Genomic DNA, 85,005 nt, shown 5'->3' with positions numbered 1-85,005 from the left:
CCGGGCGCACAGGCTGCGGCGCCCGTCCCGGCCACGGCCCCGGTGCCCGTGTCGGTGCCTGCACCCCTGCCCGTGCCCGCCACGGCGCCGGCCGCAGCCCCCCTGCCCGCACCGGCGGCCTCCCGGGCGGCGGGCGCGGCGCCCACGATGCAGGCGCCTGCACCTGTGGCGGCTCCTGCCGCTGCGACGGCCCGTGTGCCCTTCCCCCTGCCCGCGCCGGTGCGGGCCGCGGCCGCGACCCCGGCTGCGCCCGTGGCCGCCTCGCCGGTACAAGGCCGCCTGGCGTGGGCCAACGGCGACGTCTACGAAGGCTCGCTGCTCGCCGGACGCCCTCAGGGCGAAGGCCGCATGCGCTACGCCTCGGGCGACGTCTACAGCGGCCCCTTCGTCGCCGGGCTGCCCGAAGGCCAGGGCCGCTACGCCTGGAACAACGGCGACGTCTACGTCGGCGCCTTCAAGGCCGGGCGCAAGCACGGCCACGGCACGCTGACCTGGCGCAACGGCGACCGCTGGGAAGGCGAGTTCGACAACGACGAGCAGTACGACGCGGGCGAGTTCACCGCGGCAGGCGCGCCGACGGCCCCCATCGCGCCGGTGGTGGCCGCGCCGCTGCCGGGCGGCCCGGCCGCCGGGGCTGCGGGGGCCGCGGGGCGCAGCGCCGCCACCGCCGCGGCCGAGATTGCCGCGCCCAAGCCCTGAGCAGCGCGGGGGTGGGCCGTGGCTGTCCCTAGAATCGGCGCCATGGCCCATCCCCAGTTCAAGTGCAGCGTCAAGGTGCAGTTCCTGCCCGAGCAGTCACAGTCCGGCCAGCACGCCTGGGCGTACACCGTGACCATCACCAACGCCGGCGACATCACGGCCCAGCTCGTGGCGCGACGCTGGCTCATCACCGATGCCACCGGGCATGAGGAAGAAGTGCGCGGGCTGGCCGTGGTGGGGCACCAGCCGGTGCTCAAGCCCGGCGAGTCCTTCGAGTACACCAGCTGGACCAGCCTGCCCACGCCGCAGGGCACCATGCGCGGCACCTTCTTCTGCATGACCGAGGAGGCGCGGCCCTTCGAGGCCGAGATACCGGAGTTCATGCTGGCCCATCCGGGCGCGCTGCATTGACGGCGCCTTCCGCGGCGCGCTGACAGGCCCATGGCCGGCGCCCGATCCGCCTCGGCGTGGGACCTGACCGCGCTGCTCAACGCCGCCGACCCGCGCGCCCTGCGCGCCGAGCGCCACCTGTGGCTCATCCGCCTGCTGGAGTGGCTGCGCCATGACCCGCCGCAGCGCGCGGCCGAGGGCGCCACGCCCGCGGCGCTGCTGCGGCTGCGCCACCTGCTCAACGTGCTGGAGCAGCACCCGCCGCACCGCGCGGCGGTGCGCGCGCTGCTGCAGCGCTTCTGGCGCGAGGTGGATGCCGCGGCGCTGTTCGCCGACTTCGGCTTCCCGCACCGCGTGGCGCTGACCGGCGAGCTGCTGCGCCGGCTGCGCGAGCGCGTGCTGCCCGGCACGCCCGACACCGCCGACCTCGCCGAGCTGTTCCCGCTGCTGTTCGATGCTGCGGACGCCGAATGGATCGAGGCCATCGACGCCGACACGCTGCAGCGCCTGGCCGCGCTCATGGCGCCGGGCGGCGAGGAAGACGGGGCGCCCGATGCCGCGGCGGACGAGGACCCCACCGCCACGCCGCTGTCCGCGCCGCGCTGGCGCGACACCATGGCCGACGCCGTGACGCTCCTGGTGGGCGCGGTGCACGGCGCCGGGCTGTCGCCGCCGCTGCGCCGGCGCATGAGCCCGGCGCTGCTGGCCGGCGAGCCGTTTCGCCAGCTCACGCGCGCCAGCGAGCGGCTGCGCGACGCCGCGCGCGACGGCGACGCCGCGGCGCTGCTGCAGGAGGCGCATTACCTGCGCGCGCTGCTCGACGCCTGCCGGCGCGCCGCCGACAGCATCGCCGAGCACCTGGAGGAGTTCGGCGTGTCGGTGGACATCGTCTACGACACCGAGCAGCTGCGCCAGCGCGCGCTGCGCATCGAGCGGCTGCTGGACTGCCTGCTCAGCCCCGGGCCCGCGCGCGAGCTGCAGCTGCTGACGCTGCAGCTGGTGCGGGGGCTGCGCGAGCGCGAGGGCGTGCGCACGCTGCTGACGGCGCAGTACGGGCAGCTCGCGCGCAAGATGACCGAGCGCAGCGCCGAGGCCGGCGAGCACTACATCACCCGCGACCGTGCCGAGTACGCGGTCATGTTCCGCCGCGCCGCCGGCGGCGGCGTGGTGATGGCGGGCACCACGTTCCTGAAGTTCGCCATCGCCGCGCTGGGGCTGTCGGCGTTCTGGGGCGGGCTGCTGGCCGGGCTGAACTACGCCGCCAGCTTCGTGCTGATCATGCTGCTGCACTGGACCGTGGCCACCAAGCAGCCGGCGATGACGGCGCCGGCCCTGGCGGCGCGGCTGCGCGGCAGCCAGCACGACGAGGAGGGCTTCGTCGACGAGGTGGTGCACCTCATCCGCTCGCAGTCCGCGGGCATCCTGGGCAACCTGGCGCTGGTGGCGCCGCTGGTGCTGGCGGTGCAGGCGCTGGCCTGGTGGGCGCTGGACGCGCCGCTGGTGGACGCGAAGCAGGCGACCTACGTGCTGCACAGCCTGTCGCTGGCGGGCCCGACGCCGCTGTACGCGGCCTTCACCGGCGTGCTGCTGTTCGCCAGCTCGGTGATCGCGGGCTGGGTGGAGAACTGGTTCGTCTTCAACCGCCTGGATAGCGCCATCGCCTGGAACCCGCGCATCGTGGCGCGGCTGGGCGCGGCGCGCGCGCGGCGCTGGGCGGCGTGGACGCGCGCCAACGTCTCCGGGCTGGCGGCCAACGTCTCGCTGGGGCTGATGCTGGGCCTGACGCCCGCGCTGGCGGGCTTCTTCGCGCTGCCGCTGGACGTGCGCCACGTCACGCTGTCCACGGGACAGCTGGCCGCGGCCGCCGGCGCGCTGGGCTGGGCCGTCGTGGACGAGCCGGCCTTCTGGTGGTGCGTGGCGGGCATCGCGGTCACGGGGCTGCTCAACGTGGGCGTGAGCTTCTACCTGGCGCTGCGCCTGGCGCTGCGCGCGCGCGGGCTGCACCTCAAGGAGCGCGCGCACCTGGCGGCGGCGCTGCGCCGGCGCATCCGGCGCCAACCGTGGAGTTTGTTGGTGCCCGAGCGCTGAAAGCACTCGGACGTCAGTTACGCGTCACCCTTGGCCTTCATCGTCGTCGCGTTCGCCGCCGCGGCGGCCGCTGAACATCGTCCACCAGACGATGAAGACCAGTAGCGCCAGTGCTGCAAGTGATTCGAGAAGTATCAATCCCATTGACGAAGCTCAATTCAGGTTTTGGTGCGGATGCCCGATAACCAATGAGCCGGCACTTTGCATCACGCCGGGAAGGCGCCATGGAAAACATCACACTGATCGAACGCTTCACCCGCTACTTCGAGATCCTGCCGGCCCGCGATGACGCCACGCGGCGCGAGGTCTTGCGGGTGCGGCATGCCGTGTACTGCGAGGAGCTCGGCTACGAGCCGGTCACGGCCGAGGGCCTGGAGCAGGACGAGCACGACGAGTACTCGGAGTTTGCGCTGGTGCGCCACCTGGCCTCCGGGCGGCCCGCGGGCTGCGTGCGGCTGATCAAGCATCCGGGCCAGGCCGACTGGCGCTTTCCCTTCGAGCGCGCCTGCGGCGACACGCTCAAGCCCGACTACATGGACCCGGCGCACCGCGCCAGCGCCACCGAGGTGTCGCGCCTGGCGGTGCACCAGGACTTCCGGCGCCGCCGCGGCGAGTACGACAGCCCCGAGGGCGGCGGCAACGCGGTGGTCGACAGCAGCGACCGGCAGTACCCGCTCATCGCCATGGGGCTGTTCCTGGGCGCCACGGCCATGATCCTCAACCACGGCAGCGAGCAGAGCTTCGTCATGGTCGAGCCGCGGCTGTCGCGGCTGCTGCACAGCTGCGGCCTGAACTACACGCTGGTGGGCCAGATCGTCGAGCACCACGGCAAGCGCGGCCCGTTCCGCACGCAGCGCCCCGAGATCCTGAAGAACCTGCGCGAGGAAGGCCGCGCGCTGCTGGAGCACATGCGCCAGGTGCTGCGCTGACGCGCGGCGGCGCCGTGACCGCGCCCGGCGCGGGGCCACAATTCGCGCCATGTCCGAGCCCCTCGCCCTCCGTATTCCCCGTATCCCGCGCCGCGGCGGCGCGGCCCTGCACGCCCTGGCGCTGGCGGCGCTGCTGGCGGGCTGCGCCGGCGTGCCGCTGAACCCGCCTGCGCCCGTGTCCGCGCCCGCCCCGGCGGTGCGAGCGCCCGAAGCCGGGCCCGGCGCCGCGCCCGGTGCGGCGCTGCTGCGCCCGCGCGCGCGCTGGCAGCCCGTGGACTGGTCCGAGCTGCCGGGCTGGGACGGCGACCGCGTGCTCGAAGCCTGGCAGGCGCTGCATCGCAGTTGCGAACGCCCGGCGCCGGGCTGGGCTGCCACCTGCGCCGACGTGCTGCTCAACGCACCGGCCGACGAGGCCGCCGCGCGCGCCTGGCTGAAGGCCCGGCTGCAGCCGTACCGGGTGGAGAGCCCCGAGGGCGCCGCCGAGGGGCTCATCACCGGCTACTACGAGCCGCTGATCGAAGCCAGCCGCACCCCGCGCGGCGCCTTCGCCGTGCCGCTGCACCGCCCGCCGGCCGACCTGGCCATGCGCCGCCCCTACTGGACGCGCCAGCAGCTCGACACGCTGCCCGCCGCAGGCGCGGCGCTGCGCGGGCGCGAGATCGCCTACGTGGCCGACCCGCTGGACGCGCTGGTGCTGCAGATCCAGGGCTCGGGGCGGCTGCGCGTGACCGAGCCCGACGGGCGCCAGCAGCTGGTGCGGCTGGCCTTTGCCGGGCACAACGACCAGCCCTACAAGTCGGTCGGGCGCTGGCTCATCGAGCAGGGCGAGATCCGGGCCGAGCAGGCGTCCTGGCCCGGCATCAAGGCCTGGGCGCGCGCCAACCCGCGCCGCGTGCAGGAGATGCTGTGGGCCAACCCGCGCGTGGTGTTCTTCCGCGAGGAGGCGCTGCCCGATCCGCAGATGGGCCCACGCGGGGCGCAGGGCGTGGCGCTCACGCCCGGGCGCTCCATCGCGGTCGATCCGCAGAGCATTCCCTACGGCACGCCGGTGTGGCTGGCCAGCACCGAGCCGCTGGGCGCGCAGGCGCTGCAGCGCCTGGTGGTGGCGCAGGACACGGGCAGCGCCATCGTCGGCGCGGTGCGCGCCGACTTCTTCTGGGGCTGGGGCGATCACGCCGAGCAGCAGGCCGGGCGCATGAAGCAGCCGCTGCGGCTGTGGGTGCTGTGGCCGCGCCCGCCGCAGAGCTGAGGCGCGGCCCGATCCGCGCTCCGGGGCGCGGCCGCTGAAACCGCCCGGCGCCGGCCCGGGACACGCCGCGGCGCAACAGCCCGCCGCCGCGGCGCCCGCGCCGCGCCCCGCCCCCCTATGATCCTTCGCACGGCAGGCTGCGCACCTGCTGCCGCGCCGCGGCGCGGTACTCCAGGGCTGTCGGGGGGAAGCACATGGTGGTGAGTCCGGGACTACGCAGGGAAAGCGCGGCCGTGCTGGCGCTGGCCGCGGCGTCGCTGCCCGTGGCCGCAGCCGCCGCCACGGCGCAGCCCGTACCGGCGCCGCGGCTGTCGGAGCTGAGCCTGGAGGAGCTCGGCGACATCGAGGTGACTTCGGTGTCGCGCCGCGCCGAGCGGCTGTCGGAGGCGCCGGCGGCCGTGTTCGTGATCTCGGCCGAGGACATCCGCCGCAGCGGCGCCACCTCGCTGCCCGAGGCGCTGCGGCTGGCGCCCAACCTGCAGGTGGCGCGCATCAGCGCCGCCTTCCATGCCGTGGGCAGCCGCGGCTTCAACAGCAACACCGCCAACAAGCTGCTGGTGCTCATCGACGGGCGCTCGGTGTACACGCCGCTCTTCGGCGGCGTGTTCTGGGACGCGCAGCAGCTGCCGCTGGAGGACATCGAGCGTATCGAGGTCATCAGCGGCCCGGGCGGCACGCTGTGGGGCGTCAATGCGGTCAACGGCGTCATCAACGTCATCACCCGCTCCGCGGCGCAGACGCAGGGTGCCGAGGTCGTGGCCGGCGCGGGCAACCGCGAGCGCGAGGTCTCGGCGCACTACGGGCTGGCGCCGGGCGGCGACGCGGCGCGGGCGCTGCGGCTGTGGGCGCGGCACGTGGCCTTCGAGCGCACGCGCACGCTCGCCGGCGCGTCCGCGGGCGATGCCGGGCACATGGCGCAGGCCGGGCTGCGCGGCGACTGGGAGCTCGCCGGCGGCGCGCGCGCCATGTTCCAGGCCCAGCTCTACGACGGCACGCGCGAGGCGCCCATTCCCGGCGCGGTGGAGATCCCCGGCGCGGCGCTGCAGGTCGGCCGCACCGCGCTGAGCGGCGGCCACGTGCTCGGCCGCTGGGAGCAGCGCCTGGCCAGCGGCGGCACGCTGACGCTGCAGGGCTACTGGGACCGCACCGAGCGCCGCCTGGGCTTCCGGGACACGCTCGACACGCTGGACCTGCAGCTGCAGCACGCGCTGCAGCCCGGCGCGCGCCATGCCGTGGTCTGGGGCGCGCAGCTGCGCCACGACCGCGACGACTTCGAGGGCGCCGACGCCGGCGTGCTGATGCAGCCCGTGCAGCGGCGCCAGTGGAGCTACAGCCTGTTCGGACAGGACGAGATCGCGCTGCGCGAGGGGCTGCGCCTGACGCTGGGCGCGCGCGCCGAGCACAACGCCTACACCGGGCTGGAATTCCTGCCCAGCGCGCGGCTGGCCTGGCAGTGGGCGCCGACGCAGCTGCTGTGGGGTGCGCTGTCGCGCACGGTGCGCGGCCCGACGCGGCTGGACCGCGACCTGCTCAATCCCGGGCGCGACGGCCAGCCCACGGTCAGCGGCAATCCCGCCTTCAAGGCCGAGGTGGCGCGCGTGGCGGAACTGGGCTGGCGCGGCCAGCCCGGCGCGGGCGTGAGCGCCTCGGCCACCGTGTTCCATGCCGCCTACGACCGGCTGCGCTCGCTGCAGCCCGCCTCCGGGGGCACGGTGCTGACCTTCGACAACGGGCTGGAGGGCCACGTCGACGGGCTGGAGCTGTGGGGCAGCTGGCAGCCGCTGCCCGACTGGCGGCTGCACGGCGGCTTCAACCGGCTGTGGCAGGACCTGCGCGCGCGCGCGGGCTACCTGGACGCCGGCAACGTCGCCTTCACCGAGGGCACCAGCGCGGCGCGGCAGTGGATCGTGCGCTCGCAGCTGGACCTGCCGCGGCGCACCGAGCTCGACGTGATGCTGCGCGGCGTCTCGGCGCTGGCGCAGCCGGCGGTGCCGTCCTACGTCGCGCTGGACCTGCGCCTGGGCTGGCGGCCGAGCCCGGGGGTGGAGGTGTCGCTGTCGCTGCAGAACGTGCTCGACGGCGGCCACGGCGAGTTCGGGCCGGTGGCCACGCGCACCGAGATCGGCCGCGCGGCCTTCGTGCGGCTGGTGCTGCGGTCCGCGGGGCCCTGAGGGCGATGACCGGACACGCCGCCGCTCGCCATGCGCCCGCGCAGCCGCGCCGGCGCGCGGTGCTGCGCCGCCTCTGGAGCGGGCTGCCGGCGGCGCTGCTGCTGGGCCTGGCCACCTCGCCGGCGCAGGCCCAGGCGCCGAGCGCCGCGGAGTACCAGGTCAAGGCTGCGTTCCTGGTCAAGTTCGGCAGCTACGTCGAGTGGCCGGCGCCGGTGTTCGAAGGGCGCGACAGCCCTTTCGTCATCGGCGTGCTGGCCGCCGGCGCGGTGGCCGACGAGGTCGAGCGCGCGGCGGCCGGGGCGGTGGTGGACGGGCGCCCGGTGCTGGTGCGGCGCCTGGAGCGGCTGGAGCGCTCGGAGCCCTTCCCCGGAATGCACCTGCTTTTCATCGACCGCTCGCGCAGCGGCCTGCTCGCCGATACCCTGGGGCTGGCGCGCGGACGCCCGCTGCTGACGGTCACGGAGTCGGAGCAGGCGCTCGCGCTGGGTGTGATGGTCAACTTCGTGATCGTGGAGAACAAGGTCCGCTTCGACATCGCCCTGGCGCCGGCCGAGGCCAGCCAGCTCAAGATCAGCGCGCGGCTGCTGGCCGTGGCGCGCCGGGTGCTCAAGGGCTGAGGCACCATGGCCGGGCGTCGTCCCTCGCTGCGGCGCAAGCTGCTGGCCGTGGTGCTGCTGACCACGCTGGCGGCGGTGGTGGTGGCGCTGGGGGCGATGATCGGCTACGACCTGCGCGCCTACCACCGCGGCTGGGTGGACGACGTGACGGCCCAGGCCGAGCTGGTGGGCAGTGCCAGCGCCGCGGCGCTGAGCTTCGACGATGCGCGCGTGGCCCAGGAGAACCTGGCGCTGCTGCGGCTGCAGCCCAAGGTGCGCGCCGCGGCGATCTACACCGCGCAGGGCCGGCTCTTCGCCAGCTACGGCGCCGGTAGCGCCGCGGCGCGCGTGCCCGAAGCGCCGCAGGCCGAGGGCGCGCGCGTCGAGGGCGGCGAGCTGCTGGTGTTCAAGCCCGTGCGCGACGACGGGCAGCTCGTCGGCACGGTGTTCCTGCGCGCGCGCTACGAGCTGCACGACCGGCTGCTCAAGTACGGCGGCATCGCCCTGATCGTGACGCTGGTGGCCATGGCGGTGGCGCTGGCGCTGTCCTCCTGGCTGCAGCACCGGGTGACGGGGCCGGTGCTGGAGATCGCGGCCGTGGCGCAGGACGTGGTGCGCCGGCGCGACTACTCGCGCCGCGCGCGCCGCGTCAGCGACGACGAGACCGGCGCGCTGGCGCAGGCCTTCAACGAGATGCTCGCCGAGATCGAGCAGCGCACCCGCGCGCTGGAGGACTCCAACCGCGACAAGGCGCGCGAGGTCGAGGAGCGGCGCGCGGCGCAGCAGGAAGTCATGCGCCTGAACGAGCAGCTGGAGCAGCGCGTGCAGGAGCGCACCGCGCAGCTGGAGGCCTCCAACCGCGAGCTGGCCGCGGCCAGCGAGGCCGCACAGCAGGCCAACCGCGCCAAGAGCGAGTTCCTCTCCAGCATGAGCCACGAGCTGCGCACGCCGCTCAACGCCATCATCGGCTTCGGCCAGCTGCTGGCCGCCGACAATGGCGCGCAGCCGCAGCGCCTGAAGCTCTTCACCGAGCACATCGTGGGCGCGGGGCGGCACCTGCTCACGCTCATCAACGAGATCCTGAACCTGGCGCAGATCGAGGCCGGGCGGGTGTCGCTGTCGCTGGAGCCGGTGCACGCGGCCGAGGTGCTGGCCGAGTGCCGCACCATGGTCGAGGCGCTGGCGACGCGCCGGGGCATCACGCTGGACTTCCCCACCGACTGCGCCGACGCCGTGATGGCCGACCGCACGCGGCTCAAGCAGGTGCTGCTCAACCTGCTGTCCAACGCCGTCAAGTACAACCGCGACGCCGGCGCCGTGACGGTGGCGTGTTCGCGCCAGGAGGAGGCGCGGCTGCGCATCGCCGTGCGCGACACCGGCGCGGGGCTGCGCCCGGAGCAGCTCTCCGCGCTGTTCCAGCCCTTCAACCGCCTGGGCCAGGAAGGCGGCCCGCAGGAAGGCACCGGCATCGGGCTGGTGGTGACGAAGCGGCTGGTGGAGCTGATGGCCGGCAGCATCGGCGTGGAAAGCACGCCGGGCGTGGGCAGCGAGTTCTGGGTCGAGCTGCCGTTGGCCACGCTGCAGGCCGCGCCCGCGCCGGGCCAGGAGGCGCTGTCCCCCGGACTGGCCCCGGCGCCGGGCGAGCTCGCCACGGTGCTGTGCGTGGAGGACAACCCGACCAACCTGCAGCTGGTCGAGGCCATCCTGCTGGCGCGCCCGGCGCTGCGGCTGCTGACGGCGCGCGACGGCGAGTCCGGCGTGGCGCTGGCGCGCGCGCACCAGCCGCAGGTGATCCTGATGGACAACCACATGCCCGGCATGAGCGGCCACGAGGCGCAGGCGCTGCTGCACCGCGACCCGGCCACGGCGCACATCCCCGTCATCGCGCTGACCGCCGACGCCATGCCCGAGGCGGTGCAGCAGGGGCTGGCGGCGGGCTACTTCCGCTACCTGACCAAGCCGGTCGATCCGGCCGAGCTGCTGGCGGCCATCGACGCGGCGCTGGCGCACGGGCGCGCGCAGCAGCCGGCCTGACGCGGCCGCGGCACCGGCCTCAGGCCAGCGACAGCCGCTCGAACAGCACCACGCGCTCCACGGCCGGGCGAATGCCGATCCACTCGCCGACCTGGTGGTCGTGGTGCGCCGGCACGCGCGCGAGCACCTGCTCGCCGCCGGGCAGGCGCAGCGTGTAGAGGAACTCCGCGCCGCGGAAGGCCTTGCGCTCGATGCGCGCCTTCACGGGGCTGGCGTCGTCGTGGACCACGTCGTCGGCGCGCAGCAGCACGTCGCAGTCGCCCGGCGCCGGCGCGGCCGCCGGCGGCGTGCCCAGCGCGCCCAGCGGCGACTCCACGCGCCGGCCCTGCGCGTCGGCCACCACGCGCGCCGGCGCCAGCACGCCCTGGCCGATGAACTGCGCCACGAAGCGGCTGGCCGGCTCGTGGTAGAGGCTCCAGGCGTCGCCCCACTGCTCCAGCCGGCCCTGGTGCATCACGCCGATGGCGTCGCCCAGCGCGAAGGCTTCGAGCTGGTCGTGCGTGACCACCAGCGCCGTGGTGCCGTGCTGGCGCAGGATCTGGCGCACGTCGTGCGCCAGCCGCTCGCGCAGCTCCACGTCCAGGCTGGAGAAGGGCTCGTCGAGCAGCAGCAGCCGCGGCGCGGGCGCCAGCGCGCGCGCCAGCGCCACGCGCTGCTGCTGCCCGCCGGAGAGCTGGTGCGGCGCGCGCCCGGCGGCATGCGCCAGGCCCACCAGCTCCAGCATCTGCTGCACGCGCTCGCGCCGCTGCCCGCGCGGCAGGCCGTGCAGCCCGTAGGCCACGTTCTGCGCCACGCTCAGGTGCGGAAACAGCGCGAAGTCCTGGAACACCATGCCGATGCGCCGCCGCTCGGCCGGCACAAAGTGCCCGCTGGCGGCGTCCTCGATCACCTCGCCGTCCATGGCGATGCGCCCGGCGGCGAGCCGCTCCAGCCCGGCCACGGCGCGCAGCAGCGAGGTCTTGCCGCAGCCCGAGGGGCCCAGCAGCACGCCGATCTGGCCGGCTTCGAGCGCCAGCGACACGCCGTCCACCGCCGGACGAACGCCGGCAGCGCGTGAATAACGGACGCTCACGTCCCGGGCCTGCAGAAACATCCTCCTATCATATCGAGGAGGGGTTGATTGAAAATGGTTCTCATTATTTCTACAGCGCCGCGCTCGCCTGTAACGCGGGCGCAAGGCTGCGATGCGGGCCGCGCCGGGGTGGCCCGGGCCGGGGGGAAGGCGCGATGCGCACGCTGCTGAGCCTGCTGTGCCTGGCCCTGGCGCTGCCGGTGGCGGCGATCCTGGGCGCGTGGTTCAGCTTCGACGCGCAGGCGCTGGCGGTGCTGCGCCACCAGGCGCAGACGGTGCTGGGCGGCTACGCGCTGGAGTCGCTGTGGCTGGCGCTGGGCGTGGCCGCGGGCGTGACGCTGCTGGGGCTGTCCACCGCGGTGGCGGTGGCGCTGTACCGCTTTCCGGGGCGCGGCGTGTTCGAGTGGGCGCTGCTGCTGCCACTGGCCATGCCGGCCTACGTGCTGGCCTACGCCTACACCGACGCGCTGCAGTTCAGCGGCCCGGTGCAGACGGGGCTGCGCGCGGCCTTCGGCTGGCAGGGCGCGCTGTGGCCCGACGTGCGCAGCCTCTGGGGCGCGGTGGCGCTCTTCGTGCTGAGCCTCTACCCCTACGTGTACCTGCTCACGCGCGCGGCGCTGGGCGAGCGCGCGGAGCACATGATGGACGCGGCGCGGCTGCTGGGCGCGGGCCCGTGGCGGCGGCTGGCCACCGTGGCGCTGCCGCTGGCGCGCCCGGCCGTGATCGCCGGCGCCGCGCTGGCGCTGATGGAGACGCTGGCCGACTACGGCGTCGGCGCGTACTTCGGACTGTCCACCTTCACCACCGGCATCTACCGCGCGTGGCTGTCCATGAACGACGCCACCGCCGCGGCGCAGCTGGCGTCGATGCTGCTGGTGGTGGTGGCGCTGCTGCTGGCGCTGGAGCGGCGCGCGCAGTCGCGGCTGCGCTTCTCGAACGCGCGCGGCGCCGCGCCCCCCTCCGGCGCCGCGCAGCCGCGGCGCCTGCGCGGCGCGGCGGCCGCCGCGGCCGTGGCGGTGTGCGCGCTGCCGGTGCTGCTGGGCTTCGTGCTGCCGGCGGGCTGGCTGGGCGCGATGCTGTGGCGCGAGGCCACCGGCAGCGAGTTCGGGCTGCCGCTGGAGCGCTTCGTGGAATGGGCCTGGGCCAGCTTCCGGCTGGCCGCCATGGCCGCCACTGCGGCCACGGCGCTGGCGCTGGCGCTGGGCTTCGCGCTGCGCCAGCGCCGCGAAGGCGCGGCGCGCACGCCGGACCTGCTGCCCGTGGGCGTGCGCGTGCTGTCGCTGGGCTACGCGGTGCCCGGGGCGGTGGTGGCCATCGGCATCCTGCTGCCGGTGTCCTGGGTGCAGGCGCGCTGGCCGGCGCTGGGCGCGGCGGCGCTGTTCACCGGCACGGCCGCGGGGCTGCTGTTCGCCTACCTGGTGCGCTTCTCGGCCGTGGCGCTGCAGAGCGTGGAGGCCGGCTACACGCGCGTGCCGCTGGCCATCGACGAGACCTCGCGCATGCTCGGCGTCGGGCGGCTGCGGCTGTTCGCGCGCGTGCACCTGCCGCTGCTGTCGCGCTCGGCCTGGGCCGCGGCGCTGCTGGTGTTCGTGGACGCGATGAAGGAGCTGCCCGCCACGCTGGTGCTGCGCCCCTTCGGCAGCGACACGCTGGCGGTGGTGGCCTACAACCTGGCGCGCGACGAGCGGCTGGCCGAGGCCTCGCTGCCGTCGCTGGCGATCGTGGCGGTGGGGCTGCTGCCGGTGATGCTGCTGGCGCGCACCGTGGGGCGCCCGGCGGGCGCCGGCGCCTGATCCGGCAGGCGGCCCGGCCGGCCGCGAGCGCGGCGGCCGGGCGCGGGGCGCTTACTTGTAGCCCACGCGGTCCAGCATCTGCTGGACCTTGGCCTGGTTGGCGCCGATGGCGGCGATGGGCACCGACTCCTGCTTGAAGTCGCCCAGCGCGTCCAGTGCCGGGTTGCCCAGCTTGACGCCACGCGCCACCGGCCACTCGTTGTTGCCGTTGGCGAAGTAGCCCTGCGCCTCGTCGCCGGCCAGGTACTCCAGGAAGCGCACCGCGGCGTCGCGGTTCTTGGCGTGCGCCGCCACGGCGCCGCCGGCCACGTTGACGTGCGTGCCCGCGCCCTGCTGGTCGGGGAAGACCACGGCCACCTTCTCCATCACGGCGCGGTCCTCGGCCTTGTCCGAGCGCATCAGCCGCGCGAGGTAGTAGCTGTTGGTCACCCCCACCTGGCACTCGCCGCTGGCCACGGCCTTGATCTGGTCGGTGTCGCCGCCCTTGGGCGCGCGCGCCATGTTGTCCACCACGCCCTTGAGCCAGGCCTCGGTCTTCTCCGCGCCCATGCGCTCGACCATCGAGCCGAACAGCGACAGGTTGTAGGGATGCGAGCCGGAGCGGGTGCAGACGCGGCCCTTGTTCTTCGGGTCACCCAGCTCGGCGTAGGTGTCCACGTCCTCCTTCTTCACGGTGGCCTTGTTGTAGACCACCACGCGCGCGCGGGTCGAGAAGCCGAACCAGGCCGCGCCCTTGCCGGCGTCGGTGCCGCGCAGCGCGGCCGGGATGCGCGACTCCAGCGTGGCGGACTTCACCGGCTGGAACAGCCCCTCCTGCTCCGCCTTGACCAGCCGCGCCGCGTCCACCAGAAGCACCACGTCGGCCGGGCTGGAGGCGCCCTCGTTCTTCAGCCGCGTGAGCACGCCGGCGTCGTCGCTGTCGATGCGGTTGATGCGGATGCCCGTGGCCTTGGTGAAATTGGCGTACAGCGCCTCGTCGGTCTGGTAGTGGCGCGCGCTGTAGAGATTGAGCACCTTGTCGTCGGACTGGGCCTGGGCGCCGGCAAAGCCCAGCGCCATCGAGATCGCGAGCAGGCCCAGGCGGGCCGTCTTGGGGAGGTTCATCGTGCAGCTCCGGTGGTTGCAGCGTCGGTGTCGGAAGATGAATGATCAAACGAGAACGATTCCCGTTTGCGTGCGCAGTTTAACCACAGGGCTGACCGCTCCATGACGGCGCCGGACGCGCCGCGCGCGGGGCGGCTGCTGCCCGCGGGCGCCGCGCCCTGGGCGCGGGTGCTGCTGCTGGCGCGCGCGCTGCGCGCCCTGGCCGACGGCGCCATGGCGGTGCTGCTGCCGGCGTACCTGCTGGCGCTGGGCCTGGACGCGCTGGCCGTGGGCGTGCTGAGCACGGCCACGCTGCTGGGGTCGGCGCTGGCGACGCTGGCCGTGGGCGCCTGGGGCCACCGCTGGCCGCCGCGGCGGCTGCTGCGCGGCGCGGCGCTGCTGATGGCGGCCACCGGCGCGGGCTTCGCGGCGCTCTCCGGCTTCTGGCCGCTGCTGCTCGTTGCCTTCATCGGCACGCTCAATCCCAGCTCGGGCGACGTCAGCGTGTTCCTGCCGCTGGAGCACGCGCGGCTGGCGCAGGCGGCGCCGGGCGGCGCGCGCACCGCGCTGTTTGCCCGCTACAGCGTGCTGGCCGCGGCCTGCGCCGCCGTGGGCGCTCTGGGCGCGGGCATCCCGCAGGCGCTGGCGCGGCTGGGCGTGGAGCCGCTGGCGGCGCTGCGCGGCATGTTCGCCCTCTACGCCCTGCTCGGCCTGGCGCTGTGGGCGCTGTACGGGCGGCTGCCGCGCGACGGGGCCGCGCCGGCCGGCCATCCGGCAGATGCCCCGGCAAACGGTCCCGCGAACGGCGCGGCCGCCCGGCCTAGCGCGCTCGGCCCTTCGCGCCCGCTGGTGATGCGCCTGGCGCTGCTGTTCAGCGTGGACTCCTTCGCCGGCGGGCTGCTGGTGAACTCGCTGCTGGCGCTGTGGCTGCTGCAGCGCCACGGATTGCAGCCGGCGCAGGCCGGGCTGTTCTTCTTCGCTGCCGGGCTGCTGAGCGCCGCGTCGCAGCTGGCGGCGCCATGGCTGGCCGCGCGCATCGGGCTGCTCAACACCATGGTGTTCACGCACCTGCCGGCCAACGTCTGCCTGGTGGGCGCGGCGCTGATGCCTGACCTGACTTCGGCACTGGTGCTGCTGCTGGTGCGCGCGGCGCTGTCGCAGATGGACGTGCCCGCGCGCGGCGCCTACGTCATGGCCGCGGTCACGCCGGCGGAGCGCACCGCGGCGGCAAGCTTCACGGCGGTGCCGCGCAGCCTGGCTGCGGCGCTGGGCCCGAGCCTGAGCGCGGCGCTGCTGGCCGCGGGCTTCATGGCCGCGCCGCTGCTGCTGTGCGGGCTGCTCAAGATCGGCTACGACTTGGCGCTGTGGCGGGCGTGCCGGGGAGTGAAGCTGGAGGCGTGAGCCCCCCTCAAACCATTTCCTCCCGCACCGCGTACAGCGTGAGCTCCACGTCGTTGCGCACGCCGGTGGCCTCCAGCAACTGGGCCCGGCACTGCGCCACCTCGGCCACGGCCATATGCAGCAGCCCGGCGATCTCGGCCACGGTGCGGCCGCTGGCCAGCAGCCGGAACACCTCGTACTCGCGCGGCGAGACGCGCTCGCGCAGCGGCGCACGGCCACGCCGCGCCAGGGCGCCGTCGAGCTGCGCGCCCACGTCGGGCGGGATGTGCAGCCCGCCGGCCAGCACGGTGCGGATGGCCTGCTGGAACTGCGCCCCGTCCGCGCCCTTGCTCAGGCAGCCGGCGGCGCCGAGCTTCAGGCTGCGCACGGCGTACTGCTTGTCCGGGAAGGCCGAGAGCATCAGCACCGGCAGGCGCGGGCTCTCGCCGCGCAGCCGGCGCAGCAGGTCCAGCCCGGCGCGGTAGGGCATCTCGATGTCCATCAGCACCAGGTCGAAGCGCCGCCCCGACTCGGCCGCCGCGTCCACCAGGCGCAGCACCTCGGCGCCGTCGGCAGCCTCGGCCGCGGTCTCGACCCCGATCTCGTCGAGCACCCGGCGCAGCGCCTGGCGCAGCAGCGGGTGGTCGTCGCACAGCATGACTCGCGTGCTCATGGGCCTTCTCCCGGCGGCAACGGCAGCGGCAACCGCATGCGCACCGTGGTGCCCGAGCCCGGCGCGCTGGCCAGGGTGAGCCGGCCACCCCAGTGCGCCACGCGCTCGCGCAGCGCCAGCAGCCCCCAGCCTTGCGACAGCGCCTCGGGGCCGAAGCCCACGCCGTCGTCACCCACCTCCAGCAGCATCACCCCGGCCGGCGGCGACTCGACGTAGAGCCGCACCCGCAGCTGCTTCGCCCGCGCGTGGCGCGCCACGTTGGCCAGCAGTTCCTCCGCGCTGCGGTACACCGCGTCGGCCCAGTCCTGGGCGGACGGCGGCAGCTCCACGCCGGACTCGACCAGCATGCGCACGTCGGCCTGCAGCCCCTCGCGCTGCGCGAAGTCCTGCGCCAGCCACTCCAGCGCCGACCACAGCCCCGGCCATTCCAGCAGCCGTGGGCGCAGCGCGGTGGCCATGCGGTTGAGGTTGTCCACCGCCGCGTCGAGCAGGCCCCCCAGGCCGGCGCACTTGCCCGCCAGGTCGGGCTGCTCGCCCAGGCGGCGCTCGACCCAGCCCAGCTCCAGCTTCACCGCCACCAGCAGCGCGCCCAGATCACCGTGCAGCTGCTGCGCCAGCCGTGCCTGCATGCGCGCCTGCTGCGCCTCGGTGTGCTGCAGCAGCCCGCGCAGCCGGGCGACGTCGTCGCCCAGGTCGGGATGGACCAGGACGTTCATGCCGCCGCTCCCGCGGTCACCGCCGTCACCGTGGCGTCACGGAGCACCGCCGCGGTGCCGCCGCCCTGCGAGCGTGCGGTGCACCGTTCCAGGGCGGTGCGGCGGACAGGGCGGACGGCAGCGCCGGTGTGCAAGGAAATGGCAGCGGTGGGAAACATGGCGGTCATTTGCGCAAGCCCCGTGCCAGGGGAGTGACCGCGGAGCGCCTCCCTTATCCGGGGCGCTGTCCCGAGGCCCGCGCGCCCAGGTGCGCCAGCGGCAGCGCCGCGCCGGCCTTGACCTCGCCCAGCGAGAAGCTGGTGTGGAGGTCCTTCACGTTGGGCAGGTTCAGCAGGGTGTGGGTGGCGAAGCGGGCGAAGGCGTCCAGGTCGGTGGCGACCACCTGCAGCTCGAAGGTCCCGGCGCCGCTGATGTAGTGGCAGGAGGTGACCTCGGCCAGGGCGCGCAGCGCGTCCTCCAGCTCGCGCGTGGCGCTGCCGGTGTTGCGCTCGGCGTCCACGCGCACGAAGGCCAGCACCCCCAGGCCGATGCGGCGGCGGTCGAGCTCCGCCCGGTAGCCGGTGATCACGCCGCGCTGCTCCAGCGCCTTGACGCGGCGCCAGGTCGGCGCCGCGGACAGCCCGATGCGCTCGGCCAGCTCGGCGTTGGACAGCCGCGCGTCGCGCTGCAGCTCGTGGAGGATCGCCACGTCGTAGCGGTCGAGCAGCGCCGCGCCGGCGCCGCCCGGCACGGCCGATGCCCCCGAAGGAGGGAGCGCAGCGCCTTCCGGCGCCGCGTCCGCGCCGCTAGGGGTTTGCCCTGATTTCTTGGGTTTGAGCGCCATTGTTTCTCCGTGTCTGACACATCGGAAAGATTCTTGCGCAAGGGTGCTTGATTCGAGCAAAGAACGAAAGCCCTTGCCCTGCGTCAAAACCTAGACTGCCGCGATTCGATTCACCCCCGTTGGAAGGATCCGCCGCGATGAATGCCCCGTTGCCCGAAGCCGTACGCCTGGCGCTGGAGAAAGTGACGCTGGAGGACAAGTACGCGCTGGAGCGCGGGCGCGTGTTCATGAGCGGGGTGCAGGCCCTGGTGCGGCTGCCGATGCTGCAGCGCCAGCGCGACGCCGCCGCGGGCCTGAACACCGCGGGCTTCGTCAGCGGCTACCGCGGCAGCCCCCTGGGCGGCGTGGACCAGGCGCTGTGGACCGCGAAGAAGCACCTGGCGGCGCAACAGGTGGTGTTCCAGCCCGGGGTGAACGAGGAGCTGGCGGCCACGGCCGTGTGGGGCACGCAGCAGCTGGACCTCTACCCACAGACGAAGAAATTCGACGGCGTGTTCGGCCTCTGGTACGGCAAGGGCCCGGGCGTGGACCGCAGCGTGGACGTGTTCAAGCACGCCAACCTGGCCGGGACGGCGCGGCATGGCGGCGTGATCGCGGTGGCCGGCGACGACCACGTCTCGAAAAGCTCGACCGCGCCGCACCAGAGCGACCACGTCTTCAAGGCCGCCGGGCTGCCGGTGTTCTTCCCGTCGAGCGTGCAGGACATCCTCGACATGGGCCTGCACGCCTGGGCGATGAGCCGCTTCTCGGGGCTGTGGACGGGCCTGAAGACGATCCAGGAGGTGGTCGAGTCCAGCACCAGCGTGGACGTGGACCCGGAGCGCGTGCGCATCGTGCTGCCTGAGGACTTCGAGATGCCGCCGGGCGGCCTGCACATCCGCTGGCCGGACCCGCCGCTGGTGCAGGAGGCGCGGCTGATGGACCACAAGTGGTATGCCGCGCTGGCCTACGTGCGCGCCAACCGACTCAACCACGACGTCATCAGCGGCCCCGACGACCGCTTCGGGATCATCGCCACCGGCAAGGCCTTCAACGACACGCGCCAGGCGCTGTTTGACCTGGGGCTGGACGAGGCCGCGTGCCGGCGCCTGGGGCTGCGGCTGCACAAGGTCAACGTGGTGTGGCCGCTGGAGGCGAGCATCACGCGCGCCTTCGCGCTGGGGCTGCAGGAGATCCTGGTGGTCGAGGAGAAGCGCCAGGTCATCGAGTACCAGCTCAAGGAAGAGCTCTACAACTGGCGCCCGGACGTGCGGCCCAACGTGCTGGGGAAGTTCGACGAGCCCGAAGGCGACATGAGCGGCGGCGAATGGAGCCATCCGAACCCGAGCGGCCGCTGGCTGCTGCGCGCCAAGGCCGACCTCACGCCCGCGATCATCGCCAAGGCGATCGCCAAACGGCTGAAGAAGCTGGGCGTGGACGCCGACACCGCCGCGCGCATGGACGCGCGGCTGGCCGTGATCGAGGCCAAGGAAAAGGACCTGGCCGCGCTGGAGGCGCCCGGCGCCCCGGCCGCGGCGGAGCGCAAGCCGTGGTTCTGCAGCGGCTGCCCGCACAACACCAGCACGCGCGTGCCCGAAGGCTCTCGCGCGGTAGCGGGCATCGGCTGCCACTACATGGTCACGTGGATGGACCGCTCCACCAGCACCTTCACGCAGATGGGCGGCGAGGGCGTGTCGTGGGTGGGCCAGGCGCCCTTCACCACCGAGCCGCACGTGTTCGCCAACCTGGGCGACGGCACCTACCACCACTCCGGGCTGCTGGCGGTGCGCCAGTCCATCGCCGCGGGCGTGAACATCACTTACAAGATCCTGTTCAACGACGCCGTGGCCATGACCGGCGGCCAGCCGGTGGAAGGCCAGATGCGCGTGCCGGAGATGACGCAGGAGCTGGCCGCGGAAGGCGTGAAGCGCATCGTCATCGTCAGCGACACCGCGGACGCCTACCGCGCCATGCCGGGGCTGGCCGCCGGCGTCACGGTGCGCGACCGCACCGAGCTCGACGCCGTGCAGCGCGAGCTGCGCGAGGTGCCCGGCTGCACGGTGCTGATCTACGCCCAGACCTGCGCCACCGAGAAGCGCCGGCGCCGCAAGCGCGGGAAGATGGAGGAGCCCGCGAAGCGCGTGGTCATCAACGAGGCGGTGTGCGAGGGCTGCGGCGACTGCAGCGACAAGAGCAACTGCCTGTCGGTGGAGCCGGTCGAGACCGAGTTCGGCCGCAAGCGCCGCATCAACCAGAACAGCTGCAACCTCGACTATTCCTGCACCCAGGGCTTCTGCCCGAGCTTCGTCACGGTCGAGGGCGGGCAGCTGAAGAAGCCCAAGACCGACAAGGCACTCGATCCCGAGGCGCTGGCGCCCATCCCCGAGCCCACGCTGCCCGACGCGTCTCAGGCCTGGGGCATCGTGGTCGCGGGCGTGGGCGGCACGGGCGTGATCACCATCGGCCAGCTGCTGGGCATGGCGGCGCACCTGGAGGGGCGTGGCATCGTCACGCAGGACGCGGCCGGCCTGGCGCAGAAGGGGGGCGCCACCTGGAGCCACGTGCAGATCGCCGACACGCCCGCGGCCATCCACACCACCAAGGTGGACCTGGCCAAGGCCGACCTCGTCATCGGCTGCGACGCCATCGTTGCCGCCCTGCCCGTGACGCTGGCCGCGATGCAGCCCGGGCGCACCGGCGTGGCCCTGAACACCCACGGCGCGCCGACAGCCGCCTTCGTGCACCAGCCCGACTGGCAGTTCCCGCTCGGCCCCTGCCAGGACACGATCGCGCAGGCGGTGGGCCAGGAGCGGCTGCTGGCCTTCGACGCTGAAGCAGTGGCGGTGAAGCTGCTGGGCGACTCGATCTACACCAACCCGCTGCTGCTGGGCTGCGCCTGGCAGATGGGGCGCATCCCGCTGCGGCGCGACTCGCTGCGCCGCGCCATCGAGCTCAACGGCGTGCAGGTCGAGAAGAACCTGCGCGCCTTCGAGTGGGGCCGGCGCTGCGCGCACGACCTGGCCGCGGTGCAGGCGCAGTTCCAGGCGGCGCAGGTCATCAGCATCGTGCGCCGGCCGGCGCTCGACGACGTGATCGAGCGCCGGGTGGGCTTCCTGACCGCCTACCAGGACGCGGCCTATGCGCAGCGTTACCGCGACTTCGTCGAGCGCGTGCGCGCGGCCGAGGCGCCGCTGGGCTCGACGAAGCTGGCCGAGGCGGTGGCGCAGGGCCTGTTCAAGCTCATGGCCTACAAGGACGAGTACGAGGTGGCGCGGCTGCATGCCGACCCGGCCTTCGCCCAGCAGCTGGGCGGGATGTTCGAAGGCGACTTCAAGGTGGTGCACCACCTGGCGCCGCCGCTGTTCGCGAAGAAGAACGCGCGCGGCGAGCCGGTGAAGCAGGCCTACGGGCCGTGGATGCACGGCGCGATGCGGCTGCTGGCGCGCCTGAAGGGCCTGCGCGGCACGGCGCTGGACCCGTTCGGCCGCACGGCCGAGCGGCGCGAGGAGCGCGCGCTGATCGAGCAGTACCGCGCCAGCATCGAGGAGATGCTGGGCGGCCTGAGCCTGGAGAAGCTGGGGCTGGCGGTGCAGGTGGCGCGCATCCCGCAGCAGATCCGCGGTTTCGGCCACGTCAAGGCGCGGCACCTGGCGGCGGCGCGGCCGGAGTGGGAGCGGCTGATGGCGCAGTGGCGCGCGGGCGGGGTGAGGAAGGCGGCGTGAGGCGGGCTTGAAAAGGCAACGGCCCGTCGCGAAGGACGGGCCGTTGCACCGCTGACGCGCGTCAGGTCACGACGCCGTCTTCAACTGGTTGTCCACCTTGCTCACGCCCTTGACGCCCTTGACCAGCGTGGTGGCGTGGGTGCGGGCCGCGGCGTCGGGGGCCGAGCCCTTGAGCGTGACGACGCCGTCCTTGGTGTCCACGTCGATGTTGAGGGCGCTGAGCCGGGCGTCGGCGGCCAGCGTGGTCTTGACGCGGGTGGTGACGGCGGCGTCGCCGGCGGCCTCCTTGGCCTCGGCGCCGAGCTCGATGGCCTTTTCCTTGGTGGCGGCCGCGGCGGCGGCGATCTTGTCGCCGGCGGTGTCGGCAGCAGCGGCGATCCTGTCGCCGGCCTTGTCGGCGGCCACCGCCGCCTTGTCGCCCGCGGTGTCGGCCGTGGCCGCCGCCTTGTCCCTGGCCTCGGCCGCCGCGTCCCTGATGTTCTCGCCGGCCTGGCTCAGCGCGGCGGAGGCCGTGGCGGCGGCGTCGGAGGCGGTGGTCACCGGCGCCGGCGCGGTCTGATTCGTCACCACCGCCTCGGCCGGCTGGTTCTCGGAACGGGGGCTGCAGGCGGCCAGCGCGGCGGCCAGGGTGAGCGCGGCCAGGGCGGCGGGACGCAGGGACAGTTCAACCATCGAACACTCCTTGGGAATTGGGTTGTCCGGCCCTTGGCAAATCGCGCGCCCAGGCTGGCGGCTCCCGAGTGGCCCGAACCCCGTCAACCGGCCGCGCGCGGCGCCGGCACGCCCACCCACACCGCCGGGCGCGCGCCGGGCTGCCGGGCGCCGATCTGCAGCGTGGGCATCAGGTGCCGCACCTCGAAGCCGCGCCCGCGCAGGTGCGTCAGCAGCGCGGCCCAGGCCTCGGGCTCGACCTGGCGGTCGCGCGCCAGCACGCGCTGCAGCCGGCCCTGGCGGTCGGCGATCACGGCCACGCGGTAGGCCGGATCGACTTCCACCACCCAGTGGTCCTGGCGCCCGGCGGGCAGCCAGCGCAGCCCCGCCGGCAGCCAACTCACCTCGAAGCGCGCCGGCCCCTGCGGCAGCGCCAGGCCGCGCAGCCGCGTGGCGCTGCCGTCGCCGCGGCGGCATTGCTGCGTCATGGCCAGGCGCTGCCCGGGCTCGGCCCGCACGTCGGTGACGACGTCGGCGACGCAGCCGCGCCGCCCCGGCGTGCCGGCATGCGCCAGCTCGTACCAGGTGCCGCTGTAGCGGCCCAGGTCCAGCACCGGCACGGTGTCGATCGCGGTGCCGGCCGCCGTGGCCGGGTGCAGCCACGTCCCGGCCAGCGCCATCAGCAACGCCGACAGCACCAGCAGCCCCTGCACGCCACGCGGTACGCGCCGCGGCGCGGCACCCATCGAAGGAGAAGGCTGGCGATGCATGTCGGGCTCCTGTGGCCGGGGATGGCGCTGCAGGCACCATGCCCTGCAGCGGTCGATCCACTCTAGGGGCCACCCCCGGCCTGGGCTGTAGTCGCGCCGCGCCCGGTGTTGTCGGACGCTTCCCACACCGGGCCGGCGGCGCCGTCCCACGGGCCGCAGCCGCGCCGGCGCATGCGAAATCATTGCGTACGGTCCCGGACTGGCGTTCGGCTTTTCTGAATCGCCCAGTCAAGCCCCCTGAAGGCGGAGACCCAGGGTGATCCCGGATACTGGCGCCCCACCACGATGCGCAATGGCGTTCCACACATGGCCGAGCCCTCCGTCACCCGCTACAGCCCCGCGGCCGTGGCGCTGCACTGGCTGCTGGCCTTGCTGATCGTCGGCACCTTCGCGCTGGGCCTGTACATGCACGAGCTGCCGCTGTCGCCGCGGCGCCTGCAGCTCTACAGCTGGCACAAGTGGGCCGGCGTCGTGATCCTGGCGCTGTCGGCCCTGCGGCTGCTGGTGCGGCTGCGCGCGCCGCGCCCGCGCGACGTGGCCATGCTCGGCTGGCAGCGCCGTGCCGCGCACGCCACGCACCATGCGCTGTACCTGCTGTTCTTCGCCGTGCCGCTGGCGGGCTGGGCCTACAGCTCGGCCGCGGGCTTCCCGGTGGTGCTGTTCGGCGTGCTGCCGCTGCCGGACTTCGTGCCGGTGAGCAAGGAACTGGCCGCAACGCTCAAGGGTCTGCACAAGCTCCTGGCGCTGTCGCTGGGCGCGCTGGTGCTGCTGCACCTGGCGGCGGTGGCCAAGCACCAGCTCATCGACCGCGACGGCCTGCTCAACCGCATGCGGCTGCACCGCGCCCGAGCCTGACTCCCGGACCAGCAACCCAACCGCTCCCGACATGACCCTGACCGCCTCCCGACTCCTGTCCCCGCTGGCGCTGGCCGCCGCGCTGGCCGCCGCCCCGGCCTGGGCCCAGACGGCGCCAAAGCCGGCCGCCCCGGCCCCCGCGGCCAAGCCCGCGGCCGCGGCGCAGCTGGTGCCGGCGCAAAGCGAGATCACCTTCACCAGCCGCCAGATGGGCGTGCCGATGGAGGGGCGCTTCCGCCGCTTCGACGCGCAGGTGCAGTTCGACCCGAAGAAGCCCGAGGCTGCGCGCATCGCGCTCAAGGTGGACCTGGCCAGCATCGCCATGGGCGCGCCCGAGAGCGAGGCCGAGGTGGTCAAGGCCGAGTGGTTCAACACCGCGAAATTCCCGCAGGCCACCTTCACCGCCACCAGCGTCAAGGCGCTGGGCGGCGGGCGCTACGAGATGACCGGCCCCTTCGCCATGAAGGGCGTGTCGCGCGACATCACCGTGCCGCTGACGCTGGCCGCCGCCGGCCCCCACACGGTGGCCAGCGGCGCCTTCACGCTCAAGCGGCTGGAGTGGCGCATCGGCGAAGGCGAATGGGCCGACACCTCCATGGTCGCCAACGACGTGGCCGTGAAGTTCAAGCTCACCTTCAGCGGCCTGGCCGCGCAGTGACGCCGCCGTTTCCGATTCCCTGCGTCCCGGGCGCGAACCGTCCCGGGACGTCCCTTTCCCGCCAACCGAAGAACGCCACCACCATGAAGCACCTGATCAAGGCCGTCAGCGCCGCCGCCCTCGCCCTTGCCGCCGCCGCGCCGGCGCTGGCCGCGCCCGAGACCTACAACATCGACCCCGGCCACACCTTCGCGCGCTTCTCGTACAACCACCTGGGCTTCTCCACCCAGCTCAGCCGCTTCAACAAGACCAGCGGGAAGATCGTGCTCGACAAGGCTGCCAGGACCGGCTCGGTGGATGTGGTCATCGACACCAAGTCGGTGGACACCGGCTCCACCGTCTTCGACGGCCACATCCAGGGCGCCGACTTCCTCGACACCGCCAACCACCCGACGGCCACCTTCAAGTCCACCAAGGTCGTGTTCCAGGGCGACGCGCCGGTGAGCATCGAGGGCAACCTGACCATCAAGGGCATCACCAAGCCGGTGGTGCTCAAGGTCGCCAGCTTCAAGAACGCGGCGCACCCGATGATGAAGGTGGACGCCATCGGCGCCGACGCCTCGACCGTCATCAAGCGCTCCGAGTTCAACGCCGGCAAGTACGCGCCCAACGTCAGCGACGAGGTGACGATCTCGATCGCGCTCGAGGCCCTCAAGTCGCCGGAATGACGGCCCGGCACGCGCCGCCCGCGCGTGCAGGCGAATGAAAGAATGAATGAAAGGCCCGCCTCGACGGGCCTTGCCGTTTCCGGCCGGCACGTCGCCGCGCCTGCCAGCGCGAAAGTCAAGCCCAGGCACAGGGCAAGCCGCGTTCCGGCTGACCCCCTCGACCACCCACCCCGGGCCCATCGCGCATCAGGGTCTGTCCCTAGCGCATAAGCTTCCTCGCAAATGTTCCTTTTACGGGATGCGGAGCAGGAGCCATGAGCGACCAAGGTTGGGTGCAGTTCGCCGTCATGCTGGCCGCGCTGGGGCTGGTGCTGGTGCAGGCCTTCACGGGCTGAGCACGCCCTCTTTCCGGGCCCGCCTGCGCCTGCCGGGCCTTCCAGGCCTCACGTCCCCGCCTCCTGCCGCGCCGCCGCGGCCTCGGAACGCAGCAGCGCCTCGAAGCGCCGCGGGGGCAGCGGGTGCGCCAGCAGGAAGCCCTGGTACAGGTCGCAGCCCAGCGCCTTGAGCGCTTCCAGGTCCTCGACCCGCTCCACGCCCTCGGCCACCACGCGCATGTCCATGGCGTGGCCCACGCGCACCATCGTCTCCACCAGCAGCGCGGCGTCGGGCCGCCCGGACACGCCGTCCACGAACACGCGGTCCACCTTGAGCTTGGCGCAGCGCAGCCGCAGCAGGTAGGCCAGCGAGCTGTAGCCGGTGCCGAAGTCGTCGATGGCCAGCGCGTAGCCCTGTGACTGCAGCGCGCGCACGATGGAGTTGGGGCTGTCCAGGTCCTCGAACACCGTGGTCTCGGTGAGCTCGAACTCCACCTCGCGCGGCGTCAGCGCCAGCGCCTGCAGCCGCTGCAGGAAGCGCTCGCGCGAGGCCTCGTGGCGGCACTGCTGCGAACTCAGGTTCAGCGCCACCGGCGGGCAGCGCAGGCCCTGCTCGGCCCAGGCGTCGAGGTCCAGGCGCAGCCGCTGCAGCAGCGCCAGGCCCAGCTCGCCCACCAGCCCGGCCTCCTCCAGCACCGGGATGAACTGTCCCGGCGGCACCGTGCCGCGCTGCGCGCTGTGCCAGCGCGCCAGGCCCTCCACGCCCTGCAGCCGGCCGCCCGCGTCGAACACCGGCTGGTAGGCCAGCTCGAACTCCTCGCGCGCCAGCGCCGCGCGCAGCGCCTGCTCCAGCGCGCGGCGCTCGCGCTGCGCCTCGCCCAGCGCGGCGCTGTAGCGGCTCCAGCTGCCCTTGCCGGCGCGCTTGGCCTGGTACATCGCCATGTCGGCGCAGGCCATGGCCTCTTCCGCCGTGCGCGCATCCTCGGGCAGCAGCGCCAGGCCCAGCGACACGCCCACCTGCAGCCCCACGCCCTCGTGCTCGATGCGCCGCGGCAGCTGCTCGACCACACGCTGCGCCACCGCCGCGGCCACGCCGTCGTCCACGGGCATGCGCAGCAGCAGCGCGAACTCGTCGCCGCCCAGGCGCCCGACCACGTCGTGCGCGCGCACCAGCGACTGCAGCCGCTGCGCCACGGCGCGCAGCACCGCGTCGCCGGCGGCATGGCCACGGGTGTCGTTGACGCGCTTGAAGTCGTCGATGTCCAGGCACATCAGCACCGCCGGCGCGCCCGAGGCCGCGGCCTGCGCCAGCGCCGCGGCGAAGCGCTCGCGGTTGGCCAGCCCGGTGAGCACGTCGTGGTGCGCCAGGTAGCGCGTGCGCGCATCCGCCGCGCGCAGCTGCGCGCGCTGCCGGCGCGAGGCCAGCGCCACCACGCCCAGCGCCAGCGCCATGATCGCCACCGCCGCGCCCAGCGCCGAGGCCAGCGCGCTCCATACCGGCGCCCGGTACGCCTGCACCTGCAGCCGCCCCACGGCCGACCCGTCGTTGCCCAGCACCTCGGCCGCGGCCTCGATGCGCCCGCCGTGGCGCTCCAGCCAGCCCGGCACGCCATCGCGCCGGAACTGCGCCAGCACCCGGCCGTCGCGGCGCAGCAGTTGCGCCTCGGCCACCGCCGGCGCGGCTTCGAAAGCGTTCAGCAGCGCGCGCGCCTCGGTGGCGTCCTCGAACAGCAGCGCCGCGGCCGTGGTGCGGCCCACCAGCTCGGCCTGCGTGCGCAGCGCCTCGTGCTGGCGCGCGTTGAGCTGCAAGTACTCGAACAGCCCCAGCAGCAGCGCCACGATCAGCATCGCCACGCAGGCGCGCAGCGTGTCGCTGCCGCGGCGCAACAGCATCGACCCGGTCATCACGAGCCCTCCTGGCGCACGTAGCGCGCCAGCCGCAGCAGCCGGGCGTTGATGTCCAGCCCGGCGCGGCGCGCGGCCTGCAGCTCCACGTCGAAGACGATGCGGCCCTGCTGCGGCTGCAGGTTGAGCATCACGCCGCGCTCGGTCAGGCCGTGGCTGTCGCCCACCCACAGCACGCCACGCGGCGGCGGCGCCGGCAGCACCGCGTCGGCGCCGACGTAGGCGATGTGGCAGCCCGCGGCCAGCGCGCCCGGGGCCGGCGCGGGCGTTCCCGGGGCAACGCCGGCGCCGGCCGCCGTCCCCACGCCGATGCGGCGCAGCTCGATGCGCCGCGAGTTGAGCACGCGCTGGTCCCAGCCGCGCAGCGCCTCGGCCAGCGGCCCCGGCGCCAGCAGGCACAGCTGCAGCGGCGGCGCCGGCGCGGTCTCGGCGGGCCATTCGACGAACTGCAGCGCGCGCCACAGGATCTGCGCCTTGAGCTCCGCTTCGGGCAGGCCCTGCGCCCAGGCCGCGGCCGCCAGCACGGCCAGCAGCGGCAGGGCCAGGCGATGCAGCCGCCGAAAGCGCAACAGGCACGCGGACATGGCGGAGCTCAAAAGGCCTGCTGCCAGTCGATCTCGACGCGGCGGCGCTCGCGCGGGATGCGCGACAGCGCCGTTTCCGGCAGCGCCGGGTTCCACGTCGCGGCATCGAGGAGGTTGAGCGCACGCAGCGCCAGCGTGCTGTCCGGACGCGCCTGCCAGCGCAGCACCGCGTCGAGCGTGGCCCAGGGCGGCACGTTGGACGCGCGCCGGCCCAGCGCCTGCCACTGCAGCGCGGCTGACCAGTCCGGGCGCGGCAGCGGCGCCAGCAGGTGGCCCTTGAAGATCCAGTGCGGCGTGTTGGCGAGATCGCCCTGGTCGGAGTGCGCATGCTGCACCGACGCGCTGGCGCGCCACTGCACGCCGCCGCCGAGCAGGCCCTGCGCCTCCACGTCCAGGCCGTGGCTGCGCACGCTGGACAGGTTGCGGTACTGCGACAGCCCGCCGCCCACGTCGGTGAAGTCGATGAGCCTGGCGAAGCGGTCCTGGTAGAGCTGCAGCGCCACGCGGCTGCGCGCGCCCACGGCGCGCTCCCAGGCCAGCGCCACCGAGCGCACGCGTTCGGGCCGCAGCGCCGGGTTGGCCACCTGCGTGGCGCCGGCGTCGTCGTAGAAGCGCTCGGACAGGTTGGGCACGCGAAAGCCCTGCCCGAACAGCAGCTTCACCGCCTCGTTCTCGGACGGACGCGCCACCAGCGCCAGCCGCGGCGAGAAGGCCGTATCGAAGCCCTGCACGCGGTCGATGCGACCGCCGGTGGTCAGCGTCCAGCGCTCGGCCAGGCGCCACTGGTCCTGCGCGTACAGCGCGCCCTGCGCCTGCGTGTCGCGCCGGTCCAGCCAGGTGGCCGGCGGCGACTCGTCGAAATTGCGCTGCCGGGCATCGAAGACGCGCCGCGCCTTGGCGCCCAGCGTGAGCTCGTGGTTGATCCAGCCGCGCCACTGCACCCGGGCGTCCAGGCCGGCCCAGGTGGCGCCGATGTCGTCCCGGTTGATCAGCGGCGCCGCCGCGTCGCCGTAGGCGTAGCGCCCGGCGAAGTTGCTGCGCGAGACGTTGCCGCGCAGCGCCGTGCGCCAGTCGTCGCGCCAGTCGCCATCCCAGGCTGCCTCGGCGTAGTCGTAGCGGTCGGTGAAGCGGGTGCCCGCCACGCCCGGCAGCGTGCCGTAGGGCGCGGTGGCCATGTCCTTGAGCCGCTCCTGGCTCACCAGCGTCAGGCGCCAGCCCTGCAGCCGTCCCTTCACAAACAGGCTGCGCCAGCGCGTGCCGTCGAGCCCGGCCACGCGGCCGTCGGGCGAGGCGGGGCCGCGCAGCGCCGGGTCCTGCAGCGTCTCGCCGTCGCTGCGGTGCAGCGCCAGCCCGACGAAAAGGTCCGCCCCGCCTTCGTGCCAGCCATGGCTGAGCACCACGTCGCCGCTGTTCCAGCGGCCCAGCGCGGCGCGCAGGTGCAGCCCAGGCGCGTCGCGGCCGTCGAGCGTGACGGCGTTGGCCACGCCCAGCAGCGCGTTGCTGCCGTACACCGAGGAGGCCGGCCCGCTGACCAGCTCCAGCCGCTTGACCCAGTCGGCGGGAATGGGGAACTCCCGGCCCGGCAGCGCCTGGTCGTACACGGCGTCGTTGACGCGGTAGCCGTCGATGGCCATGAGCAGCCGCGCGTTGTAGTCGCCCGGGCGGTTGAAGCCGCGCAGGCCCACGCTGCCGTAGCCGCGCGAGCCGCCCAGGTACACGCCGGGCAGCCGCTCCAGCATGTCGGCCACGGTGCGGTGGCCCAGCGCCTGGGCCTCGGCGCGCGAGAGCGTGCTCACCGCCGCGGGCGCATCCAGCGCCGACTCCAGCTGGCGCGACACCCCTTCCACCTCCGTGCTCAGCAGCGCGTCCAGGTCCTGCAGCGCCTCGGGCACGGGCGCGCCGGCTTGCGCCTGCGCCTGCGCAACGGCGACCAGCAAGCAGCAAAGAACGGCGGCCAGGCCGCGGCGGGAGGGTTTCACGGGGGAACTACGACAGGGACGGCACGCAGGCACGCTGCGGGGCGGAACAGGGGCGGACACGCCCCTTCATCGGCCGCGGCGCAGCGAAGTTGATTTTCCGAAGGCCTCTTCAGTGTCCTGATTGACGAATGTCACGCCCGGCGGCACCAACGCGGGGCATGCCCGCGCACGATGTCACGCCGGCGCCGCGCCGCTGCGCGCGGCCAGCTGCGCGCGCAGCTTCTTCAGCCGCTCGCGCGGGTCCTCCTTCGTCGCCGCCTCGTTGAGCTTCATCTCGGCGATGAAGCGGCTGGGCTGGGCCTGCACGGTGTCGCGTCCGCGCTTGCGCCGGCGCAGCACGCTCACGGCCAGGGTGCGGCGTGCGCGCGTGATGCCCACGTACATCAGGCGCCGCTCCTCCTGCAGCCGCTCGGCCGTCATGTCCTCGTCCTCGCTGCGGAAGGGCAGCAGCCCCTCGTTCACGCCGGCCAGCACCACGTGCGGCCACTCCAGGCCCTTGGAGGCGTGCAGCGTGGACAGCGTCACCACGTCCTGCTCGGTGCCGCGCTCGGCCAGGCTGATGATCACGCTGATGCTCTGCGCCACCTCCAGTACCGTCTTCTTCTCGCTCTCGAAGGTGCCGCCCTCCTGCGTGATCTCGCCGCCGCAGCGCCGCGCCACCCAGTCCACGAAGTCGATGACGTTGTTCCAGCGCGCCGCGGCCAGCTTCTCGCTGTCCTCGCCGTCGTGCAGGTGTTTTTCATAGCCGATGTCCGTGAGCCATTCGAGCAGCAGCTTGCGCGCGTCCTCGTTGCCGCTGGTGTGGCGGGCGCGGTACTCGAACTCGTTCACATAGCGGCCGAACTCGTGCAGGCCGTCGATGGCCTTGCGGTTCAGCGCTGCGGGCAGGCTCTCGGAAAAGAGGGCCTCGAACATCGACAGCTTCCACTTGCCGGCGAACTCGCCCAGCGCGGCCAGCGTCTGGTGGCCGATGCCGCGCTTCGGCGTGGTCACGGCGCGCAGGAAGGCCGGGTCGTCGTCCTGGTTCACCAGCAGCCGCAGCCACGCGCACAGGTCCTTGATCTCGGCACGGTCGAAGAAGCTCTGCCCGCCGGAGACCTTGTAGGGAATCTGCGCCGCGCGCAGCTTCTGCTCGAACACGCGCGCCTGGTGGTTGGCGCGGTAGAGGATGGCGAAGTCGGCGAACTTCAGCTCCGCCCCGCCCTGCGCGCGGATGCCCTGGATGAAGGCCACGGCGCGCTCGGCCTCGTGCTCCTCGCCGTCGCACTCCATCAGCCGCACCGGCTCGCCGTCGCCGAACTCGCTCCACAGCTTCTTCTCGAAGATCTTCGGGTTGGCGGCGATGACGTTGTTGGCCGCGCGCAGGATGGCGCCGGTGGAGCGGTAGTTCTGCTCCAGCGGGATGATCTTGAGCGCCGTGAAGTCCTCGGGCAGCCGGCGCAGGTTCTCGATGGTCGCGCCGCGCCAGCCGTAGATGCTCTGGTCGTCATCGCCCACCGCGGTGAGCTGGCCGCGGCGGCGGTCGTCCGGGTGGTCCACCAGCGCCTTGAGCAGTTCGTACTGGACCGAGTTGGTGTCCTGGTACTCGTCCACCAGCACGTGGCGGAAGGCGTTCTGCCACTTCAGCCGCGCCTCCTCGTCCTTCTGAAGCAGCTTCAAGGGCAGGCCGATCAGGTCGTCGAAATCGACCGCCTGGTAGGCCGACAGGCGCTCCTCGTAGAGCTTCATCACGCGGGCGATCAGCGCCTCGTCGTTGTTCTGCGCGGCGGCCGCGGCCGTGTCGCTGTTGAGCCCCTGGTTCTTCCACAGGCTGATGGCCCACTGCCACTGGCGCGCGGTCTTGTTGTCGGTGCTGCCGCCCACGTCGCGCAGCACGCCCAGCACGTCGTCGGCGTCCAGGATCGAGAACTGCGCCTTCAGCCCCAGGCGCTGCCCGTCCTCGCGCAGCATGCGCACGCCCAGGGAGTGGAAGGTGCTGACCACCAGGTCCTTGGCGGCACGCGGGCCGACCAGGCCCTTGGCGCGCTCGCGCATCTCCTGCGCGGCCTTGTTGGTGAAGGTGATGGCGGCGATCTGCTTCGGCTCCAGCCCGTGCTGCAGCAGCCGCGCGATCTTGTGCGTGATCACCCGCGTCTTGCCCGAGCCCGCCCCGGCCAGCACCAGGCACGGGCCCGAGAGGTGGTGGACGGCTTCGAGCTGGGCGGGATTGAGGGTGTCGGCCATGGAACGGAAAAAGGGAGCACAGGGGGCGCGCGAGGCGCGGGGCCGCGGCGAACGCACGGCCGGCAAGGCGAAAGCGGCGCGCATGATAGCCACGCCGCCTGCCGCCGGCGGCCAAGTCCGACGCGGCCGCCGCGCCGGCCGCGTCGCCCGTCACGCCGCCGGCCGGCATGGTGTAGGCGCGACCCGGCACGGCGACTCCGCCGCGGCTGTGGCTGGCCGGCAACGCGCGCAGCGCCCTGGGGTTTTCACTGAAGCGTGGCGATCCGCCGGCGCCGCGCCCGGCCGCCGCGCGGTCGATGGCGCCCACAGGGCTCGCACCACGCCGATTTCCCGGGCGTGCGCCGCCGCGGGCCTGGGCGCGGCGCCGGCATATTCCGTCGCCGGCCGCGCCACCGGGAATCCGCGGCGCCGGGGCGGCCGCCTCGAATTTCACGGCTTCGCCCCCGGCGCCCCGGGTGCGATATTCCACGGCTGGCCGCCCCGTGCCGATGCGCGCCGCTCCGCCGCCGCTTGCCGGCACGGGCCGGAAACGCCCGGGAAACCCTGCACCAGGCCACGGCCGGTGCGCGACGCGACGTGAGCAACGCGCGCCAAGTGCTTGCGGCGCGCCGCTTTTTCCGGCTGTCCACCGAAGCTGTGGACAACTTTGTGGGCAAGCTGCCGATGACGGCGCCAAGTGCTTGATTCCACAGCGCTCTCCCTCCTCTGCCCGGCCCTTGGGCAGCCGGCACAAACCGTTATGAATCAAGCACTTGGCGCTTTCCGTCTGGAACCTGCGGGAATGCCGTGGAGAGTGCAGAACAAACGCCGGCAGCATGCGTGAGCCGGGCGCCGCTGGGGATAAATGCCGCGTCGATCCGTGCCGCCGCTCCGGCAATTACCAAACTCCGTGCCGGTGAGATTGCCAATATCGCCGCCGGGGGTCCGCTGCTATTTGCCGCGACCGCTGTGGCGAGCCGGAAGGAGTTATCCCGCCTGCCGTGCCTGTGCACCGAATCTGTGGACAAGTCGGTGCGCAAGCTGCCGATGAGTGCTGCAAGTGCTTGATGACGTAAGGCCGCGCCCACACTGCCCATTTATTGAGCAGTGGCCAGGTATTTCATATGAATCAAGCACTTGGCGCATGAGCGGCGGTGGACAAGCCCCAGACTGGCCCCCAACCGGCCGGCGCGCGTCCGGAGCGCCGCGGCACGGGCCGATGACAGGAAAACACGCCCATCTTGTTACAAGCTCGATGAGCCGAGTTCTCCATCTCCCAGCGTGCCTGCTGTGGACAACTTTGTGGTCAAAGCGCAGGACTGTGCTGCAAGTGCTTGTCGCGTCAGGAGGGTGAACGCTCGCATGCGCTCTGTGCACAGGCTGGATAAATGTTGTGGATCAAGGGTTTACAACGTTTCCCACGCACCGGGGCGGTGCGCTTCGCGGCGTCGCCTCGGCGACGGCATGCGCGTTCCGGGGTGGGGACAAGCCGGCTTGTCAAGTCCGGCGATGGCCTGCAGCACGGCGCCGCACTGGTGTCAAGCAGTTGCCGCGTGGGCCGGTTTGTGACATCAGCCTCATGCGCCGCGTGAAGGAAACGGCGCAAGGGGCTAATCCGGGCCGCATTTTGCAATCCGTCCACGAAATCTGTGGACAACTCTGTGGTCAAGCTGCTGGCGGGGAAGCCAAGTGCTTGATGCGCCGGGGCGGCGGGCCACTGCTGCGCAAAGAGGCAACACCGCGCGCCGGGCGGCGGCAACAGGTTGCCGGCGTCCAGTCCGCTACAGCCGGTTGCTCAAATTGCGCCTGCTGGTGAGCGCCTGTCTCACCTCGGCATCGCAGGCGGCGCATAGCTCGCAGGGACATGCCGCCGCTCGCGGGCCCCTCAAATCCCCAGCGGATCCACATCCACCGCCCAGCGGATCAGCCCCTTGTGCGCCGCGCGCAGCACCTGCAGCCGCGGCAGCCACTGCGCCAGCAGCCGCTGCAGCGCCGCGCGCGAGGGTGATTCCAGCAGCATCTGCATGCGCTCCACGTCGGCCACGCGCGCCACCGGCGGCGGCACGGCCGGGTAGATCAGCACTTCCGCCGCTTCCGCGATGTCGCCCGCCTGGGCCGCCGCGTCGTCCAGGAAGGCGGTGGCCGCCTCCACCGTGCGCGCCTCGGCGCGCAGCAGCGCCAGGTGCGAGAACGGCGGCAGCCCGGCGCCCTGGCGCTCGGCCAGCTGCGAGGCGGCGAAGCTGTCGAAGTCGTGCCGGCGCAGCGCGGCGTAGAGCGGGTGCGTGGGGTGCCAGGTCTGCAGCCACATCTCGCTGCGCGAAGCCCGGCGCGCGTCGCGCCCGGCCCGGCCCGCGGCCTGCATCAGCAGCGCGAACAGGCGCTCCGGCGCCCGGAAATCGCTGGCGAACAAGGCGCCGTCGGGGTTGACCGCCGCCACCAGCGTGATGCTTCTGAAATCGTGGCCCTTGGCCACCATCTGCGTGCCCACCAGCACGTCCACCTCGCCGGCGTGCACCGCCGCCAGCCGCTCCTGCAGCGCGCCGGCGGCGCGGGTGCTGTCGGCGTCGATGCGCGCCACGCGCGCGCCGGGCAGCGCCTGCGCGATCTGCTCCTCCAGCCGCTCGGTGCCCCGGCCCAACGGCTGCAGGTCGAGGTTGCCGCACTGCGGGCAGGCGCGCGGCACGCGCTCGGTGAAGCCGCAGTGGTGGCAGCGCAGCGTGCGGTCGCCGCGGTGGAACACGCGCCAGGCGCTGCAGTGCGGGCAGCCGCTCTTCCAGCCGCACTCGGTGCAGTGCAGCACCGGCGCGTAGCCGCGGCGGTTCAGGAACAGCAGGCTCTGCTCGCCCAGCGCCAGCCGCTCGCGCAGCGCGTCCACCAGCTGCGGCGACAGCGCCACCGTCACGCCATGCGCGCGCGGCAGCTGGTTCATGTCCACCAGCTTCACCGCCGGCAGCGCGCCGCCGCCGATGCGCGAGGCCAAGTCGAGGCGCTTGTACTTGCCCTGCTGCGCGTGCTGCCAGCTCTCCAGCGAGGGCGTGGCCGAGCCCAGCAGCACCGGGGTGCCCTCCAGCCGGCCGCGGTAGACGGCCAGGTCGCGCGCCGAGTAGCGCGCGCCTTCCTGCTGCTTGTAGGAGGGGTCGTGCTCCTCGTCCACCACGACCAGGCCCAGCCGCGGCAGCGAGGCGAACACCGCCAGCCGCGTGCCCAGCACCAGGTCGGCCAGCCCCAGGTGTGCCAGCAGCCAGTTTTTCAATCGCTGCGCCGGCGTCAGGCCGCTGTGCAGCGAGACGAGGCGCCGGCCCTTGAAGCGCTCGGCAAAGCGCGCTTCGAGCTGCGGCGTGAGGTTGATCTCCGGCACCAGGACCAGCGCCTGGCGTCCCGCCGCCAGCGCGTGCGCCGCGGCCTGCAGATAAACCTCGGTCTTGCCGCTGCCGGTGACGCCCTGCAGCAGGTAGGTGCCCTGCGCGCCGGCGGCGGTCACGGCCTCGACGGCGGCCTGCTGGTCGGGCGTCAGCGCCGGCGCGGCGCGGCCGCCCTCGCCCGCCATGTCCGCCTTCGCCTGCGGCGCCGGATTTGCAGGCTCTGCCGATTCGGCCTCGTCGTCTTCGGCCGGCGCGTCATCCACAGCGCCCGTTTCTGCCGCCTTGCGCAGCTTGGCGATGCGCCTGGCCAGCTTCGCGTCGTCGAGCTTGCGCAGCTCGGGCGGCAGCACCGACAGCGCCACCTCGCCCAGCCCGCGCTGGTAGTAGGCGGCGGCAAAGCCGACCAGCCGCCGCCACGCGCCCGACAGCGGCGGCAGTGACGCCAGCACCTGCGCCACCGGGCGCAGCGCGTCGTCGGGCAGCGCGCCCTCCTCCTGCGCGGCACCCGCCGGCAGCTCCCAGACCAGCCCCGGCACCTCGCGCCGGCCCAGCGGCACGCGTACCAGGCTGCCGGGCGCGAGCGCATCCGCGTGCACGTAATCCAGCAGCCCGCCCAGGCCGCTGTACTGCGGAGCCTCGACCGCCACTGCCAGCCGCTGTGTCATGGATGCCGGAACGCCTGTGGATAACTTTGTGGGAAAGCTGCGCGCCGGCCGTTCACAGCCTGTGCGCAGCGCGGGACTTCAGCGTGCCAAGGAAGGCAACACGGTGAAATTCATCAATCGCGTCAACGGTTTATCGCGATTCCGCAATTCCGGCGGCGCTGGAAATGATGCTTCCGGCGGCGCCAGATCGCAGAACTGCTTCCGTGGACAAGTGTCAAGCCCCAATGATCAAGGCCGCCTCGCGGCGGCCCTGTCACGGGAGGCAGGCCAGGGATTCAGGTCGGGGCGAAGGCGCCGGCCTCAAGCCGCGGCGGCGGCGCGCAGCCGGCGCGAGTGCGCGTGCACCGTGTCCACCAGCACCTGCACGTGCTCCGGCGGCGTGTACTGGCTGATGCCGTGGCCGAGGTTGAAGACGTGGCCGCCGAAGGTGCCGTCGGCGCGTTGCGGGTGGCCGAAGCTGTCCAGCACGCGCTTGGCCTCGGCCTCGATCGCGGCCGGCGGGGCGAACAGCACGTTGGGGTCGAGGTTGCCCTGCAGCGCGACGCGGTCGCCCACGCGCTTGCGCGCCTGCGCCAGGTTCACCGTCCAGTCCACGCCCAGCACGTCGGGCACCGCCTCGCCTTCGAGCATGTTTTCCAGCCACAGGCCGCCGCCCTTGGTGAAGACGATATGCGGGATGCGCTGGCCATCGTGCTCGCGCTTGAGCTGCCGCAGCACGCGCTGCGTGTAGGCCAGGCTGAACTCCTGGAACGGGCCGTCGGCCAGCACCCCGCCCCAGCTGTCGAACACCATCACGGCCTGCGCGCCGGCGTCGATCTGCGCGTTGAGGTAGGCGGCCACGGTGTCGGCGTTGAGCGAGAGGATGCGGTGCATCAGGTCCGCTCGCGCATACATCATCGACTTGACCAGCCGGTAGTCGTCGCTGCCCGAGCCCTCGACCATGTAGCAGGCCAGCGTCCAGGGGCTGCCGGAGAAGCCGATCAGCGGCACGCGCCCGCCCAGCGCCTTGCGGATGGATCTGACCGCGTCGAAGACGTACTGCAGCTTGGCCATGTCGGGCACTTCGAGCTTCATCACCGCGGCCTCGTCGCGCACCGGCGTGGCGAAGCGCGGGCCCTCGCCGGCGGCGAAGCTCAGGCCCAGGCCCATCGCGTCGGGCACGGTCAGGATGTCGCTGAACAGGATCGCGGCGTCGAGCGCGTAGCGGTCGAGGGGCTGCAGCGTGACCTCGGTGGCGAAGGCCGGGTTGGTCGCCAGGCCCATGAAGCTGCCGGCCCGCGCGCGCGTGGCGCAGTACTCGGGCAGGTAGCGCCCGGCCTGGCGCATCAGCCACACGGGCGTGTAGTCGGTGGGCTGGCGCAGGCAGGCGCGCAGGAAGGTGTCGTTGGCGAGCGGTGCGGTCATCCCGCGATTATCCCGCCGCGCCATCCCCCTCCCGGGCGCACCACGTGCTGGGATAGCATCCCCCGCAAATCCCTTCACGGAGGAATGGACATGTACCTGCGCCGCCTGCTGGCCCTGCTGTTCGCCCTGCTGCTCTCGGGCTGCGGCTACAACGACTTCCAGCGGCTCGACGAGGAGAGCAAGGCGGCCTGGGCCGAGGTGCTCAACCAGTACCAGCGCCGCGCCGACCTGATCCCGAACATCGTCAACACCGTGCGCGGCGAGGCCAACTTCGAGCAGGAAACGCTCACGCGCGTGATCGAGGCGCGCGCCCGCGCGACCAGCGTGCAGGTCACGCCCGAGACGCTCAACGACCCGGCGGCGCTGCAGCGCTTCCAGGCGGCGCAGGGGGAGCTGTCCGGTGCCCTGTCCCGGCTGCTGGCGGTGAGCGAGCGCTACCCGGACCTGAAGGCGAATCGCGGCTTCCAGGATCTGCGCGTGCAGCTCGAGGGCACCGAGAACCGCATCACCGTGGCGCGCAACCGCTACATCAAGACGGTCACCGACTACAACGTGCTGGCGCGCAGCTTCCCGACCAACCTCACGGCCAAGGTCATGGGCTACGAGCCCAAGGCCAGCTTCACCGTGCAGAACGAAGCGGAAATCTCGCGGCCGCCGACCGTCGACTTTGGCGGTGGCGCGGCGCCCACGCCGCCGGCCGCACCGGCCTCGCGCTGACGGGAAGGGAGCCGCCATGCGCCGCCTGCTCCACGCCGCGCCGGCGCTGGCCGTGCTGCTGGCGCTGATCGCCGCGCTGCTGGCGCTGGCGCCCGGCCGCGCCGCCGCGCAGGACGTGCTGCCCGTGCCGCCGCTCACGGCCCGCGTCACCGACCAGACCGGCACGCTCGGCGCGCCGCAGCGCCAGGCGCTGGAGGCGCAGCTTGCCGACTTCGAGCGCGAGGCCGGCACCCAGCTCGTCATCCTGATGGTGCCCACCACGGCGCCGGAGGACATCGCCAGCTACGCCTTCCGCGTGGCCGACACCTGGAAGATCGGCCGCCGCGACGTGGGCGACGGGCTGCTGCTGGTCGTGGCCAAGAACGACCGGCGCGTGCGCATCGAGGTGGCCAAGGCGCTGGAGGGGGCGATTCCGGACCTCGCGGCCAAGCGCGTCATCGACCGCGACATCACCCCGGCCTTCCGCGCCGGCGACTTCGCCGGCGGGCTGCGCGCCGCCGTGGACGAGCTGGCGGCGCTGGTGCGCGCGGAAAAGCTGCCCGCGCCGGCCTCGGCGCCCGGGGGCTGGGCCGGCTCCACCTCCACGCCGCCGCGCGGCGCGGCCGGGCAGGGGCTGCAGCTGCAGGACCTGGGCCTGTTCTTCTTCATCGGCGTGCCCGTGATCGGCGCGGTGCTGACCGCGATGCTGGGGCGCAAGCTGGGCTCGCTGGCCACCGGCGGCGCCGCGGGCGGGCTGGCCTGGCTGTTCGGCGGCAGCCTGCTGCTGGCCGGCGCCGCGGCGCTGCTGGCGCTGGTGCTGGTGGGCGTGCTGGGCATCGGCTCGGCCGGGCGGCGTGTCCATGGCCGCGGCCGGGGCCGGCGCGGCGGGCCGCCATTCATCATCTTCCCCGGCGGCGGCTTCGGCGGCGGGGGCGGCTTCGGTGGAGGCGGCGGCTTCGGGGGTGGCGGCTTCGGCTCCGGCGGGGGCGGCAGTTTCGGCGGCGGCGGCGCCTCGGGGAGCTGGTGATGAACCGCGTGCTGCGACTGCTGAAACACCGGCTCTTCGACGAGGGCGACGCGCAGCGCGCGCTGGGCGACGCGGCGCTGGAGCACATCGGCGAGCGCGTGCGCGCGAGCGAAGCCACGCACAGCGGCGAGATCCGCGTCTGCGTGGAGGCCGGGCTGCCGCTGAGCTACCTCTGGCGCGGCGCCACGGCGCGGGAGCGGGCGGTGGCGATGTTCGGCAAGCTGCGCGTCTGGGACACCGAGGCCAACAACGGCGTGCTGATCTACGTGCTGCTGGCCGAGCACGCGATCGAGATCGTGGCCGACCGCGGCATCGACCGCCGCGTGGGCGCCGACCAGTGGCGGCGCATCCTCGAAGGCATGCGCGCGCAGTTCCGCGCCGGGGAGTTCGAGGCCGGGCTGCTGGCGGCGGTGGAGGCCGTCGATGGGCTGCTGCGCGAGCACTTCCCGTTGCGGCCGGGAGAGGCGAATCCCAACGAGCTGCCGGATGCGCCGTGGCGGGTGTGAGCGGTGCCTGGGCTGAAGCGCTGAAACGGTTCAGCAGGGCACGTCCACGACCCACTCCCGCGCGTCGGCGCCCTCCCCGGCCGGCGGGCTGAACGCCTCGCCGGTATCGAACACCAGCGAGCGCTCCGGCCAGCGCAGCGCCGCCAGCCGCGTGGCCGCGCCGGGGCGGGCACCGGTGTTGCGCTCCAGGAAGCGCGCGCCCACGGAAAAGTCCACGCAGAACACGTTGCGCCGCGGCCCGTGCCAGGCCAGTGCGTCGGGGTCGTCGAAGCAGTCGCTGCTGGGCAGCCCGGCCACCTCCGCGCCCGTGCCCTGGAAGTGCCGCCAGTAGTGGCCGACCACCACCGGCACCGCCTCGGCGTATTCCAGCCACCAGCGCACCCGCTCCGCGAAGCGCCACTTGCCGTTGCTGAAGAAGGGCTGCCCGGCCTCGCGCTCGATGCCGGAGGTCAGCGGCCGCAGCGGGTTGCTCATCTGCCACAGCGCGTCGCTCAGGCCCAGCGCCCACAGCATGGGCATGTCGAAGTCCGGGTTGCGCATGTGGCGCCCCCACTCGGCCAGCTCCTCGCAGACGAGGCGGCGCAGCTCAGGGTCGCTCACCGCCGCGTCGGACACGCCCTCCCAGTGGTCGAACTGCTGTGCCAGCGTGCTGCTTGCCGGCGCGGCGCGCAGCGCCTCGATGCCCGGCGCGTACCACGCGGCATGGACCACGCGCAGGTCGGCGCGCTCCAGCGCCAGCGGCAGCGTGGACAGGAAGTCCGTCACCTCGCGGCGCCGATGCGCCGGCAGCGCGGCGCAGGGGCGGTACTTGTGGTCGTGCCACGCGCCCTCGTTCCAGAACCAGTCGTTGCCCTCGCGCCGCTCGCCGCGCAGCAGGTGGAGCTCGTGGTTGCCGAGCACGGCATGGCCGTGGCCGCCCTCCACGATGCGGCGCACCTGGTCGATCACGGCCGGGCTGTCCGGGCCGCGGTCGCACAGGTCGCCCACGAACACCAGGCGCCGCCCCTGCGGATGGCGGCCGGCGCCGTCGTAGCCCAGCCGCCGCATCAGCGCCAGCAGCGCGGCGTGCTCGCCGTGCACGTCGCCAACGATGTCCAGGGGGGTATCGGGAAGGGTCGAGATCAGCGGCATGCGGCGGGTCCTGACAGCTCAATGCAAGGTGCCAGGACACGATGCCAGCGCCCCGCGGCGCGGCCCAGGGAGCTTTGGACCGCGCCGGGGCGCAGCTTTGTCCGGGGCGCGGCGGGAGGAAGCTCCCCCTTGTCCCTCGTGGCGGGCAGGAGGAAGCGGCCATGGCCGCCTGTCCGGAATCGGGCGCCGCGTGTCCGATTCGATGCTGGGGCGCGGTGCCGCGCGCCCGTAGTCTTGGCAGCCCACGACATCCGGAACCCCACGCCATGCCCGCTCCCCTCCAGATCGGCCTCTACGTCTTCGACCAGGTCGAGGTGCTCGACTTCGCCGGCCCCTACGAGGTGCTGACCACCGCCGCGCGCGTGCACGGCCGCCAGGCGCCGGCCGGCGTGCCGCCGCTGTTCGAGGTCCGCACCCTCGGCCGCACGCGCGCGCCGGTGCGCGCCCGCGCCGGGCTGAAGATCGAGCCGGATGCCAGCCTGTCGGAGCACCCGCCGCTGGACGGCCTGATCGTCCCCGGGGGCGTGGTCACGGCCGAGCTCGACAAGCCCGACGTGATCGCCTGGCTGCAGGCGCAGTGCGCGGCTGTGCCGCTGGTGGCCAGCGTCTGCACCGGCGCCTTCCTGCTGGCGAAGACCGGCTGCCTGGACGGCCTGGAGGCGACGACGCACTGGGAGGACGTCGAGGACCTGCGCCGGACGTTTCCGGCCGTGACGGTGCGCGAGGGCGTGCGCTGGGTGGACCAGGGCCGCTTCGTCACCAGCGCCGGCATCTCCGCCGGCATCGACATGGCGCTGCACCTGGTGGAGCGGCTGCACTCGCGCGAACTGGCCGAGCGCACGGCGCGGCAGATGGAGTTTGACTGGGTGGAGAACGGGTGAGACGGCACGAATTCAAAGGCCTTCCAGGATTTCCTTTTTCTTCTGCTGGTAGGCCTCCCGGTTGATCAGCTTTCGGTCGAAAAGCTGTTTCAGTTTTTCAAGCCTGGCGGTCACGTTGTCGGCATTGGGAGACGGCGCGACGAAACCTGACGACATGGCTGGCGCCACCATGCTGGAGGAAATCGCCGGCGCGACGAATCCGGATGTCAGTCGCGGCGCCGGGGCCGACGCCACGGCCGGCGCCACGGACCCGGGCGCAACAGGTTCATATTTGATTTCCAGCAGCGCCTGCTGCATTTTCCTTAGTGCATCCTCCATGGCCAAGCGCCCGGATTTTCCAAAGTCGAAATCCGTGATGAGAGCACCATTGGTGCGGCCGTTGCCCACGACACGCGGGTTGCCCAGTGACTTGCCGGAAGCGTCCCGCACCTGGCTTGTCAAGTCCACGGTGAAATGGGTGGGCGACCACGTGAGGGTATTCGTCGAGCCGGAATTCGTGACCAGCGTCGGGGTGACGACGACCTTGACGCCCTGCCGGGCCAAGTCCTCGGCACTGCCGACCGCGCTCAGCCTGACCACGTTCTCGAACACGTTGGAAAGCATGTACTGGTAGCCCGACTCCATATCCCGGTACGGAAAATACCGGACACTGTCGCCGCCGCCGCCCGGCGTTGTCACCTCGAGATTCATGAGTTCAAGCGGCAGAAAAAATCCCACGTTGTGCCTGACACGCGGCGGTAGGTCAGGAGAGCGCGTGACCACAGCGGCATTGGGAGAGATATTGACAGGGTGTGCGCAACCGGCGAGAGCCATGACCATGCCCAAGAGAATAATGATCCTCAAGGTTTGCTCGCGTCGCTTCGGAGTCACATCGGAATTGATTTTGCCATATTCAGGCATCAGCGGCTCCTTGAATGAATGGACACTCCGCCGAAGAACAAGCGAATCGATATTCGATCAATCGTCGCGAGTCGGCCCTGAAGTTTCCCCGGACACAGTGCCAGGGAGCAGCCCTGCACCGCACGGGAGCTTTGAACTCCGAAGAACCCCCAGCTTTGTCCCGTGGGCAGCAGGAGGGAACGGCTATTCCGGCCGTCAAGCGTCGCTGCTAGCTTGGCTGCCGACAGTCCCCTGCAGGAGCACGCGCGCCCGATGAGCATCCGACAACAACTTGCGGCGACCACGGCTCGGCTGAGAGTTCTTGCTGATGGGAGCGGTATCCAGGAGTCCGACGCCGCCCAGCCTCGCTGCAGTCACGCATTCCCTGAAGGAGCCGAGCAGAGATGAAACCGGTCACGTCCTACGAGCAGCTCGAAAACCTCGGCCGCGAGCGCCTGTCGCGCCACTTCTTCATGCGCGACTTCCTGCACAGCGAGATCGCTGCCTGGCACCAGCTGCACAACCTGCCCGACGACCCGGACGCCGCCATCGCGGCGGGCCGCGAGCTGTGCGAGCGGCTGCTGGAGCCGCTGCAGGCCACCTTCGGCCGCGTGCACGTCCGCTCGGGCTACCGCTCGCCGGCGGTCAACGACTTCGGCAACCGCAACGGGCTCAACTGCGCCAGCAACGAGGCCAACCGCGCCGGCCACATCTGGGACCTGCCCGACGACCGCGGCCGCGGCGCCACGGCCTGCATCGTGCTGCCCTGGCTGGCGGACCACGTCGAGCGCGGCGGACGCTGGACCGATATGGCTTGGTGGATCCACGACCACCTGCCCTACAGCAGCCTGTACTTCTTCCCGAAGCTGGCGGCCTTCAACATCAGCTGGCACGAGCAGCCGCTGCGGCGCATCGACAGCTACGTGGCGCCCAGGGGCTGTTTGACCAAGCCGGGCATGCCGAATCACGCCGGATCGCACGCAAGCGAGTACGCGGGATTTCCAGCGCCAGCCGGCTTGTCCTGACCAGCAATGCGCCGGGCAACCTGATTAACACCAAACCGCTTTCACTACCAATATCGAATTGACCGAGGGAGAAAACATGGCCGTTCAGCGTTACGCCGTGAATCAGCACATGATCGAAGGCATCCTGTCCAAGGTTCGCGAAGGCGAAATCGCGATTCCTGAAATTCAGCGTCCTTTCGTCTGGGATGCTACGCAGGTGCGTGATTTGCTCGATTCGCTCTACAAAGGCTTTCCGGTCGGCTACCTGATTGCATGGCGAAATCCGGATGTCAAGCTCAAGAATGGCCAGACGGCGCAGGGCAAGATGATCCTGATTGACGGCCAGCAGCGCGTGACGGCGCTCACCGCGGCGGTGCTGGGCCAGCAAGTGATCAACAAGGAATACTGCAAGGTCACCATAAGAATAGCCTTCAACCCGCTGACTCAGGAATTTGAAGTCACCAACCCCGCCATCGAAAAGAACCCCACCTGGATACCTGATGTAGCGCCCATTCTCAGCGGCAAGGTCAACCTGTTCAAGGCATTCAATCAATACACATCCACAAACCCGAATGTCGACACGGAGCAGGTTCAGCAGTCACTTCAAACGCTAAGCGATATCGCAACCAAGCAGATCGGACTCATTGAACTGAATCACGACCTCGACATCGAGACGGTCACCGAGATATTCATACGAATCAACTCCAAGGGCACGATCCTGTCCCAAGCCGACTTCGCCATGTCCAAGATCGCGGCTGATGCCAAGTATGGCGGCCCGACATTGCGCAAGGCCATCGACTATTTTTGCCATCTGGCCAAGGAACCGGGATTCCATGAGCAACTCAAGGAGCGTGACAAGGAATTCGCAACCACCGACTATTTCCAGCAAATGGGCTGGCTGCGCCACGACAACGACAATCTCTACGACCCCAGCTACACCGACGTGCTGAGGGTGACGTTTGGCACCGAGTTCGGGCGTGGCAAGCTGTCCGACCTGGTGAGCCTGCTATCAGGGCGCAACTTCGCCACCAAGCAGTTCGAGGAAGACATTGCCGAGGCCTCGTTCGGCAAGCTGGCGGAAGGTGTCCGACGCTTCATCAACGAAACGCACTTTCAGCGGTTCGTCATCATCATCAAGTCGGCCGGCTTTATTTCCAGCGCCATGGTGCGCTCGCAGAACGCCCTGAATTTCGCCTATGCCCTTTATCTGAGCTTGCGCCGCCGCGGTGTGGACGAGGGAAAAATCGAGCGCCTGGTGCAACGCTGGTTCGTGCTGTCCATCCTGACCAGCCGCTTCTCCGGCGCGGCTGAGACACAATTCGAGCGCGACCTGAGGCTGATTGAAGAGAATGATTTTTCCGCCGTCCTGGAGCGTACCGAGCAGGCGGAACTGTCAGATGCATTCTGGAATATTGGCCTGATTCAGGAATTGAATGTTGCCTCCACCAACCACCCTTTGTTCTGGGTTTTCGTTGCAGCCCAGGTCAAGGCCAACGACCGGGGCATGCTGTCGCGCGATGTCACGGTGCGCGACTTGGTGACCAATCTCGGCGACGTTCATCACATTTTCCCGCGGAAACTGCTGAAAGACGCGGGAAAGACCCGCACCGAGTACAACCAGATCGCCAATTACGCCTTCATGCAGGATTCGATCAACATCAAGATCGGCAGCAAGTCTCCGGACGTTTACTTTGCCGGCGTGATGGCGCAATGCGAGGGTCAGCCCCTGAAACTCGGCAGCATCGACCACATTGAGAATCTTCATGCCAACCTGAACGCCAATTGCCTGCCTCACGATGTCGTGAAGATGACCGTGGCGGACTATCCCGAGTTTCTTTCCATGCGGCGTGCATTGATGGCGAGAAAGATTCGTACCTACTACGAAAGCCTTTAGAACGTCGCCGACGGCGCAGGTTGCAGCCTGCGCCGGCCCCTACCCGCGCTGCTCCAGCGCCCTTTGAATAAACCCCTTCGGCACCGTCGGCCGCGGCACCCGCACGTCGAACCAGCTGCGCACGTCGGCCTCCAGCAGGTTGCCGTGCATGAAGTTGTAGATCGCCTTCTTCAGAGCGCGGCCCAGCGCGTTGTGGTCGGTGCCCGTGGGGTCGATGAAGCCCACGTCGTTGCGCGCGAAGCCGCCTTCGGGCAGCGGCTTCAACCGGATGCCGAAGGCCGCCGGGTCCAGCCCCACCGGCGAGTGCACCGTGCAGGCGAAGCGGTGGAAGAAGCCGGAGTGGATGCAGCCGGCCTCGAACAGCTGGCGCACGTACTCCAGCGCGTCCACCGTGTCCTGCACCGTCTGCGTCGGGAAGCCGTACATCAGGTAGGCGTGCACCATCACGCCCGACTCGGCAAAGGCCCGCGTCACGCGCGCCACCTGCGCCACCGACACGCCCTTGTTCATCAGCTTCAGCAGCCGGTCCGACGCCACTTCCAGCCCGCCCGAGATCGCGATGCAGCCGCTCTCGGCCAGCAGCTCGCAGAGATCCGGCGTGAAGGTCTTCTCGAAGCGCACGTTGCCCCACCACGAGATGCGCAGGTCGCGCCGCAGCAGCTCGGTGGCCAGCGCCTTGAGCGCCTTGGGCGGCGCCGCCTCGTCCACGAAGTGAAAGCCGGTCTGCCCGGTCTCGGCCACGATGGCCTCGATGCGGTCGGCCAGCACGCTGGCCTCCGCGCCCTCGTAGCGCGCGATGTAGTCCAGGCTCACGTCGCAGAAGCTGCACTTCTTCCAGTAGCAGCCCTGCGCCACGGTGAGCTTGTTCCAGCGCCCGTCGCTCCAGAGCCGGTGCATGGGGTTGAGCATGTCCAGCAGCGACAGGTAGTCCCCCAGCGGCAGCCCGTCCCAGGTCGGCGTGCCCACGTCCGCGAACGGCACGTCGGGCTCGGGGAAGTTCACGTAGCGCACCAGCCCTTCGGCGTCGCGCACGTAGGTGCGCACCAGGCGCTGGCGCGAGCGCTTGCCTTGCAGATGTTCCAGCAGCGCCAGGAGCGGGCGCTCGCCGGCGTCCAGCGTCACGAAATCCACGTGGTCGAAGACGCGCGGTTCCTTCAGCTCGCGCAGCTCGGTGTTGACGAAGCCGCCGCCCAGCACCACCGCCACGTCCGGCCGCGCCGCCTTCACCGCCTGCGCGATGCGCAGCGCGCCATAGACCGAGCCGGGAAAGGGCACCGACAGCAGCACCACGTCGGGCCGGTGCGCCTCCAGCGCCTCCAGTGCCAGCGCCTGCAGCGTCTGGTCGATGAGATTGGGCGGTGCCGCCAGCGCGTCGGCCAGCGGGTCGAAGCTGGCCTGCGCCGCGGCCAGCGACTCGGCGTAGCGCACGAACTCGAAGCGGCCGTCCACCGCCTCGCGCAGCACGTCGGCCAGGTCGTCGAGGTAGAGCGTGGCCAGGTGCTTGGCGCGGTCGTTCAGGCCCAGGGCGCCGAAGGCCCAGGCCAGCGGGTCGTCGCCCTCGGCGTCGCCGTACACCTCCAGCGCCTGGAACCGCGGCCCTTCGGGCAGGAAGCCGCGCGCGGCGATGCGGTGCGCCAGCGTCGCGTCGCGCCCCTGCAGGAAGCGGATGGCGCGCTCGACCGTGCCGGCGTAGTCGTCGAAGCGCTCCAGGAAGGCCGCCACGCGCTGCGTGCGCTTCTTCGCCGGCAGGGCCTCCGCCGCCTCGCGCAGCCGCTGCAGCCCCGGGCGCGACAACAGCCGCAGCACGAGCTTCAGCGCCAGGTCGTCCTGCGCCGCGCTGACGCCGCGCGCGCGCAGGAAGCCGGTGAGGTAGGCGGTGGAGGGGTACGGCGTGTTGAGCTGCGTCATCGGCGGGATGAGCGACAGCACGCGCGGGCCGGCGGCAGCGGCGGCGGTATCGGAAACGGCGGACATGGGGACTTCGGGCGGCGCCGCGAGCGGAAAACGGCCGCCAGTAAACACGAAGCCCGCCGGGCTTGCGCCGGGCGGGCTTTTCGGATGGGGAGCTGCGGGCGCGGCCGGGACGGCCGGGCCGGTGGGCTTCAGCGCTTGCCGCGGAACTTGCGCAGCGCCGCGAGCTGCGCGGCCATGGCGGCAAACTCGCTCTGCGCGGTGGCGAAGTCGATGTCGCTCTTGGCGTTCTTCATCGCTTCCTCGGCCAGGCGCTTGGCCTCGTTGGCCTTGGCCTCGTCGAGGTCATGGCCGCGGATGGCGGTGTCGGCGAGCACCGTGACCGTGCCCGGCTGCACCTCCAGGATGCCGCCGGCGACGAACACGAACTCCTCCTCGCCGGTGTCGGCGCGCTCGATGCGCACCGCGCCGGGCTTGATGCGGGTGATCAGCGGCGTGTGGCGGGGCAGGATGCCCAGCTCGCCGTTCTCGCCCGGCAGCGCGACGAACTTCGCCTCGCCGCTGAAGATCAGCTCTTCGGCGGAGACGACGTCGACGTGAATGGTGGCCATGTGCGGGTCCTTGATGCGAAAAGGAAGAAGCTGCGTGCGAAAGGAGCAGCGGCCGCCGCGCCACCCGGCTCAGTCAAGCGCCGGACGGTTGCGGCCGCGACTGGCCTCAGGCCGCCAGCTTCTTGGCCTTCTCGAAGGCCTCGTCGATGGTGCCGACCATGTAGAACGCCTGCTCGGGCAGGTGGTCGCACTCGCCGGCCACGATCATCTTGAAGCCGCGGATGGTTTCCTTCAGCGGCACGTACTTGCCCGGCGAGCCGGTGAAGATCTCGGCCACGTGGAACGGCTGCGACAGGAAGCGCTGGATCTTGCGCGCGCGGGCCACGGTGAGCTTGTCCTCGGGGGCCAGCTCGTCCATGCCCAGGATGGCGATGATGTCGCGCAGTTCCTTGTAGCGCTGCAGGATGCCCTGCACCGAACGCGTCGTCGTGTAGTGCTCTTCGCCGATGACGTTCGGGTCGATCTGGCGCGAGGTCGAGTCCAGCGGGTCCACGGCCGGGTAGATGCCCAGCGAGGCGATGTCACGCGACAGCACCACGGTGGCGTCCAGGTGCGCGAAGGTCGTGGCAGGCGACGGGTCGGTCAGGTCGTCCGCGGGCACGTACACGGCCTGGATCGAGGTGATCGAGCCCACCTTCGTCGAGGTGATGCGCTCCTGCAGGCGGCCCATTTCCTCGGCCAGCGTCGGCTGGTAGCCCACGGCGGAGGGCATGCGGCCCAGCAGCGCGGACACTTCGGTGCCGGCCAGGGTGTAGCGGTAGATGTTGTCCACGAAGAACAGCACGTCGCGGCCCTCGTCGCGGAACGACTCGGCGATGGTCAGGCCGGTCAGGGCCACGCGCAGGCGGTTGCCCGGCGGCTCGTTCATCTGGCCGTAGACCATGGCGACCTTGGACTTGGACAGGTCCTCGTCCACCACCACGCCTGACTCCATCATCTCGTGATAGAAGTCGTTGCCCTCGCGGGTACGCTCACCCACGCCGGCGAACACGGACAGACCCGAGTGCGCCTTGGCGATGTTGTTGATGAGCTCCATCATGTTCACGGTCTTGCCCACGCCGGCGCCACCGAACAGGCCCACCTTGCCGCCCTTGGCGAACGGGCAGATCAGGTCGATCACCTTGATGCCGGTTTCGAGCAGCTCCTGCGACGGCGACAGCTCGTCGTAGGCCGGGGCCTTGCGGTGGATGGAGGCGGTCTGGTCGTGGCTGACCGGGCCGCGCTCGTCGATGGGCGTGCCCAGCACGTCCATGATGCGGCCCAGGGTGGCCTGGCCCACCGGCACCATGATCGGGTTGGCGGTGTTGGTCACCACCATGCCGCGGCGCAGGCCGTCGGAGGAACCCAGCGCAATGGTGCGCACCACGCCGTCGCCGAGCTGCTGCTGCACTTCCAGCGTCAGGGCCGAGCCATCCATCTTGAGGGCGTCGTACACCTTGGGCATCTGGTCGCGCGGGAACTCCACGTCCACCACGGCGCCGATGCACTGAACGATCTTGCCTTGTGCCATTTGTATTTCCTTCAATTCAACGAATCGGTCAAACCGCGGCGGCGCCGCTGACGATCTCGCTCAGCTCCTTGGTGATCGCGGCCTGGCGGGTCTTGTTGTAGACCAGCTTGAGCTCACCGATCAGGTTGCCGGCGTTGTCGGTGGCGGACTTCATGGCCACCATGCGTGCGGACTGCTCCGAGGCCATGTTCTCGGCCACGGCCTGGTACACCAGTGCCTCGATGTAGCGCGTGAGCAGCTCATCAATGACGGAAGCCGCATCGGGCTCGTAGATGTAGTCCCAGCCGCCGGCCTGGCGCTCGGCGGGGGTCTGCTCCAGGCGCGCGGCCGTCAGCGGCAGCAGCTGCTCGACCACCGGCTCCTGCTTCATCGTGTTGATGAACTTGGTGTAGCAGAGGTACACCGAGTCCACCTTGCCTTCGACGAAGGCATCGAGCATCACCTTCACCGGGCCGATGAGCTTCTCCAGCTGCGGCGTGTCGCCGAGCTGGGTGGCGTGCGACAGCACCGGCACGCCGATGCGGTTCAAGAAGCCGAAGCCCTTGTTGCCGATCGCCACCGCATTCACCTTCACCGACTCGTTCTGCAGCTCGCGCATCTTGTTGGTGATGGCGCGCAGCACGTTGGTGTTGAGGCCGCCGCACAAGCCCTTGTCGGTGGTCACGACCACGAAGCCGGCCGCCTTGGCGTTGCCGTCGGCACGCATGTAGGCAGAGCGGTACTCCGGATTGGCCTGCGACAGGTTGGCCGTGATGTTGCGGATCTTGTCGGCGTACGGACGCGCCGAACGCATCCGCTCCTGCGCCTTGCGCATCTTGGAGGCGGCGACCATTTCCATGGCCTTGGTGATCTTCTTGGTGTTCTCCACCGATTTGATCTTGCCGCGTATTTCCTTGCCTACCGCCATGGACTGACTCCTTCTCGGACTTGTGCTCTAGGCCGGTGACTCAGGCGAAGGACTTCTTGAACGCGGTGACGGCAGCGTTGAGCTGGCCCTCGGCGTCCTTGTCCATGGCCTTGTCGGCCTCGAGCTTGGCCAGCAGCGGGGCATGGCTCGTCTTGAGGAACTGGTGCAGGCCACTTTCGAACGCCAGGACCTTCTTGACGTCGATGTCGTCCATGAAGCCCTTGTTCACCGCGAACAGCGTGGCGGCCATCAGGCTGATGGGCAGCGGCTGGTACTGCGGCTGCTTGAGCAGCTCGGTCACGCGGGCGCCGCGGTCCAGCTGCTTGCGGGTCGCTTCGTCCAGGTCCGAGGCGAACTGCGCGAACGCGGCCAGCTCACGGTACTGCGCCAGGTCGGTACGGATGCCGCCGGACAGGCCCTTGATCAGCTTGGTCTGGGCGGCACCACCGACGCGCGACACCGAGATACCGGCGTTGATGGCGGGGCGGATGCCGGCGTTGAACAGGCTCGTTTCCAGGAAGATCTGGCCGTCGGTGATCGAGATCACGTTGGTCGGCACGAACGCGGACACGTCGCCGGCCTGCGTTTCGATCACGGGCAGCGCGGTCAGCGAGCCGGTCTTGCCCTTGACGGCGCCGTTGGTGAACTTCTCGACGTAGTCGGCGTTCACGCGGGCGGCGCGCTCGAGCAGGCGGCTGTGGAGATAGAACACGTCGCCGGGGAAGGCTTCGCGGCCCGGCGGGCGGCGCAGCAGCAGCGAGACCTGGCGGTAGGCGACGGCCTGCTTGGACAGGTCGTCATAGACGATCAGCGCGTCTTCGCCGCGGTCGCGGAAGTACTCGCCCATCGTGCAGCCGGAGTAGGCCGACACGTACTGCATGGCGGCGGACTCGGAAGCGGAAGCCGCGACGACGATGGTGTACTCCATCGCGCCGTGCTGCTCCAGGGCGCGCACCACGTTCTTGATCGACGACGCCTTCTGGCCGATGGCGACGTACACGCAGACCATGTTCTGGCCCTTCTGCGCGATGATCGCGTCCAGCGCCACGGCGGTCTTGCCGGTCTGGCGGTCGCCGATGATCAGCTCGCGCTGGCCGCGGCCGACCGGCACCATCGAGTCGATCGACTTGATGCCCGTCTGCACCGGCTGGCTCACCGACTGGCGCGCGATCACGCCCGGGGCCACCTTCTCGATGACGTCGGTCATCTTGGCGTTGATCGGGCCCTTGCCGTCGATGGGCTGGCCCAGCGCGTTGACCACGCGGCCGATGAGCTCGGGGCCCACGGGCACTTCCAGGATGCGGCCCGTGCACTTGACGGTGTCGCCCTCGGAGATGTGCTCGTACTCGCCCAGGATCACCGCGCCGACCGAGTCACGCTCGAGGTTCAGCGCCAGACCGAAGGTCTGCGCGCCCGAGGGGCTCACGGGGAATTCGAGCATTTCGCCCTGCATCACGTCCGACAGGCCGTGCACGCGCACGATGCCGTCCGTCACCGAGACCACGGTGCCCTGGTTGCGGATGTCCGTCGAGGCTTGCAGGCCCTGGATACGGCTCTTGATCAGTTCGGAAATTTCTGCGGGATTGAGTTGCATCGTGTTCTCCCAGGCTGCTTGCCTCGTTGGGCGGCAGCGGTGGCGGGGGTGGCTGGCTGTTGGCTCGGGTGCGGGATGCGCAGCAGGGGGCGCGCCGGTGCTTGTTGCGGCGCGGCGCCCTGCCGCTTCCTTTCCACATCAGGCCGTGAGCGCCACCTTCATCTGTTCCAGGCGGGCCTTGACGGAGCTGTCATAGACCTCGTCGCCGACCACCACGCGGATGCCGCCGATGAGCGAGGGATCGATCTGCACCGTGGCGTTGAGCTTGCGACCGAAGCGCTTTTCGAGCGCGGCCAGCACCTCGGCGCCCTGCGCCTCGTCGATCGGGAAGGCGCTGTAGACCAGCGCGTCGGAGACGCCGCTGCCGGCGTTGACCAGCGCGCGGTACTGCGACGCCACCTCGGGCAGCGCCACCAGGCGACCGTTTTCGAGCATGGTGCGCAGCAGGTTCTGCAGCGCGGGCCACAGCGGCGCGGGCAGCGCGCCGGTGACCACGCTCATCACCTGCTCGGTGCTGGTGCGCGGGTCGGCGGCGAACTGGCGCACCTCGGGGTCGGCGGTCAGCGCCGCGAGCAGGTCGAGCTGCTCGAGGGCACCGGCGCGTTCCTGGACCATGATGGTCTTGAACAGCGCCTCCGCGTAGGGGCGGGCGATGGTTGCAAGCTCAGCCATAGTGTCAGAGCTCGCTCTTCAGGCGCGACAGCAGCTCGCCGTGCACCGCGGGGTTGACTTCACGGCGCAGGATCGCCTCGGCACCCTTGACGGCCAGCGCGGCGACCTCGTCGCGCAGCGCCTCGCGGGCACGCACGCTGGCCTGCTCGGCCTCGGCCCGGGCCGCGGCGACGATCTTGGCGCCCTCTTCGCTGGCGCGACCCTTGGCCTCTTCGATCATCGACTGCGCCAGGCGCTCGGCATCGGCCAGGCGGCGGGCGGCGTCGTCACGCGCTTCGGCCAGCTGGGCCTCCACGCGCTTGTTGGCCGTGGCCAGCTCGGCCTTGGCCTTGTCGGCCGCGGCCAGGCCTTCGGTGACCTTCCGGGCGCGCTCGTCGAGCGCCTTGGTGATCGGCGGCCACACGAACTTCATCGTGAACCACCACAAGATCACGAAGACGACGATCTGCGCCAACAACGTTGCGTTCAGATTCACGGCTCGGACCTCTCTCGTTGAAAACTAGCGTTCGGGAACGACGAGAAAAGCCGGATCAGCGCAGCACGAACGGGTTGGCGAACGCGAACAGCATCGCGATACCGACGCCGATCAGGAACGCGGCGTCGATCAGGCCGGCCAGCAGGAACATCTTGGTTTGCAGCTCGTTCATCAGCTCCGGCTGGCGGGCCGAGGCTTCGAGGTACTTGCCGCCCATCAGGCCGATGCCGATACAGGCACCGATGGCGCCCAGACCGATGATGACGCCGCAAGCCAGAGCGACCAGACCGAGGATGTTTTCCATGACTACTCCTAGAGAGTTGGTTGAGTTGGGAAAGGAACGGGAGGGAAAGCCGCCGGTCAGTGCGCGTCGTGCGCCTGGCCCACGTACACCAGCGTCAGCATCATGAAAATGAAGGCCTGCAGCGTGATGATCAGGATGTGGAAGATGGCCCACACGGAGCCGGCCACGATGTGGCCGATCCACAGGAACACACCTCCCAGGGAGCCGAAGCCCACCGCGCCCATCAGCGCGATCAGCATGAACACCAGTTCGCCGGCAAACATGTTGCCGAACAGCCGCATGCCGTGAGAGACCGTCTTGGCGACGAACTCGATCATCTGCATGAGGAAGTTGATCGGGGCCAGCACGATGGCCATGACGCCATGGCCGTGGAACGGGGCGGAGAACAGCTCCTTCACCCAGCCGCCCAGGCCCTTGATCTTGATGTTGTAGTACAGGCACGACAGCAGCACCGTCACCGACAGCGCCAGCGTGGTCGAGAGGTCGGCCGTGGCCACCACGCGCATGTAGGCATGGTGCGGGTCACCGCCGGCAGCGCCGTAGATGGCTTCCCAGATGCGCGGGATCAGGTCCACGGGGATCAGGTCCATCGCGTTCATCAGGAAGATCCAGACGAAGGCGGTCAGCGCCAGCGGGGCCACGGCCTTGCGCGAGGTCTCGTTGGGGATGATGCCGCGCGCCTGCGTGTCCACCATCTCGACCAGCAGCTCCACCGCGGCCTGCATGCGGCCCGGCGCGCCCGAGGTCGCGCGCTTGGCCACGCGCCACAGCAAGAAGCAGCCGATCACGCCCAGCACGATCGACCAGAACAGCGAATCCAGCTTGAGCACCGGATTCGACAGCGAGAAGTCGGCAATGCCGGTCTGGGTGCGAGTCGTGAAATGCTCCAGGTGGTGCTGGATGTATTCGCTCGCGGTAGGTCCGTGTCCTTCGGCAGCCATGTCAGCTTCTCTTTTTCCTTGCTCGCGCCCGGCCCTGCCACAGCAGCGCCAGCCAGTTGACTTTCATGCACAGCACCATCGCCACCAGCAACGCCGGCCAGCTCAGGTCAGGCACGACCACCGCCGCGGCCACCAGCATGGCGGCAGCGACACCGATCTTGATGAACTCCCAGAACATGAAGCCGAACACCATGGTGCCGGGATGCATGTCCTTGGTCCTGGCGAGACCGCGGACCATCAGGGCCCCCGGCACCACCACGGCCGCCGCGCCATACAGCGCCGACCAGCCGACCGCCCACCGGCCCGTGATCACCGTCGCCAGGACGGCCACCACCAGACCCACCGCGGCTTGAACCGCGACCACCCGCCACGGCGACAGCAGCGGGTATTGCTCGCGCAAGGCCAGGACTTGCTCGCGCGTCAGCGGCGCGCGCTCGTCCAGTTCCTTGTCGTGTTCGTCCTCCGCCCAGCTGTCGCGGAACTCGGGACGCCGGGACCGCTCTTGCATATGGGCTTCAGACTGTCTCTATGCGCAAAACCACCGGATTATAGGTGGAAAACCCTTAGCCTCCACTTACAACTCATGCCCCGCCGTCACGCTCCGGCATGGCTTGCAAAGGCTCGCCAATTGAGCCAGCGCAAACTTGCGCGGCTCTTGCACGGCCGTTGCACCACTCCTGCACGACTTTTGCCCGCTGCCGCACCAAGGCAGCGACCCCGCCGCCCCGCAGCCCTCACGCCGCCCTTCACAATCACGCCCACACCCGCTCACCACCTGCCCGTGCCTGCCAAGAACCTGCGCCGCATCGCGGCTTTTTCACTGCTGCTGGCGCCGCTGCTGAACGCGACCGCGCAGACCGAGGTGCGCACCGAACAGTTGCGCGCGGAACTGTTGGCGCATGCGCCCGAAGGCGTGGCCGCGGGCAAGCCGCTGTGGCTGGGCCTGCTGCTGGAGCACGCGCCGCACTGGCACACCTACTGGAAGAATCCCGGCGACTCCGGGCTGGCGACGCGGCTGCAGTGGAGCTTGCCCGCGGGCGTGGACGCCGGCGAGATCGAGTGGCCCGTGCCGCAGCGCCTGCCGGTGGGCCCGCTCGTGAACTACGGCTACGAGGGCCGCGTGCTGCTGCCGGTCAGGGTGCAGGTGCCCGCCGGCTTCGACTCGACCTCGTTGAGCGTGCAACTGCAGGCCGACTGGCTCGCGTGCAAGGAGGTCTGCCTGCCGCAGACCGGCCGCTTCACCTTGCAGCTGCCCACGCGGGCCGCCACCGCCGCGCATGGCGCGCTGTTCGAGGAGGCGCAGCGGCGGCTGCCGCAGGCGCTGCCCGGCGTGGCGGCCTCGGCGCGCATCGACGGCTTCGACCTGGTGCTCGACGTGCAGGGCCTGCCCGCGCCGCTGCAGGGCCAACGCCTGACCTTCTTCCCGGAGCAGAACGGCATCCTCGACAACGCCGCGCCCGTGCAGGCGCGCTGGGAAGGCGCCGCGTGGCGCGTGTCGGCGCCGCTGTCGCCGGAGCGCGAGGCAACGCCGGCGCGGCTCGACGCGGTGCTGGCCGATGCGCAGGGCGGCGGCGTGCAGATCGGCTTCGACGTCACCGGCCCCTGGCCGGCACCCGGCGCCACGCCGCGGCGCGTGCCGCTGGAGTCCGAGGCGCCGGCCGCGGCCGCCCCCTCCAGCGGCACGGGCTCGCCCGCCTTCGGCCTGGCGCTGCTGCTGGCCCTGGGCGGCGGGATGCTGCTCAACCTCATGCCCTGCGTGTTCCCGGTGCTCTCGCTCAAGCTGCTGGGCTTCGTGGCGCACCACCACCGGCGCGAGCGCGTGGCCGCGGCGCTGGCCTACACCGCGGGCGTGCTGCTGTCCTTCGTCGCCCTGGCGGCGCTGATGCTGGCGCTGCGCGCCGGCGGCCAGCAGCTGGGCTGGGGCTTCCAGTTGCAGTCGCCGGCCTTCGTGGCGGCGCTGGCGCTGCTGTTCACGGTGATCGGGCTCAACCTGGCCGGCCAGTTCGAGCTGCGCGGCGTGCTGCCTTCCAGCCTGGCCGGGCTGCAGCTGCGCCACCCGCTGCTCGACCACGGCCTCACCGGCGTGCTGGCCGTGGTGGTGGCCTCGCCCTGCACCGCGCCGTTCATGGGCGCGTCGCTGGGCGCGGCGGCCACGCTGCCCGCGGCGCAGGCCCTGGCCGTGTTCGCGGCGCTGGGCCTGGGCATGGCCCTGCCCTACCTGGGCGTGGCCGCCTGGCCGGGCCTGGCGCGCGCGCTGCCGCGCCCGGGACCCTGGATGGCGCAGCTGCGCACGCTGCTGGCCTTCCCGATCTTCGCCACCGTGGTGTGGCTGCTGTGGGTGCTGGGCCAGCAGACCGGCCTGGACGGCGCCGTGGCGCTGCTGGGCCTGCTCGTGGCCCTGGCCTTCGCGCTCTGGGCGCTGGCCAGCCCGGCTTTCGCGCGTGCGCGGCGCGGCGCGCGCCTGGGCATCTCGGCGCTGGCCGTGGCGGTGCTGGCGCTGACGCTGCGCTGGGCCCTGCCCGCCTGGCAGGAGGCGCCGGCGACCGCGGCCGGCCCGGTGGCGGCGGCCACGGGCGACTGGGAGGCGTGGAGTTCCGAGCGGGTGAGCGCACTGCAGGCGCAGGGCCGGCCGGTGTTCGTGGACTTCACCGCCGCGTGGTGCGTGACCTGCCAGATCAACAAGCGCGGCACGCTCGCCGACGCGACGCTGCGCGCCGACTTCGAGCTGCGCGGCGTGGCGCTGCTGCGCGCGGACTGGACGCGGCGCGACGCCGCCATCGGCGCCGAGCTGGCGCGCCTGGGCCGCTCCGGCGTGCCGGTGTACGCGCTGTATCCGCCCGGCGGCGGCGCGCCGCGGCTGCTGACCGAGCTGCTGTCGGTGTCGGAGGTGCGCGCGGCGCTGGCCGCGCTGCCACCCAAGCCCGACAGCGCCACCCCGGGCCCGGCGGCGGCGCCGGCGCCTACAGCCGCGCGAAGTTGACCGGCAGCCCCGGCACGGCCACGCGCATCTGCAGCACGCAGCCAGCCCAGGGCTCGCGCGCGAGCTCGTCGGCGGGGCGGCCGTCGCGCGCGGTGGTCACGAACAGCGTGCGCAGGTCCGGCCCGCCGAAGCAGGGCATGGTCGGGCAGTGCACCGGCAGCGCCACCTCCTGCAGCAGCTCGCCCGACGGCGACAGGCGCAGCAGCCGGCAGCCCTCGTACATCGCCACCCAGTAGGCGCCCTCGGTGTCCACGGCCGCGCCGTCGGGCCGGCCGCCGTAGGGCCGCCCGTCCTCGCGCGGCGCGAAGCGCGCGAACACGCGCTGGCGCGACAGCGTGCCCTGGTCGGGGTCGAAGTCGAGGGCGCGGACCTCGTGCGCGCGCGTGTCGCTCCAATACAGCGTGCGCGAGTCCGGGCTCCAGGCCAGGCCGTTGCCGGTGGTGATGCCGCCGGCCATGCGCTGGATCTCGTCGCCGTCCCAGCGCCAGAGCGCCGCGCGCGGCTGGCGCTGGTCGTCGAGCGTGCTCACCCACAGCCGGCCCTGCGGGTCGGCCTTGCCGTCGTTGAAGCGCTGCTGCGCCGGGTCGTAGGGCGGCCGGCACAGGCGCTGGCGCTGCCGGCTGTGCGGGTCGAAGCACCACAGGCCGTCGCGCATGGCCAGCAGCACGCGGCCGCCCTGCATGGGCGCGGCGCAGCCGGGCTCGGCGTCGAAGCCCCAGTGGTCGTGGCGGCCCTGGCGCGGCTCCCAGCGGTTCAGGCGCCGGCCCGGGATGTCCACCCACCACAGCGCGCCCTCGGCCGGATGCCAGAACGGCGACTCGCCCAGCAGCGAAGGCGCCACGGGCAGCGGGCTGATCTCGAACAGGCGCTCAGCGGTCATGGCAACAGCTCCGGGTCGGTTTCGGAATCATGCGTCCCCTGGGGGCGCCGTGATCTCCAGCGTCATGACGCCCTCGATGGCCTGCCCCGGCTCCACGGCGCGCAGCCCGTGCGCCAGCGGGTCGTCCTGCTGGATGGCGTTGTTGAGGTGGCTCACCGGCTCGACGCAGAAATGGTCGCGCACGGCCTTGGCGAAGACGACGAGGTAGGGCTGGTCGGAAGTGAGGCGCACGCCGAAGCCGTTGGCGGTGCGGACGTGGGCCACGCCGTCCCAGCCTTCGAAGACGTTGTCCAGGTCCATTTGCAGCACGTCGCCTTCGAGCGGCGCGTGCGCCACGCGCCGCACCGGCAGCAGCGTCTCGTCGGGCTCCCAGCGTTCGGACACCCTGGCCTGCAGCGTGCAGCCGGCCTGCTTGGTGAAGTACGGGTGCCAGCCAAAGCCCAGCGGCTGCTCGCGCGCATCGGTGTTGCGCACCGACAGGCGCATGCGCAGCGACTGCGCGTCGAGCTCGACGAGCTGGCGCGCCTCGAAGTCGAAGGGCCAGAAGGCGTCGGCCCGGTGCGCCAGGCGCAGCTCGGCGCGCGTGGCGTCGGCGGCGGCCACCTCCCACGGCCGCTGCCAGCCCAGGCCGTGCAGCGAGTTCGGTTCGTCCACGTTGGCGGCGAGCTCGAAGTCCCGGCCCTGCCAGCGGAAGCGGCGCCGGCCGATGCGGTTGGAGTACGGCACCAGCGGGAAGCAGGCGGAAGGGCGCGAGCCGGTGAGCGCATCCGGCTCGAAGCTGTGCAGCACCGGCCGGCCCGCGTGCCACAGGCCGGCCACGCAGCCGCCCAGGTCCGGGCGCAGGGCCAGGCGCAGCGCGCCGGCCTGAAGTTCGATCGCGGAGTTCATCGGGCGTACGGCAAAAGAAGTCGTTCCTGAAGCAAAAAAGGCGGCGCCGCGGCGCCGCCCGGGAGATCGCCGAGCCGGCCCTCAGGCCGCGGCCGGCTCGGTGCGGGTGCCCGAACTCAGCGAGTGCACGTGCAGCTCGCCGTCGGGGGTACGCAGCGATTGCACCACCGCCTGCGCGCCGCGCATGAGCAGGCCCAGGTCGGAGGCCACGGCGATGAAGCTGAAGCCCATGGCGCGGAACTGCGTCACCACGTCCGGCGTGGCACCCGCCGTGCCCACCGGCTTGCCCAGGCGGCGGCAGCGCTGGGCCGCGTCGCCCATGAGCCGCATGACTTCCGGGTGCATCGGCTGGCCGGCATGGCCCATCTGCGCGGAGAGGTCGGCCGGGCCGATGAAGATGGCGTCCACGCCCTCGACCTGCGCCACCAGCTCCAGCTGCGCCAGCGCCTGCGGCGTTTCCAGCTCCACGATCACGCCCGGCACCGGCGGCACGCCGCCGGCCGCGCCGTAGCGCGTGGCGCGGCTGATGGAGGCCATGCTGCGCACGCCGTGCGGCGCGTGGCGCGTGGCGGCCACGGCGCGCTTCGCGTCCTCGACCGAGCCCACCAGCGGGAACATCAGCGTGGAGGCGCCGGCGTCCAGCACGCGCGCCACCGCCACGGGCTCGTTGGCCGGCACGCGCACCACCGGCGTCATCTTGGTGTTGCCGATGGCCTGCAGCAGGTGCACCAGGTCCATGTGGTCCAGCGGCGCGTGCTCCATGTCCACCAGCCCCCAGTCGAAGCCGGCGTGGCCCACCGCCTCGGCCACGATCGGGCTGGCGGAGGTGATCCAGGTGCCGATCGGCGGATGGCTGCCGGCGGCCTTGAGCAGGTGGCGGAACGTGTTCATCGACGACTCCTTGTGGCCCGCGTGGCGGGCGGCTTGGGTGAACGAGGCCGGTCCAGTGTGGGGCAGCTTGGGCGCCGGGTGATCGGGGGGCGCCCGCATGCGGCGGCGGTTTGCGTCGGGGTTTCAGTCCAGCGCGGCGCACAGGTAGTGCGCGCCGGGAACGGGGTTGTAGTAGTAGGGCGGCACGTCCTGGAAGCCCAGGCTGGCGTAGAGGCCGCGCGCGGCCTCCATCTCGTCGAGCGTGTCGAGCAGGATGCTGGAGTAGCCGGCCTCGGTGGCGCGGTCCATCAGCGCCTGCGCCAGCAACCGCCCCAGCCCGAAGCGGCGGAACGCGCGGCGCACGTACAGCCGCTTCATCTCGCAGGCGTTGACGGTATCGGCCTCGGGACAGGGCCGCAGCGCGCCGCAGCCCGCCAGCGCGCCGTCCACGAAGGCCAGCAGCAGCGCGCCCTGCGGCGCGGCGTACTCGCCCGGCAGCGTGGCGAGCTCCTGTTCGAAGTTCTGGAACGCGAGGTCGATGCCCAGGCCCTGGGCGTACTCGCGGAAGATCTCGCGCGCGGCCTGCAGCAGGGCCGGGGAATCCGGCGTCAGCAGCTCGACCTGCGGCGGCGCCATGACGCGGGCATTCATCGGTCGCCTGCGGCCGGCGCCGGGGAACAGCAACTCATCGGGTTCGTGCGGCATCCATCCAAGGGGGAGCAAAGATACCGCGCCCGGCGCCGCGCTTCCAGCCATGCCGCAGTGCCACGCCATGGGTTGCGGTGCATTCCCGGGTCCAGGAAGTCCGGGTAAACACCGTGAGCGGGCACGCACTGCCGTAACATCCTGCGTCAATTCCCGAGATTTCCGGAGCAAGGCGGGTGAGCTTCGAATCGACCCTTCCTCTGGGCGCGCCGGAGCTGATGCGGGTGAGCGCCTTCAAGCGCTACCTGGAGGAGCTGCCGCCGCCCGACGACTGCGACCTGCAGCAGCTGCCGCCTTCGCTGCTGCAGGACCTGCGCCGCTTTGCCGAGCATGGCCGCCACGCCGAGCTGCTGGAGGTGCTGGCCGCGTCGATGCGGCACCTGCGCAACGTCGCCGTGCACCTGCGGGACGGCGAGCGCGTGCTGCCGCTGACCCTCTTCCCGCGCCAGCGCCTGGCGCACTGCCCGCTGCCGCTGCACGACCTGCTCGGCCTGCAGCTGCAGGCGCTGCAGGTGCTGCACGTCGAGCCCGCGGTGCTGCGCCCGCCGGGCGACCCGCAGCGCGGGCTGGTCAAGGCGCTGCACCTGTACCACCCGCTGCCGCTGCTGAGCTGGGAGTTCGCCATGCGCGGCGCGCGCGAGCAGCTGCTGCCCGAGATCGCCGGCTACGCCGCCTACCGCGCCTCGGCCGTGCTCGACCTGCGCCAGCTGCCCATGGCGCCGCAGCTGCGCAATTGCGTGCGCCGGCTGCAGCGCGAGACCACCAACCTGCGCGAGCTGGCCGAGTGGCCAGGGCTCAACCGCCACACGGCGGCGCGGCTGCTCAACGCGCTGTACCTGCAGGCCGGGCTGATCGTCAGCCGCTCGCACCCGGCTGCCGACACCGACGGCTGGTTTTAAAGCACCCGGACGGCATCCCGATCGGCACCGAGTTTTTCACGGGCATGTGTCAAACATGCCCGCACAAATCACCATCACCTTTCAAACATCACTGAATTTTATTCAGTGCAGCCTCAGCGCGATCCCAGCGTCTCCCAGCGCTCCAGCGCCTCCATCAGCTCCTCCTCGATCTGCGCCACGCGCTCGTGCATCTGCGTCGCGCGCTGCGGCTCGCGCACGTAGAGGTTGGGGTCGGCGAGCTGCTCGGTGAGCGACTTCTGCTCGGCTTCCAGCGCGTCGATGCGCCCGGGCAGCGCGTCGAGCTCGCGCTGTTCCTTGTAGCCGAGCTTGCGCGGCGCCCTGGCCACGGACGGCGCCGCGGCGGCGGGGGCCGGCGCGGGCGCGGGTACCGCGGGCCTGGGCGCCGCGGCTTCCATCGCCGCCAGCGAGCGCGCCTTCTGGAGCTTCCAGTCCTCGTAGCCGCCTTCGTACTCGCGCCAGCGGCCCGGCGACACGTCGCCTTCCCAGGCGATGGTGCTGGTCACGACGTTGTCGAGGAAGCGCCGGTCGTGGCTGACCAGGAACACCGTGCCGGGATAGGACTGCAGCAGTTCCTCCAGCAGCTCCAGCGTGTCGATGTCGAGGTCGTTGGTGGGCTCGTCGAGCACCAGCACGTTGGCCGGCAGCGCGAAGAGCCGCGCCAGCAGCAGCCGGTTGCGCTCGCCGCCGGAGAGCGTGCGCACGGGCGAGTTGGCGCGCGCCGGCGCGAACAGGAAGTCGCCCAGGTAGCTCATGACGTGCTTGCGCTGCCCGCCGATCTCCACCCACTCGCTGCCCGGGCTGATGGTGTCGGCCAGGGTCGCGTCGAGGTTGAGGCCGCCGCGCATCTGGTCGAAGTAGGCGACCTGCAGGTTGCTGCCGCGGCGAACGACCCCCGACGCCGGCTCCAGCTCGCCCAGGATCAGCTTCAGCAGCGTGGTCTTGCCCACGCCGTTGGGGCCGATCAGGCCGACCTTGTCGCCGCGCAGGATGGTGGCGGAGAAATCCTTGATCAGCTCGCGCTCGCCGAAGCCCATGCCCACGTGCCGGAGCTCCGCGACGATTTTGCCGGTGGGCACGCCGGCGTCGAGCTCCAGCCGCACCTGGCCCAGCGACTCGCGCCGCTGCGCGCGCTGCGCGCGCAGGTCGTGCAGCCGGTTGACGCGGCTGACGCTGCGCGTGCGCCGCGCCTCCACGCCCTTGCGGATCCAGACCTCCTCCTGCGCCAGCAACTTGTCCGCGCGGGCGTTGGCCAGCGCCTCGGCTTCGAGCTCGCGCGCCTTGGCCGCCTCGAAGGCGGTGAAGTTGCCGGGATAGCCGCGCAGCTGGCCGCGATCCAGCTCGACGATGCGCGTGGCCACGGCGTCGATGAAGGCGCGGTCGTGCGAGATCAGCACCAGCGCGCCCTTCCAGGCGTTGAGCAGCTCCTGCAGCCACTCGATGGCGTCGAGGTCGAGGTGGTTCGTGGGCTCGTCGAGCAGCAGCACGTCGGGCGCGGCGGCCAGCGCCTGCGCCAGCGCCACGCGTTTCTTCATGCCGCCGGACAGGGCAGCGACCTGTGCCGACGCGTCCAGGCTCAGGTGCTGCAGCGTCTGCTCCACGCGCTGCTCCCAGGTCCAGCCGCCGAGCTGCTCGATGCGGGTCTGCAGTGCGTCGAGGTCCTCGCCGGGCTCGTGGCGCTCGAAGCGCTCACGCAGGGCCTTGGCCTCGGCCACGCCCTCGCTGACGGCCTCGAACACGGTGGCGCCGGGCGCGAAGACGGGTTCCTGCGCGACGTAGAAGCGCCGCAAGCCCTGCTGCAACTGCAGCAGCCCGTCGTCGGGCTTGTCCAGCCCGGCCAGGATTTTCAGGAGCGAGGATTTGCCGGCGCCGTTGCGGCCGATGAGCGCCACGCGCTCGCCGGGTTCCAGCGCGAAGGACGCGCCGTCGAGCAGCGGCACGTGGCCGAAGGCGAGGTGGGCGTTGGTGAGGGTGAGCAGGGCCATGGGGGCGATTGTCCCCCGCGCCGCTTGCCCCCTATCCCGTCAAACGGTCAGGCGGCCAGCGCCGCCTCCAGCGCATCCACGAACAGCCCGGCCACGTTGCAGCCGGTCTGGTTCGTGATCTCCTGGAAGCCCGTCGGGCTGGTGACGTTGATCTCGGTGAGGCAGTCGCCGATCACGTCCAGCCCCACCAGCAGCAGCCCGCGCGCGGCCAGCACCGGCGCCAGCGTCTCGGCGATCTCGCGGTCGCGCGCGGAGAGCTCCTGCGCCACGCCCTTGCCGCCGGCGGCCAGGTTGCCGCGGATCTCGCTGCCCTGCGGGATGCGCGCCAGGCAGTACGGCACGGGCTTGCCGCCGATGAGCAGCACGCGCTTGTCGCCCTTGACGATCTCGGGCAGGTAGCGCTGGACCATCAGCGTGCGCGTGCCGTGGGCATTGAGCGTCTCGATGATCGAGCCCAGGTTGAGCCCGTCCGGGCCGACGCGGAAGATCCCCATCCCGCCCATGCCGTCCAGCGGCTTGAGGATCACGTCGCGGTGCTCGTCATGGAACGCCCGCACCGCCTGCGCGTCGCGCGTCACCAGCGTCGCTCCGATGAGGTCGGGGAACTCCAGGATGGAGAGCTTCTCCGGGTGCTCGCGCAGCGCCGCGGGCCTGTTGAACACGCGCGCGCCCTCGCGCTCGGCCTGCTGCAGCAGGTGCGTGGCGTAGAAGAACTCGCTGTCGAAGGGCGGGTCCTTGCGCATCAGCACGGCATGGGCGTCGGCCAGCGCCATCTCGCGCTCGGCCACGACCTCGAACCAGTCCTTGCCGCTGGAGCCGGTGAGCGTGATGGCGCGGGCGCTGCGCGCCACCACGCGCGAGCCGCGGCGCCAGACCAGGTCGGCCTGCTCGCAGGCCCAGACCTTGTGGCCGCGCCCCAGGGCCTCGCGCATCATCGCGAAGGTGGTGTCCTTGTAGGTCTTGAAGGTGACCAGCGGGTCGGCGACGAACAGCAAATCCATGGCGCGGGCGAAACTTCAGCGGGTGGGGCGCCAGTGTTGCACGCCCAGTGCCAGCACACCGGCGACGAGGCCCCAGAAGGCCGAGGCGATGCCGAACAGGCTCAGGCCGCTGGCCGTGACCAGGAAGGTCAGCAGCGCCGCCTCGCGCGTCTTCTCCTCCTGCAAGCCCATCGCCAGCGCGCCGCCGATGGTCGACAGCAGCGCCAGCCCGGCCACCGCCAGCACCAGCGCCTTCGGGAACGCGCCGATCAGCCCCACCACCGCGCCGCCGGCCAGGCTCAGCGCGATGTAGAAGCCCCCCGCCATGACGGCGGCCATGTAGCGCCGCGCCGGGTCGGCATGCGCCTCGCGGCCCATGCAGATCGCCGCCGTGATCGCCGCCAGGTTCAGGGCGTAGCCGCCGAAGGGCGCCAGCAGCAGCGAGGCCAGCCCCGTGACCGTCACCGGCGGCGACACCGGGGTGTCGTAGCCCGCGGCGCGCTGCGCGGCCACGCCGGGCAGGTTCTGCGAGGCCATCGTCACCACGAACAGCGGCAGCGCCAGGCCGATCAGGGCCTGCCACGAAAAGGCCGGCGTGGTCCATACCGGCTGCGCCAGGCGCCACTGCACCGCGCCCAGGTGCAGCGCGCCCTGCCCCGCCGCCACCGCCATGCCCGCCAGCAGCACGCCCGGCACCGCGTAGCGCGGCCACAGCCGCCGCCCAAGCAGGTAGGCCGCCAGCATGGTGCCCACCAGCGCCGGGCTGGCCTTGAGCGAGAGGACCGCGTCGAAGCCGAAGCGCGCCAGCACGCCGGCCAGCAGCGCCGCGGCCAGCGCGCGCGGGATGCGGCCCATCACCCGCGCGAAGGCGCCGGTGGCGCCGGCCAGCGTGATCAGCACCGCGCAGACCAAGAAGGCGCCGATGCCCTCGGCCATGGTGAGGCCGCTGGTGCCCGCGATCAGCGCCGCGCCGGGCGTGCTCCAGGCCGTGAGCACGGGCTGGCGGTACCACAGGCTCAGCCCCGCGCTGGTCAGTCCCATGCCCAGGCCCAGCGCCCACATCCACGAGGCCGTCTGCGCCGGCGTGGCGCCCAGCGCCTCGGCGGCGTGGAAGACGATGACGACCGAGCTGGTGAAGCCCACCAGCACGGCCACGAAGCCCGCCACGACGGCGGACAGCGACAGGTCCTTCAAAACCACGGGGCCGCGCGCTTCAGATCTCGACCTTGGAGCCCAGCTCCACGATGCGGTTGGCCGGCAGGTTGAGGAAGTCGGCGGCCGCCGAGGCGTTGCGGTGCATGCTGGCGAAGAGCTTTTCCCGCCACATCGCCATGCCGTGCTCGCTGATGGTCGGGATCACGATGTCGCGGCTCAGGAAGTAGCTGGTGTCCATGTCGTCCAGCGGCACGCCGCGGCCCTTGAGTGCCTGCAGCGCCTCGGGCACGTCGGGGTCGTTCTTGAAGCCGAAGTGCAGCACCACCTGCCAGCAGTCGTGGCCCAGCGGCCGCACGCCCACGCGCTTGTCGAAGCCGATCCAGGGCACGTCGTGGTGCTGCACCGTGACGAACAGGTTGTACTCGTGCAGCACCTTGTTGTGCTTGAGGTTGTGCATCAGCGCGTTGGGCGTGAGGCCCTGCTCGGCCGAGAGGAACACGGCCGTGCCGGCGACGCGCTTGGGCGGGCTCATGAACACCGCCTCCAGGAAGCCCTCGAGGTCGATGGCGTCGTCGCGCAGCCGCTCGGCCACCAGCGTGCGCCCGCGCCGCCAGGTGGTCATGAGCGTGAACATGCCGATGCCGATGGCCAGCGGGAACCAGCCTCCGCCCAGCAGCTTGAGCATGTTGGAGGCGAAGAACATCACGTCGATGACGAAGAAGAAGCCCGTGGCCCCCAGGCACAGCCACAGCGGGTAGCGCCAGCCGTAGCGAATGACGAAGAAGGTCATGACGGTGGTGATGGTCATGTCCAGCGTCACGGCGATGCCGTAGGCCGCGGCCAGCCGCGAGGACGAGCCGAACAGGGCCACCGCCAGCACGATGAACACGTACAGCCCCCAATTCACGAAGGGCACGTAGATCTGGCCGGTGTCCCTTACCGACGTGTGCTTGATGTGCATGCGCGGCAGCAGGCCCATCTGGATCGCCTGCTTGGTCACGGAGAAGGCCGCCGTGATCAGCGCCTGCGAGGCGATGACGGTGGCGGCGGTGGCCAGGAACACCAGCGGCAGCCGCGCCCATTGCGGCGCGAGCAGGTAGAACGGGTTCTCGATGGCCGCCGGGTCGGACAGCACCAGCGCGCCCTGGCCGAAGTAGTTGACCACCAGCGCCGGCATCACCACGGCGTACCAGGCGATGCGGATGGGCCGCTTGCCGAAGTGGCCCAGGTCGGCGTAGAGCGCCTCGCCGCCGGTGACGCATAGCACCACCGCGCCCAGCGCCAGGAAGGCCACCAGCTTGTGCTCCACCCAGAAGGCGATCGCGTAAGCCGGGTTGAGCGCCACCAGCACGCCCGGGTTCTCCAGCACGCGCGGCAGGCCCAGCGCCACCAGCGTGACGAACCACACCAGGGTGACGGGCCCGAAGAAGCGGCCGATGTCGGCCGTGCCGAAGCGCTGCACCGCGAACAGCGCCGTGAGCACCACCAGCGTGATCGGCACCACGAAGGGATGCAGCCGCTCGGAGGTCACCTCCAGGCCTTCCACCGCCGACAGCACCGAGATCGCCGGCGTGATCACGCCGTCGCCGTAGAAGATGGCCGTGCCGAACATGCCCACCGCCAGCAGCGCCTGGCGCAGCCGCGGGCGCTCGCGCACCGCGTGCGTGGCCAGCGCCAGCATGGCGATCAGACCGCCCTCGCCGTTGTTGTCCGCACGCAGGATCAGCAGCACGTACTTCAGCGAGACGATGACCGTCAGCGTCCAGAAGATCAGCGACAGCACGCCCAGCACGTTGTCGGGCGTGGCCTCGACGTGGCCGGCGTGGAAGATTTCCTTGAAGGCGTACAGCGGGCTGGTGCCGATGTCGCCGTAGACGACGCCCAGGGCGGCCAGCGTCAGGGCCGCCAGGGCGCTGGACGATTGCGAAGAGGAGGAGCTCACTGGGGCAGGACCGGCCAGCGGCCCCTTAGCCAAAACCCTGATTCTCGCGCTGCCGGCAGGTGCCGGCGTTGCGCCGGCGCACCGTCAGCTCACTCGTAGATCTCGGCGTCGGGGTCGGTGGCTTCGAGCTCGTAGCTGGCCGCCAGCATCGCCAGGCGGCCGATCACGCCGTACATGTAGAAGCGGTTGGGCGCGCTGACGCCGGGCTTCTCGCCGGGCCGGGGCATGTGGCTGGCCTCGGCGAAGGCCAGCGGCACGAACGCGGCGCCGGGGGCGTTGAGGTTCTCGTCGATGCCGCGCTCGGCATGCACGCGGTAGAAGCCGCCGACCACGTAGCGGTCGAGCATGTAGACCACCGGCTCGGCCACGGCGTCGTGCATGCGCTCGTAGGTGGGCACGCCCTCCTGGATGATGACCTCGCTGACCTCCTGCCCCTCCTTGATCACGCTCATCTTGTTGCGCGTGCGGCGGTTGAGGTCCTCCAGGTCCTTGGGGTCGCGCACGGTCATGATGCCCATGCCGTAGGTGCCGGCGTCGGCCTTGACGACCACGAACGGCTTCTCGTTGATGCCGTATTCCTTGTACTTGCGCCGCACCTTGGCCAGCAGCGCCTCGGCGTTGGACTGCACGCACTCCAGCCCGGTGCCCTGGCTGAAGTCCACCTGGCCGCACTGGCTGTACATCGGGTTGATCAGCCACGGGTCCATGCCCAGCAGCTTGGCGAACTTCTTGGCCACCTCCTCGTAGCTCTGGAAGTGGTTGCTCTTGCGCCGCACCGCCCAGCCCGCGTGCAGCGGCGGCAGCAGGTACTGCTCGTGCAGGTTCTCCAGCACCGGCGGGATGCCGCCGGAGAGGTCGTTGTTGAGCAGGATGGTGCAGGGATCGAAGTCCTTGAGCCCCAGGCGCCGCGGCGTGCGCAGCAGCGGCTCCAGCGTCAGCGTGTTGCCGTCGGGCAGCGTCAGCGCCGTGGGCTTGGTGATGGTCTCGTCGAGCGTGCCCAGGCGCACGTTCAGGCCGGCCTGGTTGAAGATCTGCGTGAGGCGCTGCACGTTGCTGAGGTAGAAGCTGTTGCGCGTGTGCTTCTCCGGGATCAGCAGCAGGTTCTTGGCCTCCGGACAGATCTTCTCGATGGCCGCCATCGCCGCCTGCACCGCCAGCGGCAGCATGTCGTTGGTGAGGTTGTTCCAGCCGCCGGGGAAGAGGTTGGTATCGACCGGCGCGAGCTTGAAGCCGGCGTTGCGCACGTCCACCGAGGTGTAGAACGGCGGCGTGTGCTCCATCCACTCCAGGCGGAACCAGCGCTCGATGGCCGGCATCGACTCCAGGATGCGCTGCTCCAGCTCGTTGATCGGGCCGTTGAGCGCGGTGATGAGATGCGGGACCATGGCGTGCGGTGCTTCTTGGACTTGGGTCCAGCCATTCTAGGCAGGCGGCATACCCGTCGCGGTGCGCTGACACACCCTGTGCCGCGGCGCCGTGCGGCAGGCACGCCGCCTTGGCGTCCCGGTTGGCGACGCCCGCCCGCCGCCGGCGCGCGCCCATGAAAAAGGCCACCCGCCGGGGTGGCCTGCAGCCGCAAGAGCCCGCGGTGCGCGCCGCGGGCCAGAAGTCAATGGGCCGCCGTCTCGCGCCGCCACCAGCCGCCGCCGCCGGACGACTTGTCGGCCGCCAGCGTCCACGCCGCCAGCGCCAGCACGGCCACGCCCGTGATCGCCGTGCCCAGCATCGCGTCGCGCAGCCCCGCGAAGCCCAGCACCCAGGGCGAGATGGCCAGCCACAGACCCAGCGCCGCCGCGCTCCAGCGCTCCCAGGCCTGGGGCACGAACACCGCCCCCAGCGCCACCGCCAGCAGCGCCGCGCCCGCGATCAGCGCGTTCCACGTGGCCGCGCGTTCACCGTCGAAGCCCAGCGCCCACGGGGACAGCAGCACCCACGCCGCCAGCACCGCGTTGACGCCATCCTGCCAATGCTTGAGTCGCAACATGGTCACACCTCCAGAATTGACGAATTGACTTGAAGGACCGGTCGGGTCGCGCCTGCCTTGCGGCCGGCGCAGCGCTTTGACACCGAAGCCCGGCCGCGTGTTCCCTCCAGCGATGCGGCGCGCGCCCAAGAAAAAAGGCCACCCGCAAGGGGTGGCCGAAGTTCGCTACCGCAACCGCAGCGAAGAGACTGCTCCGTAGCCGGGGGCGCCTTGTGTACCGCTGGCGCCGCCCGCGCTGTCTTCTGTTGAACCGCCCGTCGATCAGCGGTTGTAGGCCGTCTCGCCGTGCGAGCTGATGTCCAGGCCCTCGCGCTCTTCCTCTTCGGAGACGCGCAGACCGATCACCAGGTCGACCAGCTTGTAGGCGATGAAGGCGACCACGGCCGACCACAGGATGGTCACGCCCACGGCCTGGGCCTGCACCCAGACCTGCGCACCGATGCCGCCCCACTCGCCGCACGTGTCGGTGACGTAGTTGCAGATGCCCGTGCCGCCCAGGTCGGGCGCGGCAAACACGCCCGTCAGCAGCGCGCCCAGGATGCCGCCCACCCCGTGCACGCCGAACACGTCGAGCGAGTCATCGGCGCCGAGCATGCGCTTGAGGCCATTGACGCCCCACAGGCACACGAAGCCCGACAGCAGGCCGATCACCAGCGCGCCGCCCACACCCACGAAGCCGCAGGCCGGGGTGACGGCCACCAGGCCGGCCACCGCGCCGGAAGCGGCGCCCAGCATCGAGGCCTTGCCCTTCATCAGCGCCTCGCCGGCGATCCAGCTCAGCGCCGCGGCGGCCGTGGCCACCACGGTGTTGGTGAAGGCCAGCGCGGCCGTGCCGTTGGCTTCCAGGTTGGAGCCGGCGTTGAAGCCGAACCAGCCCACCCACAGCAGCGAGGCACCGACCATGGTCAGCGTCAGGCTGTGCGGCGCCATCGACTCGCGCCCGTAGCCCACGCGCTTGCCCACCATGAAGGCACCCACCAGGCCCGCCACCGCGGCGTTGATGTGCACCACCGTGCCGCCGGCGAAGTCCAGCGCGCCCTTGGCCCACAGCCAGCCCGCGCCCGCCGTCACGGCGGCCAGCGTCTCCTCGCTGGTGATGGCGTCCGGGCCGTCCCAGTACCAGACCATGTGCGCCACCGGCAGGTAGGCGAAGGTGAACCACAGCACCGAGAAGGCCAGCACCGCCGAGAACTTGATGCGCTCGGCGAAGGCGCCCACGATCAGCGCCACCGTGATCGCGGCGAACGCGCCCTGGAAGCTCACGAAGGTCAGCTCCGGCAGCACCACGCCCTTGCTGAAGGTCGCGGCCACGCTCTCGGGCGTGACGCCCTTGAGGAACAGCTTGTCGAGCGTGCCAACGAACGGGTTGCCGCCGGTGAAGGCCGCGGAGTAGCCGTAGACCACCCACAGCACGGAGATGAGCGCGAAGATCACGAACACCTGCATCAGCACCGACAGCATGTTCTTGCTGCGCACCAGGCCGCCGTAGAAGAGGGCCAGGCCCGGGATGGCCATCATGATGACCATCGCCGTGCAGAACATCAGGAAGGCCGTGTCGCCCTTGTTGGGCACCGGCGCCGCCGGCGCGGCGGCCGCGACCGCCTCGGCCGCGCCGCTGGCGGCCTGCGCCACGACAGCCGCGGCATCCTGCGCCAGCACGCCGCTGGCAACACCCAGGCACGCCAGGCCGGCGAGCGCGGGGAGAAGAAGCTTTCTCATGGTTTTCTCAGACTCGGGTGTGGTCGGTCGTCTGTCTCAGAGCGCGTCGGGACCGGTCTCGCCGGTACGGATGCGCACCACCTGCTCCAGCGGGCACACGAAGATCTTGCCGTCGCCGATCTTGCCGGTGCGCGCCGAGCCCTCGATGGCCTCGATCACGCGCTCGACGACCTCGTCGTCCACTGCCGCCTCGATCTTCACCTTGGGCAGGAAATCGACGACGTACTCCGCGCCGCGGTAGAGCTCGGTGTGGCCCTTCTGGCGCCCGAAGCCCTTGACTTCCGTGACCGTGATGCCTTGCACCCCGATGGCGCTGAGCGCCTCGCGCACTTCGTCGAGCTTGAACGGCTTGACGATCGCAGTGACCATCTTCATGGCTTGATTCCTTTCAAAAGTTGTACTTCACGCCGACCACGAGAGCATTCTTACCCGTGAACTTGCCCGAGGGCGTGACGTAGAAGGTTTTGTCCGCGTTGGTGCCCACGGCGGTGGCACTCACCACGAAGCCGCTGAAGTCCTTGGAGATGCCCAGCGAGTAGTCGGTGTAGGAGCCGCCCAGGTCGTCACTGGGGCCCTTGATCTTCTGGCGGCCCACGTGCGGCACCAGCATCCAGCCGTCAGTGATCTCGAAGCTGGCCGACAGGTCCAGGTACCAGCTGTTCTTGCTGTCCAGGTTGCCGAAGGTGTCCGTCAGCGCGTGCGAGTACTTGGCCGTCACGGGGCCGAAGGTCAGCGCGCCGTACACCTCCGTCGTGTCCGCCTTTTCGAACAGGGTCGGCGCACGATCAAGCTTGTTGCGCGGGTACCAGTACTGCAGCACGCCCACGTCGTAGCCCAGGCCTTCCATGACCGAGCCCTTGTAGCCGCCGTAGAGGTCCACCTCGACCCGCGCATTGCCGGCATCGAAGCCGTTGATGCGGCCGGCGTCCTTGATCCAGCGGATCGTCGAAGCCCAGACGCCGGCGTAGAAGCCGCCGTCAGCGCTCTGCACCCAGTCCGCGCCGCCCTGCAGCGCCGGATCCAGGCGGCTCTGCGAGATGCCGCGGTAGCGATAGTCGGTGACGGCGCCAACGTTGAAGCTCAGGTCGGCATGCGCCGGCAGGCTGCTCAGGGTGGCAAGGACGGCTGCGGCAAGGGCGGCTTTTTTGATCATGGACTCCACTCCGGTTTGATTGCCCGGTAGCTCTGCACCATCCGTGCCAGCTTTTTGCAGGTCTTTCCCCGAGGTACACCCATTCCCAGGGCCCTCTTTGGGAGCGCACCAAATGGGGGATGTGGCATCCGAAGCCCCAGCTTGGTGCACCTTCAATGCAGGCGTTACAGCCTCGTAACGCGGCTACACAATGGCCCTTCCGGGTGGATCCCGGGGGAGGAAGCGGATGTCGCTGGCCGTGCTCAGCAGCCGGGCGCTGGACGCCCTGGAAGCGCCTGAAGTGCGCGTGGAAGTGCATCTGGCCAACGGCCTGCCCAGCTTCACGCTGGTCGGGCTGGCCGACACCGAGGTCAAGGAAGCGCGCGAGCGCGTGCGCGCTGCGCTGGTGCACAGCGGGCTGCCCTTTCCGCACAACAAGCGCATCACGGTGAACCTGGCGCCTGCGGACCTGCCCAAGGAGTCCGGGCGCTTCGACCTGCCCATCGCGCTGGGCATCGTGGCCGCGTCGGGGGAGCTCGACCCGGCGGCGTTCGCCGGCTACGAGTTCGCGGGCGAGCTGTCGCTGGCCGGCGACCTGCGCCCGGTGCGCGGCGCCGTGGCACTGGCTCTGGCGCTGCGCCGCGAAGGCAGCGCGCGCACCCTGATCCTGCCGCCGGACAGCGCCGAGCAGGCCGCGCTGGTGCAGGGCGTGGACGTGCGCCGCGCCACGCACCTGCTGCAGGTGGTGGCGGCGCTGCGACCGGGCGAGGCCGCCGTGCCGCTGCCGCGCGCGCGGGCGCAGGTGCTGCCGCAGGCGCCGGCGCAACCGGACCTGCGCGAGGTGCGCGGCCAGGGCGGCGCCAAGCGGGTGCTGGAAATCGCCGCGGCCGGCGCGCACTCGCTCCTGATGGTGGGCAGCCCCGGCAGCGGCAAGTCGATGCTCGCGCACCGGCTGCCGGCGCTGCTGCCGCCCATGGACGAGGACGAGGCGCTGGCCAGCGCCGCGCTGCAGGGCCTGTCCAGCAGCGGCTTCAGCGTCGCGCACTGGGGCCGGCGCCCGGTGCGCGCGCCGCACCACTCGGCCAGCGCCGTGGCGCTGGTGGGCGGCGGCTCGCCGCCGAAGCCCGGCGAGATCTCGCTCGCCCACGGCGGCGTGCTGTTCCTGGATGAATTGCCCGAGTTCCCGCGCGCGGCGCTGGAGGCGCTGCGCGAGCCGCTGGAAAACGGCCGCATCACGCTCTCGCGCGCCGGCCGCCAGGCCAGCTACCCGGCGCGCTTCCAGTTGATTGCCGCCATGAATCCCTGCCCCTGCGGCTGGCTCGGCTCCTTCGCCGCGACCGGGAAACCCTGCCGCTGCACGGCGCAGGCCATCGCCCGCTACCAGGGACGCCTGTCGGGGCCGCTGCTCGACCGCATCGATTTGCAGCTCGAAGTCCCGGCGGTGAAGCCCGCCGAGCTGCTGGCCGCGCCCGAAGGCGAGCCCAGCGCCGTGGTGGCGGCGCGCGTGGCCATGGCGCGGGAACGCGCCATGGCGCGCCAGGGCCTGCCCAATGCCGAGCTCGACGCCGCGGGGCTCGACGAGCACGTGCGCCCGGACGCCGCGGCGCTGGCCTTCATCGAGCAGGCCGCGACGCGGCTGGGCTGGTCCGGACGCAGCCTGCACCGCGCGCTCAAGGTGGCGCGCACCATCGCCGACCTCGCCGGCGAAGCCCAGCCCGGCGTGGCCCACGTCGCCGAGGCGCTGCAGTACCGGCGCGCGCTGCCGGGCTGAAACAAGTCCTGCTTAGCCTTCGGACGGAAAAACACCGTTCGGGCTGAGTTTGTCGAAGCCTGTCCTGAGCAACGTCGAAGGGCCCTTGGCGGCGTCACGAGCGCCTGCCCTTCGACAGGCTCAGGGCGAACGGGAAAGGGCTTGTACGGCGGCTACTTCAATGCACAGGAGTGCTTACTGCACCCGCAGCCGGCCGCCCTCGTCCACCACGTGCGTGCCCGCGGCGATCGGCTGGCTTTGCGAGAAGCGGCGCACGCTGCCGTCGTCCATGCGCACGCGCACCTCGTACACCGTCTGCGAGCGCACGCGCTTCTCGACCTCGTGGCCGGCGAAGCCGCCGCCCACCGCGCCCAGCACCGTCGCCACCTTGCGGCCCGTGCCGCCGCCGACCTGGTTGCCCAGCAGGCCGCCGATCACGCCGCCCGCCACCGCCCCGACGCCCTGTGCCGGGCCTTCCTGGCGCACCGCCTGCACCGACTCCACCACGCCGCAACTGCGGCACACCGGCGCCGGCTGCACCGCCGGGGCCTGCGCCACCGGCGCGGGCTGGGCCACGGGCGCCGGAGCCGGGGCCGGGGCCGGTGCGCGCGTCACGCGCTGTGGAGCCGGGGCCGGCGCGGGCGCGTGCTGCACGGGAGCCGCCGGGCGCGACGGCACGGGCGGCTGCACCTCGTCGGCCGGCATCTCCGCGGGCGCCAGGCGCGCCGCCCCCGCCGCCGGCCCTTGCGGCGCGTACACCGGCGCGCCATCCGAAGGCGCCTGGCCCGGCGCCACCTGGGGCTGAGGAGACATCGCCACGGGCGTGGCCGCCGCCGGCGCCGTGGCGGAAGTCCCGCGCAGCAGCCAGCCGCCGCCCGCACCCAGCGCCGCCACCAGCACCGCGCCGCCCACCAGGGCCGCCGGAGAGCGCAGCGCCCCGGCCGGGCTGGCCATCGTCATGTCGTTCGTGCCTTGCATTGAGCCTCGTTCCAGACCGCCGAAGGGCAGTCCATGCCTGGGCAACGATCGGCGGCACCGCCCCGCCTACAGCCCGGGCGCCGGAACTGAAACCAAATACAAACGCCCGGACGGTGCCGGGCGTTCGTCGCGGAGCGGGCCCGGCGCGCAAGGCGCCGCGCCAGGGGCTTCGGTTCAGAGCAGCGGCGCCAGCGCGCGCCGCGCCGCGGCCTCTTCCAGGCCGTTGCGCGCGGCCCAGTCGGCCAGCTGGTCCTCGCCGATCTTGCCCACGTTGAAGTACGCGGCCTGCGGATGCGCGATGTAGAAACCGCTGACGCTGGAGGCCGGCGTCATGGCCAAGCTGTCGGTCAGGCCCATGCCGATGGCCGGCGCATCCAGCACGCGGAACAGGTCGCGCTTCGGAAGGTGATCCGGACACGCCGGGTAGCCCGGCGCCGGGCGGATGCCGCGGTACTTCTCGGCCACCAGTTCCTCGTTGGACAGCACCTCCTGCGGCGCGTAGCCCCAGAAGTCGGTGCGCACGCGCTGGTGCAGCCGCTCGGCGAAGGCCTCGGCCAGCCGGTCGGCCAGCGCCTTGAGCATGATGGCCGAGTAGTCGTCGTGCGCGGCCAGGAACTCGGCTTCCTTCTTCTCCACGCCCTGCACGCTCACGGCGAACATGCCGGCGTAGTCGCCCTTCGTGCCGCGCGGCGCCACGAAGTCCGACAGGCAGCGGTTCGGGCGCCGCACGCCCTCGACCACCGGGCGCTCGGACTGCATGCGCAGCCCGTGCCAGGTCATCAGCGCCTTGGCGCGCGCTTCGTCGGCATAGAACTCGATGTCGTCGCCCACCGCGTTGGCCGGGTACAGGCCGATGACGCCGTGCGCCTGCAGCCAGCGCCCTTCCACCAGCCGCTGCAGCATGCGCTGCGCGTCCTCGAACACGCGCGTGGCGGACTCGCCCACCACCGGGTCCTTGAGGATGTCGGGATAGCGCCCGGCCAGGTCCCAGGTCTGGAAGAAGGGCGTCCAGTCGATGCAGGCCACCAGCTCCGACAGGTCCTGGTTGCGGAACACGCGCCGGCCCGTGAACTTCGGCACCGGCGCGTCATAGCCGGCCCAGTCGATGGGCGTCGGGTTGGCACGCGCGGCCTCCAGCGAGACCAGCGGCGTGGCCTTGCGGTTGGCGTGCTGCTCGCGCACCTTGGCGTAGTCGGCCTCCAGCTCGGCGACGTACTTCGCCGCGCGGTCGTCGCTGAGCAGCTCGGAGCACACGCCCACGCTGCGCGAGGCGTCGGGCACGTACACCACCGGGCCCTCGTAATGCGGCGCGATCTTCACGGCCGTGTGCACGCGGCTGGTGGTGGCGCCGCCGATGAGCAGCGGCGTCTTCCTGTCGCGGAAATGCGCGTCGCGCTGCATCTCGGCGGCCACGTGCTGCATCTCTTCGAGGCTGGGCGTGATCAGCCCGGACAGGCCGATGATGTCCGCGCCCTCTTCCTTCGCCTTGGCAAGGATGTCCTGGCACGGGACCATCACGCCCATGTTCACGACCTCGAAGTTGTTGCACTGCAGGACCACGCTGACGATGTTCTTGCCGATGTCGTGCACGTCGCCCTTGACGGTGGCGATGACGATGCGGCCCTTGGCCTTCACGTCGCCGCCGGCGTCCAGCAGCGCCTGCTTCTCCGCCTCGATGTAGGGCAGCAGGTGCGCCACGGCCTGCTTCATCACGCGCGCGGACTTCACCACCTGCGGCAGGAACATCTTCCCCTGCCCGAACAGGTCGCCCACCACGTTCATGCCGGCCATCAGCGGCCCCTCGATGACGTGCAGCGGGCGGCCCCCTTCGGCGCGGATCGCCTGCCAGGCCTCCTCGGTGTCGGCGTCGATGAACTCGTTGATGCCCTGCACCAGCGCATGCGCCAGGCGCTCGCGCACCGGCAGCGCGCGCCAGGCCAGGCGCGCCGTGTCGTCCTTGGCCAGGCCGCGCACCTGGTCGGCGATGGCCAGCAGCCGCTCGGTGGCGTCGGGGCGGCGGTTGAGCACCACGTCCTCCACGCGCTCGCGCAGCTCCGCGTCGAGCTGGTCGTACACGCCGACCATGCCGGCGTTGACGATGCCCATGTCCATGCCCGCCTGGATGGCGTGGTAGAGGAACACGGTGTGGATCGCCTCGCGCACCGGCTCGTTGCCGCGGAAGCTGAAGGAGACGTTCGACACGCCCCCGGACACCTTGGCGCCGGGCAGGTGCTGCTTGATCCAGCGCGTGGCCTCGATGAAGTCCACGGCGTAGTTGTCGTGCTCCTCGATGCCGGTGGCGATGGCAAAGATGTTCGGGTCGAAGACGATGTCCTCAGGCGGGAAACCAACCTCTTCGACCAGGATGCGATACGCCCGGGCGCAGATCTCGGTCTTGCGGGTGAACGTGTCGGCCTGGCCCTGCTCGTCGAAGGCCATCACCACGGTGGCGGCGCCGTAGCGCTTGATCAGCCTGGCCTGGCGCTTGAACTCGGCCTCGCCCTCCTTGAGCGAGATCGAGTTGACGATGCCCTTGCCCTGGATGCACTTGAGGCCGGCCTCGATCACGCTCCACTTGGAGCTGTCGATCATGATCGGCACGCGCGCGATCTCGGGGTCGGAGGCGATGAGGTTGAGGAAGCGGACCATGGCGGCCTGGCTGTCCAGCATGGCCTCGTCCATGTTCACGTCGATGATCTGCGCGCCGTTCTCGACCTGCTGGCGCGCCACGGCCAGCGCCTGCTCGAACTGGCCGGCCAGGATCATGCGGGCGAAGGCCTTGGAGCCGGTGACGTTGGTGCGCTCGCCGATGTTGACGAACAGGTGCCCCGCGCCGATGGTCACGGGCTCCAGGCCCGACAGCCGCATCGGCGGCACGGAAGTGATGGCGTCGTTCATGAAGGTGTCTTGACTCAGGCTTCGACCAGCGAAGTGAACAGCGGGTCGGCCTTGCTGCGCGGGCGGTAGGCGCTGACCTTGCGCGCGATGGCGGCGATGTGGTCCGGCGTGGTGCCGCAGCAGCCGCCGACGATGTTGAGGAAGCCGCTCCTGGCGAAGTCTTCCATCAGTGCCGCGGTGACCTCGGGCGTCTCGTCGAAGCCGGTGTCGCTCATCGGGTTGGGCAGCCCGGCGTTGGGATAGCAGCTGATGGCGGTGTCGCCGGCGATCTTGGCCAGCTCCTCGACGTAGGGCCGCATCAGCGCCGCGCCCAGCGCGCAGTTGAGCCCGATGGCAATCGGCCTGGCATGCCGCACCGAGTGCCAGAAGGCGCCCACGGTCTGGCCGGAGAGGATGCGCCCGGAGGCGTCGGTGACGGTGCCGGAGATGACCACCGGCAGCCGCTCGCCGCTCTCCTCCATCAGCTCGTCGAGCGCGAACAGGGCGGCCTTGGCATTGAGCGTGTCGAAGATGGTCTCGACCAGGAACAGGTCGGCGCCGCCTTCGAGCAGCCCCTCGGCCTGCTCGCGGTAGGCGGCGCGCAGCTCGTCGAAGCAGACGTTGCGCGCGCCGGGGTCGTTCACGTCGGGGCTGATGCTGGCCGTGCGCGGCGTCGGGCCGATGGCGCCGGCCACGAAGCGCGGCCTGTCAGGGGTGGAAAACTTGTCGGCCGCCTCGCGCGCGAGGCGCGCCGCGGCCACGTTCATCTCGCGCGCCACGTGCCCCAGGCCGTAGTCGTCCTGCGCGATGGAGGTGGCGCCGAAGGTGTTGGTCTCGATGATGTCGGCCCCGGCGGCCAGGTACTGCTCGTGGATGCTGCGGATCACGTCGGGCCGGGTGAACTGCAGCAGCTCGTTGTTGCCCTTCAGGTCCTTCGGGTGATCCTTGAAGCGCTCGCCGCGGTAGTCGGCCTCGGTCAGCTTGAAGCGCTGGATCATGGTCCCCATGGCGCCGTCGATGATGACGATGCGCTGCGGCAGCAGCGCCGCCAGCGCGGCGCCACGGGTGTATTGCGGTGCGTTCATCCCGCAATTGTAGGAAGGGCTCCTTTCCCAGCCTTTGCAGGCCCTTCCCGCCGCCATCGCCCTTCAGCTGCGAAAGCCGATGCCCCGGCGCTGCCGCGCCTCGGGCTTGACCCGGTGCTCGCTCTCGAGCTGGCTCAGGAACTCGTCGGGCTCGAAGGCCTCGCCCAGCAGCTCGACCTGGCGCCGCACCGCGGCGAAGTCGCCCGGCGTGAGCAGGTCCAGCTGCGCCAGGCGCTGGCGCTGCTCGCCGGTGAGGCGCCCTTCGTCGCCGTCCAGCGCCTCGTTGGCGAACATGCGCACGCGCTGCTCCGGGCGCAGCGGGTTGAAGCGGATCTTGAAGGTGAAGCGCCGCAAGGCCGCCTCGTCCAGGTCGTCGAAGAGATTGGTGGTGCAAATGAAGATGCCGGCAAAGCGCTCCATGCCCTGCAGCATCTCGTTGACCTCGCTGACCTCGTAGTGGCGCTCGGCCATGCGGCGGCTGCGAAGAAAACTGTCGGCCTCGTCGAGCAGCAGCACGGCGCCCTCGGACTGCGCGTCCTCGAACATGCGCGCCATGTTGGTCTCGGTCTCGCCGACGAACTTGCTCATCAGGTCGCTGGCCTGGCGGATCATCAGCGGCCGCCCCAGCTGCTGCGCCAGGTGCTCGGCCAGCGCGGTCTTGCCGCTGCCGGGCACCCCGTGCAGGCACAGCGTGCCGTGGCCGCGGCGGCGCAGCGCCTCGACGATGCGCGGCAGCTCGAAGCGGCATTCCACGTTGAGCAGCTCCAGCGCGTAGCGCGTCACCGGCACGCGCGCGCCGCTGCCCGCGCTCTGGCCCAGTGCCCGGTCGGCATTGAGCAGCTGGCGCTCGATCAGCGCCTCGATGCCCGCCGCCTCGCTGGCCGCCAGCCGCGCGAAGCGCACCGCGGTGCGGATCTGCGCCGGCGTCAGGCTGCGCCGCTCGGCCAGCCGCGCCACGAAGCCCGGCGACACGGCCGCCCCCTCCAGCGCCCGTGCCACCAGCCCCTCGCGCGCGCCCGGTGGCGGCGACTTCAGCTCCAGGTGGTACTGGAAGCGGCGCCGGAACGCCGGATCGATCTGCTCGATGCGGTTCGTCACCCACAGCACCGGCACCGGGTTGGTCTCCAGGATCTGGTTGACCCAGGCCTTGCCGCTGACGCTGCCCGACAGCGGCGCGTCGCCGCTGTCCAGCCGCGCCATGAGCTGCGCGGTGTCGGTGGAGATCGGCGGGAACACGTCCTCGACCTCGTCGAAGAGCAGCGCCACGTGGCCGCTGCCTTTCAGGAACACCTGGCTGATCTGCAGGGATCGGTAGCGGTCGCGGCCCGAGAGCGAGTTGCCGTCGCGGTCGGCGTACTCCACCTCGTAGAGCTCCAGCCCCGCGGCCTGCGCCACCACCTTGGCCAGCTCGGTCTTGCCCGTGCCCGGCGGGCCGTACATCAGCACGTTGACGCCGGGCTCGCGCTGCGCCACGGCGTTCCTCAGCAGCGCGGTGAGCATGGCCACGTCGTCGCCCACGAAGGCGAAGTCCGCGGCCGTGAGCTCGGTGCGCCGCGCCGGGCGCGTGAACACCGCCATCAGCTCGCTGGGCTCGCGGTACTCGCGCATGAGCACCGGCGGCAGCTGCTCGCTGACCTTCATGAGGTCGGCGAGATCCGTGATGTTGTGCTCGGAGATCAGGTTCTCGACCATGCCGATGCGCTCCAGGCGCGAGCCCGCGCGCAGCGCCTCGGCCACCTCCTGCTCGTTGACGCCGGCCACCGCCGCGATGGCCGCATGCGCCTCCTGCGCGCTCGACACCTTGAACTCCACCAGCAGCCCGCGCAGGTCGCGCTGGTAGCGCGCCAGCGTGCCGTACAGCAGCAGCGCGCGCTCCGCGGGGTTGAGCTGCAGCAGCCCGGCCAGCGCGTCGATGTTCTGCTCCACGCGCGTCTGCTGCTTCTTCAGGCTGCGCTCCAGCCACTCGGCGGTGGCGCCGATCACGGCCAGCAGGTCCTTCGGCGCGTCCTTGATGTACTCGTCGATGTAGAAGAAGAGCGTGCCTTCCTCGTAAGGCCCCCTCCAGCAGCCGTGGCGCTGCAGGAAGGCCGCGTCGGTGAGCGCCTCGTGGCCGCGCCAGAGCTCGTTGTCGCGGCAGCGCCGGCCCAGGAACTGGCGCAGCCGCGCCAGCACCGGCGCCGGCCACACCAGGTGCCGGCCCACCAGCGACATCAGGCTGCTCCAGTCCCGGCGCAGGTTGAAGCGGCCGGCCTGCTTCATCGTCAGGGCCAGCACGAATTGCGAGCACATCAGATCGAGCACCGGGGCCTCGGTCAGCCCGGGTGAGGGCAGCAGGCGCGCCTCGGTTCGACTTCTCACCGCAACTCCTCGCGCTGTTCCAAAGTGCGCGCGATCTTGTCGCAGCCCCCTTGCACCAGCAAGCCCTGTGGACTTGACCTTTCCGAATTTGCCCCGTGCACAGCCCAAAAAACTTCGGGCCCGCGCGTGGCGGGCCCGATCGGGGCGAATGCAAGGAAAAGCTTCGCGGGCTTCAGTGCAGCGACACCGGCTGCTGCGCGAGCTGCGTATAGCCGGCGATGAACTCGTCGAGGGCCTCCTCGGTCGGCTCGGTTTCCACCAGCCGGTCCACGCCTTCGCGAAAGCGCTGCGCCAGCGGCCCTTCCAGGAAGATTTCCTTGCGCGCGAACTTGTCGACGATCTCGTAGCCGCCGCGGCTGGGCGCCGCCGCGTCTTCCTTCGGGGCCGGCAGATCGAACTGCAGCACCGCGAAGCTGTCCGAGTTGTAGAGCATGAGCATCTTCAAACCTCCTGGTCCGCAATTGGGACGGGAGCGGCAAGATTCAAGCCCGTCAGGGCAACTTCTCTTCGGACTCCAGCAGCAGATCCAGCGCCTCGCCCGCGCCCGGCACCCACAGCCGCACGCGCAGCGGCAGGAACGCCCGCGCCGGATCGAGCCAAAGCTTCACTTGCGTGTCGAAGCGCTTGCGCGGCTCGCGCGCGAGCCGCAGCGCGCGCACCGGCGTGCCGTCGGCGCCGGCGACGTCCTCCTCGGCCTCGACCTCGAAATCCCACACGTCCGCGTCGCCGCGCGCGCCGGTGACGAACACCTTCAGCCGCGCCCCGGCCTGGAAGCGCTGCGGATCGGCCGCCACGATGGCCGGCACCTGCAGCAGCACCGTGAGCCGGTCCTGCGCGCCCGGCACCAGCGCGAACTCCACCGCCGGGCCGGCGTAGCTGAGCTTGCCGGCCTCGCGCTGGAAGTTGGCCGCCTGCGCGCCGCGCCCGCCGCGGCCGCGCGTGACGTAGCGCTCCGGGGCGATGCCGGCGGCGTCGAGCGCGCCGGTGCTGCGCCAGTCCAGCACGCGCTCGCCCGCGAGATCGCCGGCCAGCGCGGCGGCGTAGCGCCCGTCCGCCCCCGGCGCCCAGCGCAGCTCGGCCGTGCCCGACAGCGCCCCGCGCGCGAGCCGGTAGCGGCGCGACAGCGGCGGCGCCAGCGCAGTGGCATAGACCGGCGGCGTGTCGGCGGCGCCCTGCGCGTCGGGCGCCGCGCCGGCCTGCGGGGCGGAAGACGCGGCCTCCACCTCCAGCGCGGCGGCGTCGGCCAGCGCCAGGCTCAGCGTGGGCAGGACCGGCACGGGCCGCGGCGCCGGCGCGGCCTGGCGTGGCACGGGCCCGGGATCGGGCCTGGGCGCCACCGCGGCCGGCACGGGGACCGGCCGTGCCGGCGGCTCCACCGGCAGCGCCAGCACGCGCCAGCGCAGCGCCGGGCCCGGGCGCGGATCGGGCAGCCGCGCGTCGCGCTGCGGCTGCAGCGCGTGCAGCAGCAGCGCGGCGTGCAGCGCCGTGACGCCGGCCACCGTCAACAGCAAGGCAGCCCGGTGCCGGCGCGGCGCCGACAATGGCGGGTTCCGCAACGGTGACAAGGTTTATGAAGCTGGCGACCTACAAGGACGGTTCGCGCGACGGGCAACTCGTGGTGGTGTCGCGCGACGGGGCGCGCGCCCATTTTGCGACCGGCATCGCCACCCGGCTGCAGCAGGTGCTCGACGACTGGAACTACATGGCGCCGCAGCTGCACCAGCTCTACGAGGCCCTGAACCGCGGCCAGGTGCGCCATGCCTTCGACTTCGACGCGCGGCTGTGCGCCGCGCCGCTGCCGCGCGCCTTCCAGGTGGCCTGGGCCACGCGGCCGGCCGACGCGCCGCCCGCCGACGAGGCCGACGCGCCCGCCCCGCTGCGCCTGGAGCAGCTGTGCGGCGACGCGCTGCTGGGCGCGCGCGACGCCGCGTCCTTCGCCAGCGACGGCTGGGACATCGACTTCGAGCCGGGCCTGGCCGCCCTCACCGGCGACATCGCCGCCGGCACGCCGGGGCCGCAGGCGCTCGAAGGCGTGCGGCTGGTCGCGCTCATGGGCCGCTGGCGGCTGCGCGCCCTGGACGCGCGCGACGCCGGCTTCCAGCCGGCCCCGGTGCTGGGCCCGCTGGTGGCCACGCCCGACGAGTTCAACGAGGCCTGGACCGGCGGGCGCCTGCGCGCCGACCTGGCGCTGGCCTGGAACCAGCGCCGCCTGGCCCGGCGCGACGCGTCCGCGGCATTGCCCTGGGACTTCGGCGCGCCGCTGGCGCGCCTGGCGCACACCCGCGCGCTGCAGGCCGGCAGCATCGTCGGCATCGCCGCGCAGTCGGCCGCGCCCGAGTTCTTCACCTTGCAGGCACTGCGCGCCCAGGAGGCGGCTCGGGAAGAGGGCTCGCTGCTGCGCCACGGCGACCGGCTGCGGCTGGAGCTGCTCGACGCGCGCGGCCTGGCGCCGCTGGGGAACATTGAGCAGGCGGTGATGATCGAGCGGGGATGACCCCTTCAAACCCGCCATGTCCGCCATGTCCGACTTCCCGCGCACGCTGAAATTCGCCACCGTCTGGCTGCTCCTCGGCGCCGCGCTGTTCCTGGGCGTGCAGTGGTGGCAGTCGGAAGCCAAGCGCACCCGCTTCACGCTGCAGGACGGCGTGGTCGAGCTGCGCCGCGGGCCCGACGGCCACTACCACTGGCCCGGGCGCATCGGCGACCGGGAAGTGGATTTCCTGGTGGACACCGGCGCCACCAGCAGCGCGCTGCCCGCGGCGCTGGCGCGGCAGCTGGACCTGACCGAAGTGGGGCGCGTGCGCACGCAGACCGCCGGCGGCGAGGTCATCGGCACGCTGGTGCTGGCCGACGTGGCCCTGGACGGCGGCGTGCGCGTGCAGCGCCTGCGCATGGCGGCGCTGCCGGGCCTGGGCGATCGCCCGCTGCTGGGCATGGACGTGCTGGGCCGGCTGCACTGGCAGCAGCGCCAGGGCGTGCTGAGGATCGAGCTGAACGCGCGCTGATCCTTCCCTGCGAGGGCTCATCCGCCGACGTTGCGCGCGCAACGCACTGCCGTTCCGGAGGCCCCGTTTGCCGCAGGCACAATCGCCCGCCTGACGCTGGAGACATTCCCATGGCCGACCAACCCGACTTCACCAAGCTCGTCCCCGGATTCGACTTCCTGCAGAAGCTCGTTGGCGGCGCCAACGCGGCCATGCCGGCCATGGGCCAGTGGGTGGCGCCCACGCTCAACCCGGAGGAGCTGGAAAAGCGCATCAGCGAGCTGCGCACGGTGCAGTTCTGGCTGGAGCAGAACGCGCGCATGCTCGGCGCCACCATCCAGGCGCTCGAAGTCCAGCGCATGACGCTGACCACGCTCAAGACCATGAACGTGCAGATGGGCGACCTGCGCGAGGCGCTCAAGATCCGCCTGCCCGACCCGCCCGCGCCGGCCCCCGCCCCGGCCGCGCGCGCCGCGGCC

70 protein-coding genes are annotated in these 85,005 nt (G+C 71.6%); 26 read left to right on the top strand and 44 right to left on the bottom strand.

What is annotated here, in order from left to right; translation table 11 throughout:
- From FJ694_RS16335 to FJ694_RS16300, 8 genes are all read left to right on the top strand, one after another.
- Positions 1–699 (top strand): MORN repeat-containing protein (locus FJ694_RS16335; protein ID WP_375140225.1); only part of this gene is annotated, 699 nt, incomplete at its 5' end.
- A gap of 42 nt (positions 700–741) precedes the next feature.
- Positions 742–1,110: a Co2+/Mg2+ efflux facilitator ApaG/CorD gene (gene apaG, locus FJ694_RS16330; protein ID WP_157268300.1), complete on the top strand. Its 369-nt coding sequence runs from the start codon at positions 742–744 to the stop codon at positions 1,108–1,110.
- Positions 1,111–1,140: 30 nt separating this feature from the next.
- Positions 1,141–3,177, top strand: a complete 2,037-nt coding sequence (gene tlpB / locus FJ694_RS16325) for a transporter-like protein TlpB (RefSeq protein ID WP_157268299.1) — start codon at positions 1,141–1,143, stop codon at positions 3,175–3,177.
- A gap of 224 nt (positions 3,178–3,401) precedes the next feature.
- Positions 3,402–4,106 carry a PEP-CTERM/exosortase system-associated acyltransferase gene (locus FJ694_RS16320; protein ID WP_157268298.1) on the top strand — a complete coding sequence of 235 codons (705 nt, stop codon included), beginning with the start codon at positions 3,402–3,404 and terminating at the stop codon, positions 4,104–4,106.
- A 49-nt stretch (positions 4,107–4,155) separates the two neighbouring features.
- A complete protein-coding gene (gene mltA, locus FJ694_RS16315) occupies positions 4,156–5,355 on the top strand; it encodes a murein transglycosylase A (protein ID WP_157268297.1) in 1,200 nt (399 codons plus the stop codon).
- Positions 5,356–5,555: 200 nt separating this feature from the next.
- The gene (locus tag FJ694_RS16310) at positions 5,556–7,526 is read left to right on the top strand and encodes a TOL_0244 family TonB-dependent receptor (protein WP_198320863.1); all 1,971 of its coding nucleotides are present in this window, start codon (positions 5,556–5,558) and stop codon (positions 7,524–7,526) included.
- Positions 7,527–7,531: 5 nt separating this feature from the next.
- The gene (locus FJ694_RS16305; RefSeq protein ID WP_157268295.1) at positions 7,532–8,143 is read left to right on the top strand and encodes a TOL_0243 family YfiR-like periplasmic protein; all 612 of its coding nucleotides are present in this window, start codon (positions 7,532–7,534) and stop codon (positions 8,141–8,143) included.
- A 6-nt stretch (positions 8,144–8,149) separates the two neighbouring features.
- Positions 8,150–10,156, top strand: coding sequence for a sensor histidine kinase, YfiR-like protein-associated (locus FJ694_RS16300; RefSeq protein WP_157268294.1), 2,007 nt, complete (start codon positions 8,150–8,152; stop codon positions 10,154–10,156).
- A gap of 19 nt (positions 10,157–10,175) precedes the next feature.
- On the opposite strand, the gene FJ694_RS16295 is transcribed toward FJ694_RS16300, so the two are convergent.
- Positions 10,176–11,249 (bottom strand): ABC transporter ATP-binding protein, encoded by a 1,074-nt coding sequence (locus FJ694_RS16295; RefSeq protein WP_157268293.1) that lies wholly within the window; start codon positions 11,247–11,249, stop codon positions 10,176–10,178.
- 134 nt (positions 11,250–11,383) lie between these two features.
- Here FJ694_RS16295 and FJ694_RS16290 point away from each other — a divergent pair, with 134 nt between their 5' ends.
- Positions 11,384–13,021 carry an ABC transporter permease gene (locus FJ694_RS16290; RefSeq protein ID WP_157268292.1) on the top strand — a complete coding sequence of 546 codons (1,638 nt, stop codon included), beginning with the start codon at positions 11,384–11,386 and terminating at the stop codon, positions 13,019–13,021.
- A gap of 51 nt (positions 13,022–13,072) precedes the next feature.
- On the opposite strand, the gene FJ694_RS16285 is transcribed toward FJ694_RS16290, so the two are convergent.
- Positions 13,073–14,125, bottom strand: a complete 1,053-nt coding sequence (locus tag FJ694_RS16285) for an extracellular solute-binding protein (protein ID WP_157268291.1) — start codon at positions 14,123–14,125, stop codon at positions 13,073–13,075.
- A 102-nt stretch (positions 14,126–14,227) separates the two neighbouring features.
- On the opposite strand from FJ694_RS16285, the gene FJ694_RS16280 reads away from it, so the two are divergent.
- A complete protein-coding gene (locus tag FJ694_RS16280; protein ID WP_157268290.1) occupies positions 14,228–15,505 on the top strand; it encodes an MFS transporter in 1,278 nt (425 codons plus the stop codon).
- Positions 15,506–15,512: 7 nt separating this feature from the next.
- On the opposite strand, the gene FJ694_RS16275 is transcribed toward FJ694_RS16280, so the two are convergent.
- The 3 genes from FJ694_RS16275 to FJ694_RS16265 form a co-directional block, all read right to left on the bottom strand.
- The gene (locus tag FJ694_RS16275) at positions 15,513–16,157 is read right to left on the bottom strand and encodes a response regulator transcription factor (protein WP_157268289.1); all 645 of its coding nucleotides are present in this window, start codon (positions 16,155–16,157) and stop codon (positions 15,513–15,515) included.
- Positions 16,154–16,873 carry a sensor histidine kinase gene (locus FJ694_RS16270; RefSeq protein ID WP_157268288.1) on the bottom strand — a complete coding sequence of 240 codons (720 nt, stop codon included), beginning with the start codon at positions 16,871–16,873 and terminating at the stop codon, positions 16,154–16,156. Before FJ694_RS16270 ends, FJ694_RS16275 begins: the two co-directional genes overlap by 4 nt.
- 211 nt (positions 16,874–17,084) lie before the next feature.
- Positions 17,085–17,696, bottom strand: coding sequence for an Lrp/AsnC family transcriptional regulator (locus FJ694_RS16265; RefSeq protein ID WP_157268287.1), 612 nt, complete (start codon positions 17,694–17,696; stop codon positions 17,085–17,087).
- Positions 17,697–17,833: 137 nt separating this feature from the next.
- Between FJ694_RS16265 and FJ694_RS16260 the strand changes: the two genes are divergently transcribed.
- The gene (locus tag FJ694_RS16260) at positions 17,834–21,397 is read left to right on the top strand and encodes an indolepyruvate ferredoxin oxidoreductase family protein (RefSeq protein ID WP_157268286.1); all 3,564 of its coding nucleotides are present in this window, start codon (positions 17,834–17,836) and stop codon (positions 21,395–21,397) included.
- A 66-nt stretch (positions 21,398–21,463) separates the two neighbouring features.
- Here the strand turns inward: FJ694_RS16260 and FJ694_RS16255 are convergent, their stop codons facing one another.
- A complete protein-coding gene (locus tag FJ694_RS16255; RefSeq protein WP_157268285.1) occupies positions 21,464–22,069 on the bottom strand; it encodes a BON domain-containing protein in 606 nt (201 codons plus the stop codon).
- Positions 22,070–22,152: 83 nt separating this feature from the next.
- A complete protein-coding gene (locus FJ694_RS16250; RefSeq protein ID WP_157268284.1) occupies positions 22,153–22,818 on the bottom strand; it encodes a lipocalin family protein in 666 nt (221 codons plus the stop codon).
- A 306-nt stretch (positions 22,819–23,124) separates the two neighbouring features.
- On the opposite strand from FJ694_RS16250, the gene FJ694_RS16245 reads away from it, so the two are divergent.
- From FJ694_RS16245 to FJ694_RS16235, 3 genes are all read left to right on the top strand, one after another.
- A complete protein-coding gene (locus FJ694_RS16245; protein WP_157268283.1) occupies positions 23,125–23,673 on the top strand; it encodes a cytochrome b in 549 nt (182 codons plus the stop codon).
- Between the two features lie 31 nt (positions 23,674–23,704).
- Positions 23,705–24,331 carry a YceI family protein gene (locus tag FJ694_RS16240; protein ID WP_157268282.1) on the top strand — a complete coding sequence of 209 codons (627 nt, stop codon included), beginning with the start codon at positions 23,705–23,707 and terminating at the stop codon, positions 24,329–24,331.
- Positions 24,332–24,414: 83 nt separating this feature from the next.
- Entirely contained in the window at positions 24,415–24,999 is a 585-nt protein-coding gene (locus FJ694_RS16235) for a YceI family protein (protein WP_157268281.1), read from the top strand.
- Between the two features lie 383 nt (positions 25,000–25,382).
- Here FJ694_RS16235 and FJ694_RS16230 read toward each other — a convergent pair whose 3' ends face one another.
- From FJ694_RS16230 to hemE, 6 genes are all read right to left on the bottom strand, one after another.
- The gene (locus FJ694_RS16230) at positions 25,383–27,218 is read right to left on the bottom strand and encodes a putative bifunctional diguanylate cyclase/phosphodiesterase (RefSeq protein ID WP_157268280.1); all 1,836 of its coding nucleotides are present in this window, start codon (positions 27,216–27,218) and stop codon (positions 25,383–25,385) included.
- Positions 27,218–27,802 (bottom strand): YfiR family protein, encoded by a 585-nt coding sequence (locus FJ694_RS16225; protein ID WP_157268279.1) that lies wholly within the window; start codon positions 27,800–27,802, stop codon positions 27,218–27,220. Before FJ694_RS16225 ends, FJ694_RS16230 begins: the two co-directional genes overlap by 1 nt.
- Before the next feature lie 8 nt (positions 27,803–27,810).
- A complete protein-coding gene (locus tag FJ694_RS16220) occupies positions 27,811–29,739 on the bottom strand; it encodes a TonB-dependent receptor plug domain-containing protein (RefSeq protein ID WP_198320862.1) in 1,929 nt (642 codons plus the stop codon).
- A 216-nt stretch (positions 29,740–29,955) separates the two neighbouring features.
- Complete coding sequence (locus FJ694_RS16215) at positions 29,956–32,004, bottom strand: ATP-dependent helicase (RefSeq protein WP_157268277.1); 2,049 nt, start codon at positions 32,002–32,004, stop codon at positions 29,956–29,958.
- Between the two features lie 1,864 nt (positions 32,005–33,868).
- Positions 33,869–36,010, bottom strand: a complete 2,142-nt coding sequence (locus FJ694_RS16210) for a primosomal protein N' (protein WP_157268276.1) — start codon at positions 36,008–36,010, stop codon at positions 33,869–33,871.
- 300 nt (positions 36,011–36,310) lie between these two features.
- Complete coding sequence (gene hemE / locus FJ694_RS16205; protein WP_157268275.1) at positions 36,311–37,414, bottom strand: uroporphyrinogen decarboxylase; 1,104 nt, start codon at positions 37,412–37,414, stop codon at positions 36,311–36,313.
- Between the two features lie 84 nt (positions 37,415–37,498).
- Between hemE and FJ694_RS16200 the strand changes: the two genes are divergently transcribed.
- Genes FJ694_RS16200 through FJ694_RS16190 form a run of 3 tightly spaced genes read left to right on the top strand, consistent with a single transcriptional unit; the run spans position 37,499 to position 39,643 of the window.
- Positions 37,499–38,131: a LemA family protein gene (locus FJ694_RS16200; protein ID WP_375140224.1), complete on the top strand. Its 633-nt coding sequence runs from the start codon at positions 37,499–37,501 to the stop codon at positions 38,129–38,131.
- Positions 38,132–38,147: 16 nt separating this feature from the next.
- On the top strand, positions 38,148–39,137 hold the full coding sequence (locus FJ694_RS16195; protein WP_198320860.1) for a TPM domain-containing protein: 990 nt from the start codon (positions 38,148–38,150) through the stop codon (positions 39,135–39,137).
- On the top strand, positions 39,137–39,643 hold the full coding sequence (locus FJ694_RS16190; RefSeq protein ID WP_157268274.1) for a TPM domain-containing protein: 507 nt from the start codon (positions 39,137–39,139) through the stop codon (positions 39,641–39,643). Before FJ694_RS16195 ends, FJ694_RS16190 begins: the two co-directional genes overlap by 1 nt.
- Positions 39,644–39,673: 30 nt before the next feature.
- Here the strand turns inward: FJ694_RS16190 and FJ694_RS16185 are convergent, their stop codons facing one another.
- Positions 39,674–40,774 carry a metallophosphoesterase gene (locus FJ694_RS16185; protein WP_157268273.1) on the bottom strand — a complete coding sequence of 367 codons (1,101 nt, stop codon included), beginning with the start codon at positions 40,772–40,774 and terminating at the stop codon, positions 39,674–39,676.
- 266 nt (positions 40,775–41,040) lie between these two features.
- Here FJ694_RS16185 and FJ694_RS16180 point away from each other — a divergent pair, with 266 nt between their 5' ends.
- Entirely contained in the window at positions 41,041–41,655 is a 615-nt protein-coding gene (locus FJ694_RS16180; protein ID WP_157268272.1) for a DJ-1/PfpI family protein, read from the top strand.
- A 12-nt stretch (positions 41,656–41,667) separates the two neighbouring features.
- On the opposite strand, the gene FJ694_RS16175 is transcribed toward FJ694_RS16180, so the two are convergent.
- A complete protein-coding gene (locus tag FJ694_RS16175; RefSeq protein ID WP_157268271.1) occupies positions 41,668–42,555 on the bottom strand; it encodes an SHOCT domain-containing protein in 888 nt (295 codons plus the stop codon).
- Positions 42,556–42,938: 383 nt separating this feature from the next.
- On the opposite strand from FJ694_RS16175, the gene FJ694_RS16170 reads away from it, so the two are divergent.
- The gene (locus FJ694_RS16170; RefSeq protein ID WP_157268270.1) at positions 42,939–43,559 is read left to right on the top strand and encodes a hypothetical protein; all 621 of its coding nucleotides are present in this window, start codon (positions 42,939–42,941) and stop codon (positions 43,557–43,559) included.
- Between the two features lie 109 nt (positions 43,560–43,668).
- Positions 43,669–45,432, top strand: coding sequence for a GmrSD restriction endonuclease domain-containing protein (locus tag FJ694_RS16165; RefSeq protein ID WP_198320859.1), 1,764 nt, complete (start codon positions 43,669–43,671; stop codon positions 45,430–45,432).
- A 39-nt stretch (positions 45,433–45,471) separates the two neighbouring features.
- Here FJ694_RS16165 and FJ694_RS16160 read toward each other — a convergent pair whose 3' ends face one another.
- The 10 genes from FJ694_RS16160 to FJ694_RS16115 all read right to left on the bottom strand — a co-directional run bounded on the left by FJ694_RS16160 (position 45,472) and on the right by FJ694_RS16115 (position 54,865).
- The gene (locus tag FJ694_RS16160; protein ID WP_198320865.1) at positions 45,472–47,340 is read right to left on the bottom strand and encodes a B12-binding domain-containing radical SAM protein; all 1,869 of its coding nucleotides are present in this window, start codon (positions 47,338–47,340) and stop codon (positions 45,472–45,474) included.
- A gap of 194 nt (positions 47,341–47,534) precedes the next feature.
- Positions 47,535–47,954, bottom strand: coding sequence for a F0F1 ATP synthase subunit epsilon (locus FJ694_RS16155; protein ID WP_157268267.1), 420 nt, complete (start codon positions 47,952–47,954; stop codon positions 47,535–47,537).
- Positions 47,955–48,060: 106 nt separating this feature from the next.
- Positions 48,061–49,464, bottom strand: coding sequence for a F0F1 ATP synthase subunit beta (gene atpD / locus FJ694_RS16150; RefSeq protein WP_198320858.1), 1,404 nt, complete (start codon positions 49,462–49,464; stop codon positions 48,061–48,063).
- A gap of 28 nt (positions 49,465–49,492) precedes the next feature.
- Positions 49,493–50,371: a F0F1 ATP synthase subunit gamma gene (gene atpG / locus FJ694_RS16145; RefSeq protein WP_157268266.1), complete on the bottom strand. Its 879-nt coding sequence runs from the start codon at positions 50,369–50,371 to the stop codon at positions 49,493–49,495.
- A gap of 40 nt (positions 50,372–50,411) precedes the next feature.
- Complete coding sequence (atpA, locus tag FJ694_RS16140; RefSeq protein ID WP_157268265.1) at positions 50,412–51,965, bottom strand: F0F1 ATP synthase subunit alpha; 1,554 nt, start codon at positions 51,963–51,965, stop codon at positions 50,412–50,414.
- A 138-nt stretch (positions 51,966–52,103) separates the two neighbouring features.
- A complete protein-coding gene (locus FJ694_RS16135; RefSeq protein WP_157268264.1) occupies positions 52,104–52,637 on the bottom strand; it encodes a F0F1 ATP synthase subunit delta in 534 nt (177 codons plus the stop codon).
- Positions 52,638–52,641: 4 nt separating this feature from the next.
- Positions 52,642–53,112 carry a F0F1 ATP synthase subunit B gene (locus tag FJ694_RS16130; RefSeq protein ID WP_157268263.1) on the bottom strand — a complete coding sequence of 157 codons (471 nt, stop codon included), beginning with the start codon at positions 53,110–53,112 and terminating at the stop codon, positions 52,642–52,644.
- 55 nt (positions 53,113–53,167) lie between these two features.
- Positions 53,168–53,416 (bottom strand): F0F1 ATP synthase subunit C, encoded by a 249-nt coding sequence (gene atpE, locus FJ694_RS16125; protein ID WP_028997348.1) that lies wholly within the window; start codon positions 53,414–53,416, stop codon positions 53,168–53,170.
- 56 nt (positions 53,417–53,472) lie between these two features.
- Positions 53,473–54,357, bottom strand: coding sequence for a F0F1 ATP synthase subunit A (gene atpB / locus FJ694_RS16120; protein WP_157268262.1), 885 nt, complete (start codon positions 54,355–54,357; stop codon positions 53,473–53,475).
- A 1-nt stretch (position 54,358) separates the two neighbouring features.
- Positions 54,359–54,865, bottom strand: a complete 507-nt coding sequence (locus FJ694_RS16115; RefSeq protein ID WP_157268261.1) for an ATP synthase subunit I — start codon at positions 54,863–54,865, stop codon at positions 54,359–54,361.
- 273 nt (positions 54,866–55,138) lie between these two features.
- On the opposite strand from FJ694_RS16115, the gene FJ694_RS16110 reads away from it, so the two are divergent.
- Complete coding sequence (locus FJ694_RS16110; RefSeq protein WP_232540071.1) at positions 55,139–57,337, top strand: protein-disulfide reductase DsbD family protein; 2,199 nt, start codon at positions 55,139–55,141, stop codon at positions 57,335–57,337.
- On the opposite strand, the gene FJ694_RS16105 is transcribed toward FJ694_RS16110, so the two are convergent.
- The 4 genes from FJ694_RS16105 to FJ694_RS16090 all read right to left on the bottom strand — a co-directional run bounded on the left by FJ694_RS16105 (position 57,318) and on the right by FJ694_RS16090 (position 60,611).
- Positions 57,318–58,217, bottom strand: coding sequence for an SMP-30/gluconolactonase/LRE family protein (locus tag FJ694_RS16105; protein ID WP_157268259.1), 900 nt, complete (start codon positions 58,215–58,217; stop codon positions 57,318–57,320). The two genes, FJ694_RS16110 and FJ694_RS16105, sit on opposite strands and share 20 nt — an antisense overlap.
- A gap of 27 nt (positions 58,218–58,244) precedes the next feature.
- Positions 58,245–59,105: an aldose 1-epimerase gene (locus FJ694_RS16100; RefSeq protein WP_157268258.1), complete on the bottom strand. Its 861-nt coding sequence runs from the start codon at positions 59,103–59,105 to the stop codon at positions 58,245–58,247.
- A gap of 81 nt (positions 59,106–59,186) precedes the next feature.
- Positions 59,187–59,996 carry an HpcH/HpaI aldolase family protein gene (locus FJ694_RS16095; protein ID WP_157268257.1) on the bottom strand — a complete coding sequence of 270 codons (810 nt, stop codon included), beginning with the start codon at positions 59,994–59,996 and terminating at the stop codon, positions 59,187–59,189.
- Positions 59,997–60,119: 123 nt separating this feature from the next.
- Positions 60,120–60,611, bottom strand: coding sequence for a GNAT family N-acetyltransferase (locus FJ694_RS16090; protein WP_157268305.1), 492 nt, complete (start codon positions 60,609–60,611; stop codon positions 60,120–60,122).
- A gap of 245 nt (positions 60,612–60,856) precedes the next feature.
- On the opposite strand from FJ694_RS16090, the gene FJ694_RS16085 reads away from it, so the two are divergent.
- A complete protein-coding gene (locus FJ694_RS16085; protein ID WP_232540070.1) occupies positions 60,857–61,579 on the top strand; it encodes a hypothetical protein in 723 nt (240 codons plus the stop codon).
- A 113-nt stretch (positions 61,580–61,692) separates the two neighbouring features.
- Here FJ694_RS16085 and FJ694_RS16080 read toward each other — a convergent pair whose 3' ends face one another.
- From FJ694_RS16080 to FJ694_RS16040, 9 genes are all read right to left on the bottom strand, one after another.
- Positions 61,693–63,582 carry an ATP-binding cassette domain-containing protein gene (locus tag FJ694_RS16080; protein ID WP_157268256.1) on the bottom strand — a complete coding sequence of 630 codons (1,890 nt, stop codon included), beginning with the start codon at positions 63,580–63,582 and terminating at the stop codon, positions 61,693–61,695.
- Between the two features lie 47 nt (positions 63,583–63,629).
- The gene (gene gshB, locus FJ694_RS16075) at positions 63,630–64,583 is read right to left on the bottom strand and encodes a glutathione synthase (RefSeq protein ID WP_157268255.1); all 954 of its coding nucleotides are present in this window, start codon (positions 64,581–64,583) and stop codon (positions 63,630–63,632) included.
- Positions 64,584–64,598: 15 nt separating this feature from the next.
- Positions 64,599–65,762, bottom strand: a complete 1,164-nt coding sequence (locus FJ694_RS16070; protein WP_157268254.1) for a benzoate/H(+) symporter BenE family transporter — start codon at positions 65,760–65,762, stop codon at positions 64,599–64,601.
- A gap of 13 nt (positions 65,763–65,775) precedes the next feature.
- Entirely contained in the window at positions 65,776–67,659 is a 1,884-nt protein-coding gene (locus tag FJ694_RS16065; RefSeq protein ID WP_157268253.1) for a potassium transporter Kup, read from the bottom strand.
- A gap of 89 nt (positions 67,660–67,748) precedes the next feature.
- The gene (gene gshA, locus FJ694_RS16060; RefSeq protein WP_157268252.1) at positions 67,749–69,044 is read right to left on the bottom strand and encodes a glutamate--cysteine ligase; all 1,296 of its coding nucleotides are present in this window, start codon (positions 69,042–69,044) and stop codon (positions 67,749–67,751) included.
- 224 nt (positions 69,045–69,268) lie between these two features.
- Positions 69,269–69,643, bottom strand: a complete 375-nt coding sequence (locus tag FJ694_RS16055; protein WP_157268251.1) for an SPW repeat protein — start codon at positions 69,641–69,643, stop codon at positions 69,269–69,271.
- Between the two features lie 261 nt (positions 69,644–69,904).
- Positions 69,905–71,362, bottom strand: coding sequence for an ammonium transporter (locus tag FJ694_RS16050; protein ID WP_157268250.1), 1,458 nt, complete (start codon positions 71,360–71,362; stop codon positions 69,905–69,907).
- 36 nt (positions 71,363–71,398) lie between these two features.
- Positions 71,399–71,737, bottom strand: a complete 339-nt coding sequence (locus tag FJ694_RS16045; protein ID WP_028997364.1) for a P-II family nitrogen regulator — start codon at positions 71,735–71,737, stop codon at positions 71,399–71,401.
- Between the two features lie 13 nt (positions 71,738–71,750).
- Positions 71,751–72,515 (bottom strand): TorF family putative porin, encoded by a 765-nt coding sequence (locus tag FJ694_RS16040; protein ID WP_157268249.1) that lies wholly within the window; start codon positions 72,513–72,515, stop codon positions 71,751–71,753.
- Between the two features lie 226 nt (positions 72,516–72,741).
- Between FJ694_RS16040 and FJ694_RS16035 the strand changes: the two genes are divergently transcribed.
- Positions 72,742–74,265 carry a YifB family Mg chelatase-like AAA ATPase gene (locus FJ694_RS16035; RefSeq protein WP_157268248.1) on the top strand — a complete coding sequence of 508 codons (1,524 nt, stop codon included), beginning with the start codon at positions 72,742–72,744 and terminating at the stop codon, positions 74,263–74,265.
- Positions 74,266–74,439: 174 nt separating this feature from the next.
- Here the strand turns inward: FJ694_RS16035 and FJ694_RS16030 are convergent, their stop codons facing one another.
- From FJ694_RS16030 to FJ694_RS16005, 6 genes are all read right to left on the bottom strand, one after another.
- Complete coding sequence (locus FJ694_RS16030) at positions 74,440–75,222, bottom strand: outer membrane lipoprotein (RefSeq protein WP_232540069.1); 783 nt, start codon at positions 75,220–75,222, stop codon at positions 74,440–74,442.
- A gap of 174 nt (positions 75,223–75,396) precedes the next feature.
- Positions 75,397–78,120 carry a methionine synthase gene (gene metH, locus FJ694_RS16025; RefSeq protein ID WP_232540068.1) on the bottom strand — a complete coding sequence of 908 codons (2,724 nt, stop codon included), beginning with the start codon at positions 78,118–78,120 and terminating at the stop codon, positions 75,397–75,399.
- A 14-nt stretch (positions 78,121–78,134) separates the two neighbouring features.
- Positions 78,135–79,184: a homocysteine S-methyltransferase family protein gene (locus tag FJ694_RS16020; RefSeq protein WP_157268247.1), complete on the bottom strand. Its 1,050-nt coding sequence runs from the start codon at positions 79,182–79,184 to the stop codon at positions 78,135–78,137.
- Between the two features lie 63 nt (positions 79,185–79,247).
- On the bottom strand, positions 79,248–81,542 hold the full coding sequence (locus FJ694_RS16015) for an ATP-binding protein (protein ID WP_232540067.1): 2,295 nt from the start codon (positions 81,540–81,542) through the stop codon (positions 79,248–79,250).
- 172 nt (positions 81,543–81,714) lie between these two features.
- A complete protein-coding gene (locus FJ694_RS16010) occupies positions 81,715–81,981 on the bottom strand; it encodes a BTH_I0359 family protein (RefSeq protein WP_157268246.1) in 267 nt (88 codons plus the stop codon).
- A gap of 52 nt (positions 81,982–82,033) precedes the next feature.
- Positions 82,034–83,053, bottom strand: a complete 1,020-nt coding sequence (locus tag FJ694_RS16005; protein ID WP_157268245.1) for a DUF3108 domain-containing protein — start codon at positions 83,051–83,053, stop codon at positions 82,034–82,036.
- Positions 83,054–83,112: 59 nt separating this feature from the next.
- Between FJ694_RS16005 and FJ694_RS16000 the strand changes: the two genes are divergently transcribed.
- From FJ694_RS16000 to FJ694_RS15990, 3 genes are all read left to right on the top strand, one after another.
- Positions 83,113–84,036: a fumarylacetoacetate hydrolase family protein gene (locus FJ694_RS16000; RefSeq protein ID WP_157268244.1), complete on the top strand. Its 924-nt coding sequence runs from the start codon at positions 83,113–83,115 to the stop codon at positions 84,034–84,036.
- A 16-nt stretch (positions 84,037–84,052) separates the two neighbouring features.
- Positions 84,053–84,547, top strand: coding sequence for a retropepsin-like aspartic protease family protein (locus tag FJ694_RS15995; RefSeq protein ID WP_157268243.1), 495 nt, complete (start codon positions 84,053–84,055; stop codon positions 84,545–84,547).
- A 110-nt stretch (positions 84,548–84,657) separates the two neighbouring features.
- The coding region (locus FJ694_RS15990) for a PhaM family polyhydroxyalkanoate granule multifunctional regulatory protein (RefSeq protein WP_375140223.1) at positions 84,658–85,005 on the top strand (348 nt) is incomplete at its 3' end.

Source organism: Azohydromonas aeria (assembly GCF_009760915.1).
GTDB classification, from domain to species: domain Bacteria; phylum Pseudomonadota; class Gammaproteobacteria; order Burkholderiales; family Burkholderiaceae_C; genus Azohydromonas; species Azohydromonas aeria.
This window is presented reverse-complemented; position numbering and strand designations above follow the sequence as displayed.

Coding starts and splice junctions, on each gene's coding strand:
- apaG (WP_157268300.1), top strand. CDS start 742: ATGGCCCATCCCCAGTTCAAGTGCAGCGTCAAGGTGCAGTTCCTGCCC.
- tlpB (WP_157268299.1), top strand. CDS start 1,141: ATGGCCGGCGCCCGATCCGCCTCGGCGTGGGACCTGACCGCGCTGCTC.
- FJ694_RS16320 (WP_157268298.1), top strand. CDS start 3,402: ATGGAAAACATCACACTGATCGAACGCTTCACCCGCTACTTCGAGATC.
- mltA (WP_157268297.1), top strand. CDS start 4,156: ATGTCCGAGCCCCTCGCCCTCCGTATTCCCCGTATCCCGCGCCGCGGC.
- FJ694_RS16305 (WP_157268295.1), top strand. CDS start 7,532: ATGACCGGACACGCCGCCGCTCGCCATGCGCCCGCGCAGCCGCGCCGG.
- FJ694_RS16300 (WP_157268294.1), top strand. CDS start 8,150: ATGGCCGGGCGTCGTCCCTCGCTGCGGCGCAAGCTGCTGGCCGTGGTG.
- FJ694_RS16295 (WP_157268293.1), bottom strand. CDS start 11,249: ATGTTTCTGCAGGCCCGGGACGTGAGCGTCCGTTATTCACGCGCTGCC.
- FJ694_RS16290 (WP_157268292.1), top strand. CDS start 11,384: ATGCGCACGCTGCTGAGCCTGCTGTGCCTGGCCCTGGCGCTGCCGGTG.
- FJ694_RS16285 (WP_157268291.1), bottom strand. CDS start 14,125: ATGAACCTCCCCAAGACGGCCCGCCTGGGCCTGCTCGCGATCTCGATG.
- FJ694_RS16280 (WP_157268290.1), top strand. CDS start 14,228: ATGACGGCGCCGGACGCGCCGCGCGCGGGGCGGCTGCTGCCCGCGGGC.
- FJ694_RS16275 (WP_157268289.1), bottom strand. CDS start 16,157: ATGAGCACGCGAGTCATGCTGTGCGACGACCACCCGCTGCTGCGCCAG.
- FJ694_RS16270 (WP_157268288.1), bottom strand. CDS start 16,873: ATGAACGTCCTGGTCCATCCCGACCTGGGCGACGACGTCGCCCGGCTG.
- FJ694_RS16265 (WP_157268287.1), bottom strand. CDS start 17,696: ATGGCGCTCAAACCCAAGAAATCAGGGCAAACCCCTAGCGGCGCGGAC.
- FJ694_RS16260 (WP_157268286.1), top strand. CDS start 17,834: ATGAATGCCCCGTTGCCCGAAGCCGTACGCCTGGCGCTGGAGAAAGTG.
- FJ694_RS16255 (WP_157268285.1), bottom strand. CDS start 22,069: ATGGTTGAACTGTCCCTGCGTCCCGCCGCCCTGGCCGCGCTCACCCTG.
- FJ694_RS16250 (WP_157268284.1), bottom strand. CDS start 22,818: ATGCATCGCCAGCCTTCTCCTTCGATGGGTGCCGCGCCGCGGCGCGTA.
- FJ694_RS16245 (WP_157268283.1), top strand. CDS start 23,125: ATGGCCGAGCCCTCCGTCACCCGCTACAGCCCCGCGGCCGTGGCGCTG.
- FJ694_RS16240 (WP_157268282.1), top strand. CDS start 23,705: ATGACCCTGACCGCCTCCCGACTCCTGTCCCCGCTGGCGCTGGCCGCC.
- FJ694_RS16235 (WP_157268281.1), top strand. CDS start 24,415: ATGAAGCACCTGATCAAGGCCGTCAGCGCCGCCGCCCTCGCCCTTGCC.
- FJ694_RS16230 (WP_157268280.1), bottom strand. CDS start 27,218: ATGACCGGGTCGATGCTGTTGCGCCGCGGCAGCGACACGCTGCGCGCC.
- FJ694_RS16225 (WP_157268279.1), bottom strand. CDS start 27,802: ATGTCCGCGTGCCTGTTGCGCTTTCGGCGGCTGCATCGCCTGGCCCTG.
- FJ694_RS16215 (WP_157268277.1), bottom strand. CDS start 32,004: ATGGCCGACACCCTCAATCCCGCCCAGCTCGAAGCCGTCCACCACCTC.
- FJ694_RS16210 (WP_157268276.1), bottom strand. CDS start 36,010: ATGACACAGCGGCTGGCAGTGGCGGTCGAGGCTCCGCAGTACAGCGGC.
- hemE (WP_157268275.1), bottom strand. CDS start 37,414: ATGACCGCACCGCTCGCCAACGACACCTTCCTGCGCGCCTGCCTGCGC.
- FJ694_RS16200 (WP_375140224.1), top strand. CDS start 37,499: ATGGACATGTACCTGCGCCGCCTGCTGGCCCTGCTGTTCGCCCTGCTG.
- FJ694_RS16195 (WP_198320860.1), top strand. CDS start 38,148: ATGCGCCGCCTGCTCCACGCCGCGCCGGCGCTGGCCGTGCTGCTGGCG.
- FJ694_RS16190 (WP_157268274.1), top strand. CDS start 39,137: ATGAACCGCGTGCTGCGACTGCTGAAACACCGGCTCTTCGACGAGGGC.
- FJ694_RS16185 (WP_157268273.1), bottom strand. CDS start 40,774: ATGCCGCTGATCTCGACCCTTCCCGATACCCCCCTGGACATCGTTGGC.
- FJ694_RS16180 (WP_157268272.1), top strand. CDS start 41,041: ATGCCCGCTCCCCTCCAGATCGGCCTCTACGTCTTCGACCAGGTCGAG.
- FJ694_RS16175 (WP_157268271.1), bottom strand. CDS start 42,555: ATGCCTGAATATGGCAAAATCAATTCCGATGTGACTCCGAAGCGACGC.
- FJ694_RS16170 (WP_157268270.1), top strand. CDS start 42,939: ATGAAACCGGTCACGTCCTACGAGCAGCTCGAAAACCTCGGCCGCGAG.
- FJ694_RS16165 (WP_198320859.1), top strand. CDS start 43,669: ATGATCGAAGGCATCCTGTCCAAGGTTCGCGAAGGCGAAATCGCGATT.
- FJ694_RS16160 (WP_198320865.1), bottom strand. CDS start 47,340: ATGACGCAGCTCAACACGCCGTACCCCTCCACCGCCTACCTCACCGGC.
- FJ694_RS16155 (WP_157268267.1), bottom strand. CDS start 47,954: ATGGCCACCATTCACGTCGACGTCGTCTCCGCCGAAGAGCTGATCTTC.
- atpD (WP_198320858.1), bottom strand. CDS start 49,464: ATGGCACAAGGCAAGATCGTTCAGTGCATCGGCGCCGTGGTGGACGTG.
- atpG (WP_157268266.1), bottom strand. CDS start 50,371: ATGGCGGTAGGCAAGGAAATACGCGGCAAGATCAAATCGGTGGAGAAC.
- atpA (WP_157268265.1), bottom strand. CDS start 51,965: ATGCAACTCAATCCCGCAGAAATTTCCGAACTGATCAAGAGCCGTATC.
- FJ694_RS16135 (WP_157268264.1), bottom strand. CDS start 52,637: ATGGCTGAGCTTGCAACCATCGCCCGCCCCTACGCGGAGGCGCTGTTC.
- atpE (WP_028997348.1), bottom strand. CDS start 53,416: ATGGAAAACATCCTCGGTCTGGTCGCTCTGGCTTGCGGCGTCATCATC.
- atpB (WP_157268262.1), bottom strand. CDS start 54,357: ATGGCTGCCGAAGGACACGGACCTACCGCGAGCGAATACATCCAGCAC.
- FJ694_RS16115 (WP_157268261.1), bottom strand. CDS start 54,865: ATGCAAGAGCGGTCCCGGCGTCCCGAGTTCCGCGACAGCTGGGCGGAG.
- FJ694_RS16105 (WP_157268259.1), bottom strand. CDS start 58,217: ATGACCGCTGAGCGCCTGTTCGAGATCAGCCCGCTGCCCGTGGCGCCT.
- FJ694_RS16100 (WP_157268258.1), bottom strand. CDS start 59,105: ATGAACTCCGCGATCGAACTTCAGGCCGGCGCGCTGCGCCTGGCCCTG.
- FJ694_RS16095 (WP_157268257.1), bottom strand. CDS start 59,996: ATGAACACGTTCCGCCACCTGCTCAAGGCCGCCGGCAGCCATCCGCCG.
- FJ694_RS16090 (WP_157268305.1), bottom strand. CDS start 60,611: ATGGCGCCGCCGCAGGTCGAGCTGCTGACGCCGGATTCCCCGGCCCTG.
- FJ694_RS16080 (WP_157268256.1), bottom strand. CDS start 63,582: ATGGCCCTGCTCACCCTCACCAACGCCCACCTCGCCTTCGGCCACGTG.
- gshB (WP_157268255.1), bottom strand. CDS start 64,583: ATGGATTTGCTGTTCGTCGCCGACCCGCTGGTCACCTTCAAGACCTAC.
- gshA (WP_157268252.1), bottom strand. CDS start 69,044: ATGGTCCCGCATCTCATCACCGCGCTCAACGGCCCGATCAACGAGCTG.
- FJ694_RS16055 (WP_157268251.1), bottom strand. CDS start 69,643: ATGTTGCGACTCAAGCATTGGCAGGATGGCGTCAACGCGGTGCTGGCG.
- FJ694_RS16050 (WP_157268250.1), bottom strand. CDS start 71,362: ATGAGAAAGCTTCTTCTCCCCGCGCTCGCCGGCCTGGCGTGCCTGGGT.
- FJ694_RS16045 (WP_028997364.1), bottom strand. CDS start 71,737: ATGAAGATGGTCACTGCGATCGTCAAGCCGTTCAAGCTCGACGAAGTG.
- FJ694_RS16040 (WP_157268249.1), bottom strand. CDS start 72,515: ATGATCAAAAAAGCCGCCCTTGCCGCAGCCGTCCTTGCCACCCTGAGC.
- FJ694_RS16035 (WP_157268248.1), top strand. CDS start 72,742: ATGTCGCTGGCCGTGCTCAGCAGCCGGGCGCTGGACGCCCTGGAAGCG.
- FJ694_RS16030 (WP_232540069.1), bottom strand. CDS start 75,222: ATGCAAGGCACGAACGACATGACGATGGCCAGCCCGGCCGGGGCGCTG.
- metH (WP_232540068.1), bottom strand. CDS start 78,120: ATGAACGACGCCATCACTTCCGTGCCGCCGATGCGGCTGTCGGGCCTG.
- FJ694_RS16020 (WP_157268247.1), bottom strand. CDS start 79,184: ATGAACGCACCGCAATACACCCGTGGCGCCGCGCTGGCGGCGCTGCTG.
- FJ694_RS16010 (WP_157268246.1), bottom strand. CDS start 81,981: ATGCTCATGCTCTACAACTCGGACAGCTTCGCGGTGCTGCAGTTCGAT.
- FJ694_RS16000 (WP_157268244.1), top strand. CDS start 83,113: ATGAAGCTGGCGACCTACAAGGACGGTTCGCGCGACGGGCAACTCGTG.
- FJ694_RS15995 (WP_157268243.1), top strand. CDS start 84,053: ATGTCCGCCATGTCCGACTTCCCGCGCACGCTGAAATTCGCCACCGTC.